Origin of the sequence: Bacteroides sp. AR29 (assembly GCF_900217715.1) — a bacterium.
In the GTDB taxonomy this organism is placed as follows: domain Bacteria; phylum Bacteroidota; class Bacteroidia; order Bacteroidales; family Bacteroidaceae; genus Bacteroides; species Bacteroides uniformis.
Genome location: NZ_OBMS01000005.1, coordinates 173,015 through 259,475 on the forward strand (window position 1 = coordinate 173,015; position 86,461 = coordinate 259,475).

Annotated in this window: 62 protein-coding genes, 1 tRNA gene and 4 pseudogenes; 30 read left to right on the top strand and 37 right to left on the bottom strand. The window is 48.3% G+C overall.

The genetic code is table 11. The features are described 5' to 3' along the window. Positions 1-95 precede the first annotated feature (95 nt). From CSD97_RS04815 to CSD97_RS04830, 4 genes are all read left to right on the top strand, one after another. A complete protein-coding gene (locus tag CSD97_RS04815; protein WP_005830912.1) occupies positions 96-1,232 on the top strand; it encodes a hypothetical protein in 1,137 nt (378 codons plus the stop codon). A gap of 135 nt (positions 1,233-1,367) precedes the next feature. Then, complete coding sequence (locus CSD97_RS04820) at positions 1,368-3,284, top strand: DNA topoisomerase IV subunit B (protein ID WP_050756855.1); 1,917 nt, start codon at positions 1,368-1,370, stop codon at positions 3,282-3,284. Then, on the top strand, positions 3,281-3,739 hold the full coding sequence (gene coaD / locus CSD97_RS04825; RefSeq protein ID WP_005830918.1) for a pantetheine-phosphate adenylyltransferase: 459 nt from the start codon (positions 3,281-3,283) through the stop codon (positions 3,737-3,739). Before CSD97_RS04820 ends, coaD begins: the two co-directional genes overlap by 4 nt. Positions 3,740-3,770: 31 nt before the next feature. Then, entirely contained in the window at positions 3,771-5,384 is a 1,614-nt protein-coding gene (locus tag CSD97_RS04830; RefSeq protein WP_098032037.1) for a S41 family peptidase, read from the top strand. A gap of 73 nt (positions 5,385-5,457) precedes the next feature. On the opposite strand, the gene CSD97_RS04835 is transcribed toward CSD97_RS04830, so the two are convergent. After that, positions 5,458-6,060: a phosphatase PAP2 family protein gene (locus CSD97_RS04835; protein ID WP_005830921.1), complete on the bottom strand. Its 603-nt coding sequence runs from the start codon at positions 6,058-6,060 to the stop codon at positions 5,458-5,460. Positions 6,061-6,165: 105 nt separating this feature from the next. Between CSD97_RS04835 and CSD97_RS04840 the strand changes: the two genes are divergently transcribed. From CSD97_RS04840 to CSD97_RS04855, 4 genes are all read left to right on the top strand, one after another. After that, a complete protein-coding gene (locus CSD97_RS04840) occupies positions 6,166-7,068 on the top strand; it encodes an AraC family transcriptional regulator (RefSeq protein WP_098032015.1) in 903 nt (300 codons plus the stop codon). A gap of 162 nt (positions 7,069-7,230) precedes the next feature. Continuing rightward, positions 7,231-7,929 (top strand): succinate dehydrogenase/fumarate reductase cytochrome b subunit, encoded by a 699-nt coding sequence (locus CSD97_RS04845; protein ID WP_005830923.1) that lies wholly within the window; start codon positions 7,231-7,233, stop codon positions 7,927-7,929. A gap of 36 nt (positions 7,930-7,965) precedes the next feature. Beyond that, a complete protein-coding gene (locus tag CSD97_RS04850; protein ID WP_005830924.1) occupies positions 7,966-9,912 on the top strand; it encodes a fumarate reductase/succinate dehydrogenase flavoprotein subunit in 1,947 nt (648 codons plus the stop codon). A 33-nt stretch (positions 9,913-9,945) separates the two neighbouring features. Further along, on the top strand, positions 9,946-10,701 hold the full coding sequence (locus tag CSD97_RS04855; protein ID WP_005830925.1) for a succinate dehydrogenase/fumarate reductase iron-sulfur subunit: 756 nt from the start codon (positions 9,946-9,948) through the stop codon (positions 10,699-10,701). A gap of 138 nt (positions 10,702-10,839) precedes the next feature. Here the strand turns inward: CSD97_RS04855 and CSD97_RS04860 are convergent, their stop codons facing one another. The 4 genes and pseudogenes from CSD97_RS04860 to CSD97_RS04875 form a co-directional block, all read right to left on the bottom strand. After that, on the bottom strand, positions 10,840-11,703 hold the full coding sequence (locus CSD97_RS04860; RefSeq protein ID WP_035447330.1) for a helix-turn-helix transcriptional regulator: 864 nt from the start codon (positions 11,701-11,703) through the stop codon (positions 10,840-10,842). Between the two features lie 148 nt (positions 11,704-11,851). Next, positions 11,852-12,820, bottom strand: coding sequence for a fimbrillin family protein (locus CSD97_RS04865; protein ID WP_098032016.1), 969 nt, complete (start codon positions 12,818-12,820; stop codon positions 11,852-11,854). Positions 12,821-12,865: 45 nt separating this feature from the next. After that, positions 12,866-13,870: a DUF5119 domain-containing protein gene (locus tag CSD97_RS04870; protein WP_087333179.1), complete on the bottom strand. Its 1,005-nt coding sequence runs from the start codon at positions 13,868-13,870 to the stop codon at positions 12,866-12,868. Next, positions 13,846-14,412: pseudogene (locus CSD97_RS04875) on the bottom strand (DUF3575 domain-containing protein); the annotation flags it as partial. The gene CSD97_RS04870 and the pseudogene CSD97_RS04875, both read right to left, overlap by 25 nt. A gap of 485 nt (positions 14,413-14,897) precedes the next feature. Here CSD97_RS04875 and CSD97_RS04880 point away from each other — a divergent pair. After that, positions 14,898-15,701: a glycerophosphodiester phosphodiesterase family protein gene (locus tag CSD97_RS04880; RefSeq protein ID WP_098032018.1), complete on the top strand. Its 804-nt coding sequence runs from the start codon at positions 14,898-14,900 to the stop codon at positions 15,699-15,701. Positions 15,702-15,720: 19 nt separating this feature from the next. Here the strand turns inward: CSD97_RS04880 and dprA are convergent, their stop codons facing one another. The 3 genes from dprA to CSD97_RS04895 are packed head-to-tail and all read right to left on the bottom strand — an operon-like array spanning position 15,721 to position 18,591. After that, positions 15,721-16,839, bottom strand: coding sequence for a DNA-processing protein DprA (gene dprA, locus CSD97_RS04885; protein WP_044468319.1), 1,119 nt, complete (start codon positions 16,837-16,839; stop codon positions 15,721-15,723). Between the two features lie 11 nt (positions 16,840-16,850). Next, a complete protein-coding gene (locus CSD97_RS04890) occupies positions 16,851-17,267 on the bottom strand; it encodes an acyl-CoA thioesterase (RefSeq protein ID WP_044468320.1) in 417 nt (138 codons plus the stop codon). A gap of 31 nt (positions 17,268-17,298) precedes the next feature. After that, positions 17,299-18,591, bottom strand: a complete 1,293-nt coding sequence (locus tag CSD97_RS04895; protein WP_098032019.1) for a peptidase U32 family protein — start codon at positions 18,589-18,591, stop codon at positions 17,299-17,301. Positions 18,592-18,660: 69 nt separating this feature from the next. Between CSD97_RS04895 and dusB the strand changes: the two genes are divergently transcribed. From dusB to CSD97_RS19180, 3 genes are all read left to right on the top strand, one after another. After that, entirely contained in the window at positions 18,661-19,641 is a 981-nt protein-coding gene (gene dusB / locus CSD97_RS04900; protein ID WP_005834282.1) for a tRNA dihydrouridine synthase DusB, read from the top strand. A gap of 102 nt (positions 19,642-19,743) precedes the next feature. After that, on the top strand, positions 19,744-19,989 hold the full coding sequence (locus CSD97_RS18710; RefSeq protein ID WP_153880885.1) for a hypothetical protein: 246 nt from the start codon (positions 19,744-19,746) through the stop codon (positions 19,987-19,989). A gap of 10 nt (positions 19,990-19,999) precedes the next feature. Beyond that, complete coding sequence (locus tag CSD97_RS19180; RefSeq protein WP_005834280.1) at positions 20,000-20,125, top strand: hypothetical protein; 126 nt, start codon at positions 20,000-20,002, stop codon at positions 20,123-20,125. Here the strand turns inward: CSD97_RS19180 and CSD97_RS04905 are convergent. The 3 genes from CSD97_RS04905 to CSD97_RS04915 form a co-directional block, all read right to left on the bottom strand. Next, entirely contained in the window at positions 20,122-21,087 is a 966-nt protein-coding gene (locus CSD97_RS04905; protein ID WP_005830954.1) for a phosphatase PAP2 family protein, read from the bottom strand. The two genes, CSD97_RS19180 and CSD97_RS04905, sit on opposite strands and share 4 nt — an antisense overlap. Continuing rightward, positions 21,078-22,085 carry an NAD(P)-dependent oxidoreductase gene (locus tag CSD97_RS04910; protein ID WP_005830955.1) on the bottom strand — a complete coding sequence of 336 codons (1,008 nt, stop codon included), beginning with the start codon at positions 22,083-22,085 and terminating at the stop codon, positions 21,078-21,080. Before CSD97_RS04910 ends, CSD97_RS04905 begins: the two co-directional genes overlap by 10 nt. Before the next feature lie 61 nt (positions 22,086-22,146). After that, positions 22,147-23,085, bottom strand: a complete 939-nt coding sequence (locus CSD97_RS04915; RefSeq protein WP_034523299.1) for a cation diffusion facilitator family transporter — start codon at positions 23,083-23,085, stop codon at positions 22,147-22,149. A 226-nt stretch (positions 23,086-23,311) separates the two neighbouring features. Between CSD97_RS04915 and rnr the strand changes: the two genes are divergently transcribed. Both rnr and CSD97_RS04925 read left to right on the top strand, forming a co-directional pair. Then, on the top strand, positions 23,312-25,456 hold the full coding sequence (gene rnr / locus CSD97_RS04920) for a ribonuclease R (RefSeq protein ID WP_005830959.1): 2,145 nt from the start codon (positions 23,312-23,314) through the stop codon (positions 25,454-25,456). Between the two features lie 165 nt (positions 25,457-25,621). Beyond that, positions 25,622-26,098 carry a pyridoxamine 5'-phosphate oxidase family protein gene (locus tag CSD97_RS04925; protein ID WP_035457531.1) on the top strand — a complete coding sequence of 159 codons (477 nt, stop codon included), beginning with the start codon at positions 25,622-25,624 and terminating at the stop codon, positions 26,096-26,098. Positions 26,099-26,161: 63 nt separating this feature from the next. Here the strand turns inward: CSD97_RS04925 and cysK are convergent, their stop codons facing one another. Next, entirely contained in the window at positions 26,162-27,109 is a 948-nt protein-coding gene (gene cysK, locus CSD97_RS04930; RefSeq protein WP_022400956.1) for a cysteine synthase A, read from the bottom strand. A 219-nt stretch (positions 27,110-27,328) separates the two neighbouring features. Here cysK and epsC point away from each other — a divergent pair, with 219 nt between their 5' ends. The 9 genes from epsC to CSD97_RS04975 all read left to right on the top strand — a co-directional run bounded on the left by epsC (position 27,329) and on the right by CSD97_RS04975 (position 37,694). Next, on the top strand, positions 27,329-28,228 hold the full coding sequence (epsC, locus tag CSD97_RS04935; RefSeq protein ID WP_005830965.1) for a serine O-acetyltransferase EpsC: 900 nt from the start codon (positions 27,329-27,331) through the stop codon (positions 28,226-28,228). A gap of 139 nt (positions 28,229-28,367) precedes the next feature. Further along, positions 28,368-29,867 carry a THUMP domain-containing protein gene (locus CSD97_RS04940; RefSeq protein WP_009037570.1) on the top strand — a complete coding sequence of 500 codons (1,500 nt, stop codon included), beginning with the start codon at positions 28,368-28,370 and terminating at the stop codon, positions 29,865-29,867. A 20-nt stretch (positions 29,868-29,887) separates the two neighbouring features. Then, entirely contained in the window at positions 29,888-32,113 is a 2,226-nt protein-coding gene (locus CSD97_RS04945) for a DPP IV N-terminal domain-containing protein (RefSeq protein ID WP_009037569.1), read from the top strand. Between the two features lie 183 nt (positions 32,114-32,296). Further along, positions 32,297-33,571 (top strand): phosphoribosylamine--glycine ligase, encoded by a 1,275-nt coding sequence (gene purD / locus CSD97_RS04950; RefSeq protein WP_098032020.1) that lies wholly within the window; start codon positions 32,297-32,299, stop codon positions 33,569-33,571. After that, complete coding sequence (locus CSD97_RS04955; protein ID WP_098032021.1) at positions 33,572-34,567, top strand: hypothetical protein; 996 nt, start codon at positions 33,572-33,574, stop codon at positions 34,565-34,567. Beyond that, positions 34,552-35,031, top strand: a complete 480-nt coding sequence (locus tag CSD97_RS04960; protein ID WP_005830979.1) for a YqaA family protein — start codon at positions 34,552-34,554, stop codon at positions 35,029-35,031. Before CSD97_RS04955 ends, CSD97_RS04960 begins: the two co-directional genes overlap by 16 nt. A gap of 162 nt (positions 35,032-35,193) precedes the next feature. Then, on the top strand, positions 35,194-35,880 hold the full coding sequence (gene mnmD / locus CSD97_RS04965) for a tRNA (5-methylaminomethyl-2-thiouridine)(34)-methyltransferase MnmD (protein ID WP_016272274.1): 687 nt from the start codon (positions 35,194-35,196) through the stop codon (positions 35,878-35,880). 70 nt (positions 35,881-35,950) lie between these two features. Next, entirely contained in the window at positions 35,951-36,853 is a 903-nt protein-coding gene (locus tag CSD97_RS04970) for a zinc ABC transporter substrate-binding protein (protein ID WP_022400951.1), read from the top strand. A 34-nt stretch (positions 36,854-36,887) separates the two neighbouring features. Beyond that, complete coding sequence (locus CSD97_RS04975) at positions 36,888-37,694, top strand: metal ABC transporter ATP-binding protein (RefSeq protein WP_098032022.1); 807 nt, start codon at positions 36,888-36,890, stop codon at positions 37,692-37,694. Positions 37,695-37,768: 74 nt separating this feature from the next. On the opposite strand, the gene CSD97_RS04980 is transcribed toward CSD97_RS04975, so the two are convergent. The 6 genes from CSD97_RS04980 to CSD97_RS05005 form a co-directional block, all read right to left on the bottom strand. Then, positions 37,769-39,661 (bottom strand): hypothetical protein, encoded by a 1,893-nt coding sequence (locus tag CSD97_RS04980; protein ID WP_098032023.1) that lies wholly within the window; start codon positions 39,659-39,661, stop codon positions 37,769-37,771. Next, positions 39,654-42,179, bottom strand: coding sequence for a glycoside hydrolase family 9 protein (locus tag CSD97_RS04985; protein ID WP_098032024.1), 2,526 nt, complete (start codon positions 42,177-42,179; stop codon positions 39,654-39,656). Before CSD97_RS04985 ends, CSD97_RS04980 begins: the two co-directional genes overlap by 8 nt. Positions 42,180-42,184: 5 nt before the next feature. Continuing rightward, entirely contained in the window at positions 42,185-43,282 is a 1,098-nt protein-coding gene (locus CSD97_RS04990; RefSeq protein ID WP_227980093.1) for an AGE family epimerase/isomerase, read from the bottom strand. A gap of 305 nt (positions 43,283-43,587) precedes the next feature. Further along, on the bottom strand, positions 43,588-45,276 hold the full coding sequence (locus CSD97_RS04995; protein ID WP_016272269.1) for a RagB/SusD family nutrient uptake outer membrane protein: 1,689 nt from the start codon (positions 45,274-45,276) through the stop codon (positions 43,588-43,590). A 31-nt stretch (positions 45,277-45,307) separates the two neighbouring features. Next, positions 45,308-48,472 carry a TonB-dependent receptor gene (locus CSD97_RS05000; protein WP_016272268.1) on the bottom strand — a complete coding sequence of 1,055 codons (3,165 nt, stop codon included), beginning with the start codon at positions 48,470-48,472 and terminating at the stop codon, positions 45,308-45,310. A gap of 211 nt (positions 48,473-48,683) precedes the next feature. Beyond that, on the bottom strand, positions 48,684-51,059 hold the full coding sequence (locus CSD97_RS05005; protein ID WP_057098009.1) for an alpha-xylosidase: 2,376 nt from the start codon (positions 51,057-51,059) through the stop codon (positions 48,684-48,686). Between the two features lie 260 nt (positions 51,060-51,319). Here CSD97_RS05005 and CSD97_RS05010 point away from each other — a divergent pair, with 260 nt between their 5' ends. Continuing rightward, complete coding sequence (locus CSD97_RS05010) at positions 51,320-55,240, top strand: two-component regulator propeller domain-containing protein (protein WP_098032025.1); 3,921 nt, start codon at positions 51,320-51,322, stop codon at positions 55,238-55,240. Between the two features lie 5 nt (positions 55,241-55,245). Here the strand turns inward: CSD97_RS05010 and CSD97_RS05015 are convergent, their stop codons facing one another. The 3 genes from CSD97_RS05015 to CSD97_RS05025 are packed head-to-tail and all read right to left on the bottom strand — an operon-like array spanning position 55,246 to position 60,168. Further along, positions 55,246-56,976 carry a glycoside hydrolase family 9 protein gene (locus tag CSD97_RS05015; protein WP_098032026.1) on the bottom strand — a complete coding sequence of 577 codons (1,731 nt, stop codon included), beginning with the start codon at positions 56,974-56,976 and terminating at the stop codon, positions 55,246-55,248. Between the two features lie 40 nt (positions 56,977-57,016). Next, a complete protein-coding gene (locus tag CSD97_RS05020; protein WP_229031923.1) occupies positions 57,017-58,891 on the bottom strand; it encodes a hypothetical protein in 1,875 nt (624 codons plus the stop codon). Positions 58,892-58,914: 23 nt separating this feature from the next. Next, on the bottom strand, positions 58,915-60,168 hold the full coding sequence (locus CSD97_RS05025; protein WP_008662425.1) for an AGE family epimerase/isomerase: 1,254 nt from the start codon (positions 60,166-60,168) through the stop codon (positions 58,915-58,917). A gap of 339 nt (positions 60,169-60,507) precedes the next feature. Between CSD97_RS05025 and CSD97_RS05030 the strand changes: the two genes are divergently transcribed. After that, positions 60,508-63,042, top strand: coding sequence for a glycoside hydrolase family 9 protein (locus tag CSD97_RS05030; protein WP_098032027.1), 2,535 nt, complete (start codon positions 60,508-60,510; stop codon positions 63,040-63,042). 142 nt (positions 63,043-63,184) lie between these two features. On the opposite strand, the gene CSD97_RS05035 is transcribed toward CSD97_RS05030, so the two are convergent. Further along, complete coding sequence (locus CSD97_RS05035) at positions 63,185-64,606, bottom strand: sialate O-acetylesterase (RefSeq protein ID WP_005831010.1); 1,422 nt, start codon at positions 64,604-64,606, stop codon at positions 63,185-63,187. A 193-nt stretch (positions 64,607-64,799) separates the two neighbouring features. Between CSD97_RS05035 and CSD97_RS05040 the strand changes: the two genes are divergently transcribed. After that, positions 64,800-65,927, top strand: a complete 1,128-nt coding sequence (locus CSD97_RS05040; protein WP_022400582.1) for an ATP-binding protein — start codon at positions 64,800-64,802, stop codon at positions 65,925-65,927. Between the two features lie 791 nt (positions 65,928-66,718). Here CSD97_RS05040 and CSD97_RS05045 read toward each other — a convergent pair. Beyond that, positions 66,719-67,660, bottom strand: a pseudogene (locus CSD97_RS05045) (ATP-binding protein); the annotation flags it as partial. A 395-nt stretch (positions 67,661-68,055) separates the two neighbouring features. Here CSD97_RS05045 and CSD97_RS05050 point away from each other — a divergent pair. Continuing rightward, entirely contained in the window at positions 68,056-71,400 is a 3,345-nt protein-coding gene (locus tag CSD97_RS05050) for a DUF2723 domain-containing protein (RefSeq protein ID WP_057281491.1), read from the top strand. A 144-nt stretch (positions 71,401-71,544) separates the two neighbouring features. After that, positions 71,545-72,201 carry a polysaccharide deacetylase family protein gene (locus CSD97_RS05055; RefSeq protein WP_005831030.1) on the top strand — a complete coding sequence of 219 codons (657 nt, stop codon included), beginning with the start codon at positions 71,545-71,547 and terminating at the stop codon, positions 72,199-72,201. Between the two features lie 143 nt (positions 72,202-72,344). Here the strand turns inward: CSD97_RS05055 and CSD97_RS05060 are convergent, their stop codons facing one another. Next, entirely contained in the window at positions 72,345-73,241 is an 897-nt protein-coding gene (locus tag CSD97_RS05060; RefSeq protein ID WP_098032028.1) for a DUF4595 domain-containing protein, read from the bottom strand. 322 nt (positions 73,242-73,563) lie between these two features. Between CSD97_RS05060 and CSD97_RS05070 the strand changes: the two genes are divergently transcribed. Both CSD97_RS05070 and CSD97_RS05075 read left to right on the top strand, forming a co-directional pair. Beyond that, positions 73,564-75,453, top strand: a complete 1,890-nt coding sequence (locus CSD97_RS05070; RefSeq protein ID WP_098032030.1) for an ATP-binding protein — start codon at positions 73,564-73,566, stop codon at positions 75,451-75,453. Beyond that, positions 75,450-76,082, top strand: a complete 633-nt coding sequence (locus CSD97_RS05075) for a response regulator transcription factor (protein WP_098032031.1) — start codon at positions 75,450-75,452, stop codon at positions 76,080-76,082. The genes CSD97_RS05070 and CSD97_RS05075 overlap by 4 nt, the downstream gene beginning before the upstream one ends. Before the next feature lie 78 nt (positions 76,083-76,160). Here the strand turns inward: CSD97_RS05075 and CSD97_RS05080 are convergent, their stop codons facing one another. The 13 genes and pseudogenes from CSD97_RS05080 to CSD97_RS05140 all read right to left on the bottom strand — a co-directional run bounded on the left by CSD97_RS05080 (position 76,161) and on the right by CSD97_RS05140 (position 86,164). Beyond that, the gene (locus CSD97_RS05080) at positions 76,161-77,393 is read right to left on the bottom strand and encodes a DUF4861 domain-containing protein (RefSeq protein ID WP_098032032.1); all 1,233 of its coding nucleotides are present in this window, start codon (positions 77,391-77,393) and stop codon (positions 76,161-76,163) included. Between the two features lie 174 nt (positions 77,394-77,567). After that, positions 77,568-78,371 (bottom strand): gluconate 5-dehydrogenase, encoded by an 804-nt coding sequence (locus CSD97_RS05085; RefSeq protein WP_005831048.1) that lies wholly within the window; start codon positions 78,369-78,371, stop codon positions 77,568-77,570. A 56-nt stretch (positions 78,372-78,427) separates the two neighbouring features. Next, positions 78,428-78,562 (bottom strand): annotated as a pseudogene (locus tag CSD97_RS19035) (5-keto-4-deoxyuronate isomerase); the annotation flags it as partial. Between the two features lie 253 nt (positions 78,563-78,815). Next, a tRNA-Gln gene (locus tag CSD97_RS05095) sits at positions 78,816-78,886 on the bottom strand. A 124-nt stretch (positions 78,887-79,010) separates the two neighbouring features. Further along, the gene (gene tyrS / locus CSD97_RS05100; protein ID WP_005834072.1) at positions 79,011-80,303 is read right to left on the bottom strand and encodes a tyrosine--tRNA ligase; all 1,293 of its coding nucleotides are present in this window, start codon (positions 80,301-80,303) and stop codon (positions 79,011-79,013) included. 107 nt (positions 80,304-80,410) lie between these two features. Further along, positions 80,411-81,076 carry a TatD family hydrolase gene (locus CSD97_RS05105; protein ID WP_009037550.1) on the bottom strand — a complete coding sequence of 222 codons (666 nt, stop codon included), beginning with the start codon at positions 81,074-81,076 and terminating at the stop codon, positions 80,411-80,413. Continuing rightward, entirely contained in the window at positions 81,073-81,294 is a 222-nt protein-coding gene (gene yidD / locus CSD97_RS05110; RefSeq protein WP_005831056.1) for a membrane protein insertion efficiency factor YidD, read from the bottom strand. Before yidD ends, CSD97_RS05105 begins: the two co-directional genes overlap by 4 nt. After that, positions 81,291-81,707: a ribonuclease P protein component gene (gene rnpA, locus CSD97_RS05115; protein ID WP_009037549.1), complete on the bottom strand. Its 417-nt coding sequence runs from the start codon at positions 81,705-81,707 to the stop codon at positions 81,291-81,293. The genes yidD and rnpA overlap by 4 nt, the downstream gene beginning before the upstream one ends. Positions 81,708-81,891: 184 nt before the next feature. Continuing rightward, on the bottom strand, positions 81,892-82,644 hold the full coding sequence (locus tag CSD97_RS05120; RefSeq protein WP_005834069.1) for a uroporphyrinogen-III synthase: 753 nt from the start codon (positions 82,642-82,644) through the stop codon (positions 81,892-81,894). A gap of 4 nt (positions 82,645-82,648) precedes the next feature. Continuing rightward, complete coding sequence (locus CSD97_RS05125) at positions 82,649-83,380, bottom strand: DUF4271 domain-containing protein (RefSeq protein ID WP_009037548.1); 732 nt, start codon at positions 83,378-83,380, stop codon at positions 82,649-82,651. Next, positions 83,377-83,964, bottom strand: coding sequence for a TIGR00730 family Rossman fold protein (locus CSD97_RS05130; RefSeq protein WP_034523289.1), 588 nt, complete (start codon positions 83,962-83,964; stop codon positions 83,377-83,379). The genes CSD97_RS05125 and CSD97_RS05130 overlap by 4 nt, the downstream gene beginning before the upstream one ends. Before the next feature lie 338 nt (positions 83,965-84,302). Continuing rightward, positions 84,303-85,235 (bottom strand): annotated as a pseudogene (locus tag CSD97_RS05135) (RHS repeat-associated core domain-containing protein); the annotation flags it as partial. Between the two features lie 377 nt (positions 85,236-85,612). Beyond that, a complete protein-coding gene (locus CSD97_RS05140) occupies positions 85,613-86,164 on the bottom strand; it encodes a hypothetical protein (RefSeq protein WP_035447393.1) in 552 nt (183 codons plus the stop codon). Positions 86,165-86,461: the final 297 nt, after the last annotated feature.

An 86,461-nucleotide genomic window follows, 5' to 3' on the forward strand; every position in this document is an offset into this window, starting at 1 on the left:
ATAAGGCAAGCTGTACCTCGGCATAAAAAATAAGCAAGCTTATTTTGTTCTGCTCTCAGTTTGCATTACCTTTGTGGTCTCAATATTGAACAACTATGGCAATTACAATCAAGAAAGTAACCACAAGACGGGAACTGGAGCGCTTTATCCGTTTCAACTACCTGCTATACAAAAACAACCCTTATTCCGTCCCCGACCTTTTCGATGACATGCTCAACACCTTCAACAAGAAGAAAAACGCTGCATTCGAATTTTGTGAAGCCGACTATTTCCTGGCTTATCGGGAAGGTAAAATCGTAGGACGTGTAGCTGCCATCATCAACCACAAGGCAAACCAAACCTGGAACAAAAAGGAAGTCCGCTTCGGCTGGATAGACTTCATCGATGATGCGGAAGTCTCCGATGCCCTGATTCGCACCGTGGAAGAATGGGGAAAAGAACGGGGAATGACACATATACAAGGCCCGCTGGGATTCACAGATTTCGATGCCGAAGGTATGCTCATCGAAGGATTCGACCAGCTCAGCACCATGGCCACCATTTATAACTATCCCTACTATCCGCAACATCTGGAACGCATGGGCTTTGAGAAGGATGCCGATTGGGTGGAATACAAAATCTACATTCCCGACGCCATACCCGACAAGCACAAGCGCATCTCCGATCTCATCCAGCGCAAGTATAACCTCAAGGTAAAGAAATACACATCTGCCAAGAAGATTGCCCAAGACTACGGTCAGGCCATCTTCGAACTGATGAACGAAGCCTATCAGCCACTCTATGGCTATTCTGCACTGAGCCAACGGCAGATTGACCAATACGTCAAGATGTACCTGCCCATCCTCGACCTACGCATGGTGACATTGATTACCGATGCCGATGACCAGCTGCTTGCCGTAGGCATTTCCATGCCGTCACTCGCCGAAGCGTTGCAAAAAGCCCACGGGCGTCTGCTTCCTATGGGTTGGTATCACCTGGCCAAGACCATCTTCTTGAAGAAATATCCCAAGATGCTCGATTTGCTGCTGGTTGCCGTGAAACCGGAGTATCAGAACAAGGGGGTAAATGCATTGTTGTTCTCCGACCTTATCCCCGTCTATCAGCAACTTGGTTTCGAGTATGCCGAGAGTAATCCGGAGCTGGAATTGAACGGCAAGGTGCAGGCGCAATGGGAGTACTTCAAGACGGAGCAGCATAAACGGAGAAGATGCTTTGTGAAAGGAATAAAATAAGTTCTAAATCCAGAATATAAGCTTGTCAGAAGTCCATAAAAGACATTATTTTTTTGCGAACCCCCGAATTTCTCATTACCTTTGTCGCAATGCGCAATATGAAGGAATAACGTACTTATGGAAGATAACAACAATATGACCCTGCCGCTGGAAGAAGCAGACAACAATATCACAGAGAGCCCCGTTTCCAGCGTGGAATATACCGACGACAACATCCGCCACCTCGACGACATGGAGCATATCCGTGTCCGTTCCGGTATGTACATAGGCCGTCTGGGCGACGGCTCACAGAACGATGACGGTATCTATGTGTTGCTGAAAGAAGTGATGGACAACAGCATCGACGAGTTCAAGATGGGTGCCGGAAAGCGTATAGAAGTGACTATAGAAGACAGTCTGCGTGTCAGCGTACGCGACTATGGACGAGGCATTCCGCAAGGCAAACTGGTAGAGGCGGTCAGCAAACTGAATACCGGGGGTAAATATGATTCAAAGGCTTTCAAGAAAAGTGTCGGACTGAACGGCGTAGGTATCAAGGCAGTCAATGCGCTGAGCAGCCGCTTCGAAGTACGCAGCTACCGCGACGGCAAGGTACGTATCGCCATCTTTGAAAAAGGAACGCTGTTGAGTGATGTGACCGAAGACTCGACAGAAGAAAGCGGAACCTATATCTTCTTCGAACCGGACGCCACACTCTTCCTGAACTATTCCTTCCAGAACCAGTTCGTAGAAACCCTGTTGCGCAACTACACCTACCTGAATACGGGCCTCACCTTCATTTACAACGGCCAGCGCATCGTTTCCCGCCACGGGCTGGAGGACTTGCTGAAAGATAACATGACCAGCGAAGGCCTTTACGACATCATCCACCTGAAAGGAGAGGACATCGAGATTGCCTTCACACACACCAACCAATACGGCGAAGAGTACTACTCCTTTGTCAACGGGCAACACACCACCCAAGGCGGCACACACCAGACTGCCTTGAAGGAACACATTGCCCGTACCATCAAGGAGTTCTACAACAAGAACCAGGAATATGCCGACATCCGCAACGGACTGGTAGCCGCCATTGCCATCGACGTGGAGGAACCCATGTTCGAGAGCCAGACCAAAACGAAACTGGGCAGCAACAACATGTGGCCTGCCGCGCCGCAGGAACACAAGCCCGCCGGCCCCACGGTGAACAAATACGTAGGAGACTTCATCAAGACGGAAGTGGACAACTACCTCCACAAGAACCCGCTTGTGGCCGAAGTGATGCTGCAAAAGATACAAGACTCCGAGAAAGAGCGCAAAGCCATTGCCGGCGTCACCAAGCTGGCACGCGAACGCGCCAAGAAAGCCAACCTGCACAACCGCAAGCTGCGCGACTGCCGCTACCACTTGAGTGACGGTAAAGGCAAAGACCAGGAAACCGAATCCTGCATCTTCATTACCGAGGGAGACTCTGCCAGCGGTTCCATCACCAAGAGCCGCGACGTGAATACCCAAGCAGTATTCAGCCTGCGTGGTAAACCGCTAAATTCCTACGGACTCACCAAGAAAGTAGTTTATGAAAACGAAGAATTCAACTTGCTTCAAGCAGCCTTGAATATAGAAGACGGCATAGAGACACTGCGCTACAACAAAGTCATCGTAGCTACCGATGCCGATGTGGACGGCATGCACATCCGCCTGCTCATCATCACCTTCTTCCTGCAGTTCTTCCCCGACCTGATAAAGAAAGGGCATGTATATATCCTGCAAACCCCTCTCTTCCGCGTGCGCAACAAAAAGAAGACAAGTTATTGCTATACAGAGGAGGAACGTGTGAAAGCCATTGAAGAACTGGGTCCCAACCCCGAAATCACCCGATTCAAAGGTCTGGGAGAAATCTCGCCCGACGAGTTCAAGCATTTTATCGGCAAGGATATGCGTCTGGAACAAGTGTCCCTGCGCAAGACAGACCTCGTAAAAGAGCTGCTGGAATTCTACATGGGTAAGAATACCATGGAACGACAAAACTTTATTATCAACAACTTGGTTATAGAAGAAGATTTGGCATCATGAGAAGAGCTATCTTTCCGGGAACATTCGACCCGTTTACTATCGGACACTCTTCGGTAGTGAGCCGTGCACTGACTTTTATAGACGAAATCGTCATAGGCATCGGCATCAATGAAAATAAGAATACGTATTTCCCCTTGGAAAAGCGCGAACAAATGATACGAGACTACTACCGGAACGAGCCGCGCATCATTGTGCAGTCCTATGACTGCCTGACTATCGACTTTGCCCGGCAGGTAGATGCCAGTCTGATAATACGCGGCATACGCACCGTGAAGGATTTCGAATACGAGGAAACCATTGCCGACATCAACCGCAAACTGACCGGCATAGAAACCATCCTGCTCTTCACCGAGCCAGAACTTACCTGCGTCAGTTCCACCACCGTGCGCGAACTGCTGCAATACGGCAAGGACATAAGCATGTTCATACCGGAGGGAATGGAGATTAGGGATTAAGGATAAAGGATTAGGGATTAAAATGGAAATGATGAAAAAACTATTTACTATTATAATATGTATATGCGCGGTGACGGCACAAGCGCAAAAGCCGAACAATGAAGCCCTGCGCAAACTGCAAATGGCAGAGTTTGCCATCACCAACCTTTATGTGGACAAGGTGGATGAAGACAAGCTGGTGGAAGAAGCCATCATCAAGATGCTGGCACAACTCGACCCGCACTCCACCTACAACAACGCCGAAGAAGTGAAGAAGATGAACGAGCCGTTGCAAGGCAATTTCGAGGGCATCGGCGTACAGTTTCAGATGATAGAAGATACCCTGCTTGTGATACAACCCGTGAGCAACGGACCTTCCGAGAAGGTGGGCATCCTTGCCGGCGACCGTATCGTAGCCGTCAATGACAGCGCCATTGCCGGAGTAAAAATGAGCACGGAAGATATTATGAGCCGCCTGCGCGGACCGAAAGACTCGGAAGTGAAACTCACCATCGTGCGCCGTGGCGTGGACGACCAGCTGTACTTCACCGTGAAGCGTGACAAAATTCCCATCCTCAGCCTGGACGCATCTTACATGATACAACCCAAAACCGGCTATATCCGTATCAACCGCTTCGGGGCAACCACCGCCGAAGAGTTTGCAGAAGCCCTGAAAAGCCTGCAAAAGAAAGGAATGAAAGACCTCATCCTCGACCTGCAAGGAAATGGAGGAGGGTATCTGAATGCCGCCATCGACCTTGCCAACGAATTTCTGAAGCAAAAAGAACTCATCGTCTACACCGAAGGAAGGGCCGCACGCCGCAGTGATTTCTTTGCCAAAGGTACGGGCAACTTCAAGAACGGCCGTCTCATCATATTGGTGGACGAGTACTCCGCTTCTGCCAGTGAAATCGTGACCGGAGCCATCCAGGACTGGGACAGAGGCGTGGTAGTAGGACGCCGCACCTTCGGCAAGGGATTGGTACAGCGTCCTATCGACCTGCCGGACGGTTCCATGATTCGTCTGACCATAGCCCGTTACTATACCCCTTCGGGGCGTTGCATCCAGAAGCCTTACGACAGTACCGCCAACCTCGATGGTCGTCTGAGTGGAGAAAACAGTCAGGATAAATATAATCAGGAACTGATAGACCGCTTCAATCATGGAGAAATGATTCATGCGGACAGTATCCATTTTGCCGACTCCCTGAAAGTGCAGACCAAGCGTATGGGGCGTACCGTTTACGGAGGTGGAGGTATCATGCCCGACTTTTTCGTCCCCATCGACACTACCCAGTACACAGACTATCACCGCAATCTCGTAGCCAAAGGCGTGGTTATCAAAGCCACTACCGGCTACATCGAGAAGCACCGGAAGGAGCTGCAGAACAAATACAAGAAATTCGAGGCCTTCAACGAGAAATTCGAGATAGACGATAACTTCCTTGCCGAAATACGTGCGCTTGCCGACAAAGAGAAAATCAAGTTTGACGAGAAACAGTACAACCAATCCCTACCGCTCATCAAGACACAACTTAAAGCCTTGATAGCCCGTGACCTATGGGACATGAACGAATACTTCCAGGTGATGAACAGCACGAACCAAAGCGTGCAGCAAGCTCTAAAAGTGTTGAACGAAGGCATCTACAGCACTATTATCCAATAGCCGACTTGAAACAAACTTAGGCGCGGATTATGCGGATTTAGTTTATCTAACTCCGCGTAATTCGCACCTAAAATCATTCTCCGAACAGCCACTTATTCAGCCACTTGTTGACGTAGATGTTGACCACAGCACATCCAGCACCGATTGCAGCCCCCGCCAACACATCCGACGGATAATGCACTCCCTCGTTCATACGGGAAACTCCCACGGAACAAGCCCACAGGGCAGACGGAGCTATCACATACCATTTAGGATACTTTACACTGAGCGAGGTGGCAAGGGCAAAAGCCGTCGCCGTATGTCCGGAAGGAAAAGACGGGCTGCCTTCATGGCTATATGCATGCACTCTGTCGGGATATTTATCATAAGGACGCTCACGGTCCACCAGATATTTCATTCCATAAGTCACAACAAAAGCCCCCGCTACACTTGTACCTACGTAGACCGCATCTTTCAGCAAACCCTTATCATGTTTTATCCAAGCGGCAACCGCCATCGCCACCGGAACACCGACAGCAACATAGGGCTCCGAACGTGAAATTATCTTATTATAGTTACGGACAAACTTGCCATCCCAACTGTTAACCCGGTGCAAAGTGTTAATATCCCAATTCTGTGCCGAAAGACCGGATACAACAAGGCAGATAAAATATACAAAAAAAATAGCCTTTTTCATAAGTCCTTTATATTAGTTTGACGCAAAGATAGGACAAATAGATAGAGTTTTCACAAAAAAATTCTATCTTTGTTGCCACATTTATAATAATTCGCTAATCATTTCATGAGACTGGAAACTTGCTGCAACCGACAGATTGATTGTATGGTATGTCCCCAAAAATCAGAAGGAGTATTGGTTTACCGCCACTACCCCAAGGGACAACATTTCTCTGCTGAAAAGTGCACACAGAACTGCATGATATTTATGCTGAAAGGTGAATTACTTGTAAACAGTGACGAATATCCGGGCACCACTCTCCAAAGCCGCCAGCTCATCTTGCAAGCCATCGGCTCCAAAGTAGAACTCCTGGCTTTGACCGAAGTGGAATATATTGTCTATTGGTTCACCGAGCTTCCTCTGATTTGCGAAGAGCGCTACAAGGAGATACTGAAACGCTCGGAAGCCCCCTTGACTTATACCCCGCTTACCGCGATTTCCATGCTCGAAGGGCTTCTGAAAAGCCTTGCCTGCTACCTCAACGAGCAACCCTATGCGTGCAGCAAATACATTGAAATGAAATGCCAGGAATTGGTATACATATTGACATGCTACTATCCGCTACACCAAATCAGTACATTCTTCTACCCCATCAGCACTTATACGGAAAGCTTCCAATATTTCGTCATGCAGAACTACGACAAGGTGAAGAATGTGGAAGAGTTTGCCCACCTCGGCGGATATACCACTACCACATTCCGCCGTCTGTTTAAAAATATGTATGGGGTCCCGGTCTATGAATGGATTCTGGACAAGAAACGTGAAGGAATTCTGAACGACCTGCAATACACCAAACAACGCATTTCAATCATCAGCGCCCGCTATGGCTTTGATTCCCTATCCCACTTTGCCCACTTCTGCAAAGACTCTTTCGGAGACACGCCTCGCGCCCTGAGAAAACGCTTGGCAAACGGAGAAAAGATTTCCATCATATGCAAAGAGCAAGGCAAAGACCAGGAGGACGAGTAAACCTTTTACTTGTCCGCAAACTTCGCATTCTGCCGGATTACGGAATTATTTCTTTAATCGCTTGCTTTATCGCTGGATTTCTCCTATTTTTGCGAAACATTTACAGAAGTATCCTGATAGAACAAATTTTCAAACTATTAAATAACTTAAATTCAATCATTTATGTGGTTAAGTAATTCATCTGTAGGAAGGAAAGTGGTGATGAGCGTTACCGGTATCGCCCTTGTCCTGTTTCTGACATTTCACATGGCGATGAACCTGGTTGCATTAGTCTCGGCTAATGGCTACAACATGGTTTGTGAGTTCCTGGGAGCAAACTGGTACGCATTGGTGGCTACGGTAGGTCTGGCTGCCTTATTCATCATCCACATCATCTACGCTTTCTGGCTGACTATGCAGAACCGTAAGGCACGTGGTAGCGAACGCTATGCCGTTACGGAAAAGCCCAAGACTGTGGAATGGGCTTCTCAGAACATGCTCGTACTGGGTATCATCGTAATCGTGGGTTTGGGCCTGCACCTGGTAAACTTCTGGGCTAAAATGCAGCTTCCCGAGTTGATGCACAACATGGGCATGCATGCCGACACCCTCACGCTGGCATATGCAGCCAACGGTGTCTATCACATTCAAAACACCTTCAGCAATCCGGTATTCGTAGTGCTTTACCTCGTTTGGCTGGGCGCATTGTGGTTCCACCTCACTCACGGTTTCTGGAGCTCCATGCAGTCTTTGGGCTGGAACAACAAAGTATGGATTAACCGTTGGAAATGTATCTCCAACATCTATTCTACTATCGTTGTCCTCTGCTTCGCTCTGGTAGTTGTCGTATTCTTTGCAAAATCATTGTGCGGCGCTTGCTAAATTCAAATTGTAAATGACTAAATTGTAAATTGCATTATGACTAAGATAGATTCTAAAATACCGGAAGGACCGGTGGCTGAGAAATGGACCAATTATAAGGCTCACCAAAAATTAGTAAACCCTGCCAACAAACGTCGTCTGGACATCATCGTAGTAGGAACCGGACTTGCCGGTGCCAGTGCTGCCGCCTCTCTGGGCGAAATGGGTTTCAGAGTATTCAACTTCTGCATCCAGGACTCTCCGCGCCGTGCACACTCCATCGCTGCACAAGGTGGTATCAATGCTGCTAAGAATTACCAAAACGACGGTGACTCTGTATACCGTCTGTTCTACGATACAGTAAAGGGTGGCGACTACCGTGCCCGCGAAGCCAACGTTTACCGTCTGGCTGAAGTATCCAACAATATTATCGACCAATGCGTTGCACAAGGTGTTCCTTTCGCCCGCGAATACGGCGGTACACTGGACAACCGTTCTTTCGGTGGTGCTCAGGTATCCCGTACTTTCTATGCCAAGGGTCAGACCGGACAGCAGCTGTTGCTGGGTGCATACTCTGCATTGAGCCGCCAGGTGAACGTAGGCACTGTGAAACTGTATACCCGCTACGAAATGGAAGACGTTGTCCTCATTGACGGACGTGCCCGCGGTATCATTGCAAAGAACCTCGTTACCGGTAAATTGGAACGTTTTGCCGCCCACGCTGTGGTAATCGCTACCGGTGGTTACGGCAATGCCTACTTCCTTTCTACCAATGCAATGGCATGTAACTGCTCTGCAGCAATGGCTTGCTACCGTAAAGGTGCCTGGTTTGCCAACCCTGCTTACGTACAGATTCACCCCACTTGTATCCCGGTTCACGGTGACAAGCAATCTAAGCTGACTTTGATGTCCGAATCTCTGCGTAACGATGGTCGTATCTGGGTTCCGAAGAAGCTGGAAGATGCCAAGAAACTGCAGGAAGGTACACTGCAAGGAAAAGATATTCCCGAGGAAGACCGCGACTACTACCTGGAACGCCGTTATCCGGCATTCGGTAACCTCGTTCCGCGTGACGTTGCCAGCCGCGCTGCCAAAGAACGCTGCGACAAGGGCTTCGGCGTGAACAACACCGGTCTTGCCGTATTCCTTGACTTCTCCGAAGCTATCAACCGTCTGGGTAAAGATGTCGTTGCACAACGTTACGGCAACCTCTTCGATATGTATGAAGAAATCACTGATGTCAGCCCATACGAAAACCCGATGATGATTTATCCGGCTATCCACTATACCATGGGTGGTATCTGGGTTGACTACGAACTGATGACCTCCATCAAGGGACTGTTCGCCATCGGTGAATGTAACTTCTCCGACCACGGTGCAAACCGCCTCGGTGCTTCCGCCCTGATGCAAGGTCTGGCCGATGGTTACTTCGTATTGCCTTACACTATCCAGAACTATCTGGCCGACCAGATTACAGTTCCCCGTTTCTCTACCGACCTGCCCGAATTTGCAGCTGCAGAAAAGGCCGTTCAGGAGAAGATTGACTGGATGATGAACATCAAGGGTAAGAAGTCTGTAGACTCTATCCACAAGGAACTGGGCCACATTATGTGGGAATATGTAGGTATGGGACGTACGGCCGAAGGCTTGAAGGAAGGTCTGAAGAAGCTGAAAGAAGTCCGCAAGGAGTTCGAGAAAGAACTGTTCATCCCGGGCGACAAGGAAGGTATGAATGTAGAACTCGACAAGGCTATCCGTCTGTACGACTTCATCACTATGGGCGAGCTGGTTGCTTACGATGCACTGAACCGTAACGAAAGCTGCGGCGGTCACTTCCGTGAAGAATATCAGACTGAAGAAGGCGAAGCCAAGCGTGACGATGAAAACTACTTCTACGTGGCTTGCTGGGAATATCAGGGTTCTGACGAAAAGGAACCGGTATTGCTGAAAGAGCCGCTGGTTTACGAAGCAATCAAGGTACAGACTCGTAACTACAAGAGCTAATCGGGAAGTTGAACATTTAAAGAATTAAAGAAAATGGATAAAAATATATCATTTACGCTCAAGGTATGGCGCCAGAAGGGTCCGAAAGCAAAAGGCGCTTTTGAAACATACCAAATGAAAGATATCCCGGGCGATACTTCATTCCTCGAAATGCTGGATATCCTGAACGAACAGCTGATTTCTGAAGGTAAAGAACCGGTTGTATTCGACCACGACTGCCGCGAAGGTATCTGCGGTATGTGTTCGCTCTACATCAACGGACACCCCCACGGTCCTGCAACCGGCGCTACGACTTGCCAGATTTATATGCGTCGTTTCAACGACGGCGATACCATCACTGTTGAACCGTGGCGCTCTGCCGGTTTCCCGGTTATCAAGGACTTGATGGTCGACCGTACGGCCTACGACAAGATTATGCAGGCAGGCGGCTACGTCAGCGTACGTACCGGTGCTCCCCAGGATGCCAACGCTATCCTGATTCCGAAGCCCATCGCTGACGAGGCTATGGATGCTGCCAGCTGTATCGGTTGTGGTGCTTGTGTGGCTGCTTGTAAGAACGGTTCTGCTATGCTTTTCGTTTCTGCCAAGGTGAGCCAGCTGAACCTGTTGCCCCAAGGCAAACCGGAAGCATTGCGCCGTGCCAAGGCTATGTTGAGCAAGATGGACGAACTCGGTTTCGGTAACTGTACAAACACTCGTGCGTGCGAAGCTGAATGCCCGAAGAATGTTTCCATCAGCAACATTGCTCGCCTGAACCGCGACTTTATCATTGCGAAACTGAAAGACTAATCCGGTCTTTCTGCAAATAATATAGGATGCGCTTCGGATAAACCTTTTGAGCAAGCTCAGATTTATCACTCAGCTTTCACTATATTTGATTAATATCACAAGAGACTCCTCTGCCGGGAAACCGCCGGAGGAGTTTTTTTATGACATGCCGTTTACTTCAGATAAATTGCCGGCACGCAAGCTACGGGGAGAAGCCCCGAAATTCTTTTTGCAGAAATTGGAAAAATGAGGCAGCGATTCAAAGCCATATTTATAGCAAATCTCTGATATAGAAGCATCCGTATAACGAAGTTCATAAACCACGCTTTCCTTCCTCCGTTCCATCATCCACTCGTACACCGGTTGATGAAAAACAGAATTGAATATACGCCGGAAAGTAGCTACTGTATATCCTCCCAACTGGGCAAGTTCCTCTACCGTCTTGACTTTGGCATGATTCTGCAAGACAAAGTAGTGGAAGGAATTAGTATACTGGGCAAGAGGATGTATCAGCATGGAAAGCTCATAGTCGGAGTAGTAATTTCCAAGAATGAAAGCAAGTTCTTTCCTTTTGAAACAAAGCATTTCCCGGCAAATCTTCTCCTCGGACAAATAGGCCTTGGAACTTTCCAGAAAGAGCTGCAACTCGGGAGTAATGGTCAAAGGATAGAATATCAATGGAGGGGTAACCTCTTTCATAATATGGTTATACCGGTCCTCACAGAAGAATTCAGGCTTACTGAACCGGTAACAAACGCATTCCACATCCGTCATGGCAAGTATTTCGTACTTGGAACCAATAGCTTGAAGGATGAACTCACCTGCATGCAACACAGTTCCCGCATACTCCTTACTGTTGACAAGCACTTCTCCTTTCAGCAGGAAAATTATAATATTTTCCTCACACTTTCGCGCCGGCAGATGGAATCCTCTGGGGTGGGAAGCATATATTATTGCATTGTCCACAGCCTTGGGACATTGAGCGCATTGTTTTTTACCTCTGCAAGCAGAAGAGTTGGGCATCGGCAAGTAGATTTGTTTGTTTGTTGCAGTGACAAAAATAGATAAATAATACTCATAAAAGAAACATTCCCCGAAAACTTTCATAAAGAAGTTTCGGGGAATGAATAAAATAGAAGTAATTCAGTTTTTTATTGCGGACAGTGCCGTTTTATTTTTCCACGTTCGTATCATCAGCCGTACTCCATGGACCAACTTCAGGTACAAAGGTTACTTTTGCCGCCTTATTGGCCAGCGTCAGCGTATAACGTATCTTTTTGCCTTCACCCCAGGCTTGTGTATCATTCAAGTCAATGGCGGAAGTTACAGTATCAAGAAGAACGTCTTTCTCATAGATGTCATAGACAACATTGATTTTGGCGTTCGTATCCAACGTCTGGGGCATCAACATCCAGGCTGTATTCACTTCCACACCCGTTGTATTCACTTCCAATGCACCATCGTCAATCGTATGTGCATAAGTGGCTGTTCCTTCCTGTGACTTCCATGTTGAATCATCAAAACCATAAGTTCCTTTATTGTGCACACCGGATATTGTAAGTGTTTTCAGTTTATAAGTCAAAGCGTCGGCTGCCTTGACAGTGAAATTTATTTGGGTCAGTATATGGCCGAATTTCAAAGATACCCCACTGGCATTTGATGCCTTGGTTGCATCCGTCACTTTCGCGGCTACCAAGTCCGTTTGGGCAGCTACATCTGCTACCGTATAAGTAATGGAAGGATATATAGCACCAGCAGCCGGTTGATTGTACGTCAAGGCTCCGGTACCCGGATTCCCGTAAGCAAAGAACTGCAAGTTATCCGTCATTGGCCAATAATATGTTCCCCCAGTCAAACTCCAGTTGGGAGCACTATAGGTTACTTTAACATCTGTCATGAATTCCTTCATCGCATCAAAAGTCGCAACGGAGGCCATTGCTGTCGCTCCCGTATTATAAGCATACACAGTGAACCCTACCTTCTGCAATTCCGGCAAATCAGTCACTGTGGCTCTCGTAGTGTTACCCACTACTGTTCCCAATTTAATCTCTGCCTTTTGTCCGGCATTCTCTATCTCCTCACTTTCCGAGCAACTCATTACTGCTGCTGCAGCCAAAGCCAAAAATAAAACCTTCTTCATAATTGTCTGTTATTAAAGTTAATATATTTATTTGTCTGTTTGCTATCAATTCACCGGTAGCTCCACATCCGTCTCATCATCCCAATCATCCACATCGCCACCAATCCCTCCATCTCCTTCATCGGTTCCCGGTTCCAAATCATCCACCACAACCTTGTCCTCCGGTACGGGAACCTCGATATGGATTTCCGACCCAGGAACGCCCACATCAGGTTCTTCTTCGCCTCCTCCCGAGGGAGGAGCTGTTTCAATCACTTCCGTGATATCCACCTTCACCTCTTGAACCGTTTTATCTCGTTTCACAATCTTCAGTGTCAGCAACATAGGACTATCCGCACGGGTCTTGGTATCTTTCAGTAATACAAAACTGGAGAAATACCCCCATAAAAGCCCGTTTTCACGCTTTGTATCCACACATATAGGTACCTCGCTCAAATGGCAAGCACGGTTGCCTATAAAGTAACTTCCGTTCAAGCCGTCCACATGGCAGATGATGCTCGATATTCTATCCCATCCTTCCACCTTTATATCAAAGGAATAATGGTCCACTACCGCTTCCGGCTTCCAGTTCAACGGAAGCGCCACATCACTCTGCCTTATTTCCACCTCGTCCAAAGCCACCACATACAAAGGGTCGGGCGACCAAACCATATCTTCGTGTACATCCAGCCCCGTACAGTGTCCCGTAAAAGCCTCAATCGTCTCATAACTCTCGTCGCCCCGTATCTGTATACTCTCCGTATTGAAGTTATAGGCCACCACCGCATACTTCCCCGGCGGTACCTTCACCTCACCCCCTCCGGCAGGCAGATAACTTTCAACCTTTCTCCCCTGAGTATCTTTCGGATAGAAGATAATCCGCATGGTCTGCGGCAGCTTATCCGTCACCCCTTTCCAATCCAGTTTAATCTGTACTCCGCTAACGGGATAATCATCCAGCATATCGCGGAAGTCACAGCTTCCCAGCATTGGCAACAGTCCGAAGAACAGCCAGAGAATCATATGCCGTGCATCTTTCATACCACTCATCTCCCCGACGTTAGAAGCCATACCAAAGAAATTTTTGCTTTTGTCGGCCCGATAAAGTGATACTTTCCACTGCTGACCCAAGCCAAGTCATTTCCATAAGAAGTATATTTCCTGTACTCCGTATCCAAGTATCCAATGCCCACACTGAATTCAATCGCCAGATGCCGAGCCAGTGGACGCACGTATCCATAAGTTATTCCTGCAGCTGCGTAATACTTCCCCCGGTATCCCTTCTCCTTTTTCAACTGAAAATCATAGGTACCTCCTTCGGCATATGCTCCCAGGAAGTGTCCGGACAATCTTCCGCGCGTATGGCGGTTTCCCAACCAGTAACGCGCCTCTGTCCCTCCCGAAAGGAGCTGATAGCAGAAATTACATCCGCTGTCAGACCACCAAGGGCATTTGTACTCAACATTCAAAGACCACCTCTTTCCCAATGGCAGCTCCACTTCTATGTTCGGAGCCAAGGCCAGGTCGTAAAGCAAATTATTTTTTAACGCCAGCACCGTTTTACAAGTATGGCTATGGGATTCTACCGACTTATTCTGCCCTATTACCTGCCCCGACATCATGCAAAAAAGGAGTAGCCAAAAGACATATATAAAAATGCGTTTTCCCATAATTTCGCGTTGTATACAAACAAAAGTAGAAGATAATTACCGAATAAAAATCACTTTCCATCACTCTTTTCAAAGGCTGAAAGGTTCTGTGAAACGATTGAAACAGATTTGCAACTTCTGCCTTATCCGGGACGCTGTGAATAGATTCTTCTCTCTCAAAAAGTCAATCCGTGTGCGAAAACAGTAAAATTCAGTGAAAGAAATACAAAAGAAGTAGCAGGAACATTCTGAAATTTGGAAGATAACAACGGGAACCTTACATTTGTAATGTGATTTTTTTCATAGTATTAGATTTAAGGTTAACAAAGGTTGGAGTACAGCGGTACTCCTTTTTTTATGCCCATACGTTTCTCCGAATGACAAAAAATAGCTATCTTCGATGGCTTTTATAACTGTTAAAGAAGAAAACATCACCACTTGAGCCCATTATGAAAAAACCGGTACTCGCATTGCTTTCCATAATCCTACTTACCGCAGGATGTTCCCAACGGCCTGCTGCCACCACCAAGATACCCCTAACCAGCGCACACCGTGGTGCCGCCACCATCGCTCCCGAAAACACAATGGCATCCGTAGATTCGTGCATCAAATACGGTGTAGGCAATATAGAATGCGATGTCTGCATCAGTAAGGACAGTGTCTTCTACGTACTGCACGATTCCACCCTCGACCGTACCACCAACGGTACCGGCGCCATCTCCCAATGGCTGTCCGCCGACATCGACACACTGGATGCCGGCTCTTGGTTTGCGCCCCGATTTGCCGGACAACGGGTACTACGTCTTACCGACCTGCTACGCAAGGCCAAAGAGCACGGTTTAAGAATCACCATCGACTACCGCAACGGCGGTCTGCACCAATTACTGAATCTGATAAAGGACGAAGGCATGCTGGAAAACTGCAACTTCACCTTCAGCAAGGAGTATCATGCCAAATGCTTCAGAAAGATGGCACCCGAGGTAAGAACCCTGCAAGCCTACATCAAAAGTGAAAAAGACATAGAGCATGTCGTAAAGGAACTGCACCCCGACATCGCTGTCGTCTGGATTGACTCCCTTACCCCGCAATTCGTAAAGAAATGCCGTGAGCACAACCTGCAGGTACTGGCACTCGTCCTGGGGCTGGACGACAAGACGGAAGAGAACCAGAAGGCAGTCGACCTGGGGGTAGACATCATAGCGACGGACCACCCGGAAAAGTTCATCATGAAATACGGGAAACCGTCCATGTAAGGCAAGAGACCTGCCGCGCTCAAGTCAGCAAGTGATAGACACCGCCCACCATTGCCTTGACCACTCCCTTCATCTCCAACTCAAAAAGCAAGGCACTCATCCGGTTGACGGGTATGTCCGCTTCCACCACCATCGCATTGATATGGAGGTCTCCCTGCCGCATAAGGATGCGCACAACAAGCTCCTCCTCTTCCGTCAGTTCCGGAAAGAGATTACGCTGAATACCTTCTGTCCGGGCAGGCTGCTCCGCTACGGCCCAGCCCATAATCTGCACAAACTCTTCCGCACTCTGGATAAGGGCGGCCTTGTTGTCGCGTATCAACCGGTTACAACCGATGGAAGATTCGTCCGTAACACGCCCCGGAACGGCAAAGCAGTCACGATGATATCCCTCTGCCAACTCTGCAGTGATAAGGGAACCTCCCTTTGCGGCAGATTCCACCACAATGGTAGCATCACTCATACCCGCCACAATACGGTTGCGGCTGACGAAATTATGCTTGTCCGGATTCGTCCCGGTAAGGAATTCGGTCAACAGTCCGCCTTGTGCCAGCATGTCGATGGCTGTTTTCCGGTGTACATACGGATAGATGCGGTCCAGTCCGTGAGCAAGGACAGCAACGGTAGGGAGATGATTTGCCAAAGCGGCCCGATGGGCATGGATATCTATCCCGTAAGCCAGTCCGCTTACTACCAGCACATCGGGACAAAGAACGGCCAAATCGCGCAGGAAGTCGGCACAGAATTGCTTGCCGTAATCGGTGGCACGGCGTGTACCTACCATATCGACGACATGCAGGCGGTTGAAATCGGTGTTTCCTTTAAAGAAAAGTACAATCGGTGCGTCCTCACATTCACGCAAGCGGGAAGGGTAAGCCTCATCCTTCAACGTCAGGCAGGAAAGGCGGTTCTTCTCTACAAACTCCATCTCCTGCTCGGCACGCAGAAAGGCAGCGGGACAATCAAGGGCCGTCACTACCCCCGGATTCACACCGGGCATGATTTCGGGGAGCTCCTTCCGCCGACTGAATACTTCGGCAGCACTGCCCGTACCCTCTATTAAACGCTTTGCCCCGATATGTCCTATACCGGGGCAAAGTGTGAGAGCTATACTGCAAATCCGTTCGTCACTGTTCATTCCACCAAAGATTACACGGACTTACCCGGGTTGAGATAAGGGGCAAAAAGGCGGTCGAACAGTTCGCTGTCGCTCAACCGGCCATTGACTACACACACGGTCTCGACCACGCCCTTGAGGCAGACCTTACCGTCGGAAGCACGGAAGATGTCTTGATAGAAGACGTACTTGATGCCTTCCTTCTTCATATAAAGCTTGGAGACAAACTCGTCACCACTCCTCAGGGGAGTCTTGAAAGCCATATTGATACGTGCCACTACCGGGTCTACCCCCTGCTCGTGCAGTCCGGCAAAGCTGACGCCGGCACTCAACAGAAACTCATGGCGCGTATGCTCCAGATAATGCTGATAATTGGCATTATTGACGATGCCTTGCAGGTCGCATTCATAGTCGCGCACCTTCATGGGAAGTTCATAGATATAATTCATATTTACTATTGGACTATTTACTATTTGATACTTAGCCACGTTGTTTCTCCACATCCAAGCCTTTGAACTTCTTCAGTTCTTCTACGGTAACCAGCTTGTAGAGTTTGTCACTGGGACGTATTTTCACCGATTTCATCGAGAAATGCTGGCCTTTCTTTACAGTCTGCACGGGTTTCAAATCGACGCGTGCCTCGTCCAAAGTGACGAATTCGGCACCCGTTGTGGGACCCGTAATCAGCAACTTGTCGCCTACGCTCACTTCGGCTGCTTCTACCAGGAACTCCGCCACACCGATGTTTGAGAAGTAGCGGATACCCTTACCCACATAGATTTTACGTTCCGTAGCGGCAGAACCGTAGTTCTTGGTCCATTCGCCCAAGCGTTGTCCCAGGTAGTAGCCGTCCCAGAAACCACGATTGAAGACCGTCTTCAAACGTTCGTCCCACCGGGCAATCTTCTCATCGGTGAATGTATCGTCCAGATAGGAACGGATGGCTTCTTTGTAACACTCCACTACCGTGCGCACGTACTCGGGTCCGCGGGCACGTCCTTCTATTTTGAAAACACGAACACCTGCATCCAGCATCTTGTTCATGAAGTGGATAGTTTTTAAGTCTTTGGGGGACATGATGTATTGGTTGTCCACCTCCAATTCCACATTCGTCTCCTTGTCGCGCACCGTATAACTACGGCGGCATACCTGCATGCAGGCACCGCGGTTGGCGGAGTGGTTCATTTCATGCAATGAGAGATAACACTTTCCGCTGACTGCCATGCAAAGCGCACCGTGGCAGAACATCTCTATACGTATCTGCTCTCCACTGGGACCGCAGATATTCTCCTCACGGATATGTCGGTAGATTTCTGCCACCTGCTCCAAATTCAGCTCACGCGCCAGCACCACCACATCGGCAAACTGCGCATAGAAGCGCAGGGCTTCCACGTTGCTGATGTTGAGCTGTGTGCTGAGGTGTACCTCCTGCCCTATCTGCCGGGCATAGCTCATCACTGCCACATCAGCGGCAATGACTGCCGAGATGCCTGCCGCCTTTGCCGCATCTACAATGGTACGCATCAGCGGAATGTCATGGTCGTATATAATGGTATTGACGGTGAGGTAGCTCTTCATGCCATGTTCGTCGCACGTCCGGGCTATTTCCCGCAAATCGTCGATAGTGAAGGTATTTGCCGAACGGGCACGCATGTTCAGGTTCTCGATACCGAAATAGATGGAGTCGGCACCTGCTTGTATGGCTGCCGCGAGAGATTCGCGCGAGCCTACCGGTGCCATGATTTCGAAGTCACTGATTGAGTGTTTCATCATTTCTTTTTGAATTAGAGTATGCAAAGGTAGGCTTTTTTCTGTACTTTTGCGGACAAATCCGCTTAGATTATGAAGATTAAAGATATAGACCTGGGCCCACGCCCCGTATTCCTCGCCCCGATGGAGGACGTCACCGACCCTGCTTTCCGCCTGATGTGCAAGCACTTCGGAGCAGACATGGTATATACCGAGTTCGTTTCTGCCGATGCCTTGATACGCTCCGTAGGCAAGACCCAGCAGAAGCTGAATATCAGCGATGAAGAGCGGCCCGTAGCCATACAGATATACGGACGGGACACCGCCACCATGGTAGAAGCCGCCCGCATTGTGGAGCAGGCACATCCGGACACGCTGGACATCAACTTCGGCTGCCCCGTGAAGCGCGTTGCCGGCAAGGGTGCCGGTGCCGGTATGCTACAGAACATTCCGCTGATGCTGGAAATCACTCGTGCCGTGGTAGATGCCGTGAAGATTCCCGTCACCGTGAAGACCCGCCTGGGCTGGGATGCCAACAGTAAAATCATCGTAGACCTTGCCGAGCAGTTGCAGGACTGCGGCATTGCCGCCCTCACCATCCACGGCCGTACCCGCGCCCAGATGTATACCGGCGAGGCGGACTGGACACTTATCGGCGAGGTGAAAAAGAACCCACGCATGCACATTCCCATCATCGGCAACGGTGATATCACCACTCCCCAACGGGCCAAAGAATGCTTCGACCTCTACGGTGTGGACGCCATCATGATAGGCCGTGCCAGCTTCGGCCGCCCGTGGTTCTTTAAGGAAGTGAAGCATTATTTGGAGACGGGCGAAGAACTCCCTCCGCTGAGTTCCGAATGGCGGCTGAACGTACTCCGCCAGGAAGTGGAAGACAGCGTCAACCTGCTGGATGAGCGACGGGGCATACTGCACGTGCGCCGCCACCTGGCAGCAAGCCCGCTCTTCAAAGGGATTCCCAATTTCCGCGACACCCGGATAGCCATGCTGCGGGCAGAGACGAAGGAGGAACTGTACCGCATCTTCGAAGAGATAGAACCGTTGCTGCCATAGGAGAAAACCGCATACGATTTTTACCATCGAGTCCGACACTTGAGCAATCATCCTCACGCCCCTTCTTGAATAGCTTCTGAGAGGGGGGCTATTCAGACGCAGATGACACGCTTTGTTGCCATCCGCATAACTCACTGTCTGTCAGCAAGAAATTTTGCCAACCACTTGCCTTGCCCTTGGCAAACTTTTGCCATGCCTATGGCAAAGTTTTGCCAACGCGGTGGCAAAGCCTTGCCAATGGGAAGGCAAAACCTTACCAACAAGGAGGCAAGAAAAAAAACATTGTTTCTTTGGCAGAAAGAAACAAGTCCCTATATTCGTCTTCCCAAGAAAGAAAGAATCCCATAAATATGTCTTTATGAAAAAGAAAAAACTGCTCAAACAGCTCATCGTAAACTTCCAGCATTCACTTCCGGCAGAAGTTTATCCGCGTACATTGGTATTGCCCACAGACAGTGGAAAGATAATCACCGTGCCCGACTAGCGGAACATCGGCTGCGCAAACCATCGCTTGAACATCCACGTGGCCAGGATATAAATGCCGAAAGCCGATACGAAACCCACGATAGAGTCTATCAGGTAATGTGCCTGGATATAGACCGTAGCCCCGCACAACAGCAGATAGAAAGGAAACAAGCAGGCAAACAGACGCTTGCTGCCACGCCATGCCATAATCATCAGTACCGTAGACATTCCGACGTGCGAACTGGGAAAAGCAGCCGTGGGACGCTCACCCACCTGCTGGGAACTCTCCACCAGGTTGTAGAAGAAGCCGTGCTCATAGCCCGGACCGGGAAGAAGTTCCTGATGGTGATGGAAATAGTCACCGATGGACGGGAAGATACCTTGCGCCACATGGTCGCTTCCAATGGCGGGGAAGTAGAACTGCGGCCCGGCAACGGGGACGAAGATATAAATAAGGTAATAGATGAAGAAAGCAGTGACGATGACGAACGAAACCTTCTCGAAAAGGTCGAAACGATAAAGGAAATACCACACCACCACCAGCAGAATCATCGGATAATAGAAGAAGTACCCCATATTAAACGGCTCGCTCACCCACATCTGCGGAAACCTTTCACAGAACCACACAGCAGGCTGTCCACCAAACATCCATTGCTCCACCGACGCGAACACGTGGTCGAGATTGGGGAATATCCGGTTGAACTCAAAGGTGTCGGGATACCAATAGGAAAGCAGTGACATTTGGATGGCTATGCGCACAAAGGCAGAGAACTTGCAGGGTGCCAGCCGGTAAAGATACATCAGCAGGAACGTCATACCCGCAATGACAACACGGTCTGCAAGCATCTGCACCGGATGATCCATTTCCTGAAAAAGAAACAGAATGAGAATGGAAGTCAGCAAATTGTATATCAGCGTAATCTTCTCTACCGCAAAAAGCCCCTTACGGGTTTCTACCCTTTTAAATAAATCTAAAGCCATCCCTTATCCTTATACCAGGCAATGGTTTCCTTTACACCCCGTTCCAGGTCGTACTCAGGACTGAAGCCCAGTTCCTCGACGGCCGGTGTGATGTCACACTGCCAGTTGCGTTGTTTCATTATTCTATACTTGTCCGAATTGAGCGTACTGGTCTTGTTCTGCCGCTTCGCCCAAAATTCAGCGAGCAAAGATACGACTTTCAATACAATTAACGGACATCTCAGGCGAATAACAAACGGATTGCCCAATTCTTTCCTTATCAAATCGGAAAAAGCACGGCTGCTATACACCTTCCCGTCAGCCAGGAAATAGGCGCGGCGGGACACCTGCTTCTCTATCCCGAGGAAGACGGCCTGCACGATATCCTTTACATATACAAACGTCAAATCCTGGCGGCAGAAGCCTACAGAAAAGTCCGTATGCTGCCGGATGGACTTTGCCATAAGATAATAATCCTTCTCACGCGGCCCGTATACACCCGTCGGCCGGTAGATGACGTAGGGGAAACCCGGAATACTCTGCAAATAAAGTTCTGTTTTCAGTTTACTGAGTCCGTAGGCGGTATTGGGTGAAGGGGGGTCACTCTCCATAATCGGGTCGTAGGTCCTCTCGCGTACCGGGCCGAACACACTCAGCGTACTGATGAAGATAAACTGCTTGGGAATCATGTTCAGCTCCCTCAGCGTATCGATGAAGTATTTGGTCTGCAGATAATTCACCAAATCGAATTCGTTCTTGTCCACACACTTCGTCACACCGGCACAATGGACAATATAATCAAATTTATTGTAGGTCCCTTTATGTCCCGAGAGTTGTGCCCTCAGTTCATTGGGGTGCGCAAAGTCCAGTTCGAGGAAATGTATCTTGCGGTCACGCAGATACTCGCGGCTGCTGGACGAACGTACACCCGCCCACACACCGAACTTGCGCTTCAACGCCTCCTCCACGATGAAACTTCCGATAAATCCGCTTGCTCCTGTAATTAAAATCGATTCCACTTCTTCAGTTACAAATTACTAATTACTTTTCATCCGGTCCGTCACCTTGACGCTCCTTGTGTTACTCTGTCGCCTCGTTACTCTTCTTCACCGGCTCCACATGGATGCTGACCAGTGTTCCTTTGCCGAACTGCCTTTTCAACTTGTTCTCCACCGCCGTTGCCGTCTCGTGGGCTTCCTCCAGCGAGATGCTGCCATCCATACGCACATGCACCTCGATGGCACAATAACTGCCGATGCGGCGCGTACGAAGGTGATGCGGCGAGCTGATACCGGGAAAAGAGAGAATCGTCTTCAGTATCTCATCCTCCACCTCGGCAGGCAATGATTTCTCCAACAGTTCGTCCACACACGGTATCAACAACTGCACAGCCACCTTCATAATGAAGAAGCTGACAATAACCGCTGCCACCGGGTCCAGCACCCGCCAATGGTCACCCAAAAGAATGGCGCCACCTATACCCGCTGCCGTGCCTATGGACGAAAACGCGTCACTCCGGTGATGCCAGGCATTGGCAACAACCGCCTGCGAATTCAACTTCCTGCCCTTGAATACGGTATATTGATAAAGCACTTCCTTGAAAACGATGGATACCAATGCAGCCACCAGTGCCAGTATACCGGGTTCCTGCAGAGAGCCGCCTTGCAGGAAGCGGTAAATGGAGGAAGCCCCGTTCCAGAAAATGCCGAATCCCACAAACAACAGAAAAATACCGATAATGGCAGTTGCCAGCGTCTCGTACTTGCCATGACCGTAATCGTGTCCTTCATCTTCGGGCTTTGCCGAAATGCGCACAAAAACAATGACAATAATATCTGTAATGAAATCCGACAAAGAATGTACCGCATCCGCCAGCATGGCGGCACTGTGACCTACAATACCTGCAAAGAATTTGAAGACAAGCAAGAGAAAGTTTACCACACTTCCCACAACCGTCACCCGGTAAATGTCTTTTTCCCGTGTGGCATCTGCTTTTTTGTTCAGAGTTTGCATTTCCATCTGCTTTTCGTCTAAGGTACAGCCTATCTTCACTTTGTGTGCAAATATAGTACATAAATCCATTACAATCTGTCGTTCCTTCATTATTTTCAATAGAATGATAATATTTTGAAGTCTGAGTGAACGAAGGAACGTATTTATTTGTTTACTTTGCAAGAGGTAATCACCACAGATTACACAGATTGACACAGAATCTCTATTTATACATAAAATACATCATAACATTATGGCCAAAAAGAAAGAAAAGAAAGCCGGCAAACGCATGAAGAAGAAAGAGCTCGTCAAAGTACTGCTGGAATTCTTCCACACAAAGCAAGACGAAGTATTATCCCTGAAATACATCTTTGAACAACTCCACCTCACCACACATCCGCTGAAGATGCTGTGCATGGACATCTTGTCCGAACTGTCGATGGACGACTACATCACAGAAGTGGACAAGCACAAATACAAGCTGAACAACCACGGCGTGGAAATGACCGGAACCTTCCAGCGCAAGAGCAACGGCAAGAATTCCTTTATACCGGAAGGTGGAGGCGAACCGATATTCGTGGCCGAACGCAACTCGGCACACGCCATGAACAATGATAAAGTGCGTATCGCCTTCTATGCCAAGCGTCGCGGACGCGAAGCCGAAGGAGAAGTCATCGAGATACTGGAACGTGCCAACGACACCTTCGTGGGTACCCTGGAAGTTGCCAAGTCATACGCTTTCCTTGTAACGGAAAACCGTACGCTTGCCAACGACATCTTCATCCCCAAAGAAAAGTTGAAAGGCGGCAAGACGGGCGACAAAGCCATCGTAAAGGTGGTGGAATGGCCCGACAAAGCCAAGAACCCCATCGGCCAGGTAATCGACATCCTGGGGCGCGCAGGAGACAATACCACCGAGATGCACGCCATCCTGGCGGAATTCGGCCTGCCCTATGTCTACCCCGCTGCCGTAGAGAAAGCTGCCGACAAGATACCCGCCGAAATCTCCGCCGAGGAAATAGCCCGACGTGAGGACTTCCGGGGTGTGACCACCTTCACCATCGACCCCAAGGATGCCAAGGACTTCGACGACGCCCTCTCCATCCGCAAACTGAAAGGGGGACTTTGGGAAGTAGGCGTACACATTGCCGACGTGACCCACTACGTGAAAGAGGGCGGCATCATAGACAAGGAAGCCGAGAAGCGTGCCACATCCGTCTACCTCGTAGACCGCACCATCCCAATGCTCCCCGAACGGTTGTGTAATTTCATCTGTTCACTCCGCCCCGACGAAGAGAAGCTTGCCTACTCCGTCATCTTTGAAATGACGGAAAAAGGCGAAGTGAAGAACTCACGCGTGGTACATACCGTCATCAAGAGCGACCGCCGCTTCACCTACGAAGAAGCCCAGGAGATTATAGAAACCGGCAAAGGAGACTTCCAGGAAGAGGTGCTCCAACTGGATAAGCTTGCCAAAATACTGCGTGAGAACCGCTTTAAGGCAGGAGCCATCAACTTCGACCGCTACGAAGTGAAGTTCGAAATTGACGAGAAGGGCAAACCCGTCAGCGTCTACTTCAAGGAGTCGAAAGATGCCAACAAGCTGATAGAGGAGTTCATGCTGCTTGCCAACCGCACCGTAGCCGAAAAGATAGGCCGCGTGCCCAAAGGCAAGAAAGCCAAAGTGTTGCCATACCGTATTCACGACCTCCCCGACCCGGAGAAGCTGGACAACCTGGCACAGTTCATCGCCCGTTTCGGCTACAAGCTGCGTACCAGCGGTACAAAGACCGACATCTCCAAGTCCATCAACCACCTGCTGGACGACATCCAGGGCAAGAAGGAGGAGAACTTGATTGAAACCGTCTCCATCCGCGCCATGCAGAAGGCACGCTACTCCGTGCATAACGTGGGGCACTATGGTTTGGCTTTCGATTACTATACCCATTTCACCTCGCCCATCCGCCGCTATCCGGATATGATGGTACACCGTCTGCTCACCAAGTACTTGGACCAGGGAGGCCGCACCGTGTCCGAACAGAAATACGAAGCCCTCTGCGAACACAGCAGCAGCATGGAGCAGATAGCCTCCAACGCGGAACGCGCCTCCATCAAGTACAAGCAAGTAGAATTCATGACCGAACGCCTGGGACAGACCTTCGACGGCGTCATCTCCGGCGTAACGGAATGGGGACTCTACGTGGAGCTGAATGAGAACAAGTGCGAAGGCATGATTCCTATCCGCGACCTCGACGATGACTATTACGAATTCGACGAAAAGAACTACTGCCTGCGCGGACGCCGCAAAAATAAAATTTATAGTCTGGGAGATGCCATTACCATTAAGGTGGCACGCGCTAACTTGGAAAAGAAGCAGCTGGACTTTGCACTGGTGTAACCTCACCCCCGACCCCTCTCCGAAAGAGAGGGGAGAGGAGAGCAATGAATTGAAAACTTGCGAAACTTGAGTGAAGTGAAATAAAGAATAACCCTACAATATTAAATATCCCCACTTCCCCACTCCCCTCTCTTTCGGAGAGGGGCCGGGGGTGAGGCTTTGCACATGAAGACAATTACTATTACAGACCCTACACAGATTGAGGAAATTATCCGTAAATGCCCATACTGCATAGTGGGCATCACAGACCTTGAAGGAAACCCATATACGGTTCCCATGAACTTTGCCTATCAAGACGGGGTAATATACTTGCATTCCGGCCCGGAAGGCAGTAAAGTGGAGATGGTAACAAAGCACCCGCAAGTTTGCATCACCTTCTGCGAAGGACACGAGCTGGTTTATATGCACCGGCAAGTGGCATGCAGCTACAGCATGAAGTCGCGCAGTGTTATCTGTCGTGGGAAAGTACACTTCGTGGAAGACATGGAAGAGAAGCGACGCGTACTCGACATGCTGATGAAGCAATATACGGAAAATGAATGCAAATATGCTGAACCCGCCGTACGCAATGTCAAGATATGGGAAGTAAAAGTAGAGAAAATAAGCTGCCGGTCATTCGGGTTAAGACCAAGCGAACTATAAATACCATCTGCCGGTCACCTGCTCCACATTGATGGAGCGGATAACCGGCAGAAATATTTACTTTTACAACGGATATTCCTCAAATGCATACAACAGCGTCGAAAGATACCGTTCTCCCGTATCGGGCAGCAGCGCTACAATCGTCTTTCCTTCATTCTCGGGCAACCGTGCCAAGCGGGTAGCTGCAGCAACGGCAGCTCCCGAAGAGATGCCGACCAGCAGTCCCTCATACTTCGCCAGTTCGCGACCCGTACGGATGGCGTCATCATTGGATACCAGCAGCACTTCGTCTATCACGGCACTGTTATAGTTCTTCGGCACAAATCCGGCACCGATACCTTGTATTTTATGGGGACCGGGCTTCCCACCGGAAAGTACGGGAGAATCTTCGGGCTCCACAGCCACAATCCTTACCTTTGGGTTATTGGCTTTCAAGGCTGCACCCACACCACTCACTGTGCCTCCCGTACCTACACCGGCCACGAAAATATCCACCCGGCCGTCTGTATCACGCCAGATTTCTTGTCCGGTAGTACGCTCGTGCATTGCCGGATTGGCAGGGTTGTCAAATTGCTGTAGAATCAGCGAGCCGGGGTTGGCGGCTTTCAGTTCTTCGGCACGGGCTATGGCGCCTTTCATACCGTCGGCACCCGGAGTCAGTACCAATTCCGCACCGAGGGCTTTCAAAAGGTTGCGGCGTTCCAAGCTCATTGTGTCGGGCATCGTCAGTATCAGCTTGTAACCTTTGGCAGCGGCCACAAAAGCCAGCCCTACGCCCGTATTCCCACTGGTAGGTTCGATGATGGTGGCACCGGGCTTCAACAGCCCTTTTGCCTCGGCATCTTCTATCATGGCAAGCGCCACGCGGTCCTTCACACTGCCGGCGGGGTTAAAATATTCCAATTTGGCGATAACACGGGCTTTCAGACGCTTATTCTTGTTATAATTATTCAACTCCAGCAAGGGAGTGTTGCCTACCAGGTCGGTAAGGCGTTCTGCTATCTTCTTCATAATCCAACTGTTTTTAAATTCCTCATTCCCCTAAGGGAAAAGACTAACAATCCGGAGTGGAACGAGGTATGTTATTTCTTACAAGACAAAAGTAGCGCAAAATTGGTTCGTAGAAAATACCACAAATATGGTAAATACGTACTATAAATGAGGGATATGTAGGATATTTGACGAGTATTTCCTATCTTTGTTGCCACTTTTAAACTTAAGGATATCATAATGAGTCCACTCAACTTTACCCACATTTTGACACAAGCAGTCGATGAGCTATCGGAAAGCGAATCATACAAAGGACTGTTTCACCAGCATACGGACGGCAACCCGCTGCCTTCGGCAAAAGTGCTGCGCGACATCATCGAACTGGCGCGAGCCATCATCTTCCCCGGATATTTCGGAAATTCTACGGTCAACAGCCGTACGGTGACTTACCATATCGGTGTCAATGTCGAACGCTTGTTCGACCTGCTGACCGAGCAAATCCTTGCCGGCCTCTGCTTTGCAGGCGACGGCGAATGCAACTGTTGTACCGAGCTCCAACGGGAAGAAGCCGCCTTATTGGCTGCCAAGTTCATCAGCAACCTGCCGGCAATGAGACGTACACTCGCCACAGATGTGGAAGCCGCCTACAACGGTGACCCCGCCGCACAGTCGTTCGGCGAAGTCATCAGCTGCTATCCGGCCATCCGCGCCATCAGCAACTACCGCATCGCACACGAGTTGCTCAAGTTGGGTGTTCCCCTCATTCCCCGCATCATCACCGAGATGGCGCACAGTGAAACGGGAATCGATATCCATCCAGGAGCGGAAATAGGTGGTTATTTTACCATCGACCACGGTACGGGTGTGGTAATCGGCGAGACCTGCATCATCGGCAACAACGTGAAGCTGTACCAGGGTGTGACCCTCGGTGCCAAGAGCTTCCCGCTAGACGAAGACGGCAAGCCCATCAAGGGTATTCCCCGCCATCCCATTCTGGAAGACAATGTGATAGTCTATTCCAACGCCACCATATTGGGACGCATCACCATCGGACAAGGAGCCACCGTAGGCGGCAATATCTGGGTGACAGAAGATGTTCCCGCAGGAGCAAGGATTGTACAGACAAAGGCCAAGAAGTAAGTCACAAACAACCAATAAACAATTAAAATCGTAAATAACTCAAATCAGCAGTTCAAGTAGTTAAATGGTTATCAGCCACTAATGAGAGAAACGAGTGACAACTACCCAGATTGCCGATTCACATAAAGTAAATGCATAGATGAGCGAACAATCTTTTGAAATGATTGCCAAAACCTTCCAAGGACTGGAAGAGGTACTGGCACAAGAGCTGACTGCACTGGGCGCCAACGAAATAGAAATAGGCCGCCGCATGGTATCTTTCAGTGGTGATAAGGAAATGATGTACAAGGCAAACTTCTGCCTGCGTACAGCCATCCGGATACTGAAACCCATCAAACACTTCACAGCCAAGGATGCCGACGAGGTTTACGAACAGATTAAAGCCATCCGATGGGAAGACTATCTGGATACGGACAAGACCTTTGCCGTGGACGCGGTTGTATTCAGTGAAGAGTTCCGTCATTCCAAGTTCGTTTCCTACAAGGTGAAGGATGCCATCGTGGACTATTTCCGCGAGAAGACCGGCGAACGTCCCGGCGTGCGTGTCAACAAACCGGACGTGCTGCTGAACATACACATTGCCGAAACCAAATGTACGCTGTCTCTCGACTCCAGCGGCGAATCGCTGCACCGCCGCGGTTATCGCCAGGAAGCAGTAGAGGCCCCGCTGAATGAGGTGCTGGCCGCCGGCATGATATTGATGACCGGCTGGCGTGGCGAATGTGACCTGATAGACCCGATGTGTGGTTCGGGAACCATTCCCATCGAAGCGGCGCTGATTGCACGCAACATCGCTCCGGGCGTATTCCGCAAGGAGTTCGCTTTCGAGAAGTGGGTGGATTTTGACCAGGAGCTGTTCGACACGATATACAATGACGACAGCCAGGAACGTGAATTTACGCATAAGATATACGGTTACGACAACAGCCCGAAGGCAAACGAAATTGCCACACACAATATAAAGGCTGCCGGCGTAAGCAAGGACGTGGTATTGAAGCTGCAACCTTTCCAGCAATTCGAGCAACCTGCGGAGAAATCCATCATCATCACCAATCCTCCCTACGGTGAGCGTATCTCTACCAACGACCTGCTGGGCCTTTACTCCATGATTGGCGAGCGTCTGAAACATGCCTTTACGGGCAACACCGCATGGATTCTTTCTTACCGGGAAGAGTGCTTCGACCAAATCGGGCTAAAAGCCACCTCCAAGATACCTTTATTCAATGGTGCGCTGGAATGCGAATTCCGCCAGTACGAAATCTTCGATGGAAAGTACAAGGAATTCCGTGCCGAAGGCGAGGAGTTGAGCAAGGAGCGCAAAGAATTTCGTCCGGCTTCTGGGGAACGGAAAGAGTTCAAACCCGGAGAAAGACGCGAATTCCGTCCCCGATTCAGCGGAGAGAGACGTGAATTCGGTAGCGAAAGACGCGAGTTCAACGGCGAACGCAGACCAAGAGAATTCAAGGACGGCGAAAAGCGCGAATTCCGTCCGCGTGAAAGAAGAGAGTTCAAGGATGGGGAAAGACGGGAGTTCAGACCGAGGGAAAGACGTGAATTCGGTGGAGAACGCAGAACAAGGTCGGGTGAGTCTTACCCGGAAAGCAAAAGAAGAGAGGCGGGAAAGAAGGAAGAAGAATAACACGAACAATGACAAGGAGAATGAATGCAAAGAAAATAAGTAAGAGCATTCTTGCACTGCTGATAACAGTACCTGCTCTGCTTGCAACAAACGCTATGGCACAAGAACTAAAAAAGCCGACCCTGGAAGATCTGATTCCCGGAGGTGAGACCTACCACAAACCGGAAAACAAATCGTACCAGTGGTGGGGCGATGCCGCTTGTCTGGAACTTGGCATCGACAATATAGAAGGTACATGGGCTGTCAAAGGATTAGGTGCCAAGCCCGGAGAGAAATTCACTGCCATCACATTGGAAGAAGCCAACGCGCTGCTGGAAGAAAAAGGACTTGGAAAACTGCGTCACTTTCATGCTGCAAAGGCTGTCAACGTACCCCGAGGCGTCAATCTGGGTATTCAAGTCCAAATAGACCCACTCCTGCTGCTGAACACCGGCAAGTACCGTGCCCTCGTCGACTGGAAGAAGAAAAAAGTCATCTGGAGCCAGCCTTGCCCCGCCCAAGCCGCAAATGAGGATTGGAACGAGGTAAGCCGCCATTTGGCTTATACTATCGGCAATAATCTCTATGTGATGACCGGTGACGGGCAAACCCTGAAAGTCACCAACGAACCGGAAGGTATCGTCTGCGGACAAAGTGTGCACCGCAATGAATTCGGCATTTCAAAAGGCACTTTCTGGAATCCTGCCGGGGACCTGCTGGCCTTTTATCGAATGAACGAAAGCATGGTCACCCCCTATCCATTGGTTGACATCACGACAAGAATAGCACTGGTGGATAAAATACGCTACCCCATGGCCGGCATGCTCAGCCATCAGGTAAAGGTAGGTATCTACAATCCTGCTACTCAAAAGACCATCTATCTGGACATGGGCGACCCAAAAGACCGCTACTTCACCAACATCACCTGGGCACCGGATGGCAAAAGCCTCTATCTGATAGAGCTAAACCGAGACCAAAACCACTCCAAACTGTGCCGGTACGATGCTGAAAGCGGAAAGCTGCAACAAGTGCTCATCGAAGAGAGACATCCCAAATATGTGGAGCCGCAATCTCCCATTCTATTCCTGCCATGGGACAGCCACAAGTTCATCTATCAAAGCCAGCGTGACGGCTTCAACCATCTGTACCTATACAATACGGAAGGGGAACTGCTGAAGCAACTCACCTCCGGCCCCTGGCTTGTACAAGACATCGTAGGTTTTAACCGGAACACGAAAGAGCTCATCATCAAGAGTACGGAAATCTCTCCTTTGCAGAGCAACCTTTACGCTGTCAACCTGAAGAATGGCAAACGCAGCTTGATAGGAGACCCAACCGGCATGCACTCGGCACAAATCTCCGGTTTCATGGGAACTTACCTCATCGACAATGCCTCTTCGCCCACTTGCCCCCGTATCATAAAACTGATGTCCACCAACCCGAAAAAACAACGGGAACACACACTGCTGACAGCCAAGAACCCCTACGAAGGCTTTGAAATGCCCAGCATAGAAGTAGGCACCATCAAAGCCGCCGACGGCAAGACAGACTTGTACTACCGCCTGATAAAGCCTGCCGACTTCGACCCGGCAAAGAAGTATCCCGCCATCGTCTACGTATACGGCGGCCCGCACGCCCAGATGATAACGAACGGCTGGATGAACGATGCCCGCGGCTGGGACATCTACATGGCAAACAAAGGCTACATCATGTTCAGCCTCGACAACCGTGGCAGCAGCAACCGTGGACTGGAGTTTGAAAACGCCACCTTCCGCCAGCTGGGCATCGAAGAGGGCAAAGACCAGGTGAAGGGCGTAGAATTCCTGAAAAGCCAGCCTTATGTGGACGGAGAGCGTATCGGCGTGCACGGCTGGAGCTTCGGAGGACACATGACTACGGCGCTGATGCTGCGCTATCCCGAAATTTTCAAGGTAGGCGTTGCCGGCGGACCGGTTATCGACTGGGGATACTACGAGATAATGTACGGTGAGCGCTATATGGACACTCCGCAAGCGAACCCGGAAGGCTACAAGCAGACAAATCTGAAAAACCTTGCCGGTAACTTGAAAGGACATCTGCTCATCATACACGACGACCACGACGACACCTGCGTGCCGCAGCACACCCTTTCATTCATGAAGGCGTGCGTGGATGCCCGTACCTATCCCGATTTGTTTATCTATCCCACGCACAAGCACAACGTCCTGGGACGCGACCGTGTGCATCTGCACGAGAAGATAACAAGATATTTTGAAGAATATCTTTAATGTACAATGTACCATATACAATGTACAATTTGCTATGCAGTGCGGGCGTGCAAATAGGGAGTAGATGGTAGAAGAAAGAAGAGAATAAAAGAGAGAATAAATCATTAAGTATAACAATCTGTACAACTTACCTGATGCCCCACAGCACAGACAAATTGTACATTGTAAATTGTAAATGAACCCATGAAAGTATTATTATTAGGCTCCGGTGGCCGCGAACACGCTCTGGCATGGAAGATTGCCCAAAGCCCGAAAGTAGAGAAACTATATATTGCGCCCGGCAATGCAGGTACAAGCGAAGCAGGCGAGAATGTGAACCTGAAGGCGACAGACTTTCCCACACTCAAGGCCTTTGCCCTTGAGAAAGAAATCGACATGATTGTTGTGGGTCCCGAAGACCCGTTGGTACAAGGCATCTTCGACAGCTTCAAGGAAGACCCTGCCACCTGCCATATCGACATCATCGGCCCCACCGCCAAAGGTGCTACACTGGAAGGTAGCAAGGAATTTGCCAAAGGCTTCATGATGCGCCACAACATCCCCACTGCCCGCTACAAGAGCATCACCGCCGACAACTTGCAGGAGGGACTCGACTTCCTCGCTTCCCTCGAAGCGCCTTACGTACTGAAGGCCGACGGACTGTGTGCAGGCAAGGGCGTGCTGATTCTCCCCACACTGGAAGAAGCTCAGAAAGAGCTGAAGGAAATGCTGGACGGCATGTTCGGCGATGCCAGCGCCACGGTAGTCATTGAAGAGTTCCTCAGCGGCATCGAATGTTCCGTATTCGTGATGACAGACGGCCGCCACTATAAGGTATTGCCCGTAGCCAAAGATTACAAGCGTATCGGCGAAGGCGACAAAGGCCTCAACACCGGCGGTATGGGCAGCGTTACTCCCGTACCTTTTGCCGACGAAACATTTATGGAAAAAGTACGCACCCGCATCATCGAACCTACCGTAAACGGTCTGCTGGAAGAAGAAATCGGCTACCAAGGCTTCATCTTCCTGGGACTTATCAACGTGAAGGGCGAACCGATGGTAATTGAATACAACGTCCGCATGGGCGACCCCGAAACCGAAAGTGTAATGCTGCGTATCAAGAGCGACCTGGTAGACCTACTCGAAGGCGTTGCCCAGGGCGACCTCGACCAGCGTACACTGGAATTCGACCCTCGCACAGCCGCTTGCGTCATGCTGGTGAGCGGAGGATATCCGGAAGCCTACGAAAAGGGCAAGGTGATGACCGGATTCGAGAAGGCTGCCGAAACAGACAGCATCCTCTTCCATGCCGGAACAGCCACCAAAGACGGACAGACCGTAACTGCCGGTGGCCGTGTCATCGCCGTCTGCTCCTATGGTGAAACAAAGGAAGAAGCCTTGCAGAAGAGCTACCGCGTGGCCGACATGATAAACTTCGAGAAGAAATATTTCCGTCGCGACATCGGATTTGACTTATAAATGAGAACGAAGAGATTCCAGAACCGGATAACGGCAGGGCGGTTCACACTACCCACCGCTATCCTGATTTCAGTATCCTGCTGGATACTGACCGCTGTTCTGTTGCCCGAGACGGAGACACAGCAAAGCGGATATTCCCTTTGGGAAACATTCTGCGACTTCTGCATCCCCACCTGGGCAAACCGTCTCTTCAGCTTTATTCTGTATGCCGTCATCGGGTACTTCCTAATACAGCTCAACAATACGTTCGCCATCATCCGGATGCGGGCATCGGTACAGACTTCTGTCTACTTCCTGCTGATATCCGTCTGCCCCAGCCTACACATGCTGTATGCGGGAGACTTGGCAGCCGCCTCCTTCCTGGTGGCACTGTTTTTCCTCTTCAAGAGCTACCAGCAGGCACGGCCCACAGGCAGTCTCTTCCACGCCTTTGTCTTCATCGGACTGGGCAGCCTGCTTTTTCCGCAGCTCATGCTGTTTGTCCCCATCTTCTGGATAGGTGCCTACAACTTCCAGTCTCTCCAACCCAAAAGTTTCTTCGCTTCCTTGGTAGGATGGAGCGTACCCTACTGGCTGTTGCTGGGACACGCCCTCTACTACGGGCAAATGGAACTCTTCTGCCAGCCCTTCCGCGAGCTGGTGACCTTCGCTCCCACCCGGTTCGACTATCAGCCGTGGGAACTCGCCACCCTCGGGTATCTCCTTGTTCTGTTCATCGTCAGCGCGGCACACTGTCTCATTGCCGGCTATGAAGACAAGATACGCACCCGGAGCTATCTACACTTCCTCATCCTGCTGAATTTCTGCATCTTTGTCTATATCGGACTGCAACCGGTATTGAGTGTCCACCTGATGTCCTTTCTGCTCATCGGTGTCAGCATCCTGGCGGGACACTTGTTTGTACTGACAAATAGCCGCGGTTCCAATATATTCTTCATTTGTGCATTTATCGGATTATTCATTCTATTAGGATTCAACATATGGACGCTTTTGTAGATACACTCGTACAGCTGCTGATTGACTGGGGATATGTCGGTCTGTTCATCTCTGCCCTATTGGCAGGAAGCATCATTCCGTTCAGTTCCGAGATAGTGATGGTAGCACTGGTCAAGGTCGGTCTGAGCCCGGCACTGTGCGTACTCTCCGCCACCTTGGGAAATACGCTGGGAGGCATGACGTGCTACTACATGGGACGTCTGGGACGTATAGACTGGATTGAGAAATATTTCAAGGTAAAAAGGGAAAAGATAGAACGGATGCAGCATTTCCTCCAAGGGAAAGGGGCACTGATGGCTTTCTTCGCCTTTCTGCCTTTTGTGGGAGAGGCTATAGCCATTGCACTGGGCTTCATGCGCAGTAATCTGATGCTGACCACCACGTCCATGTTTGCAGGGAAACTGGTGCGCTACATAGCTATGCTGTGGGCACTGCAAGGAGCCATTTCGATGATGAATTATTGACATGTAGTGAGTTTGAGCAATAGATGTATAGATACAACGCGTTGGATGTATAGATGCAACGTACTGGATGTATAGATGCAGCACACTGGATATATAGGCGCAACAACACGCTGAATCACAGAGAATTAAACTAAATAAAAACATTCAACAAAAGCAGAAGTGATGCAACGAATCATAGAGAAGACGGAAGACGGAAGTGCGACACTGTTTGTACCGGAACTGAATGAACATTATCATTCGGTAAAGGGGGCACGTACAGAGTCACAGCACATCTTCATCGACATGGGACTGAAAGCATCCGCTACTGCCCGCCCGCATATCCTTGAAATCGGTTTCGGCACCGGGCTGAATGCCCTGCTTACACTGGAAACTGCCGAAAAGGAAAAGAGACCTGTGCACTATACCGGTATCGAACTCTATCCGCTTGCATGGCCGGAGGTGGATGCGCTAAAATATAGCGACAATCCTCTGTTCGAGGAACTGCATCGGGCTGCGTGGGAAGAAGAAGTTGCCATAACTCCTTATTTCACACTGAGAAAAGTGCGGGCAGATGTCGAAACAATAAGCATTGACAGTTTGTTAATGATTAATAAATCTCCGTTCGACGTTGTCTACTTCGATGCTTTTGCACCCGAAAAGCAACCGGGAATGTGGGAGGAAAAAGTCTTCCGGAATATCCATGCCGCCATGAGCACTGATGGCGTGCTGACCACCTACTGCGCCAAAGGAGTAGTACGCCGCATGCTGCAAGCCGTAGGATTCAAGGTAGAGCGTCTTCCAGGCCCCCCCGGAGGGAAACGGGAGATACTGAGGGGAAGGAAAGAGGAAGTGATAATGGATAAGGAATAGTTGATAATGAATAGTTGATGCCCCCTGCCACAGCGCAGCCAAATTGTAAATTGTAAATAGTAAATTGTAAATGAAAAAGTTTTGTTTTTTACTCCTCATAGCCACCTTGCTCTTCTCGTGCAAGCAAGGAGGCCAACAGAACAAGAAGAATGACGATAAACCCGTGATTACCGTCACCATCGAGCCGCTGCGGTATTTCACCGAAGCCATTGCCGGCGATGAATTCACCGTCGTCAGCATGGTGCCCAAAGGTTCAAGTCCGGAAACCTACGACCCCACGCCCCAGCAGCTTGTCGACCTTGCCCAAAGCAAGGCCTATTTCCGCATCGGCTACATCGGTTTCGAGCAGACATGGACGGAAAAACTGACGGACAATGCTCCCCACCTGCAATTCTTCGATATGTCCGAGAATGTGGAACTTATTCTGGACGATACCCATGCACATCATCATAAAGACGGGCATGTACACGAAGGCCATACGCACGCCGGTGGTGTGGAACCCCACATCTGGAATTCCACCATCAACGCCCAAATCATTGCCGGAAATATTCTGAATGCACTCTGCGCCATAGACAAAGCCAATGAAAACGCCTACATGGAACGTTACAACGCACTCATCCGGCGGATAGAGCATACAGACAGCCTCATCTGCCAGATGCTTTCCAGCCCGAATGCCGACCGTGCCTTCATGATTTATCATCCGGCACTTTCCTACTTTGCCCGCGACTACAACCTGCACCAGATTCCTATCGAAGCCGGTGGAAAGGAACCCTCTCCCACCCATCTGAAGAACCTGATAAACTCCTGCAAGAAGGAGAAGGTACGCGTCATCTTTGTACAGCCGGAATTCGACCGCCGCAATGCCGACCTTATCGCCCAGCAGACCGGAACCCGGGTGGTGGCTATCAATCCCCTCTCATACGACTGGGAGGAGGAGATGATGAATACGGCCAGAGCGCTTGTAAAAGAGTAAACGATGATTCTGTCCATTTAACGAAGAAGAAGCTATGCCTGCATCCCCCATTATAGAGATAAAGAACCTCAGCGCCGGATACGATAACCGGACCGTACTGCATGATATAAACCTGACTATCTACGAACGTGATTTTCTGGGTATCATCGGCCCCAACGGTGGAGGAAAGACCACACTTATCAAGTGCATCCTGGGACTGCTGAAGCCCACTGCCGGAGAGATACTTTATCATACCGATTCCCCGTCACCCGAAGTAGCCGGTTCTCAATGCCTACCCCTCAACACTCGATTATCCATGGGGTATCTGCCCCAGTACAGCAGCATCGACCGGAAGTTTCCCATTACAGTAGAAGAAGTCATCCTTTCAGGCCTCAGCAGCCAAAAGCCACTTGCTTCGCGCTTCAATACCCGACACCGGGAAAAGGCCCGCCATGTGATAGCCCGCATGGGACTGGAAGGCATGGAACAACGCGCCATAGGTGCCTTGAGCGGCGGACAGTTGCAACGCGCCTTGCTGGGACGTGCCATCATCTCCGACCCACAGGTCGTGATTCTTGATGAGCCCAGTACCTACATTGACAAGCGTTTTGAAGCCCGCCTCTACGAACTACTGACAGAAATCAATGAAGAATGTGCCATCATCCTCGTCAGCCATGACATCGGTACGGTATTGCAGCAAGTCAAGTCTATCGCTTGCGTCAACGAAACGCTGGATTACCACCCCGACACCGGTGTCACGGAGGAGTGGCTGGAACGGAACTTCAACTGCCCGATAGAGTTATTGGGACACGGAACACTGCCACACAGAATACTGGGAGAGCATAAGCATGCTCATGAATAAGCAAAGGAGGTTGGTTTTACAGTAAACCAGCCTCCTTGCTCTTTCAAATAGTCACCCGGCAATCTTCTTACCCATTATTTATATCGGAATGCCTTATATGAATGGGGCAACAGTAATAAACGGAAAGAATTCTTAGGCGTAACCGGACGTCTGGTCTGTATCACCGGTCCGGCAGGAAGAGGACCCAAAACAGTCCCATCCTCCAAGCTTTCCAGCTTCATCACCTTATCACCGGTCACGATACGCACCTCTACCGGTTCGTCATTGAAGTTCTCTACCACCAGCGTTTTATTGTCATATACAAACAGGCCTACTTTGGAGGGAGCTTCCAGACAGACTCCTATGTCCTTACTCATAATGCGACGAATTTCATTCAAGGCATTGGCCGGAAAATCATACAGATTGCCCATATCGTCGGGAATGGTAAGAACATACAGATTACCGGTAGCATACGGGGCTCTCAACAGAATAGGATAGCCCGAAACTCCACCCGTCAGCGGACGACCGGCACTGACCATCTCCCAAGCATCATTCGTATAATACTGCACCTGCGGAATCAACAGGTCACGTCCGGACTGCCCGTAACGGCCGAAATCATTGACAAGAGCCTTCAAATCAGTACAACGCAACTCGGCTACCTCTGTAAGCTTCTCAGGAATGGCTTTCAGCAAACTGCTCGTAACCACCACATCACGCCCGCTTTGCAGTTGTCTCTTGATTTTAGCCATAATTTCCGTATCCTGTGCAGCTTGTGCAGTCAGCAGAACCACTTGCTGGTCTTCCGGAAAAACAGGACGCATATCCATCGGCAAACCTATCATGCCCAAATAGTTCTGAAGGAAATCATCACCGGCGGTATGAAAAGGCTTGTAGGATTTTATACCCACCGGATTCCCCAGCTTATGAATCAACTTATCCGTCTGTTTCAGCACAACACCGGCTATACGGGCCATCGTGGTAGGTTCTACCAAAGAGCCGTCTTCCAACCGGATGGGAGCAGTCACCTCATCATAGTTAAAGCTGGTACCCATTCCCTGCCAGGGAGTACGGTATTTAGGAGACAACTTCACATCCAGAAGCTGGTGATAGGCAAATAGAATAATCTCGGGAGCCTTGGCAAGCATGGTCAAATGAAGCTGTTCGGCATACCGGTCCATACCCATGTTCAGTCCACCTACATCGACCCATCCCCCACCGTTATAACCCGGACGCAGGTTATCGAAATAACGGATAATATTATAACTCAGATAGTTCTGCAAATGCTGATTACCTGCCGGGTCCCTTGTTTCAGTACCGGTCCAGATACCGTCAAAGAGCTGGGGACCTTCCTCCAAATTAAATCCCAAACCTTGAAAGTGATCATACCAGTTGGGATATTTGATAATCACCTTTATCTGAGGATTCACTTTCTTGGCAGGTTTCAGCACGAGGTCACGACCGGCCTCGGTCATCAGCTTCAAGCGGTAGTCCGTCCAGCTCTGCATTCCTTTTGCCTTTATTTCTATGTCGGACTTGCAGCTGGTGAAGAAGAAATCATCCAGAATAAACTCATCAAAGTGTTTCGCCGTGTGTTCCGCAATCTTTTGCACCATCTTGCGGTGTTCGGGATTGGAATAGCAGAATGTCTCGAAACTGTTTGCCTCGTTGATGGTATAGGTAATACCTCCAGCTGTCTCTATACCCCGGTCATGAAAGAATTTCTTTGCCTGCTCCAGAGTGGCATCCTCCACAACCAGCAAGTCCCGGTGTGTTTCCAGATAAATCTTGTCCACTTCCAACTGTTGTGAAATCACATTCCAGGTAGAATCCAGCCAATGGATGTCCTTCATCTTGTCTACCTCGTAAGCACGGACATAAATGGATACTTTGAAACTCTCGTAAGCTTTTGCCTGCATGGTCATATTACAAACCATGCAGAGCAGAAAAACTACAATTACAAACTTATCTACCTTTATTTTACTATTCATTGCAATTCAATATTTTATTAGACGCCAATACCATATACATAAACCACGTAGCATGTCCACCCAGGCAATACTCACCTTCCTGCCACAAGAACGGAAAATGAAGCAGTTCGGGTAGATCGGGACGAATCAGATTAGTACCCGGAGAAACTCCACCCGGGATATAAGACCAATCAGCACGATTGACACCATAGGCGGCCTTCATCGTTTCGGCACCAACCCCCGTTACAAAAGCTGCCTGGTTACGTCCCGGATGCATACCCAGCAGATACTGGACGGCATTAAAAATGTAGTCCGGTGTAAATAAGTCAGGATAAGCAGCATGTAAATAACAGTAGTTATAGCCCAAATGCTGAGGCTCCCATGAACCGGAAGAACGGTTACCTCTGTCGTGTGGCACTCCATACGGGGTTTTACTGCTATACTCCTGATACATGGCCTGTAACTCCGGCAATGCCTTACGAATAGCCTTGCTGAAACGGACATTGCCCACAGCCTGGTCGAACCGTCCGATGAACCAGCCCGTCTGACGGATATTCTTGCAGATGAAATCCTGCTGCTGCAAAACGAAATCGCGGTACCCGGCTTCCTTCGTTGCCAGATAAAGCTCTACGGCGGCATGTACTTTCGTTGTCAGTATCCAATTGTTATCACAACGTGTAATCTTAAACAGCTCACGGGCTATTTCCAGACAATCTGCCGCCAGAGTATCATTATGTCCCTTCAGCACGCGTGAAATACCTGCCAGCCAAGCGGCCACCTGTAACTCACGTCCCGGATTGTCTTCCGTAAACACCCAACGGTCATCAGCCGTTCCACTGACATGATCAGTATGGGCCGAAGCATCTCCCAAGTGTGCATATTGCCGTACAGTAGGACACAAAATTCCTCTATAGAGGCGTCCCAATGCCTTCCAACCGGCTACTACGGTCAAAGCCCCGTTTTCCACTTGCTGTAACAAGTCGTTTTTCCCGTCAGGCTGGTGTATCTCTACAATCCGTTTTTCGAAATCAATGGAAGTCTCGTCCCAGTAGGCGCCGAAATTCTCACAAGCCATAGCGAGGATATAGGCTTCACCTGCCTGCGACTCCACACGCAGGTCATAATCGCCTGCATCGTGCCAACCGCCTACGTTCAATCCCGGAACAAGATCGCCCGGCTGATATTTGCACAGAGTAGAAGGTCCCTGGCTATATCCGTCAATGTGATTGATATTCGTTTGGGCCATTCGGGCATCGTCCTGGTGGCAGAAGTCATGCCATACACGATACTTCTCGTTGACACGCATGTGACACATCTGTACTGGTAGGAAATATTCCACCTCCGCCTGCCAGATTCCCTTATCCCAAACATCCTTTGCAATACGGAACACCGGAGAAGCCGCATCACCGTACATCACCTGATAAAGTCCCTCTTCCGTAATTTCCGTAAAGTCGAACTGCAAATAATGGTAACGCTGGAAATCTCCCCAATCCTTGGCAGCCTGCTGTTTCACCAGTTTCCTGCCGTCGGCCGCAATACGGTAGAGGGCAGGTTGCCGGAAATCTGTATCCCGTTTGTCCAATTCGATGACAGCCACTTTCTTCTGTCCGGGATGAGAACCCACTTGAGAGGCCTGTACCACCGGTGCATAGCGCCACTCCTTGGTAACTGTGGGACGGATAATCCATCTCACCGCATTCCCTTTCGTTCCTGCCGGAAATTCCGAACGAAGCACAAACCAACCGTTATTATGGTTTATCCGTCCGTCATACAGCATCAAATCCCCCTTCTCACTCTCAATCATAATCTTTGCCAACTCATCCTGCGGATTGAGCACAAACTGTTTTCCCGCGGCAAGAGGAGCAGAGACAATATCATCGGCAATCATCGGATTATAAGTCTTCCGGTCCAGAAGCAACTGGTCCAGGCTGGCTTTCCCCTTAGGATTGAAATCTCCGATATGTTCCATATTGGAGGTCTGCTTCATCGTGGGGCCCATCGCCTGATGAGGGAAAACGCCCGTCTGGTTATCCATTATCCAAGGCTTGCCCAACAAAGTGGAAGGCACCAACTCCAGATTAAAACCGAGTTTCCCGGCAAAACGTTCCGGAACCGGCCGGTCCAAATCAACGGTCAATACCAGATAGTCCTTCTCCCCTTTCACCTTAATAGTATAGCCGAAAGCAAAATCCGGATAAATCATCGGATTGAAACCCGCCATATGCTTGGCCGAGTCGGGATAGCTCAGTGTGACACGGATTTCGTTGGCAGCCTCATCCACCACCCGTTTCCTCATCTTGGGCAATCCCTGCCACTGCCCCTGCGAAATCTCGAAACGCACATCACCGCCTGCGGCCCTGCGGTCTCCATTCAAAACCAAGGTGACACCCCCTTGGTGTCCTTCAGGATAGACATCACTGAAAACCATCACATTGGCCCCGTGGTTTTCAAAATACCCCGACGGGTTAATCTTGAAGTCCTGGGCTTGCAAACCTGCACAAAGCATCAGTGATGCCGCACCTATTATCAATTTCTTCATACGTATTATTTTAAACGATTATACATTTCCACTCCCAAGCGTACCGTATGATATGGACAACGCCACATACTTACTTTGGGAGCCTCCTTTTTAGGCTCTCCGTCGAAACAGTCGCTATACCATTCCCCGTATTCCTTGTCCACCATATGGTCTTTGACAAAAGTCCAGACCGTATCAACCGATTGTAGATAAACGTCACTCCCGCTGATTTGCCAAGCATTGACACAAGCTATCACCGTTTCAATCTGGCCCCACCATGAGGCATGCTTGGTTTTTCTGTCACCTTTCTTCTCGTAAATCATATAGCCTTTATCACTCATTCCTTCAGCCAGACAAGCTTCCGTCACATCCAATGCAAGCTGATTTGTCTGTTCTATCAAGTCCTGATTTTCCAGCGTACGGGCAGCCTCACAAAGCAACCATCCGGTCTCAACATCATGTCCGTAAGAATCCATTTCGACCAGACTGTTCCACTCATTATCAAAGAACAGATTGAAATGCTTCCTTGACGGGTCGTAAATGCGGTTCATGAACAAATCGACGCAAAACTCAAGCCTTTTCTTCAAGCCATTGTCTTTCCAGCACTGATATAGAAGGGTATAAGCTTCCAACACATGCAGATGGGCATTCATGGTCTTAGGAGCGTTATTATCATATTGCTCCAATTTTTCCCAATTTTCGGTAAAGGATTCCACATAACCGTCATATTGCGGTTCGCGACCTTTTTCTTCCAAGACATGATACAAACTAATAGCAGTTTTCAGACTTTCGTCGTTACCCGTCGCCAGATAGTGCTCTGCTAATCCATAAATAGCATAAGTCATGGCATAAGTATACTTAGAAGCATTCACTACTTCACCATCGGGGTTGACCAACCAATACACCCCACCGTTCTTCTTATCAATAAATGTATCGATAAAATAGCGCTGAGACTTGTTGGCAAGTTTCAGATAAGATTCATCTCCAAATGTACGGTATGCAGCAGAAAAACTCCACAGAATCCGGGCATTCAACACTCCTCCTCTGGGAGCATCTACCACCGGAGTACCATTCCGCAATACAGTCCCATAAAAACCGCCGTCAGGCGCCACTGCATAATCCATCCAAAATGGCAGTACACTGTCCCGGACATTGGCAACAATTTCCGCACACAATGTCGACCGTAACGAATTATGCCGAACAGTACATGCACACACGCCCATACATATAAATAGAAGGAAACAAAATGTTTTTCTTGCCATACTTAACTACAAGTTTAAATTGTGGACACTTAATCATCTGATTTGCTCATTCAGGAATACATACCCCAAACATAGTGAAGAATCTCTTTTCTGTAGAAGAGATTCTTCACTTCGTTCAGAATAACAGAACAATATAATTGTCTATTCTTAGCACAATTTTAGAGTCATCAATATCCCTCATTCTGGTCCTCCGAATTGATGAGAGGATTATTAAGAATCTCATTAGTAGGTATTGGGAAAATCTCCTGATATTTCTGATGCTCAAAATAACGGAAAGAATCGCCAGTTTCCCAGCACTCCTCCGGTGTAGAATTGGCTTTTGTTTTCGGGTATTCGCATCTGAACCATTCTTCAGCCAACCCCATACGGCAAAGGTCAAAATATAAAGAGAACTCTGCATTGAGCTCATGACGGCGTTCTTGTGTCAAAGCCACTTTCCATACATCACTTGTATACCCTTTCCGCGTCTTATATTCAGCATAAACAGTCTTTGCATCGGGTACATCGACAACTGTCGTATTCAACATTGCCTGCGGGAAATCAATGGCTTGTACACCAATTTCCAAGTTACCCCACGCACGATTACGCACTTGTCTGATCATCTCCCATCCGGTCGCTTCCTCACCCGTCTCGAAACAACATTCAGCATAATCCAGCAATACGCCTGCATATCGTTTGAAAGTCAATGAAATCGGGCAATACACAAACCCGTCCTTACCCGGTTGCTTTCTCCAATACTTCAGTGAATATACACAAGGTACATTTTCAGAGCCTTGTACATATCCGCTGTAAGAGGGATTGGTACCCAGTTTTTCATTGGTAATAGGATGTACGTCACCCGTACCTACACAAGTATACTCCTTGCGCTTGTCTCCCTGCTCAAAAGAGCGATAATACTCCCAAGACAGAGCCAAGGACCCCCAACCGCCATACTCGGGAGCGGCACACATATAGCCATACCATATCTTGCCGTCATCGTGGCTGTTGCCTCCCCAATTCATATTGCCGTGAATATGATAAGCCACCTCAAAAATGGATTCTTTTGTCCAATGGTTGTCCCAGGCATGAAGATTGGCATAGCACGGCTCCAATGCATAGGTATTACTGGTAATAATGTCATTCAATTCCTTCTTGGCTTCAGTAAATTTCTTCTGATACATATAGAGTTCTGCCAAAAATGCCTTGCAGAAACCTTTCGTAATACGACCGTATTCTCCATCGGCAGGTTCCCAATCCAGCTTTTCCATGGCAAACTTAAGGTCTTCCTCAATAACCTGATAAGTGCCTTCCAGATTTTCAGGACGCGCCTTTCCTGCACTGGTTGTATAAGTCTCACCCGTAAGCAACATGGGGACAGGGCCAAAGACTTTTGACAAATACAAGTAATTGTATGCACGAATGGCACGCGCCTCGGCTTCAAACTGCACTTTCTTTTCGGCAGAAAGCACGGAAACGTCCACATTCTGCAATCCGGCCAGAAAACGGTTGGCACGGTCAATACCCTTATAGCTCATACGCCAAGCCGTATCCAGCGAACCTTTATTGGCTAATACCGCATGACGTTGCCATTCGGCATCCCAGCCGGACGCCTGGCAATCCATCGTACTGTGTCCGGCAATAAATACATTGGGCTTAAATCCCCATGTCGTATCATCGCCACTATTATCACTGCCTTGATAGGTATAAAAAGTATCATAAATACCATAAAGCCCCGACTTTATATTTGCCTCATTCCGGTACATGAAATCTTCGGGCAGAATATCGTAATGATCGACTTCCAAATAGTCATCACAAGAACTGGTAGTACCCAAGGTGAGAGCACCCAACAACAATATATGGTAAAAACTTTTTCTCATAATATGATTTGTTTATCTGTTAAGTATTAGATTAGAATTGTACACTCACACCGAAAGAGACGGATAACGGGAACGGATAGCGTCCGCCATCGAAACCTGTCAGCAGCACTCTGTCCGAACCGACTTCCGGATCACCCCATTTGTTATACGAAGAAAGCGTCAATATGTTGTCTGCACTGACAAACATGCGGGCATTCTCCATCTTCGCGTGCTTTACCAAATTCTTCGGGAAAGTATAGCCAAACTGAATGTTCGAAATCTTCAAATAATCGCCTTTCTTAATGAAAGCGTCACTGGAACGGTGATTCTTATTGTGGTCGCCCTTGGTGATACGCGGATATTTGCCATTGGGATTCTCAAGAGTCCAGGCATTCTTCACATATTCTGCCAGAACGTTCTGGTAACCGCCGTCAGGACCATACATAGAAGTCAGACGGGCAGCGCTGTAAGAATAGACATCCATTCCGGCTACCCCATACATATTCATTGAAAAGTCGAAATTCTTGTAAGAGGCAGTAAGGTTCAAACCGTAGGAAAGAGTCGGGAAACCATTACCGATAACCGTACGGTCTTCGTCTGTAATCTGGCCGTCGCCATTCAGGTCGATATACTTGAAGTCACCCGGAGCGGTGTCACCATCCTGGTACTTGCCTGTAGGCGATTGAGCATTCAAGGCATCAATCTCCTGCTGGTTCTGAAAAATACCGGCCACTTTCCAGCCATAATAAGAACCTACGGCATAACCGTTCTGTGTGATGGAGTGATTGTCCCAGTCATCACCATCCTGCGTACCATAACTGTTGTTTTTATAGAAAATAGGGTCACCCACCTCTACCGCCTCATTTTTCAAGGTAGAACCATTTACACGTACTCCTACATTCCAATCACCGAAACTTTTATTCCACGCAGCACTAACCTCAAAACCTTTGTTACGGATATGTCCGGCATTGGTATAGACAGACGTAAAACCGGTAGAAGGACGGATCTGACGATAAATAAGCAAATCTTTCGAGTCACGGATAAAGTAGTCCACCGAGAATGAAAGCTCGTTGTTCATAAAGGCCATGTCCAGACCGATGTTGGTCTGCTCGTTGGTCTCCCACTTCAGGTTGGTGTCAATTTCCTTTTGCTGTGCGATACCGGCTGCATTCATCATGCCGCCCCCGGCCATGACATAATACATACAATCCAAAGAAGAGAGCTGAGGGACAGAAAGACTGGTTCCGCTACCCGCATTACCGGTCTGCCCCCAACCTGCACGTATCTTCAGGTTGCTGAAAAGATTCAGATTCTTGATGAAGTTCTCCTCTGACAAGCGCCATGCCAAAGAAGCGGAAGGGAAAGTACCGTACCGGTTGCCCGAACCGAAGTTGGAAGAACCGTCGCGGCGTACTGTAGCCGTCAGTATATAACGGTCATTCAGACTGTAGGTCAGACGTCCGAAATAAGATTGATAACGGGTCTTCAAGTCACGTCCCCCATTTGTATTCTTGGAGCTGGGGTCGTTTGTCAAAGAAATCTGGCGAATGTTGTCAGCCGGGAAATCACTGGCACTGGTATTCAACCAGACACCGTCCGTATCGCTGATAGAGAAACCCGCCATAGCGCTTACACGATGATGGGCATTCGACCAGTCATAGTTGACAAACGATTCTAAGGCAATCTCCGAGTTCTGATTCTGATTGATAGAATAACTGTCCTTACGGTCCTTCGAACCAAATGTACGAGGATTATAAGGGGTATATCCATCATAACCTTTTGTGAAATAGTTGTAGCTACCGATGGTTTTAAAAGTCAATCCCTTTGCAATGTCCAATTGCAGGAATGCACTGGCCACCAAACGGTCCCATTTGGAAATCTGGTCGGTTCTGGTCTTGGCTGCAGCCACCAGGTTGTCGGCCCCCTTGTTGATGTCACCATCAGACTCTTGTTTATAATGTCCCCATGAACCGTCGGGCAGAACGATAGGCATAGAATAAAAGACTCCATTCTCTACATAGTCCATCGTAGGAATGGCTTGCGCATAACTACGCATATTGCCACTGAAGTGATGCTGGGCATGTGTATAGTTCAAGTTCAATCCCACATGAATGAAATCTTTCACTTTATGAGTGATGTTGGCACGGGCTGTCAGACGTTTGAAATAAGATTCAATGACAACACCTTCATTATTCAGATATCCCACTGAAAGGTTGGCTTGCGTGGCTTCCGTACCACCCGAAGCGGAGAGATTATAGTTCTGCTGCAACGCTGTACGTGACATTTCATCTTGCCAATCGATGCTATTCAATTTGCCAATGTACTCTTCGCCAAAAGCCAGATTGGTCATGACCGAACCGTTACGGCAAGATTCGCGTACTGCCTTGGCAAAGAGATCTGCATCGGCCACGTCTATCTTGTTGTTGTTGAATTGAAGGGAATAGTTGGCAGAGAAGTTGACTTGTGCCTTGCCCTTGCTTCCGTTTTTAGTGGTAATCATGATAACACCATTGGCACCGCGTGTTCCATAAATGGCAGTAGCAGAGGCATCTTTCAGGATTTCAATGCTCTCCACATCGTTTGGATTAAGAAAGTCAATGGAAGTACCGACCTGCACTCCATCCACTACATAAAGAGGGTCGGAACTACCGTTTACGGTGGCTACACCACGAATACGGATGTTGAATCCCCCGTCGGGCGAACCGGAGGAACGGATGACGGAAACACCGGCGGCAGCTCCCTGCAGACCTTGTCCCAAGTTCACCGGATTACGTTTCATCATCTCCTCTGCATTTACAGAAGTAACGGAACCGGTCAGGTCGGATTTCTTCATCGTACCATAACCTACCACCACCACTTCTTCCAATGTTTCGGCATCTTCTTTCAAGATAATCTTCAAGGCATTCATGTTTCCGGTTACTTTAACGGTCCTTGTCAGATAACCGATGTAACTGGCTTTCAGCGTAGAGCCTACGGGACACTGCAAAGAGAAGTTTCCGTCCAAATCGGTAATCATACCGTTCGTCGTACCCTCTACGATGACATTGGCACCGATAATGGGTTCGCCCTTCTCATCTACCACTTGTCCCTTTACGGTGGCTACACTCTGCTGCACTACAGCGACACTTGCAAACGGATATCCGCTTGTTGCAAAGAGAGGTCCGGCGCACGCCAGCGATACTGACATGATGCCCAAATACTTCATCACATTTCTCATAAATACTAAATACTTAGGTTTAACAAAGACCCTGCTTGGAATATACCGGGAATAAGAGTTTTGCCAGTTTGCTGGCACGGTCTTGCCAAGCCGTTGGCTAAGTTTTGCCAATGTGATGGCAAGACTTTGCCACTATAGTGGCAAAAAAGGTTTACTCTTTTCCCGGCCTACCGGCAGGAGTGGATTAAATATAGATTTTCAAAGATTAAGTTCAGAAACTCAGGGAAGTGCCTTCAACCTGATTCAGCAACTGCGGTTTCGCCTTTGCGCAATCCACTTTCACTACCTGAATGCGGTTGTCTGTAGGCAGGCATATCAAGCCCTCCGCCTGTTTCTTATCGGCACTATACACTTTCAGGCTCATCTTGCTCCAATCCATCTCAGAGGTGGACTGCGCCAACTTCAGATGAGGAAGCACCGAACCGTCGCGCACCAGCATGATTATCGGCAGGCTGCCTGCTTCAATCCTGTGCCATCCGCCTTCATACACTTTCTCCGTCTGATAGTCTATCCACTTTCCTTCGGGAAGGTAAACGGTGCGGCCGGTTATACCGGATTCGAGCAAGGGGGCAACCAGAATCTGCGAACCGAAGAGATATTCATCGTCCACCTTCCATGCTCCAGGGTCATCAGGGAATTCCACGAACAAAGCTCTCAACATCGGCAAGCCTTTTTCAGTACATTCCTTGGCTTGGGCATAAACATAAGGCATCAGCCGATATTTCATCTCTGCACTTTTGCGGAAAACATCCTGTACACGCTTGCTGTCGTACAACCACGGCTCTGTCGGAGGTGCACCGTGTGCACGAGTATGAGAAGTCAGAAAACCGAACGGCAACCAACGGCAATACAAATCTTCGGGAGTAGACTTTACAAATCCACCCATATCATGGCTCCAGAAAGAGAAACCTGACAAACCGAAGGACAAACCGGCACGGAGTGTACCCAGCATACCCGTATTCGTCGTAGCAGCATCACCGCCCCAATGCAACGGATAGCGTTGTGAACCGGCCCACGCAGCACGGGCCCACATAATATTTTCATTATGAAGCTTCTTGGTTATCTCGGATACTGCCATGTCGTAGCGCACCGGATAGAGATTGTGCTCATACCAACCACTTTTGCCCGAAGCATAAATACCGTTCAGCGGAGCCGCTTCGCCAAAGTCAACCTTGATGGCACTCACACCGATATTCAGCAGTCCGGCTAACTTGTCCTGATACCACTTTACAGTCTCCGGATTGGAGAAATCGAGCACCACATCCTCATAAGGAAGTTCCCCATTACCATTCTTTACATACATGTCCTTCTTTATCAGTTCAGGGAAATAACGGTTCTTGGGAGTAAAATAGGGCAACTGCCACAAGCAAACATGGAACCCTTGCGACTTCAGGTCCTTCAGCATCTGCTGGGGATTCTGGAAACGGTTTTCAGAAAACTTATAATCGCATTGCCAGTCTACATCAAACCAACCAGTATCAAAATGAATAACATCGCACGGATACTTATTCTTGCGGATATTAGCAGCCACATCATAACCTTCTTTTTCACTGAAATAAGTGATACGGCTCATCCATGTACCAAAAGACCACAATGGAGGCATACCCGGTTTTCCTACCAAATCAGTGTACTCATCCAAGATGTCTTTCGGCTCACCGAAGAATACGAACAAATCCAAGTTTTCGTCGCCCATAAACATTTTGTTCAGCCCGATATAAGTAGCACCGAAATCACAAGTGACAGGTGCGGAAGTATGCATGAACATACCATATCCCCGATTGCTCATAAAGAAAGGAATGGGCTTGTACATCTGGTCTGTTTCCGGACCTTGTGGGTCTGTAACAAACAGATTTACTTTCTGCCCCACTTTGTTCAACCCTGTAGCAGACTCGCCACAGCCAAAAATCATCTCATCTGCAGTCAGAGTAAACACGGGATTGATACGACGAGCATTGTCGCTTCCCCTTTTAATGAAACTGAAAGGGGTATACTTCACTTGCGTAGAATCAGCATCACGCAAAGTAACGGTTTGACTTAATATACGTCCTGTCTTATCTTTCAATACAACCCTCCAAGGATTCTTGTTTATTTGTACAGTTCCATAATTACCGGCATAGACAATGGTATTTTCCGTTTCGGTTACCTTCCAACTTTCATCTTTACCCGGTTCCTTCGCCAGCATAATGGATGTACTTACCTTAGGTTCCACTGGAGTAGTAAGCATACGAATACGTACTGTACGCGGAGTTACAAAGTCAATCTTAAATTTTAAGTTCGGGTCATTCTCATAAGCAGTAAAAGGAAAATCGAGCATTCTCATTTTACGGGGTTGCGCACCGTTGGTATTGAAAGCCTGACGTGGCATCAGATGCCCCCGTTTCCAGTTCACCAGTCCTTCACCCGACTTAACGTCGAATGATTCCAGATGATCTGCAAAAAACAAGGTATTACTCAAATCACGAAAATCAGTACTCATATCCAAAGGTTGGTTCATCAGATACGAAGTACCGTCATTGACATGTGGCTGTGCCAACAGATTGCCACCGGCAAACAACAGCATTGCCACTGCTAAAAGTTCTTTCTTCATACTATTAGGATTTAAATGATCTCACTGACAAAGGTATCTTGCATAAAGGAAAAACAGATGTGTGAAAAATGTCTTTTAATGCCCGTTTTTGTTGCATAGAGCACATATAGAGCACCTGGAAACAAAATGCATACTCTTTTTCACCAAATGAGGTATATCATCGTACATGAATACACAAATCTTCCCTTGCCCATCCGGATGATTATATTTAAGTTTGCAGATACAATATCGTTAATCTCCCTAAATATTACAGAAAACACATGAAGCATCTGTTTTTATTCTTAATATGCCAGCTATCCTTTGCCTTTACAGCTTGGGGAAATCCGGCAGAGATTCCACCGGCTGTTATGTTTAAACAGCTTTCCACCACAGAAGGACTGTCCAACAACAGCGTCAGGAGCATTTTCAGAGATAGCAGGGGATTTCTGTGGATAGGGACGGAATCGGGACTCAACAAATATGACGGCTACTCGTTCCGGCAGTATCACCGGGATAACTCCGAACTGCCCGACGATGCCATCATCAACATCTTCGAAGGACCGGAAATGAATGTATGGATAAGGACATCCAACGGTTACAGTATCTACGACTACAAGACCGGAAAGTTCGACAATGACTACAAAACCACACTCGAAAAATTAAAGATTCCCAGCAAAAACATTCTCAGAATAGGGAAAACACCCAAAAATGAATTCTGGGCCTACGATCATTCCAAAATCTATATACTGAACATAGACAACAATTCCCTCAAAGCATATCCACTGTCTATCGAGAAAATTTCCAATATATCGATAGGAGTGCAATATATCTACGTCATGTACTCCAACGGCGTACTATACAGCATCAACAAGCAAACCTCCGAAACCAGGGAAATCACCATCCCGGCCATTTACAAACCACTACTGGAAGACCATGAACCGCACGTCTATACAGACCAAAGTGAAAGCATATGGATATATACATACCAAAACAGCCTGCTACTGTACAAAAGCAACCTTACACAACAATGGGAAGACATCTGCCTGAACAGTTGCAATGATATTCAGTACAACCGCGTACAACGTATCCTCGATTTGGGCGACGGGAATGTATGGATTCTCACCAGCCACATGGGGCTGGTCATCTACAACACCTTGAATAAATCGCTTACCAACCTGCTGCACAACCCCCTGAAACCACATACCATCGCCAGCAACAACCTGAATACCATTTACCGGGATAAGGACGGAATCATATATATAGGTAACTTCAAACACGGCATCTCCTATTATAGTCCGATGTCCCAAATCATCCTCTGCAACAAATCACTGGAATATGACGACATCTTGACTTTCTGCAAGGACACCGACCCGGGATTTATCTACTACGGAACAGACGGCACGGGCCTGATACGCCAATCACTGATAACCGATGCATACGAGAAGATACCCACTCCCGCCAATATCGTAGTCGATTTATCCATTGACTCCAAGAGCCGTCTGTGGATCGGCACGTTCCAGAAAGGGTTGCTCTGCTATTTGAAAGGGCAAATCAGACAATACACAACCAGCAACAGCCAACTGCTCGAAGACAATGTATATACGATAAAAGTAGACAAACACGGATACGTCTGGATAGGTACGATGAGAGGATATATACAAAGGCTGCATCCTGAAACCGGAGTATTCGACACCATCTTGTATCGTCCGGGAGAGTTCTTTGTACGGGATATGTACTATGACAATGACCGGCATCTGTATGTAGCAAGCAAAGGCGGGCTTATCATCATCGACACCGAAACCCAAGCCTACAACATCTACTCCGAAACCACCCGTTTCAAGGAAACCGACATGCTCACCGTCTACAAGGACAGCCGTGACCTGCTTTGGATAGGCCATCCGCATGGACTTAGCGTCTGGAACCAGAAGAACGACTCCGTCTATTTCATTGACCAGAAGAACGGACTTGCCGCCAACCTCGTCAGAGCCATTACGGAAGACAACAACCATCAGATGTGGATTGGTACCGGCAACGGTATTTCACGCATACAGATGACAAACGGAGTGTATTCCATCGTGAACTATTCCGTAAGCGACGGGCTGATTTGCAATGACACCAACGTACATGCCATTCTGAAACTGGAGAATGGAAACATACTGATAGGCACTCCCAAAGGATACCAGACCATTATCCCCCAAGAAATTCTTTCAACAAACTACGATGCCCGCATCTACCTGACCGGAATCGAGCTTAAATCCGGAACAGCCCACTCTGACATCTTGGGAGGAAGCTCGCTTGAATGTGCACAAAGACTGTCGCTCACCGAAAAGGAAAATTCATTTACTCTATCCTTCTCAGCTCTCGACCTGATAGAAACAGACAAGATAAAATATGCCTACAAAATCGACCAAAGCCATGCCAACTGGATTTATGCTGAAAACAACAAGATAAATCTATCCATGCTGCCTGCCGGAAACTATACCTTGTCCGTAAAGGCATGCAATTCACAAGGCGTATGGAGCCCCCATATCAAAGAGCTGAAAATAAAGATACTTCCTCCCTGGTGGCGTACCTGGTGGGCCTATACCATTTATACCGGCATTGTTCTGTGCATCATCCTACTAATTATCCGCAACCTGCGTTCACGGCACAAACAGAAACAAATCATGCAGGCCATTGAAGTAGAAAATGAAAAGCAACAGAAAATCAACAACATGAAGCTACAGTTCTTTGCCAACATAAGCCATGAACTGCGTACCCCCCTATCGCTAATCATCAACCCGCTTGAGGAATTCTTTGTGGACCACCCCGAATACCGAAAGGGGATTCTGGATATGGTGAAGCAAAACGCCGACTATCTGCTGGAACTCATCAACCAATTGCTGGACTTCAGAAAGCTCGACGCCAAAGCCGAGACACTGAAATGCAAGCACGACAATATTCTCATCATCCTGAGCGAGATATTTCATTCCTTCGACCCGATAGCACAGAAACGGAACATCGGCTACAGCTTTACCAGTCCGCAGCATTCCGTATTCATGGATTTCGACTATGACAAGATACGCAAGATATGTACCAACATTCTGTCGAACGCATTCAAGTTCACTCCCAATAAAGGAAGCATCTCACTGGACATTGCCATAAAGGGAAAAAATCTGGAACTGACCTTTACCGATACCGGTTGCGGCATAGAGGATGAATCCAAGGAAAAAATATTCCAAAGATTCTATCAGTCGGGAAAAAACCAATCGAGCAACGGAGGCAGCGGCATCGGCCTACACATTGTTTCCGAATATGTAAAAATGCACCAAGGCACTGTCTGCGTCAAGGATAACCAGCCTTGCGGTTCCGTATTCCTGATTACACTCCCTCTGCACCAGAACAGTAATGAAACCGGAAACGGAGAGCTGGTCGAAGCATCGGAAACAAAAGAAGAAACCCATCCGTTCACTATCCTGCTTGTAGATGACAACTACGACTTTCTTAAATTTCTCTCTGAAAGTCTTGCCAGAAAATATCACGTATTGAAAGCCACTAATGGGAAACAAGCACTGAATGTTTTGGAAAAGGAGGATATAGATTTAGTGGTCAGTGACATCATGATGCCCGAAATGGATGGTCTGGAACTATGTTCAACCATCAAGAACGATATACGCTATTCACATATCCCCATCATCCTGCTGACAGCCAAAGCAAGCGAGGAGCACCAATTGGAAGGACTCAACGTCGGTGCAGACGACTACATCACCAAGCCTTTCAATATGGAAGTCCTCAAACTGCGTATCAACAAGATTATCGAGATGAACGTCAAACGGCAGGAAATATTCAATCAGGAAATTAAAATCGAGCCAAGCCGTATCACCATCACTCCTCTTGACCGACAGCTGGTGGAAAAAGCCATCCAGATTGTAGAGGACAATATCAGCGAAACCGAGTTTTCCGTCGAAGAGCTTGCCAGCAGCCTGAATATATCACGCAGCTATTTCTACAAGAAAATGATTAAGATAACGGGAAAGAAACCCATCGAGTTCATCAGAACCATCCGCATGAAACGGGCACAGCAACTCCTGACAGAAAGCCAAATGCAAGTTTCGGAAATTGCATATACCTTGGGGTATAACTCCCCCAAGGTATTCTCCAAGCATTTTAAAGATGAATTCAACATCAGCCCGTCCGAATTTATAAGGCAGCAAGCTGAATAGGAACATCATTTTGACATCAAAGCATCCAACGAAGACACCAATGCCACCAAAGCGGCACTCCAATTAATGGCTATCTCATTGGAAGCATACGAACCTTCCACATCTGCATAAGACTCATCCGGCAGGTTGGAAGCATAAGCAACGCCATCCTGCTGCCCAGGATTGGGACCGCCAACCAGGAAACCGGGAAGAGGTGCCTCTATATCATCCGATGCAGAGAGACGATGGTGCGGATACAGAGGACTCTTCATCCCGAAACCGGTGACATAACAATATCCCGTGGCATTCTTTCCTAAAATGTAGTCCATATTGCGGTAGGCGTTCGTCAAGTACGACTTCTCGCCTGTAAGCAAATAGGCGCAAACCAGTGAAGTGGCTTGGTTAGCACACCCTTCGGCAAGGCATCCCCAAAAGAAATCTTTGGCATCGTTGCCGTAAGGAGCGTGGAAAGGAGAGCGGTCAGCACCCCGCACAGCCTCGGCAGCATAGTCCAGTAGCAGGTCTTTCATGGCATTTGCCAACTCCACGTCTTCACCCTGATATTCCCTGCCCGGTTGCAGCCAGGCAAACACGCCCAACGCAGTGGTATTGCCCCAAGAAGGAGTCTTATATGCAGTGGGCAGATGCTTCTTCACTTGTTCCCGGTAAACGGGCTTTCCCGTAGCAAGATAGAGCTCGGAAGCCGCCCAGAAGAATTCGTCATCGGCACTACGATCACCGTAAGCTCCCGTAACCACGGCAGGTTGATATTGCTTGTTGAGGAGGTCCTGATGATAGAGCGCTTGCGGATGCGCTTCTGCCCAGGCGTAAGCACGTTCGGCAGCCTGCAAAGCCACTTCCGAAAAGCCAGGATAATCCTCTTCGTAAGGAGCAAACAACACGGAAGCTTGCGCTAAAGCCGCAGCATAGTCCAATGCCGCCGTTACTGATTTCTGAACTACATAACGGGGCTGCTTACACTCCGTAGGCTTGATAAATCCCTCGAACGAAGGGGTAGTCAGCTTGTGGTAGACTCCTCCGTCGGCAGGGTCTTGCATGGTCAGCATCCATTTCAGGTTATAGTACATCTCGTCCAGCAAATCGGGCGTGTGGTTTCCGCTTTCCGGGATGTTCACCCGTTGACGGATAAAATAGTCAGGAAAGCGGGCATAAATCGCCTGCATCAATCCGATGGAATAAGCGGAGTTCACAATGTACTTGTTATAATCTCCGGCATCATACCATCCTCCCGGAGAAGAAATCACCGCTCCCGCCTTACGTTCCGGCCCGGCAGCATTGGGATGTACCAGCACCTTGTCATCTGGATGGCCTGCCGGACGGCTCCACCGACCCGCATAAGTCGCTTCGATGGGCATACCCGTACGTTGGTAATAGAAAGATTTCAAAGCGGCATCGGCCAAAGGGGACAGCACCTTTTCCTTTACTTCGAATGCCACTGAATCGCCGTTAACCAACAGAAGATATCTTCCCGGTACCGTGATGTCACTGAAATCCAATATTGTCCTGCTCCTATCCGACCAAGCGGATGAAGCGGTATATCCGGGTTTGCCGGAAAGTAGCCGATTGCCCGTGGCTGCATCTACTATGGTAAATTCACGTACCTCACCGGCATTCACCACAGCTACTTTTTCCTGCTGGGGATAATACCCTAACTGATTCAAACGTACAGTTTCTGAAGGATGCCCTAAAGTGGCCATTCCTCCCAGAACTGTAAACAGACATGTAGTTATATTCATATCACTATTCTTTATATATTAATATTATTCCATTTCAAAATTATTTATCCGACAATAAGGTAATGAAACTGATAGCCGGCAAGTGTACCCGTACCAGTCCATTCTCCACCTTCACTGCAGTTTCCTTCATGCAGTCCTTTGTATTGGTCACATAGACTTTCAGTTCCTTCACTTCTGCAGGGATACCGGAGATGACAGCCTCGCAATCCGCCCCATTATTGACCATATGGACGGCATATTCTCCGCGCACCATATTTCCGAAAGCCGCACAGTTTACATTTTTCTTGCTGCTACTGACTGGAATAGCCAAGGCATCGGCCGGAGTGGAGGCCAGCTGCTTAATGTTCCAGAAACGTTGTGTAGGACGCAAAGGACCTTTGGAGCCATAAATGCCGTCTCCCCACAACAACGAATAGTCTGAAGTGAGCTGCCACTGCAAGATGGACAATGGTTGGCAAATCGCACAAATACGTGTATACAGATTGATTTCATAAAGTGCAAACGTCGACTCATTGAATATCTCGGCATAACCATGAGCAGCGGCATCCGTACTACCCTCACCAACCAAGAGTAGTACATTAATCTCTTTGGCAGCACCCGCCCACTTCCTTAACGTAACATCATCACAACCACGCCATGAATGGAAAGAAACTGCACCAATATACTTATGAGTCTCAGGATTGTTCAAAGCAGGAAGGATAAAATCGAAAGTAGTGGCATCCGAATTGTCGCCAAGCAGCATGCGGGTAGGAAGATTCAACCCTGCCAGATAAGCACCGAACTCCTTAATGAAATCTGCATGCTCCTGCGGAGTGTGGAGGACATCAATACCCAAATCCGATTCATTGAACGAGAACATGGAGAACTCAATACCATAATACCGTTTGGCATACAACAGATAATCTGCCATGGATTTATAAATCTTCTCCTTTTTCCGGTTATCCAGACGATAAGCAATGACACCACCTTGACGGGCATAACTTGCAGGACCTCCGTCAATGGCCCATGCAGGCGGAAACCAACAGCTTAGTATTACCGGCATTCCCATCGCCTTCAAGCGCTTTGCCATGAGGAGACTTTCCTCCACCCGCTTGTTCAGTCCCCCATTCTGTGCCACGGCAATAGGATCGGATTCTTCTTCGGGTTGCCACAATCTCCACGGAAATTCCACACGGCCATAAGCTACGCGCAAGTTTTCCAGACAGTAATCTATCACTTTAGGGTCGGCAGCAGGATTCTGCAGGCGGAAATTCCCTCCAAAGCCTGCAAACAAACTTCCCGGATTCTGCATATCCAATGTAATTTCCGCGTCACTGTGATCTATCACTCCGGAAGCATGCAGTTCCATAGACAATGCTGTTCTCCCAGCCTTTTTCAGAATCGGCATTAGCGAGATATACACAACAGTACCGGTAGACTCTTTTTCAACCGTGGCCTTTACAGACTTATTGAACTTGAATTCCAACTTCCTATTGGCCGAAGTAACGGTCAGCTTCCTGCCACTTACCCTTACTTTGGCATCAATGTAGTTTTCCGGACTTAAAGCAATACAGTAATAGGCTGCCTGGTTCAAAGTAGTGTCCGACAGCGCATCAATAGAAATCTCCACCAAGCCTTTTCCCTTATCGGTCACTTTCTGATGGAACTTTACACCTCGCAGAGTAGCCGTCACTTCCTGCATATTCCCCTCACGATGGAAAACGGGACGGACCTGCTTCTCCTTTCCGGTAATCTCCATATCTCCTTTCAAGGTTCCGACACGCAGGGATGACTCAAAGTCTATCAATTCACCGTCTACGCGGACACCCGTGATATTGCTCCATGCCATCACTTCCGTCTGGGCAGAAAGCGGCAGAGATAATATACCACACAGCAATACAACTATTCCAAACTGGAAAATTCGTAAATTCTTCATAATATCAAATCTATAAAAGGTTGTCATTTCAGTCTGGTATCAATCTCAAACCCCATACGGCTGTTATGATAAGGACAATTCCACATACTTGCTTTAGGCTCCTTGTAGCGGGGAGTTCCATCTTCCAGCACCGTTCTGAACCATTCACCATACTCCTTGTCTATCATCCGTGATTTGATGAAGTTCCAGGTGCGGACGGCACTGTCCAGATAAGATTGTTCACCAGTCAGTTGCCAGGCATTGATACAGCCGACCACAGTTTCCGCTTGGCACCACCAGGAAGCGTCCTTCCTGATTTTGTCCTTATGTCGTTCATACATCATAGCTCCCATCGGGTTGATGCCCTCCTTCAAGGAAGCATCTGCAAGTTCCAATGCTACCTTCCTGCACCTCCCGATAACCTCCGGGTCACCCAGAGCCTCTGCAGCTTCCGTCAGCAGCCAAGAAGTTTCGATATCATGCCCGTAAGAGTCGATGTCATCCAGATTATTCCAATTTAAATCACAGTATGATATCAAGTGATGTGTTTGTGGGTTGTACAGCCTGGTTGTTATTAAGTCTATTACTTTTGCAAGGCGCTTGCAAAGGCTGTTATCCTTCCATACTTTATATAAAGCCGTGTATGCCTCTAATACATGGATATGTGTATTCATTGTTTTGGCAGCAATGCCATCTCCATCATACCCCAGCTTTTGGGGAGTTCCCCATTCGCGGGTAAAGGATTCTATATAGCCATCATTTACGGGATCTTTGACTTTGCTCTCCATTATCCGATAAAGCTCTATGGCTTTTTGCAGGCTTTCATTGTTGCCCGTTGCCCTGAAATGTTCGGACAACCCATAGATAGCATAAGAGCAGCCGTAAGTCTGCTTGTTCGTATCCAATGGGGTACCGTCCGCTTTTATCAGCCAATATACGCCTCCATACTGCGAATCAATGAAGTGATCTATGAAATACCGTTGCGCCCTGTCAGCCAATTTACGGTAGGCAGTATCGCCATACATCCGGTAGGCGGTTGAAAAAGTCCAAAGGATGCGGGCATTCAGTACACCACCTTTGGGAGCATCCGCTATCGGGGCACCGTCACGTCCCAATGAACCATAAAAGCCTCCGGAAGAATCTACGCTGTATCTTTCCCAAAAAGAGAGGATATTCTCTTTCAAGTCCGAGGTTATTTCATCTTTTAAAACCTTGTCTACGTGTGACTGTGCTTGCAGGAAAGGTGTAACCAGCAACCATACTGTAATCAGCAAAAAAACGGAAAACATACGTTTCATAATATAGCGATTTAAGGAGTTAGCCATAGTTACATTGCAAATGTACAAAAAAACAAATGGACACTACTCATTGCCATCCTTTTTCAAGGGATACAATTGGTTCCGATAAAGGCTATTTTTGGGTACTGAGTCCTTGTTTTACCAGACATCAGCTTCTATTGGCTCAAACGTGGGTATCCGGCAGCTCAAGCGCCATTGTCTGACAAATATAACAATGAATATCATAAAAATAGAGGAAAAAGACACATTTCATAACGTTATTGGCTACAAACAAAAGCCATCCGTTTCCTTTTTAGTCCGTATATTAGTAGAAAATTTTGTAACTCAAAAATAGATACTATGAGAAAGAAACATTTCCTATTTGCATCAGTCTTGGCACTGCTTTGCGGCAGCAGTGCGCTGCATGCGCAAGACTTCAAGCTGACATCCTCCGGTTATTTCAAGAATCAGGGAGTCGACATCATGGCTTTTGATGATATCTATCCCGAAGGACACCAAGGAGGGGTATGTATCATCATGAACGGACACCGTGTGGCGACGAATGGAGATATCCGTCTGGAAGCCACACCCGGACAATGGCAGCCCGTACCGAAACAGCTCGACCGGAAGCTCGGTGACAACAGCATCACCGCCACGCTGTGCTATCCCGACTCCTCACGCCATCTCACCGGATTCAACCCGATGATTTACCCGGACCTCCACCTTATATATACGGTAAACGTGGAAAGCAAAGGTAAAAACATAGAGGTGACCGTAGACCTTGACCGCCCCATTCCCCAGGAATTCATCGGAAAAGTGGGCTTCAACCTTGAATTCTTCCCGGGTTCCCTCTTCGGCAAGCCCTGGATTATGGACGGTCAGAGCGGCATCTTCCCGCAACAACCCAACTCTCCCCTAATGACAACCCAACCCAACTATCTGCATACGGGAAATTATCATGACGGCAAGCAATCGCTGGCAGACATGGACAAACTGATAGGAAAAGGTTACAGCCCGATTGTGGCCGACGACATCATCAGCGAACCTTATGCCAAAGGCCGTAAGTTTACCTCCCGCCCCGACGACCCTTACAACAAAGTAACCATCGAATCATTGAGTGGTGACCTACAACTGTTTGACGGGCGTATGAACCACAATAACGGCTGGTTCGTACTGCGCAGCAACATAAAACCGGGTGTCACCAAAGGGGCCGTCAAATGGATTATCACTCCGAACGTAGTGGCCGACTGGATGTATCAGCCGGTTATCCAGACTTCACAGATAGGTTATCATCCCGCCCAGGACAAGGAAGCCGTCATCGAAATGGATATACGTGACAATAGAAAGGAAACGGCACAAATCATCCGCATTGACGCAGACGGCGAGAAAGTGGTCAAGAACGTCACTCCTGCCAATTGGGGCAAGTTCCTGAGATACAACTATCTGAAGGTGGACTTCACGGATGTGAAGGAACCGGGACTCTACAAGATTAAATACGATACCTCCGTATCCCCTATCTTCCGCATCGACAATGACGTATATGCCCGCGGCGTATGGCAGCCCGTACTGGAATACTTCCTTCCCGTACAGATGTGCCACATGCGCGTCAACGAAAAATACCGCGTATGGCACGACTGCTGCCACATGGACGATGCCCAGATGGCACCGGCACACAATCATATCGACGGCTACGACCAGAAAGAGGGCCTGTCCAAGTTCAAACCGGGTGAAGTGGTTCCCGGAGTGAACATAGGCGGCTGGCACGATGCCGGAGACTTTGACCTCCGCATCGAATCCCAAGCCGGAGAATCCTATATCCTGGCACTGGCCTACGAAGCTTTCCACCCGAATCTCGACGTGACTTCCATCGACCAGATAAACCGTGTGACGGAAATCCACCAGCCCGACGGTAAGAATGACTTGCTGCAACAAGTAGAGAACGGCGCCCTTACGGTAGTCAACGGCTACCTGGCACTGGGACGTCTCTACCGGGGAATCATCTGCAACGACCTTCGCCAATACGTACTTCTGGGTGATGCCGCCGCCATGACCGACGGGAAAATCGGTAATGAAGACGACCGCTGGATATTTACGGAGGATAACCCCGGACGGGAACTGTCGACAGCTGCCCAGCTGGCTGCCGTATCACGTGTATTGAAAGGTTTCAATGATACATTGAGTGTGCATTGCCTCGACATTGCTCGCAAAGTATATGCTTCTACCGGAAGCGGCAACAACAGAGCCTTGTTCCCCAAAGTGCAGGCAGCCGTAGAGCTGTACCTCACCACCGGCGAACAACCCTATATGGACTTCATTCTGGACAACCAGGAGCTCATCATCAAGCAGATAGGCCGCATCGGCTGGTACACGGCACGTGTGGAAAAACTGTTCGCACAGATGAAGAACAAGAAAGCCAAAGCCTTTTCAGCAGCTTTCCGCAAAGCTTTGACCGGATATGAACAAGAACTGAACAAACAAGTGCAGGAGACTCCCTATGGCGTTCCCTACCGTCCGAACATCTGGGGTGCAGGCTGGGATATACAGCGTTTCGGCTTCCAGCACTACTTCCTGACAACCGCCTATCCGGAAATATTCCCGAAAGCACCGGTATTCAATGCCCTCAACTTCATTCTCGGATGCCACCCGGGCTCCAACCAGGCTTCCTTCGCCTCGGGTGTCGGCGCACAATCAGCCACTGTAGGCTACGGACTGAACCGCGCAGACTGGTCGTACATTCCCGGTGGAGTCATTTCCGGTACGGCGCTTATCCGTCCCGACTTCCCGGAACTCCTGACGTTCCCGTTCCTCTGGCAACAGACTGAGTATGTGTTGGGAGGAGGTTCGTCCCACTATATGTTCCTGGTACTTGCAGCAGAACAGTTGCTGAAACAATAAAAGACAGAGGGGGAACAAAACCCTCTGGATATTTTCTTTTAGGCGCGGATTACACGGATTTAGTTTACTGCATCCGTGGATTCCGCGTAACCCGCGCCCAATATTATAGTATAATGAAAGTGTTTATATACTTTTCACTCTTTCACCAATTATCCGTACGGAACGGAATGGTAGGCAGTTCATTCCCACCGATCATCGTACCAATCTGGAAATCATGGAAACAATAGCGCACGCTGACGGGATGGGATACCTTTTCTGAAGAGATTACCACTTCATTCGTCTGCCAGTGCAGCCATACTTTGTCGGCAGGATGGAACACACGGTCCTCACCCGCCACTTCGAAACCGCGAAGGTCATAGTTGCGACAGATACCCATTTCCAAATGGTCGAAGGAAACCCATGCTTCACTGCCTTTAGCAGTCCATGACTTATATTGTGGGCCGAAACAGTGTATCTGCTTCAATCCATAGGTAAGGTTCAATGCCAGATAGCTCAAGCGTTGACCTACCTTTGTCTTGTTGCGGGGATGGATATTGTACATCTCATAAGGCTCTACAAGGTCGTTTGTCGAAATCATACCACTGTTCGGAATCAGGCTTTGGGCACGGAATTGCGCTTCACGTAGGTAAGCAGCTTTCTCTTGCTGGGTACCTCCATAGGCGTACGGCGCTATTTCGGCAAAGTAGAAAGGCAATTCGCCCAGCCCCCATTCCTTGCGCCACAGCTGCACCATGTCGGCCAAGCGTTCGGCATATGTTTCATGGCGACCTACGTTCGACTCTCCCTGATACCAGATGAACCCTTTGATGGTATAGTTCTGAAGCGGCTTCAGCATGGCATTGTACATCAGCATGGGGCGGAGCATGGGATGCAGGCGTTCGATGGAATCGGGGTTGAGAGATATGTCTGGATAGTTTTCCAGCAGTTCACGGCTTATCCAACCTTCTACAGTGGATCCACCGTAAGCGCTACAGATGATGCCGACCGGAATCCGGAGGGCACGGCTCAACGAAGTGGCAAAATAGTAGGCCGTCGCACTGAAATCGGGTGCGGTTTCTATGGAAGATATGTTCCAGCTACCTTTGCAGTCGGTTTGCAGTTCATAAGTCTGGTGCTTGGGAACGGTGAACATACGCACCCCCTTATTCTCGGCAGAAACTATGATGTCATCCGCTCCGTTCATGATGCAACAGCCAGCAAAACCTTTCAGGGGCATTTCCATATTGCTCTGGCCGGAAGCAAGCCATACTTCACCGATTAGGATATTCTTCAACGTAGTTTTTTCTCCGTCATCAAAAGTTATCTCATAAGGCGTGTATCCTGCTGCCGGAGTCTCCACGGCAAGCGTCCAACCGCCATCCTTATCGGCACGGCAAGTCATTGTCTGTCCGTTCCACGAAGGCGTAACGCGTACTTCGGCTTCCGGAGCAGCCGTTCCCCACAGTTTCACTTCAGTCTGCTGCTGGAGTATCATGTTGTCGCCCACCAGTGCAGGCAGTTTTACTTTGGCGCCCAACGAGGCGGCACCGCATAATAGAATCAATGCAAGAACCTTACTTTTCATAGTATATTTGTATTTAACATTATATTCGGAATCAATAACGCGAGCAAAAATAAGGCTTTTTTGCTCACGTTCTCCGTTTCATGTGCAAAAAGTGGGTGTTTTTGCACATGTGCTCAAACAAAATTATACATTGATGTATTATACATTGATGTATAATTTGTATATTTGTCATTAAATCAAGAACAGAAAGTTTATGAAATCACCTTTTCAATACGGCACACTGGTTGATAAAGAAAGTTTCGTCAATCGGGTAGAAGAACGAAAGCAACTGAAAGAATTACTTGGATCGGGCATCAACGTAATGCTTATTTCACCGCGCCGATGGGGAAAATCGTCGCTTGTAAAAGTAGCTATGGACGAACTGACACAAGAAGACAAGCATATCCGTGTCTGCTTCATTGATGCATTCAGCATCAAGACGGAAGCTGAATTCTACCGCATCTTTGCGCGAGAAGTCATTTCTTGCGCCGCCTCCACCCTTGAAAAGAGGCTTGAAGATGTGAAACAGTTTCTTAAAGCCGTTTCTCCCAGTATCACATTGAAGAGCGACCCAACCGATACCCTCTCCTTTGACCTGAAATTGGAACTGGAAGAAAAAAGTGTCATGGAGATACTGGAACTACCCGAAAAGATAGCAGCTGCCAAAGGCATACACCTGATTGTCTGCATCGACGAGTTCCAACAACTGGCACTACTACCCGGCTACAAAAGTATGGAGGGAAAAATGCGCTCTGCCTGGCAGAAGCAGCAACAAGTCTCCTATTGCTTTTACGGAAGCAAGCGGCATATGATGATGGACATCTTCAACAATTCTTCTAACCCCTTCTACCGCTTCGGACAAGTACTGTTCCTGCAAAAGATAAAGAAAGAGGAATGGGTGCCCTTCATCGTCAATGCCTTCCACCGGACGAACAAAGAAATCAGCGAACAGCAAGCAGAACAACTGTGCGACATCGTGAAATGCCATTCGTGGTATTTGCAACAGTTGTGCTATTTCATCTGGAGCGGTACGTCTGAAAAAGTGACAGATGAGATTATCGAAATCCGTACCCGCCAACTGATAGACACCAACATGCCTATGTTCATGAACGACACCGAGAACCTGACTGCTGCCCAAACTGCCATGCTTCGTGCTGTAGCCGACGGTGAATACCGCTTCAACTCCATCCCCGTAGTGCGGAAATATGAATTGGGCAGTGCACAGACCATCACACGCAACAAGCGTATGCTGACAGAACGTGATTTCATTGAGAAAGAGGGGAACAAGTATGTTTTCTCCGATCCGATATTCGAGCTTTGGTTCAGGAGGGAGTATTGCTGAATATAAAAAAAGAACGTGGAACTGCGTGCTATCCATCGTCTTTGAAGGCCCTGAGAAAACCCCACTATACAAATGAACAGACAGCAGACCCACGCCGAAACCAGCGCAGGAGCAGTCCATGCCATTCTTGTATAGTTTCGAAAATTTCTCAGGTTCTCAAAGACAAGAATGAAGCACAACGCTTCTTACAATATCATTTCACAAAACATTGAAGCTAAGGACACTTCCTTGCTTCGATGGCAAATTTAACGATAAAGAATGAAAACAAGAAAAAGATTGGAAAGTATTTTTAAGGCTGATACCTACAGAAGATAAATATGATTTTGTCATTCTGACACTTTGTATTTTCTATCGCACGAGAATCCCGTATTTCGGACCGATTATCCACACAGAAAGAAATACGAGAGCGAAAATCCATAAGTGTCAGGTTATAAGCATTATACCAAAACGAACGTCCTTCTAATAAATCGAAATCACACCTCCGAAAGCCCTGATACACCGAAAATGCAAAAGCAAAAGAACGTTTTACTAAAACAGAGTAACCGTTTTACTAAAACGCAACTCCCATTTTAGTAAAACGGTATACTCTTTTTAGCTTAAAAGTGTAGCCAATTTCTGTATAAAAGTCCCACAAAAGCGGAAGAATATGCAAAAAGAACGCATCTTTATGAGCTGAATATCCACAATATATCCTAAATCCGTTCTTCTATAAAACCAAGTGCGGCAGGAAAACCGGGAAAAACATTACTTTTTGTCAAGGTTATAGGGATATTTCCGTCTTTCAGCACCTTTTACAACAACCCATGCAGTTCCCACGCCCGCACATGCCTTATTCCTTCATGAGACGGCAGGCAGAAGTCGTCAAGCGAGACAACCAGCTTCTCATAATTATCTTGTATCGACTCCAGCGAAGCATACTCACGGCGCACCGCCTGTTCATATACCAGCATGTAGGTGGATTGCAGATATATCGTACGGTCGCCTTTCCGGGCGATGAAGTCCACCTCTTTTTCTTTGGCACATCCGGTATAGACATCATAGCCTGCCCTGAGCAACTCCAGATAGACAAGATTCTCCAGTTTATAACCCACCCCATAGGCCGTTCCGGGATAGAGAAAATTCTTAAAGACAAGGTCGTTGATGTAATATTTCGCCGTACCGGACAGTATTTCCTTTCCGCGCAAGTCGAAGCGTTCACAACGATACGCCAAGAACGAGTCTTCGATATAGCCTATGTAAGCAGCCACGGCATCATAGCCCGTCTTCCGGCCTTGGCTCTTGAAATAGTTCACGATGTTGCCGATGGACACTAAATTAGAGGCATTGCCTACAAGAAACGCAAAAAGGTCTTCAAGCAGTCGGGGGTCACGTATGCTGTAGCGTTGGCTGATGTCCTTCAGCAAGATGGTGTCCTTCAAGGCAGACAAGTAATTGCGCTGCACCTCCTGCTTTTCGGGCAAGACAAAAAGTTCCGGGATTCCGCCCGTATTCATATAGCTCTCGCGGTTCTGTTCCAGATGCCTTATCTCTGCATACTCCTGATAGCTGAAGGGATATACCGGGAATTGGACGTATCGCCCGGAAAGCAGCGTGGCAAGCTCACCGGACAGCATCCGTGAGCTGGAGCCACTGATAAAGAGCTCGTACTCCTCGGTATAGTCCTGCGAATAAGAATTGACCGACTTTTCCCATTCTTCGATGAGCTGCACTTCGTCGATGAAAATATAAATCTCCTCTTGTCCAGAGATTGTACTTCCTAAGTATATCCATTCTTTCGTTCATAACCTAAAAAGTTTGCGAAAAAGGCTAGATTTTCGGTTATAAACGAAAGATTCATTTAGACAAGCAAGGAGGATACTTCCTTTCCGCATCCCCTTTATCGGCCGGATATTCCCTCTATAGAATCATCATTGTTGCATCTATATATCCACCGCGTTGCATCTATACTTCCACCGTGCTGCATCTATAGATGCAGCAAATCCCTTAACCTATCCTAATAATGCTGCTTATTGTCACCTATTTAGAAGCGAAATCATTATATTTGCGCCCATATATGCCAATACGTTGACTAAGCGATGGCAAAACAGCTTGTAAAAAACAAAACTGAATAATAACGAATTTCATCTGAATGAAACAGTACAAAACCGTAAACAACCTTGTAGGCTGGATTACCTTCCTCATTGCAGCGACGGTCTACTGCATGACCATCGAACCTACTGCAAGCTTTTGGGACTGCCCGGAGTTCATCACCACCGGCTATAAGCTGGAAGTAGGACACCCGCCCGGCGCACCGTTCTTCATGCTGGTAGCCAACCTATTCTCACAATTTGCTTCCGATGCCTCCACCGTTGCCAAGATGGTGAACTACATGAGCGCGCTGATGAGCGGCGCATGTATCCTGTTCCTTTTCTGGAGCATCACGCACCTGGTACGCAAACTTGTGGTGACAGACGAAAACAATATCACACGCGGCCAGATGGTTACCATCATGGGTAGCGGTCTGGTGGGCGCACTTGCCTACACGTTCAGCGATACCTTCTGGTTCAGCGCTGTGGAAGGCGAGGTGTATGCCTTCTCCTCACTGTTCACTGCCGTCGTATTCTGGCTCATACTGAAATGGGAGGACGTTGCCAACGAGCCTCACAGTGACCGCTGGCTGATTCTCATTGCCTACCTGACCGGTCTGAGTATCGGCGTGCACTTGCTGAACCTGCTCTGCCTGCCCGCCATCGTACTGGTATACTACTACAAGAAAGTACCCAACGCCAATGCCCGAGGCTCCCTGCTGGCATTGCTCGCTTCGGGCATACTGGTAGCAGCCGTACTCTACGGCATCGTGCCGGGTATCGTGAAAGTGGGCGGCTGGTTCGAACTGCTCTTCGTCAACACGCTGGGCATGTCCTTCAACACGGGTGTCATCGTATATATCATCCTGTTGGCAGCCTGCCTCATCTGGGGTATCTACGAAAGCTATACCGAACGCAACAAGGCACGTATGGCACTCTCGTTCATACTCACCATCGCCATGCTGGGTATCCCGTTCTACGGACACGGTACCAGCTCGGTAGTTATCGGTGTCATTGTCATTGCCGCATTGTGGCTCTACCTCCGTCCGAAGACGCAGGCAGCCGTCAAAGAGAAATTCCGCGTATCGGCACGCACGCTGAACACCTCGCTGCTCTGCACCATGATGATTGTCATCGGATATTCCTCGTATGCACTTATCGTCATCCGCTCCACCGCCAACACGCCGATGGACCAGAACTCTCCGGAAGACATCTTCACACTGGGCGAATACCTGGGACGCGAGCAGTATGGCACACGCCCGCTGTTCTATGGCCCTGCCTTCTCCTCGCAAGTGGCACTGGACGTGAAAGACGGTTACTGCGAACCGCGCATCAAGTACAACGGCACGAAGTTCATCCGCAAGGAGAAAGCTACGCCCGACGAAAAGGATTCGTACATCGAAATCCCCGGACGCATTGAGTACGAATACGCCCAGAACATGCTGTTCCCGCGTATGTACAGCAGTGCCCATACACAACAATACCATGCCTGGCAGGACATCAAGGGTTACGATGTGCCCTATGATAAATGCGGCAACATGATTATGGTAAACATGCCCACACAGTGGGAAAACATCAAGTTCTTCTTCTCCTACCAGCTCAACTGGATGTACTGGCGCTACTTCATGTGGAACTTCGCCGGACGCCAGAACGACATACAAGGCAGCGGAGAAATTGAACACGGCAACTGGATTACCGGTATCCCGTTCATCGACAACTGGCTGGTGGGCGACCAGAGCCTCTTGCCTCAGGAACTGAAAGACAACAAGGGACACAACGTATTCTACTGCCTACCCCTGCTGCTGGGTATCATCGGCCTGCTATGGCAAGCCTACCGTGGGCAGAAAGGCATCCAGCAATTCTGGGTGGTCTTCTTCCTCTTCTTCATGACCGGTATTGCCATCGTGCTCTACCTGAACCAGACTCCGAGCCAACCGCGCGAACGTGACTATGCCTACGCCGGTTCGTTCTACGCCTTCGCCATCTGGATTGGTATGGGTGTGGCAGGACTCGTCCGTCTGCTTCAAGACTATGCCAAGATGAAGGAACTGCCTGCTGCCGCCATCGTTTCCGTAGCCTGCCTCTTTGTCCCCGTGCAGATGGCAAGCCAGACTTGGGACGACCACGACCGCAGCGACCGCTACATGGCACGCGACTTCGGCCAGAACTACCTGATGTCCCTGCAAGAAAGCGGCAACCCGATTATCTATACCAATGGTGACAACGATACCTTCCCCCTCTGGTACAACCAGGAGACCGAAGGTTTCCGTACCGACGCCCGTACCTGCAACCTCTCGTACCTGCAGACCGATTGGTACATCGACCAGATGAAGCGCCCCGCCTACGACAGTCCTTCTCTCCCCATCACCTGGGACCGTATGGAGTACGTAGAAGGCACCAACGAATACGTCCCCATCCAGCCTGAGTACAAGAAAAGCATCGACCAGCTCTATGCCGAAGCCGAGAAGCAGGCACTGGACGGTAATCCCGAAGCACTGGTCAATGTAAAGAAAGAATTCGGTGACAACCCGTATGAGCTAAAGAATATCCTCAAGAACTGGGTGCGCAACAAGAATCAAGACTTGAAGGTGATCCCTACCGACAGCATCGTCATCAAGGTAGACAAGGAAGCCGTGCGCCGTAGCGGCATGATGATACCGGGCGACTCAATCCCCGACTACATGCACATTTCGCTGAAAGGCAAACGCGCCCTCTACAAGAGCGAGTTGATGATGCTCGAAATGCTGAGCGAGGCCAACTGGGAACGCCCCATCTATATCGCTGTCAGCGTAGGCAGGGAGAACCAGCTGAATATGGAAAACCACTTCGTTCAGGAAGGTCTTGCCTATCGTTTCACTCCGTTCGACACCAGTAAGACGGGCGTGACAATAGACTCCGAAAAGATGTACGACAACCTGATGAACAAGTTCAAGTTCGGTGGCATCGACAAGCCGGGCATCTATATCGACGAGAACGCCATGCGCATGTGTCACTCTCACCGTCGCATCTTCTCCCAACTCGTGCAGCAGCTGATGCGTGAGGGCAAGAAAGACAAGGCAAAAGCCGCCCTGGACTATGCCGAAAAGATGATTCCCGCCTACAACGTGCCTTACGACTGGCAGAACGGTGCCGTACAGATGGCAGAAGCCTACTACCAACTGGGCGAAACCGCCAAGGCGGACGAGATAATGAAAGCCCTTGCTGACAAGGCTGTAGAGTACCTGACCTGGTATCTGAGCCTGGACGACAACCGCTTCATGATTTCTACCCGTGAGTTTGAATACCACTGGGCTGTACTCGATGCCGAGGTGAAGGCCATGAAGAAGTACAACTCCAAGCTCGCCGAAATCTACGAGCCGAAGGTGGAAGAACTGTATAATATGTATGTGGACAGAATGAAGGAGTGAGAATAAGGATTAGGGATTAAGGATTAAAGGATTAGGGATTAGCCTGTGCAGTTCATCACTAATCATTAATAACTAATCCTTAACCCCTAATCCTTAATCATTAACCCCTAATCCTTAATCCCTAATCCCTTAATCCTTAATCACGTGTTTATAGAACAACCTCCTGAGTTTTTTCGCAAACTATATCCCGGTGCAGTCTGGAGGATGGACCCCAATGAAAAAGCCGTTTATCTGACTTTCGACGATGGCCCTATCCCCGAAGTAACTCCCTGGGTGCTCGACCTGCTGGATAAGCACAACATCAAAGCCACCTTCTTCATGGTAGGTGACAACATACGGAAGCATCCGGACGAATTCCGGATGGTCGTTGAGCGTGGGCACCGCATCGGTAACCACACCTTCAACCATATCCGTGGATTTGAATACACGGCCAAGAATTATCTGGGAAATACCGAACAGGCGAAGATTTTCATGGAAATGGGTGGGGACATCAATTGCAATGTGGAGAAGGTTCTCTACCCTCTCTTGTTCCGCCCTCCCCACGGCCATATGTTCGCCAACCAGTATCTCACGCTGAAACGAACCTACAAGATTGTGATGTGGGACCTCGTGACCCGCGACTACAGCAAGAAGCTGCGCGGTCCGCAAGTGCTAGCCAACGTGATGCGCTACGCCCGCAACGGCTCCATCATCACCTTCCACGATTCCTTGAAATCCTGGTGCAACGGAAACCTGCAGTACGCATTGCCGCGCGCCATTGACTTCCTGAAGGAAGAGGGATATGAATTCAAAGTATTATAAACTTGAAACAGCAGAAAGTTACCAACATCTGCTGTCACAATAAATTCTACATAAAATAAGAAGGGGTTGTCTCGGCAAAAGGCAACCCCTTACATTTTATAGGCTCATGTCCTGTTCCACAAGAATAAACAGATGTTTTATAATTACCAAGTAAATGTACATCTGTATTCATCCCACTGGTCTTTTACAACCAGTTCCGTAGGATAACTGTCGGAATTCAATGTCCATGTAAAATACATATCGGACACAGAGTCCTCGCCATTGTATGTATAATGCCCTACAAGCGGCAGATGTTTCGTAGCCTTACCAAGCATGCCTCCATAATAGGCATATATCATCTCGTCCATATCCACATCCAGTATTTCATCAAACAACATCAGGCAGCCCTTATTCTCGATAGGAGCTGTTATATTATCCGTCGTATAGTCTATGGCAGCACTATACTCCCACTCGTCATTGCTGTCGATAATTCCGTCACCATTGAGATCCCCACTAGCTACATAACGTGTGGAAGTCTTCACCACATCTCCATCCTTATAGGTGATGTTCGTTATTTCACCATCGCTTTCAGAGCGTTTCATTACAACCAGATGGCCTTCAGTGTCGTATTCCATCTCCCAAGTAAACTCATCGGCATCGGGAGTACCAGCGTGGTCTATTGAGTTGCAAAATTCCACATAACCATCGCTGTTGAGCTGCAAGTTCAGTTCTGTAACATCGCCCTCTTCATCCGTCACGGTGATTCTTGCTCGGTCCTTTGCAACATCTGCCTTTGTAGTAGCGGGAAAGTACTCAAAGACGGCTTTATCCCCATCCTCAGTTGTAATGTTCGTCACCAGCCCTTCTTCATTGTGAGAAATAACCATGCCCGAAACCGACTTCGGAAGTCCTCCCGTAAACACTTGCGAAGGATTGACCACAGTGGCGGTGTTTTCGCCACCCTCACCATTCTCATGTTCGTCATCGTCACTGCAAGCAGTGAATCCCAAGCACAACGCCACACCCAACATGGAGGCAGCCATCATTTTAAACATTTTCATAAGTTACAAATCTTGTTTTATCCCCCATCCCTCTAAGGAAAATCCATAATAACAAAAGTATAAGGAATGCCGTCCGTATCTCACGACAACAAGACTCTGCCATTCAAACCCGGACAGATACTTTTGGCCATTTATCATTCCCAGACAAAGCTTAATATTTTTTGCAAAGTAATAAACTTTTCCTTTCACTCCTTGTCACTGAAAAAGGTGATTTTTCAGCCACATACAGAAAAAATTCAGCATCCCCGATAAAAAGCAAAATGAATAAGACGTATATTTGCAACAACTAAGCACAGATTGAATTCCACTAAAATATACCGATATGAGGGTACGCCATACTAAGCTATTATCACTCCTCCTTTCTTTAACCACCATCCTGCTTCACGCCGGAGAGATACCGACAGACACTCTGCTGGCACACTTCTACAACCGGGCAGCCAATCTCATGGAAGAAGGACACTACGATGAAGCGCAACGTAGCTTCGACAGCGCCTTTGCCACCCGGAACGTAAAGCACTCCTTCATGTATCCCATCTTGCTGAACGAACAAGCCACACTACTGATCTATGTGGGAAAGACAGAAGAAGCCTTTGCCATGAAAAAAAATGTACTCCCCTACCTGCCGCAGATAGATGATTTGGAAAAGCACATCAGCGTATACAACGATTTGGGCCTCCTCTACCGTCAGCACCAAATGAATGACTCTACACTCTACTATTACAATAAAGCACTGGACAGTGCCTTGCAATATGGGGACGAAAGCTGGATAGCCCACATCTGCAACAATGTGTCCATCCTATACTTCAATATCAGGCAGCTGGACGAAGCCGAAAAGTATACCGACATGGCCACCGAACATGCCGCCAGAACCGAAGACCCATTCGTAGCTTTCACCACCTGGCAAATCAGGGCAACCATAAAGGCTGAACTGAACAAGCTGGATGATGCTGAAAAATCCAACCGCAAAGCCTGGAACATTGCCTGCCACGGAGAGGGAAACGAAGACCTATGGAAGATACGCTGCCTGCCCGGCATGCTGAGACTCTTTGAACGAAAAGAACAACCCGATTCCATAGACCACTACTTGAAATTGGGGAACAAACTACTACAACGGGTACCATCCAACTCCATCGCTGCCATAGGATTCATACAATCGAGGGCAGCCACCGAAACAAACCGCAAAAACTATGCCCGCGCCTTGAAGGACTTCCACTGGCTGCGTAACCGGAAAACCGGTACCGAGCCCAAAACACTACTTACACAAATGGCACGATGCTACGATGCCTTGGGAAACCCCAAACTGGCTTACACCTACATGGATAGTGCCCGCATGTGGACTGATACACTGGCACAGCACAATCTGACGCAACAAATGGCAGAATTCAACGTGAAATATCACACGCAAGAAAAGGAATTGGAGATAGCCCACCTGCAACAAGAACAACTGGAACACCAAGCCTTCCTGCTCAAAGCCTCCATTGCTGTAGCCCTTCTGTCCGGCCTTGCTCTAATTACTTTGTTGACGCTCCGCCACAAGAAACGAATGGCCGAAAAGAAGATTGAACTGCTAAAGCAAGAAAACGAACTGAACTCGGCACGCCGCTACATTGAAGGGTTGGAAGAGGAATGCAAATATTTTGCCAAGGAACTGCATGACGGTATAGCCAACGACCTGCTGGGGCTGCAAATGAAGATAGAAACTTCTGCCGGCAAAGGGAATGAGCAGGAACTGGCCTCACTCGTCAGCAAACTGAGAAACAACGTGCGGAATATCTCACACGAACTGATGCCTCCCGAATTCGAGCATCTCAGTCTAGACCAGATACTCGACCGTTATGCTGCCAAACTGGCCGAGAACACCGGCATAGAGGTCAGCTATCATCCAACGGAGAACAACGCATCACGCCATCTTCCAAATGAAACCGCTTATGAGCTGTACCGCATCGTACAAGAACTCACCATGAACATCGTGAAACATGCCTCAGCCAGTCATATAGTCATCAGTCTCCGTGCCGACAACGAAAATAAATATACCCTGCAAATTACAGACAACGGTAAGAATGCAAACAAGCAACAAACAGCAACAAACAACAATGACGGCATAGGATTGCGTACCGTAAACGACCGTATCAGAGCCATCAACGCTACCGCCAATGTATGCTCGTCAACAGAAAACAACGTTTTCACCCTACTGCTTAACATAAACGAATGAAACCAAACAAAGAAACATACAGAATACTGGTAATAGATGACCACCCGATTGTTGCTGAAGGCATCATTGCATTGGCCTCGCAACTCGAAGGAGTGGCGTGCAAAGGAGCCACTTGTGCAAAAGACGTGGAACAACTGACCCTCAAAGAGAGATTCGACCTTTGCATCATCGACCTTGAACTACCGGATATGAATGGATTCCAGCTCATATCCCACCTTCACAGCCGGATACCCGAATGCGGCATTTTAATCTATACCATGCATGAAGAACCTTGGATCATAGCCAAATTATCCACCCTAAACATCAACGGAGCTGTTTCAAAAAATGCCAGCACCAGCGAATTGAGAGACGCCATCAGTACACTGAAAAACGGAACCAGATACTTCAGCAATGTTTTCAGCGAACTGGACAAGGAAAAACAAAACACCCTACCACATGCACTTCCCGAATTGTCGAGACGTGAAAAAGAAGTGCTCGCCTATCTCTCGCAAGGACTGAGCACCTCTGAAATATCCCAATTACTATTTCTCAGCATCAATACAATACAGACTTACCGGAAGCGCCTGATGGAAAAACTGGAGGCCAAAAACGTTGCAGAACTTGTCTACAAGGGGAAGAGCTTATTCTGAGAACACTTGTCATTCGCCCGGACAGTTACAAGCCTCCAGCTTCTCAAGCTTCGCCTTCGGAAAAGGAGGAAAATCAACTTAGCGGATACTCACCGTCATCGGATTGCGTACCTTCTGTGCAAATGCCGCCATATAGCTATTCCAGGCTTCAGCCGTCTTGATGTCCGCACGGTCCCAGGCAAAACCCCAGTAATACACGTAGTCGGCACCCGGCTCATAGTCGCTGACAGCCAGTACGTGGCCGTCTGCATTGTTACGCATCTTCTTCTCCTCTATGGGGAAAAGCACGGTTTTGGCTTCCTTCACAACGGCAGGGAAAGCGGCCCCCATAAATATCTTGCCATTATCCGGTCCGGTAGTGGGATCTACATACGTCATATAGCCACCGGCAGCATCAGCCACCACAGCACCGTCCGGTTCGTGCAGCACAATACCGGTAACAATGGGCAAGGATTCCTTTAGATTGCTATACGAAACGGCAGTACGGTTCAGATGAGAACCGGCATCCAGCGTAATCAGACGTGTTTCCACCACCGCAGTATCCCCTTTCACAGCCAACGGATTGAACTCCAGCTTCACGGTGAAGCGCAACGGACCGTTGTCCAGCACCTCCTGCGTCTTGTAGCACCACGGATAGATAATGGTATCATTCACCATCAATGCAGACACTCCAGCTCCCAATGTTGGACCTACTGCATAGCAGTCCATGCCATAACCGTGGTCTATATGATAGGAGAATGTGCGTACCAGCTCATCGGCTGCCTTCGGGTCTGTCTTGCGCAATTCATTAACCTGCTTCCAGGAGTCTGCATCCAGTTCCTTGGCATACATGTCTTCCAGTACCGGTGCAGCAGTGCCTCGCTTCGTGAACAAGTCGTAGCCGAAACCGCGTTCACCCCTTGCCTGCAATGCAGGACCGTAGGCACGGAAGCCTACCAAGTCGTTCTCCCAGGCCATGTCGTCCAGACGTTCGGGATACTGCCGCCCACAAGCCCTTACCTCCACATCGACGGGAGTACCGGCCTGGACGGTATATGCAGCCGATGCATTGGCGGCTACCGTAGCAGGGAAGATTAATTTGTCATCGTAGGTCACTTGGTAAGGCACCTGCTCCCCTTCGACATTCAGAACCACAATCTGTGCGGTGTCTGCCAGATTCAGAAGGTTTGAGATTTCGGTCATGGACACCTCTACCATCTCATCGGAACGGTCCATCGCTAACGGATTGGTTACCGTAACAGTCACTATCTTGCTATCGTTGCAAGCAAGACAGCAGAGGGCCGCCATACATAATAAAAGAAAGTTTCTCATATAATCATTGCTTTTTCCTAATCAGTTGTATAACTTTCTTTTAGGCGCGGATTTCGCGGATTATACGGATTTTCCTTATCCTTTCCGCGAAATCCGCGTAATCCGCGCCCAAAAGAAAAAGGTGACAAGTGACATTATCCTGCCACTTTATCACCTTCTCAATTATCCTTAAATTTATTTCGGTTGCTTTCCGATATAAGCCAAGATACCTCCGTCTACATAGAGGATGTGACCGTTTACCGCATTAGAGGCTTCCGATGCCAGGAACACTGCCGGACCGGTAAGTTCTTCCGGAGCCAGCCAGCGGCCTGCCGGAGTCTTGGCGCAGATGAACGAGTCGAACGGGTGACGGCTACCGTCGGCCTGCTTTTCACGCAGCGGAGCAGTCTGCGGGGTAGCGATGTAACCCGGACCGATACCGTTACATTGGATGTTATATTCACCATATTCAGAGCAGATGTTGCGAGTCAGCATCTTCAAGCCACCCTTGGCAGCGGCATAGGCCGACACAGTCTCACGCCCCAGTTCGGACATCATAGAGCAGATATTGATAATTTTACCGTGGCCCTTCTTCATCATGGCAGGCAGAACAGCCTTTGATACGATGAACGGAGCATTGAGGTCGATATCGATTACACGACGGAAGTCAGCAGCCTCCATCTCGTGCATAGGAACACGGCGGATGATGCCGGCATTGTTTACGAGGATATCAACAGAGCCTACTTCCTTTTCAATCTGGGCTACCATGGCCTGAACAGCAGGTTCGTCTGTCACATCACATACATAACCGCGTGCCTTGATACCCTTTTCAGTATAGGCAGCCAAGCCTTTGTCTACCAACTCCTGGTTGATATCGTTGAAACAGATAGTTGCTCCTTGCTCTGCAAAAGCTGAAGCGATAGCAAAACCGATACCATAAGAAGCACCTGTAACAAGGGCTACTTTACCTTCCAAAGAAAAATTCAAATACGGATTCATAACGTTAAATTATTAAGTTTAAATAAGTGATATTCTATTTATGTACGATTTGCAAGTAGTTTATACTCAATGGAAACTTTATTTTGGGAGAATGCCTTCCCTATAAGGAAATCGCAGCGAATGCTTTTCGTATCGTAGCTTTTCACATCATCGGGATGCTCAGCATAGCGAATTTCATAGTTCGTTTTCATGATTGCACTACATTTAATAGGTTATAACTTCAGCCATCAAATACACATCGTTTGCGTACACGATGCAAATGTAACAAAAGAAAATGGAGAAACCGTATAAATTTGTGTCAATTATATAGCAATATCGTTCAAAGATTCGTAAAAAGAAAAAATCTATACCTATAGTGCCAACAAGAGGGGGAAAGAATAACAAAAAAACCCACTAAAACTTGCGATTTTAGTGGGTTTTTAGCTGCAATTAGCTGTATCGTAGTTGGACTACCAGGATTCGAACCTGGACAAACAGAACCAAAACCTGTTGTGCTACCATTACACCATAGTCCAAACATAGGGCTTTCTGTTAAAAAGCGGTGCAAAGATAAAAGGAAGCCCCGAAATATCCAAATATTTCGGGGCTATTTTTACTGCCAAAGCATTATTTCCTTAATTACTTCTCTTTAGGATACCGCTATTTGGCGATAATCAGATAGTAATTCTTCTTGCCGCGCTGTACCAGCAGGTATTTTTCGTCCAGCAGGTCGGCTGTCGTAATCACCTGGTCGAAAGCAGCCAGTTTCTCCTTATTCAGAGAAACGCCACCGCCTTGCACCAGCTTACGCATCTCGCCCTTGGAAGCGAATACAGCAGCATTATCCACGAACAAATCCACCGCCTTCACACCGGCAGCCAGTGCATCACGGGATATTTCGAACTGGGGAACACCCTCGAACACAGCCAGCAGCGTATCTTCGTCCAACTTCTTCAGTGCATCAGAAGTTGCATTGCCAAACAAGATGTTGGATGCATCCACAGCAGCATTATAGTCCTCTTCGGAATGAACCATGATAGTCACTTCCTTGGCCAGACACTTCTGAAGGACGCGCAAATGGGGAGCAGCCTCGTGCTCGGCCGTCAGAGCGTCAATCTCCTCCTTGGACAGTGCAGTGAATATCTTTATGTAGCGTTTGGCATCCTCGTCGCTCACGTTCAGCCAGAACTGGTAGAACTTATATGGAGAAGTGTAGCGCGGGTCGAGCCAGATGTTTCCGGACTCTGTCTTGCCGAACTTACCACCGTCGGCCTTCGTAATCAGCGGGCTGGTCAGTGCAAATACCTCCCCACCGTTCGTACGGCGAATCAGTTCGGCACCGGTGGTGATGTTACCCCACTGGTCGCTGCCACCCATCTGGAGCTTGCAGCCTTTGGTTTCATACAGATGAAGGAAGTCGTACCCCTGCAACAGCTGGTAGGTGAATTCCGTGAAGGAAAGACCGTCACGTGCCTCACCGTTCAGACGCTTCTTTACAGAATCTTTCGCCATCATATAGTTCACGGTGATGTGCTTACCCACTTCACGGGCAAAATCGAGGAAAGTGAAGTTCTTCATCCAATCGTAGTTGTTCACCAACTCGGCACGGTTGGGGGCATCCGAATCAAAATCCAGGAACTTGGAGAGCTGGGCCTTCATACCGGCCAGGTTGCGCTGCAACGTCTCTTCCGTAAGCAGATTGCGTTCGGCAGACTTTCCGGAAGGGTCACCAATCATACCCGTAGCACCGCCAATCAGTGCCAACGGCTTGTGTCCGCAACGCTGGAAGTGACGCAAAATCATCACACTGCAAAGGTGCCCGATGTGCAAAGAGTCCGCAGTAGGGTCGAAACCAATGTATGCAGTCACTTGTTCCTTAGCCAGAAGTTCTTCCGTACCCGGCATCATATCGTGGAGCATGCCACGCCATCTTAATTCTTCTACAAAATTCATCGAATGATTAAGTTATCTGATTAATTATTTAAGTGATTATCTATGAATTGTTTGATTCCTATTTTAATCTGCGCAAAAATACGACTCTTTATTCGAAGAAACAACTCTTAGGGTTTAAAAAAGACTTTGCAGACATTTCTCCGGAGTGTTTCTCCAAGCTCCTCGGGAGAGATGCCGCGCACTTCGGCAGCGCGTGCATACAATTCCCCGATGGAAACTTCGCTTTCATCCGTTTCGATGAACAGCCGGTCGGCAGGTACCCGGCACAAGGCTGCTTCCTGGTATTTCTCCCCGAATGAAAGGTAAAAGCCATGTTTCAGATATTCCTCCGCCAGCGCCGCCTTGCCACGGAAACCATGTATTATCCACGGATTCGACGGGCGCAAGTCCCGCTTCACCTTCAGCAGTTCATCAACCGCCTTCACCAGATGAATCACCAGCGGCTTTCCCACTTCCTCTGCCAAACATGCCTGGCACCTGAACACTTCCACCTGCAAATCCATCGGAGCATCTGCCAGCTTGTCCAGCCCGGCTTCGCCCACGGCAAGTACTTGGGGATGGCGCACTAACTCCTCCAGGCCGCACACCCTGCTAGCCACAGCACCTTCAACTCCTGAGTGTTCACCTCCACTCCGACCTATATGCCAGGGATGTATCCCCACCGAATACCATCCGCCGCTCTGTGGAGAGAACGTTTCGGGATAGCAATTTGCAATGGCAGTTCCGGGTACTTGCGGAAGCCGGTGTGTATGTATGTCAACTGGAATATTCATGGAACGGGATCATATCCGGAACCTCCCCAGGGATGGCAGCGCAGAATGCGCCTGACTGCCAGACAAAACCCCTTGAAAGGTCCGTGTTTCTTGATGGCCTCCACCGCATATTGCGAACAAGTGGGGGTAAAACGGCATGAAGGCCCTATCATGGGCGATATGCACTTCTGATAGAAATAGATGGGAAGCAGCAGCAGATATGAAAGCAGACGCTTCATGACACCTGCGGAGTTTGCTCGGTTTCAGCATTTGCCGCTACCTTCTCGGCAATGCGTGCCAAAGCTGTCTTCATACGGTCCTCAATGACAGAAGAGTCTACCAACTGGTCCGAAAGATAGATGAAGGCCACGGCCAGACGGCACTTTTTTTCCGTCAGCACGGCCAGCAGTCCGTGTTTGTTCATGCGGTAGGCTTCACGTATCTGGCGTTTCACGCGGTTGCGCTTCACCGCCCGCTTGAAACGGCGTTTCGAAACACTTACAAGAATGGAAACGGGTGCCTCCAGCTCCTCCACCGGCAGATACACCACACGCAAAGGGAAAACCGAAAACGAGCGTGAGCCGCCCGCAAACATCTTCTCTATCACTTTCTTCTTGTCCAACCGTTCGGACTTACGCAAGGTATTTGGCATGGGGTGATGAGTTATAAGTTATGAGTGATGAGTTATGAGTGATAAGTTATGGGGCGATACAAAAACGAGCTACAAGTACCTGGCGACATAAAAGCACAACCACTTGTAGCTCAATTTTATAAATCCATTGTTATGCCTACAAGCTATAAGCAAATCACTCATAACTTATAACTCATAACTCTTTTTACTTTCCTTTATTATTTTCCTTGATAAACATGTCAAGCGCCGCCGTCATTGAGGGTGCCTGCACGCTGGGAGCTTCCAGGTCAAGACGAAGCCCGGCATCACGGACTGCCTGGGCAGTGGTAGAGCCGAATGTTCCGATCTTGATTTCCTTCTGGTCAAAATCAGGGAAATTCTTCTTCAAGGCACTGATGCCTGCCGGACTGAAGAACACCAGCATGTCATAATCAAAAGCCTCATCTGCAGCAAAGTCATTGCTGACAGTACGGTACATGACAGCTTCCGTGTGCTGAATCTTATTCTTATCCAGCAGATTCTTCACGTCATCATTGTGTACATCCGACATTGGTACCAAGTACTTTTCAGTCTTATGCTTAACAATGGAAGGTATCAAATCGTCAATCTTCCCGGTGTTTCCGAAGAAAATCTTACGCTTACGATACTGCACATACTTTTGGATATACAGAGCAACGGCCTCCGTCACGCAGAAATACTTCATTGTTTCGGGAATTGTCACACGCAATTCTGTACACAAGTGGAAGAAATGATCAATAGCATGACGCGAAGTAAAAATAACGGCAGTATGATCCAAGACCGAAATTTTCTGTTGTCTGAACTCTTTCGCTGAAAGGCTCTCCACTTTGATAAATGGGCGAAAATCTATTTTCACACCATACTTCTCGGCGATGTCGTAGTAAGGAGATTTCTCTGATGCCGGTTTCGGCTGCGACACAAGTACTTTCTTAATTTTCAACGTCCTAAAATTTTATTATCAAATAACTGTTTAGCTGCATCACACCTTGATATAACACAAAACAAGGCATGATTTCAAGGGCACAAAAGTACACAATTAAAAGCAAACCGCCATATAAATTGTTACAAAAAAGCTTTAACCACTTGTATAACATCAATATTTTAGCAAAAAAGGCTAAAATCAATCCGATTATTATCGTCAGCTGCAAACTCAAATCAAAATAGACTACGAACAGGGCAAACGGGAAAAGGGCGAATCCCAAGTAATAAAGTAGCGTAGAATAGGACTCAAGCCATAGCGTTGTAACACTTTCGTCAAAAAAAATCCAACCCAGAAAAGAGTAGAGCATCCACTTCAAGCACAAATAGAAGAGACACACACCGATGTAAATCCCCAGCAGAAGCCCCGGCGACACATGACGTACCAGTTCCGGCTGTATATCATTGAAGTAGTTGAAGATACAGACGCCTGCTAGGATGCAGGTCTGCAGGATGAGCAGCAGCAAATAGCGCATATCGGCGGCTGTGGAAGTGGCAAATATGCTGGTACGTTCGCGATGAAGCAGGAAATCCTTCACCAGTTGCAGCAGGAACTTGCGGCTGCGTGACAAGACATAGGCCGACAGAAAGAAACAGCACAAAAGGACCACGGTGATGCCATCGTCCATTCTCGGAGAATATGGAATAGGAATCCCCTCCGTCCCCACTACTGCCCAAGCCATCAACAGCCCTATCATATTGCAGCGAATTTACGGATGGAGGCGTCCCACAAGGGAGTGGTATATATCAGTTCCACGGCTTCCTGCGGTGTCTGCGCCACATGCCAGATGGCACCGTGCTGCGTACGCATGAAGTTTTCGTCCACCGCCTGCCGGAGCATATCGAGCAGAGGGTCGAAATAGTTCTTGACATTCAGTATCACAATCGGGTTCAGATACAGTCCGAGTTGCTTCCAAGTGATGATTTCCAGCAGTTCTTCCAGGGTGCCGCAACCACCGGGCAGGGCGATGACGGCATCGCTCAGGTCGGCCATTGTCTTTTTCCGCTGGTGCATGCTTTCCACTTCCACGAGTTGGGTAAGTCCGGTGTGATGCCATCCCTGCTCCACCATGAAGCGGGGAATGACGCCCGTCACCTCTCCCCCTGCCCGGAGTGCCGCATCGGACACAGCGGACATCAGTCCCATATTTCCCGCACCATTAATCAGGCGAATTTGCCGCTGCCCCAGCAGAGTGCCCAACTCACGGGCTGCATCGAAATAAACGGAATCTATCTTTGTGCTCGAAGCACAATATACGCATACGGAATTTATCTTGTTCATCATCTTGTTACCTCCTTTTTTAGGTACCGCCACAAAGGTACATGATTTCGGGGAGATTTGAAACAAATTTCTTTCTTCCCACTTACGACGGGGGATTTTTCATAAATCAATAACGGATTATGTGTGCCGCAGGCACTGATAAGGCACATTAAACAGAGCTACACCCTTTGCCCCGGATAGCTACACCCTTTGGGGTAAATGGCTACACCATGTCAGGGAAAGGGTGTAGCCTTATATAAAAGGTAAAATTCCCTGTTGACATATAGTGATGAAAGCAGGGAATCGTTCACTTTATTGAATCAGAGGACCTTATATATCAATATTCGAGCCAAAAGTAATCCGTCAAGGTCAATCCGATTAATAGGATTATTCCCGCAATAAGCATAGAGACTTGTATTGAAGTAATTTTCAGCAGAAGGGTCCACCGTCGTAAACCTTCCCAGCGCAGCATCATACATGCGTGCCCCATAATCATACAGATTCAACCCCTTCTTGCCATCGTACTCCTTGCCGTTGTATTTATAAGGCTGCACATTGCCTGAACTTGCAAACACACCACCGAAGGGATAGTAATGGTTCGCTTCCTCAACAGCACCGCTGGAACTGAGGACTACGCGGTTGTTTCCCTGATGGTCCTGCAGGTAATAGTGATACTTCTTGTCCGAAAGCGTAACATACCCCTCTTCCGTAAGAAGAAGCTTGGCAACACCGTTTTCATAGACCACATTGCAGCAATACACCGTAGGAACCAGATTGCCCGAACCATCTGCCTCCTTATACATCATGCGCCGCTTGATGCCGTCGGCAGTATAGCCATACTGTATGAAACCGCCGGAAGCAAAAGTGACGCCTGTTGGCAAATTTAATACATTATACGTAATATCGCTAATTCCCTTGTTTAAATCTTTGGTCAAATTGCCGTTCGCATCATAAACGTACTCGTTCGCCTGCTTCACACCGTCCTTGAACTCGAAGCCACCGTTGTAGGCGGAAGCCGTCACGGCATCGTCCACACGGGTCAGCTGATTGCCGTTCAAAGTGTAAGTCAGGTTATCAATCAAACCGTAACTGGAAGCAGCGGTCTGACCGTAACGTTGCAGGGTCTTGATGTTGCCGTTTTTGTCATAGGCGGTTACATTCTCACTGAAACGGTTGGTGTTCGTATTGATGCCGGCTGTTTCACCGTAGGTGGCGTTCATCAGGCGGCTTAATCCGTCATAAGTGAATTTGTAACCGCGGACTGTACTTTCGTTCCCGGACTTCCAGGTCATACTGCTGATATTGCCATTGTACTTCGCTGTACCCACACCCGTGTTGTAGTACACGTTCTGTGTGAAGCATGTACCGCTGATGCCCGTCAGCCAGCTACGCAGGTTGTAGGCATATGTCAGTTTGTTGATGCTCGTTCCGTGATACTGCTTGGTCAGCAAACGACCGAAGTTGTCATAAGTGGCTTTTCCACTGCCTCCCAATGTATGCTCCACCTTGCTCACCCTGTCAGCATAGTCGTAGCTGTAAGTGTATACTTCCTCTCTTGTAGTCTTTCCGGAAGCGGGAAGTGAATAAAAAACTATCCTAACATGCAAGATATAGTAATATCTGATGTTAGGATAGCAATTAGATAGATTATTTCAAGAATATAAAATACTTATTTATTTAAGATATACAAAACTCCAGTTTCGCAATCTGTATTAAGATAAACTCCATGATGAAATAACAAATAAATCAAATATTTTTCTTCTGGATATGACAAACCAACAGAAAGTACACCTTTCTCATTAAAAAGCAAAGAAATAAGATTTTCTACTTTTCCTTTATAAATTGAATCTATGTATGGCTGTGGAGTTACCATACAGTCCATTTCCTTTAGTGAACAAAATGTAATGCTGTCTATACCCAATGTCTGTTCTAATAAAATTGGAAAAAGTTCATATCGATATTTCTTATTAGCTACCCCATCATTCAGAAATAGGTACATATCTCCTTCTCTTGGAACTATCGAATATACACTATCTTTGTATTCTATATTCATTGCAACAAAAGGACTTTGCCAAGTAGAATCAACAAACATATCTTCATACCTCTCACTTGTTTTATGTACACACATTACAAATAAGAGATTAATACCCAACATAAGGATAATCTTATTCCAACAGTTTTTGGGGTATTTTCCTTCCACGATATTCCGTTCTTTTTGCATCTCCTGTTCTTTTTCTAATTTTATTCTCAGTATTAATAGCACGAATTTCTCTCATGGGTATTCCATTTCCTATATTTTCATAAGACATAATACCTTTATCTACATCCGACGAATGCTGTAACTCATGGCTTAAACCAATTCTTGGTGTCCGATGATTTCCATTAATATCCGTTTTAACATCAGGGTCATAATTTATAATGCTTCTGGAAAATCCAGTGTAAGCTGCCCCCTAAAACCAAGCGATTCTGCCCCCTTGTGCTAAAATAATCCTACCCCCTTGATTCCAATATAAAAATA

Excerpts from the sequence above, each read along its gene's own strand:
- CSD97_RS04830 (WP_098032037.1), top strand. The coding sequence starts at position 3,771 with ATGAAAAAACTATTTACTATTATAATATGTATATGCGCGGTGACGGCA.
- CSD97_RS05085 (WP_005831048.1), bottom strand. The coding sequence starts at position 78,371 with ATGAATCCGTATTTGAATTTTTCTTTGGAAGGTAAAGTAGCCCTTGTT.
- CSD97_RS04880 (WP_098032018.1), top strand. The coding sequence starts at position 14,898 with ATGAAAAAACCGGTACTCGCATTGCTTTCCATAATCCTACTTACCGCA.
- CSD97_RS04925 (WP_035457531.1), top strand. The coding sequence starts at position 25,622 with ATGAAGACAATTACTATTACAGACCCTACACAGATTGAGGAAATTATC.
- CSD97_RS05070 (WP_098032030.1), top strand. The coding sequence starts at position 73,564 with ATGAGGGTACGCCATACTAAGCTATTATCACTCCTCCTTTCTTTAACC.
- CSD97_RS04820 (WP_050756855.1), top strand. The coding sequence starts at position 1,368 with ATGACCCTGCCGCTGGAAGAAGCAGACAACAATATCACAGAGAGCCCC.
- dusB (WP_005834282.1), top strand. The coding sequence starts at position 18,661 with ATGAAGATTAAAGATATAGACCTGGGCCCACGCCCCGTATTCCTCGCC.
- purD (WP_098032020.1), top strand. The coding sequence starts at position 32,297 with ATGAAAGTATTATTATTAGGCTCCGGTGGCCGCGAACACGCTCTGGCA.
- CSD97_RS04850 (WP_005830924.1), top strand. The coding sequence starts at position 7,966 with ATGACTAAGATAGATTCTAAAATACCGGAAGGACCGGTGGCTGAGAAA.
- CSD97_RS04865 (WP_098032016.1), bottom strand. The coding sequence starts at position 12,820 with ATGAAGAAGGTTTTATTTTTGGCTTTGGCTGCAGCAGCAGTAATGAGT.
- CSD97_RS05010 (WP_098032025.1), top strand. The coding sequence starts at position 51,320 with ATGAAGCATCTGTTTTTATTCTTAATATGCCAGCTATCCTTTGCCTTT.
- CSD97_RS05005 (WP_057098009.1), bottom strand. The coding sequence starts at position 51,059 with ATGAAGAAAGAACTTTTAGCAGTGGCAATGCTGTTGTTTGCCGGTGGC.
- CSD97_RS05050 (WP_057281491.1), top strand. The coding sequence starts at position 68,056 with ATGAAACAGTACAAAACCGTAAACAACCTTGTAGGCTGGATTACCTTC.
- CSD97_RS04840 (WP_098032015.1), top strand. The coding sequence starts at position 6,166 with ATGAGACTGGAAACTTGCTGCAACCGACAGATTGATTGTATGGTATGT.
- CSD97_RS05060 (WP_098032028.1), bottom strand. The coding sequence starts at position 73,241 with ATGAAAATGTTTAAAATGATGGCTGCCTCCATGTTGGGTGTGGCGTTG.
- CSD97_RS19180 (WP_005834280.1), top strand. The coding sequence starts at position 20,000 with ATGAAAAAGAAAAAACTGCTCAAACAGCTCATCGTAAACTTCCAGCAT.
- CSD97_RS04915 (WP_034523299.1), bottom strand. The coding sequence starts at position 23,085 with ATGGAAATGCAAACTCTGAACAAAAAAGCAGATGCCACACGGGAAAAA.
- CSD97_RS04895 (WP_098032019.1), bottom strand. The coding sequence starts at position 18,591 with ATGATGAAACACTCAATCAGTGACTTCGAAATCATGGCACCGGTAGGC.
- CSD97_RS04970 (WP_022400951.1), top strand. The coding sequence starts at position 35,951 with ATGAAAAAGTTTTGTTTTTTACTCCTCATAGCCACCTTGCTCTTCTCG.
- mnmD (WP_016272274.1), top strand. The coding sequence starts at position 35,194 with ATGCAACGAATCATAGAGAAGACGGAAGACGGAAGTGCGACACTGTTT.
- CSD97_RS04815 (WP_005830912.1), top strand. The coding sequence starts at position 96 with ATGGCAATTACAATCAAGAAAGTAACCACAAGACGGGAACTGGAGCGC.
- CSD97_RS05030 (WP_098032027.1), top strand. The coding sequence starts at position 60,508 with ATGAGAAAGAAACATTTCCTATTTGCATCAGTCTTGGCACTGCTTTGC.
- epsC (WP_005830965.1), top strand. The coding sequence starts at position 27,329 with ATGAGTCCACTCAACTTTACCCACATTTTGACACAAGCAGTCGATGAG.
- CSD97_RS04975 (WP_098032022.1), top strand. The coding sequence starts at position 36,888 with ATGCCTGCATCCCCCATTATAGAGATAAAGAACCTCAGCGCCGGATAC.
- rnr (WP_005830959.1), top strand. The coding sequence starts at position 23,312 with ATGGCCAAAAAGAAAGAAAAGAAAGCCGGCAAACGCATGAAGAAGAAA.
- CSD97_RS05035 (WP_005831010.1), bottom strand. The coding sequence starts at position 64,606 with ATGAAAAGTAAGGTTCTTGCATTGATTCTATTATGCGGTGCCGCCTCG.
- CSD97_RS04940 (WP_009037570.1), top strand. The coding sequence starts at position 28,368 with ATGAGCGAACAATCTTTTGAAATGATTGCCAAAACCTTCCAAGGACTG.
- rnpA (WP_009037549.1), bottom strand. The coding sequence starts at position 81,707 with ATGCCAAATACCTTGCGTAAGTCCGAACGGTTGGACAAGAAGAAAGTG.
- CSD97_RS05020 (WP_229031923.1), bottom strand. The coding sequence starts at position 58,891 with ATGAAGAATTTACGAATTTTCCAGTTTGGAATAGTTGTATTGCTGTGT.
- CSD97_RS05075 (WP_098032031.1), top strand. The coding sequence starts at position 75,450 with ATGAAACCAAACAAAGAAACATACAGAATACTGGTAATAGATGACCAC.
- CSD97_RS05080 (WP_098032032.1), bottom strand. The coding sequence starts at position 77,393 with ATGAGAAACTTTCTTTTATTATGTATGGCGGCCCTCTGCTGTCTTGCT.
- CSD97_RS05125 (WP_009037548.1), bottom strand. The coding sequence starts at position 83,380 with ATGATAGGGCTGTTGATGGCTTGGGCAGTAGTGGGGACGGAGGGGATT.
- CSD97_RS04955 (WP_098032021.1), top strand. The coding sequence starts at position 33,572 with ATGAGAACGAAGAGATTCCAGAACCGGATAACGGCAGGGCGGTTCACA.
- CSD97_RS05140 (WP_035447393.1), bottom strand. The coding sequence starts at position 86,164 with ATGCAAAAAGAACGGAATATCGTGGAAGGAAAATACCCCAAAAACTGT.
- CSD97_RS04985 (WP_098032024.1), bottom strand. The coding sequence starts at position 42,179 with ATGAAGAAATTGATAATAGGTGCGGCATCACTGATGCTTTGTGCAGGT.
- CSD97_RS04990 (WP_227980093.1), bottom strand. The coding sequence starts at position 43,282 with ATGGATTATGCAGTGGCGCCTGACGGCGGTTTTTATGGGACTGTATTG.
- yidD (WP_005831056.1), bottom strand. The coding sequence starts at position 81,294 with ATGAAGCGTCTGCTTTCATATCTGCTGCTGCTTCCCATCTATTTCTAT.
- CSD97_RS05000 (WP_016272268.1), bottom strand. The coding sequence starts at position 48,472 with ATGAGAAATGTGATGAAGTATTTGGGCATCATGTCAGTATCGCTGGCG.
- CSD97_RS04980 (WP_098032023.1), bottom strand. The coding sequence starts at position 39,661 with ATGAATAGTAAAATAAAGGTAGATAAGTTTGTAATTGTAGTTTTTCTG.
- dprA (WP_044468319.1), bottom strand. The coding sequence starts at position 16,839 with ATGAACAGTGACGAACGGATTTGCAGTATAGCTCTCACACTTTGCCCC.
- CSD97_RS04945 (WP_009037569.1), top strand. The coding sequence starts at position 29,888 with ATGAATGCAAAGAAAATAAGTAAGAGCATTCTTGCACTGCTGATAACA.
- cysK (WP_022400956.1), bottom strand. The coding sequence starts at position 27,109 with ATGAAGAAGATAGCAGAACGCCTTACCGACCTGGTAGGCAACACTCCC.
- CSD97_RS05025 (WP_008662425.1), bottom strand. The coding sequence starts at position 60,168 with ATGAAACGTATGTTTTCCGTTTTTTTGCTGATTACAGTATGGTTGCTG.
- CSD97_RS04855 (WP_005830925.1), top strand. The coding sequence starts at position 9,946 with ATGGATAAAAATATATCATTTACGCTCAAGGTATGGCGCCAGAAGGGT.
- CSD97_RS05105 (WP_009037550.1), bottom strand. The coding sequence starts at position 81,076 with ATGAATATTCCAGTTGACATACATACACACCGGCTTCCGCAAGTACCC.
- CSD97_RS04905 (WP_005830954.1), bottom strand. The coding sequence starts at position 21,087 with ATGGCTTTAGATTTATTTAAAAGGGTAGAAACCCGTAAGGGGCTTTTT.
- CSD97_RS05040 (WP_022400582.1), top strand. The coding sequence starts at position 64,800 with ATGAAATCACCTTTTCAATACGGCACACTGGTTGATAAAGAAAGTTTC.
- CSD97_RS05015 (WP_098032026.1), bottom strand. The coding sequence starts at position 56,976 with ATGAATATAACTACATGTCTGTTTACAGTTCTGGGAGGAATGGCCACT.
- CSD97_RS04835 (WP_005830921.1), bottom strand. The coding sequence starts at position 6,060 with ATGAAAAAGGCTATTTTTTTTGTATATTTTATCTGCCTTGTTGTATCC.
- CSD97_RS04960 (WP_005830979.1), top strand. The coding sequence starts at position 34,552 with ATGGACGCTTTTGTAGATACACTCGTACAGCTGCTGATTGACTGGGGA.
- CSD97_RS04890 (WP_044468320.1), bottom strand. The coding sequence starts at position 17,267 with ATGAATTATATCTATGAACTTCCCATGAAGGTGCGCGACTATGAATGC.
- CSD97_RS04845 (WP_005830923.1), top strand. The coding sequence starts at position 7,231 with ATGTGGTTAAGTAATTCATCTGTAGGAAGGAAAGTGGTGATGAGCGTT.
- CSD97_RS04995 (WP_016272269.1), bottom strand. The coding sequence starts at position 45,276 with ATGAGAAAAAGTTTTTACCATATATTGTTGTTGGGTGCTCTCACCTTG.
- tyrS (WP_005834072.1), bottom strand. The coding sequence starts at position 80,303 with ATGAATTTTGTAGAAGAATTAAGATGGCGTGGCATGCTCCACGATATG.
- CSD97_RS04870 (WP_087333179.1), bottom strand. The coding sequence starts at position 13,870 with ATGGCTTCTAACGTCGGGGAGATGAGTGGTATGAAAGATGCACGGCAT.
- coaD (WP_005830918.1), top strand. The coding sequence starts at position 3,281 with ATGAGAAGAGCTATCTTTCCGGGAACATTCGACCCGTTTACTATCGGA.
- CSD97_RS04860 (WP_035447330.1), bottom strand. The coding sequence starts at position 11,703 with ATGCCCAACTCTTCTGCTTGCAGAGGTAAAAAACAATGCGCTCAATGT.
- CSD97_RS05130 (WP_034523289.1), bottom strand. The coding sequence starts at position 83,964 with ATGAACAAGATAAATTCCGTATGCGTATATTGTGCTTCGAGCACAAAG.
- CSD97_RS18710 (WP_153880885.1), top strand. The coding sequence starts at position 19,744 with ATGACACGCTTTGTTGCCATCCGCATAACTCACTGTCTGTCAGCAAGA.